This is a genomic window from Chloroflexota bacterium (assembly GCA_026710945.1).
Lineage (GTDB): Bacteria > Chloroflexota > UBA11872 > VXOZ01 > VXOZ01 > VXOZ01.
The window spans coordinates 1-102,438 of sequence record JAPOQA010000041.1; the positions used below are offsets into that span (position 1 = coordinate 1).

Consider the following 102,438-nt stretch of genomic DNA (forward strand, 5'->3'; position numbering starts at 1 on the left):
GTGTGGTTCATGACCCACCACATAGCAGAGCTGAACCTGCGCGGACCTCTGCCCCGTGTAGAAATACCAACTCATGTGTAAAGTATGTCCTCGTACACCTGTAAACTATGTGTCAGGTCTATACACCCTCTCCCCAAGAGGACGTCTCATAGAAGTATCGCTCGGTGTACACTTGCCCTTCGACAGGCTCAGAGCCTGCCCCGTACTTGATACGGGGGCGAGCGTAACAGGCAACAATCCGTTCATGCTGAGTGCTGCGCGAAGCCCTTGTCGAAGCACGATATGGCTTTTCGAGTCGACTTACGAGACTGCCTCCCAAGGAGAGGGAGGTCTTCTCGCCTGCCGGCCCGGCTTGTGCAGAGTCCTCCTGTGGCTCGTGACCACATCCGCGTCATAGTGCAGTACCTTGGTACGGGAAAACACATCCTAACTTACTCATAGTACAGTACCTTGGTACGGGAAAAACGTCCTCACTTACGCATAGTACAGAATCCACTGTCGTCAGAGTCGGATGTGGGACACTGGAGCATGGCGTAAAGCAACGATGCACGAAACGTCGATCCCTTCGCACCACGCTCCAGGCAATTGGGTAAGTGACTACTCCCTACACAGAGCGCCAGAATCCTCGCCGGCTCTCAGGGTCCGGCTACTCCTCCTCAAGGCGCTCGCCGGTGACAATTATCTTTCCGGGGGAAATCTCGACACTGTCGATGCGCAGACCTTGCGCTTCGCCGACATTCGATGCCAGGAATTCGTTCGCTTGGGCGGAGAGTTGGTCCCGCAACACCTTCGGCATTGCCAGTGCGCCGAGTAGCGCCTCGGTGAATTCGATCTCTACGGTGTCCTCAGTAATGACAAAGTGCCCTTTGGCCTGAATGTTTGCGCGAAACGGCGTCGTAACCGTGCCGCTCGCCACGAACGCATCCTGCTCGAACGTGACGACCAAATTGCTTATGGGCGGACTATCGAGCGAAGAGATTACCTCACCCAGCAGGGCCGTGAGATCACTGTCGGTGGCCTCAATTGTGAAGCGACCGGGTTCGTCGGCTTGACTAATAGCGTCTTCAGCCCGTTGGATTGCCGCTGTTTGTTCCGAGACTACCTCGGGTGTCGCCATTGAACCTGGCACGGGCGTGCCGGATTCAACCGCTTCGCTAACGGGAGTCTGGGCAGGCGCAGGATCTCTGGCGATTGCTGTGGTAGGCGTCGGGGTCGCTGCGGCGTCGAGGCCAAAGAGCGAGCTCAGCCCCGGCACTTCAATCGCACCAACGCCTGCGAGCAGAATGACGCCCACGAGGATAAGCACGAGGAATAAGGTAAAGAACAAAACTGCGAGCGTCTTATAGACTTGCCACAGGCATCCCATGTAATGTCATCCTGAGTTGATAGGTCTTCGCATTCTCCATGGTACAATACCGGCTGCGCTGGGTTGGTGTTGCCACTTACAGCGGCCACGATACCGCGCGAAGTGCTGATTGGATAGATGTGAGGCCCCTGCGACGAACTTCAGAGGCGAGCTGAGTTGCGTCTCCGTTCATCCTTCGACAGGCTCAGGACGAACGGAGATGGACCTTTTCGAACGGAGACAGGCCGTTCCGAACGGAGACTGGCCTTTTCGGGCGAGGACAGACCGTTCCGAATGGAAACGGCCTTACGGAAACTCCCTCCTTTAGTGAATCTTGTTCCTTGCTAGGCAATCGATTGCTAACGACTTAGAGCCTGTTTGCGAATTCATTAGAGGGAGCCTGTAGAGCCGATGGAGACCGTTCGTGCTGAGGGCTGCGCGCGGCCGGCTTCGCGTAGCCCTTGTCGAAGCATGAATAGTCTTTTGCCAACTCACGGCGGTTCCATTCACCCTTCGACAAGCTCAGGGCGAACGGATGGTGTTGCCCAATCTTCCATCGCGAACACTCTCTTACAGTTGCGAACGCTCTCTTACAGTCGCGAACGCTCTCTTGCAGTAACGAACGCTCTCTTGCAGTAACGAACGCTCTTGTGCAGTTGCAAGCGCTCTCTTGCAGTTGCGAACGTTCTCTTGCAGTTGCGAACGCTCTTTTTTGGATGCGAGCACTCTCTTACAGCTAGGTCATCCGCATGGGCAGGAAGCAAGCGGCGGAACAGCATCTTGACCAGGTAGCGGCGCTTCGCTGCAAGGGGTTCAAGACGCTCGACGGTCTTGAGCACGCTCGGCTCCGGTCGCCGCGGTGCCCGGCTTTGACTGCTCCTGAATGGGGACTCCTCACCGCATTCGGTCTTGGCACGCTGGAGGAGGTGCAACAGCGCATGAACGAACGCGCCCTGCTTGCCGCGTACGATGGCGCGCCGAGTTCGCTGTGTGAGATGCGCATTGAGCGTGCGCCGGCAGCGATGGGGAACGGGTGTGCGCCGAGCTGCACAGAATCACGCGTCGCGGCACAACGGGAAACGGTGCTGGAAACCAGGATGGATTACGACCCGGATAGGCTCCGCGCGTGTGTGCGTTACATGGTTGCGTCGAAGGAGAGTGAAACGGCAGCGGGCGGACAACCGCTTGAAACAGCAGACAGCCGGTTTCATGCCGTTACGTTTGACGTCCGCACCGGCGGCGTCGTGCAGAGAGAATACGGCACGATCCGGCAGGTTCCCGGCCAAGCCGCGGCACAGCATGACGTTGCAATGGAAACCGTCGCGCAGCGTGTGCCGTGAGCAACGAGACTCTCGCCGAGGCGGACTCAGCCGCGCTCCCGGGCGCGTGCGGGTAAGCCGCCGTGCCGAGACGGTGTCTCCTTGTTGGCAGCGAGAAGTGGCGGGCAAGCTCCCGCGCTACGGTTGGTCAATGAGGCCCAATCTTGTGCTGGCAAGAGCATGCCGATCGAGTCCAGACGGACCGCATAGTTGCAACGGACACGGACGAATCGGCAAAGTAGATGCTGCTAGTTTCACAAGAGTTCCCGGCATGGAAGGTCGCGCGTGTCGCTGCTTAGTTTGACCGAGTTTCAAACACTTCTCTTGCTCGGCGGCATGGTGACGTTCTTTGCTGCCACGGTTGCCGGCATGACGGGATTCGGTTACGGGCTGGTCAGTGTGCCGCTGCTCATGGTTGTGCTGCCGCCACGAGTGGTTGTGCCTGCCGTGACAACGCACATCCTCTTGCTCTCGCTGCTCATACTTCTGGAAGTAATCAAGAAGGTTGACGTACGGCGCATTTGGCCGTTGATGTTGACCGGGTTGTTTGGGTTGCCGCTTGGAATCTACGTGCTTCTCGCCTTGAGCGAGAGCGCCCTAAGGGCCATTACCGGCGTCGTGATTGTGCTCTTCGCGCTCGCCTTGCTCCTGGGCCTCAATCTCGAAATTAAGAACGAAAAACTCGCACTCGCGCCGGTGGGCATTGCGAGCGGACTGCTTGCCTCGGGTATAGCCATGGCCGGACCGCCGGTGATCCTCTTCTTCTCCAATCAAGGCATGCTCAAGCAGGTCTTTCGCGCAAACCTGGCAGCCTACTTTGTATTCCTCAACACCCTAACCATTCCCGCCCATGCGGCGAGCGGGCTCATTACGGGAGAGGTGGTGCGGTTTGCGCTGCTCTTCTTGCCGACGCTGGTCGCGGGCATGGTGCTTGGCAGCTTCCTGTCGCGCAGAGTGCCGGAGGTGCACTTTCGCCGTGTCGTCTTGGTTGTCGTGCTGTGCTCCGGGCTGCTCTCGATTACTTCCGGTCTGGGGATCTTCTAGGCTGTGTTTGAACTAATGTCATTCCGAGCGAAAGCGAGGAATCTAGTGCCATACTCTACGCAGTCTGTAGACCCAACACTCTAGATTCCGCGCTCTTAGCGACACTACGCTGCGCTCCGTTCGGAATGACATGTGCAATGGTCATATACGCAGGTACATCCATCGATCTTTCTCCCAAGTCTGTCAACGAATTAGTCGACACTTACAGGAATGACGGCGAAGTGTAGACGCACCTTAGGCAAAGCCGGTTGCGCGGAGCGTCTTCATGACCGCTTCCCAGCGGGCGGGGTAGCTCTCGTGGCTCATGAACGGCTCAAAGCCTAGCTTCAGATAGATGTGGATTGCCGGGAGACGCACGTCGTCGGTGAGCAACTGCACCGATTCAAAGCCTCGCTCCCGTAAGCGGTGCAAGACCGCGAGGGAAAGCCAGTACCCCAAGCCAGCACCGCGGTGGTCCGGGTGCACGCACACCATGTGCACGGTGCCGCGCTCGGGCGGGTTCTTCTCATCATGAAACGCAGTGGCGGTTCCGACCACAGCTTCGCCCTCAACGGCAAAGAACATGCCTCCAGGATCGAATCCCGGTGCTGAGATGATGTTCTCGCGGCACGCTTCCACCGTCCAACGAGAGTTCATGGCTACCCCCACAAGCTCCGTCCACAGCACCTCGTCATTGGGTTGATAGGAGCGGATGCGGTAGGGTTCCGGCACGTGCAAAGGGGGCAGGTCTTCCAAATGCGGGCGTACCATTATCAGTTGCGGATTTGACGCGCTCACCGCGCTACTCCTTTGGCTGCGTTTGCAGTTGGATCACAAATATCTATGCACCCTTAGGACGCCCCCCTATCGCTTCGGTCTTGCCTGGAAGTATCGTGTACGGATTCGGAATGCGCCAGTCTCTGCCCATGCGCTTCACTCCTGGAATGCGCTTGGCATTGATAAGCTGGCCTACTCTCTGTCTCGATACCCCCTCGCGCTCAGCTACCTCTAAGGTGCTGAACGTCTTGGGCGTTTCAGACATTTGCTCTCCTTTCGCTGTGAAATTGAAGATAGACCCGCCCCAGGTATCCACGGTCGGGCGGCTCCAGGGCGTGGGAATGTTTCGGTACGGGTGTTTGCGCAACTCTTCCTCATCCAGTTCAATGCCCAGTCCCGGCGCGTCAGGTATGCGCAGCGTGCCGTCCGGTTGCAGGACTTCCAGCGAGTCCTTGACGATATCCTGCCGCCAGGGGCAGCCGAACAAGAATGACTCGAGGATGAGCACGTTGGGGATGCTGCCCACCGCCTGGAGGGTTGCCGCCATTGCCACCGGGCCGTACGGATTGTGGGGGGCCACGGGAATGTCGTAGGTCTCGGCCCACGCCGCAATCTTCTTGGCCTCCAAGATGCCGCCCGTGTGGCTGACATCGGGCTGGATGATGTCGAGAATCTGCTGCTCGATGTACTCGCGAAAGCCCCAGCGGGTGAAGAAGCGTTCGCCCGCTGCGATGGGCATACCGATGTGCGCCTGCGCCAGTTTGGCATACGCGGCGGGATTGTCCGGTCGGAGCGGTTCCTCGTAGAAAAACGGCCGGTAGGGCCGCAACGCTTCAGCGGCCGCAATCGCGCTTGTGACATTGAGGCGCCCGTGCACCTCAATGCAGAGGTCAATTTCGTCGCCGACGGCCTCGCGCACGGCAGCGACACTGGCTGTTGCTTCCTGGATTTCCCGCTCCGAGGCTGTAATCCATGAAGTGAAGGGGTCCCACTTCAGGGCAGTGTAACCTTGCGCCACCACCGTTTGGGCTGCCGTGGCAAATTCGTCCGGCGTGCTCGCGCCTTCAAACCAGCCGTTGGCGTAGACGCGCACGCGGTCGCGGCACGGTCCGCCCAGCAGCGCGTGCACCGGCAGCCCGGCGTCCTTGCCCTTGACATCCCAACACGCCTGTTCCAACGCGCTGATGGCGGTGTTGTAGACCGGCCCGGTACCGCCGTACTCGCCGCGGTGCAAGAGCTGGAGATTGGCTTCGATGTGCCGTGGGTCTTCGCCGATGAGCACGGCGCCGAGTTCTTTGATAGCGGTAGCCGCAGTGTGTTCCTTCCACGCCAGCGGCGCTTCCCCCCAGCCGTGGAGACCGGTGTCCGTGGTGACCTTGGCAAAGACCCAGTTCCACCACTGGCCGTCGACAATGTACGTCCGTATTTCCCGGATTTTCATAGTATTAGGACATAGGTGTCTTATGAAACGTGCGGATGAACGCGACGAGATTCTTGGTGATGGCGTCCAACAGGACTTTGCCTTTTGCCGCCGTTGCCAGAGTAGGATCGCCATTCACGCCGGTTGTGCCCGGATCAAAGACCGGCCAGAAGTAGACGGGACCGCCCGAGGGCAAGCGGGACGGCGGGAATCTCATGTCCTTTACCGTGGTATTCATGTCGACTAATTCTTGTCTGAGATGCAGCATCAGTGACGTCTCAACTTCACAGGCGTGGCCGACTTTCTTGCGTTCGCCTTCGAGCACTGCCGCGATGTCAGCGGCTGCTAGGTCCCAGTACGTCGCGGCGGCGATTTCGATGCCTGCGGCGCCAAGTTTCATGGTGGTGGCTTTCATGGTCTGATCGTTGCCACCGTGGCCGTTGAGCAGCAAGATATGCCGGAACCCGTGCTGCCACATGCAGGTTACGACCTCGGCAATCACCTGGGAGAACGTGTCAACGGACAGGGTAAGCGTGCCGGTGAAATGCATGTGGTGCGGTGAAACACCCGTCCACAGCGGCGGGGCTATCAATACCGGCACTTCGGATACGAGTTCTTGCGCCGCCGCCAAAGCAACGGTTTCCGCCAAAAAGATGTCGGTATCCACCGGCAGGTGGCGGCCGTGCTGCTCGATTGACCCGACCGGCAGAATAACCACCGCGTCGTGGTCGCGCATCTCCGCGATTTCGTCCCGGTTCATGTGCTGCCAAACGTAGCGTTCCATGGTTCTCTCCTTATGCATTCGGCACGTGTGTCGCTATGCCGTGAGGCTATTTCAAAATTCCTCGCCACTCCCGTGCAGAGCCGAACCCCAAACTTCCCGCCTGCGCAGGAGTGACCTCCGGCAGCGTAGGTTTGCAATTCCGTATCGAGTACGGGACAGGCCCTGCGCTTGCCCGAGACTCTCGTCTATGCGGGTGCGGCGGCTGAAGCTCATCACTTCCGCGCCTCACCCCGATCCGTCATTCCCGCGTAGGCGGGAATCCATCTTCTCCGTGTCGACCGAGCACCGGGCCGGCCTGGGGACAAGCTCCCGCGCGTTACTCTAGATTCCTCGCTCCGCTCGGAATGACATAAAGCGCCTGTGCTACCTCGTACTCACGTGGCGCCGACATCAGAGTGTGTCTCCACCCGGCGCGGAATACGGCTGGATCAGCTTTGCGGTGCTCAGCGCCTTCAGCACGCTGTCGCCGCGGTATTCGACAGTTCTCGAGTCAATCTTAGTGCAGCCTTCCCCATCAAAGTAAATGCGGTCGACGAGGTCCGTGCTGTTGTAACGAATGCGCACCGTCACCGGCGGGCTGACCGTGTAGGGTGTGAACTCACGCCCGCGCGCCACGGCGCTGCGCGCTTTCTCTTGCAGCAATTCCCGCGCCCGCTGTGGCGAGAGCATGCGCGCCGCATGGCGCCCCAGGGCTTGCTTCACTTGCGCCGTCTCGATGTCCCCGAGGAGATCACGGGCCTCGGCGCAGGCCTTATCGTCGCCGGTGACCAGACCGACCGGCACGCCGTGCGCACCGGCAATCGCGGCATCGATCATAATTTCCCCTGCCGGCAGGCCGTTGATCGTAATGTCCTGATAGGAAGCCGAACTCATGGTGTGGTCCCGCACGGCATTTGCCGTGCCGGACATGGCATGGTAGCCCACCAACATCATGACATCGGAATCTTCCAAGAATGGGAATCGTTCCTGGTGGGCGCCACCCATGAGGTAGTCGGCGTCGGGGTGCAATTCCTCATACATGAAGTTGAACCCGGAGGCATGGGCGTCTATCACGACAACTTCATCAGCGCCCCCGTCGAGTGCGCCGGTGATGACGGCATTCGTATCATTCACCAACATGCGGCGCGCTTCTTGATAGAACAACCTGCCGTGCAAGAGTTGCTCCGAGATGATGACGCCACTGATCCCTTCCATGTCAACGGCAATGTATGCTTTCATATCCGTGCACTTCTCCTGGGCAAAATCTCTCGATACGTCCCTCGTACTTGCAGCCGGGGAGCGGTCGCCACTGCCGCGAGACTTGAGCTAGAGTCTTCGCTGGTGGTGTCCGCCGGCTCAAGCGATGTTGCCGCGCCGCGCGCAGGATCGGTTCAGTTCCATATTGAATGAACATCAGTCTGGCACGGCGGGCCGATCAAATGCTCCCAACTGGCTGCGACAACGGAGGGGCACGCCCAACCCCGCCAATGCTAGACAAAGACACGCTATTATAGTCACGCGCGGCGCTATTCGTAAACGCGCACCTAGCCTTAGCCTATGCTTAGCTGACATGCATCGAAAACTATGGTACTCTCAAGGGGTACGTAACTTGCGTGCGTATCTCTCACGCGAGCCTCAACTTAGGGAAGGGCACTTTCCCTAAACCCCCTTGATGTGCACTAGCGGCACTTTCGTAGTGAAATCAGAAGATTCTGGCAGCCAATTCGACTGTGAAGAGGAGAATTATCCCACTATGCGATGTATGAACCGGGTACGTCACGTAACTGGGGCGCTTGCCCTGGTTGCAATTCTATTCACCCAAGTGTCGATGCCTGTCAGTGCGCAGGAAGCGACGACTTTTACATCGGCGGTGGTAACCAAGAACGTCTTCGTTGTCTCGGACGATGGCACGCTGAGGCACAATATCCCAAATCTTCAAGTCACGCGGAATGGTGCATCGCACAGCGTAAACTTCCTCGACCACTACAACGCGACCGGCGGGCTGACACGGTGGGGATTCCCGACCTCTGAGGTAGTAGAAGAAGAGATCGGAAACCTTTCCCAATACTACCAGCGCGGCGTGGTTGACTGGCATTGGCGTCCAGATCTCGGGCGCTATGAGATGGAGCGGCGCCTGGCATGGGACTTCTTTGGCGGCGGCTCCGGCGGCAGTGTCGACCTTGGGGTGGAGCTGGGACGCACTAACCCCCACCCCGGAGAGGTCGTGGGCCCGTGGGGCCATAAGGTCTCAGACTTTTCGATCAGAGGCATCTATACCGGCTTCAAGAGTTTCTATGAATCGCTTGGAGGAGTAGATGCATTCGGCTTTCCCAAGACTGATGCCAGAATTGATACAAATGCGTCGGGGACGCTGCACATTCAATCAGCCTCACCCGGCTTTATTCGCCAGTATTTCCAGGCAGCAGTGTTGGAGTTTCACAGGGAAGACCCAGAGCCGGTCAAACTGCAGCTTCTCGGTGACAGTCTGCGCAATCTGAATTACCCGAACAATAGCTGGCGGACGTACACGGCATTCAATGCCGTATCTGCGCTCTCTCCGGGGCAGCAATACACTGTACCCCGTGTAGTTAAGGGGCATGACTCAGTGGGACGGCCGGTGGTTGTTGTGCCGACTGCCACGCCGAGGCCCGGGACACCGGTTTCACCCACAGCCACGCCAATTCCTGGGGCCACGCCGGTACCTACGGTTACGCCTGTGCCGGCTCCCGTGGTACCTGCTGGCACGAGCGTCTGGTTCGGGACAGCAGACAAGGGCGTTTCTCACTTTGACGGCACCAACTGGGAAACGACGCGCTCCTTCAAAGATCCTCTCCCGAGCGACGAGATCAACGATATCTTTATTGCCTCTGACGGGTCGAAGTGGTTTGCAACCCAGAACGGCTTGGGTTGGCTGCGTGGCGGTGCTTGGTTGCCTTTCAGAACGAGTTCGTCAGGCTTCGCCGCGAATGAGGTTACATCTGTGCACGTACTTGGTAGCCTGGTCTGGGTCGGCACGGACGGAGGCGGCGCTTCATTCGGTCGCATTACAGGTAGCACCGTAAGATGGGAGAAATTGGACAGGGACAACTCCAATATCCCGTCCGATGTCGTCCGAGACGTGCTGATAATAAACGAGCATCTCAACCGTGTGTGGCTGGCCACGGATAATGGCGCCGCGATATTCAATGACGGCACCTGGCAGATATTCCAGAACATCGATACCACGAGTCTGGCGGCTCATTCGGGCAATGTATGGGTAGGCACGAACGGCCACGGTGTCAAAGTATACGATAGTGTGACTTGGACGGACTATACAACCACCAATTCTGCCATCGCCAGTGATACGATACGCCATATTACCGTAGGCCCGGACGGAAGAGTCTGGCTGGCAACGCTAAACGGGGTCAGCGTGTACAATGGCGCCAACTGGGTGAATCACAACAGCTTTGCCTCGGGCATCACGAGCAACGACGTCTATGACATCGCCATAGACGCGGCGGGGCAAGTCTGGGTAGCCACCGATGCAGGCGCCAGCGTGTTGCTAACGAGCGGGATCTGGCAGCCGTACCAGACCGCAAATTCTGACATTCATGACGATTCAATTCGTGCGGTAGCGGTGGAGTAAAGGCTGCCGGCCCGGATTGGCTGCAAGAAGTCCTAGCTGGAAAACGAACGATGACCGCACCAGCGTGCATGAGCGCTGGTGCGGTCAAACGTTGTAGGGACGTTGACTATGGCTTCTAGCCTTCCAAGGCAATCATTGAGACTGGCTGAAACCGCTTCTTGTCTATGAGTGCCTGCGGTCACTTGCCGACCTCTGTGCTCGCGAGAGTGCAGGGCATCGCGCATGGCGGATTCTGCTAAGCTGAGAATATGCGAGATCCAATTCGACACGCCAAAGCGCTGGCGTTTGCGGTGGTTGTATTCCTGATCACCTCGTTCGCCTTGACGCAGGCCAATCCGCAGGTATTTCCCTTCATGCCGTATGTATGGCCGTACATTGCCGGCCGTTCCTTGACCTATACCGGTACGGAACTCGAGAGCGCCCCCGCTCCGCAGTTTGCCCTGCAGAATCAACACGGCGCAACGGTCTCCCTGGCGGACCAACAAGGTAGGGTGGTGCTGCTTACCTTTCTCGACCCTCTGTGCAGCGACGACTGCCTACTCTTAACGCAGGAGATTGCCGCTGCCCAGCAGCAGTTGGGAGCAGATTCAGATGGACTATTGGTACTGGCAATAAACGTCAATCCTGCGGAGCAGACGCCGGACGCAATGCAGACGTTTCTCCAAAGCCAGGGGCTTGAACAGAATCTCTCCTGGCATTTTCTGAGCGGAGAGTGGGATGCAATTGCAGAATTAGTAGCTGGGTACTACGTGTCAGCGGGTGAGCCGAAACCGAGCAAGCCGGGCGAGGTGGTTCATCAGAACGTGGTGTTTCTCATCGATCCCCGCGGCGAGTTGCGCGTGTTGATCACCTATCCCACGCCGGTGGGTGCAGCGCTACAGGACGTCATCGTGGAACGCGTGCGGCAACTACAATAGCCGCTCTATATGCTCCACCACATACTGTGGCTGCGGCTCGTCTTCCTTGCCGCAGGAGCTTGGGAACGTGAGCATTTGCTCGGCTGCTTCGCGCACGCTGACCCTGTACGATCCTGCGCGCGAGGAATCGGGCAACGTGTAAGACAGCGTCACATTGGCCCTGTTGTCGTCCTCGTCGCTCACGGCCACTTCACTCTTTACACGGTACGCAGTCCACGGCCAATCCTCGGCCATCAAAACTGCATGCTCGGCGGTCTGTTCCAGCGGCGACAGCCGTCCCCAGCCCCGATACTGCCGGTCAAGCGCAGCAAACGATCCTTTGCGCGCCACAAGATTGGGTAGGGAATCGGCGGTAATGTAGGCATAATAGCGGCCCTCCGGTAAGTCGAGCAGCGTCGGCGCCATGCGGTGCCCGCCAAGATGGCTGCACCGCCAGACGCGCAGGCCTTCCGGCTGTGCGCGGGCATAGACTTCGCGGAGCTCGCGGTAGATGTTAAAGCCGAAGGTGGCGCAACAGCGGTCGCGGCTGCCGTGGTTGCACACGAACACCTCACGGATGCCCCCGGTGTCTTGCTCGTACGCGGCAAAGCGCTGCAAATCATCCTGCCCATACAGCAGCGCCTCCACGAGCGCCGGGAGCTGCGCCGGAGGGACAAGGAACTCTTGCTTAGCGTAAACAGGCGATTGTTCATCGGAATGCGTGAAGTAGAACAGGCGGGTGAGTCCGGCTTGCGAGTACTCGGGATCCGGCATCAGGCCGGTTACGCGGGGTTCGATACCGTCCTCGGCGGCGCGAGCGAGTACAGCTCCCACTGCTGCGGGAAAGGTCGCCGAATCCGTTACTTCACGCGCCCACGGCACCTCGCACTCTAATGCCACGTGCGCAAGGTAGGTCGGCGCGGTGCCAACCGGATGGAATCCGGCTGCCCGCGCTACGCGCGAACAGAATCCTGTGACTGTAGATACTCCCACCGTACTCCCTTTCACGGCTCGCTCTGCGCAGGATTGCGAGCCAAAGTCGTAGCGCGGGGGCTTGTCCCCCGCCTCTTGGCAGGTAAGTTGCCCAGAGACATGGCACAGGTTGCAAACCTGTGCTACCGTCCCCCGCCTCTTGGCAGGGAATGTGCCCGGAGAAACGGCACAGGTTGCAAACCTGTGCTACCGTCCTCCGCCTCTTGGCAGGGAATGTGCCCGGAGACATGCCACAGGTTGCAAACCTGTGCTACCGTCCTCCGCCTCATCGCAGGTAAGTTGCCCGGAGATACGGCACAGGTTGCAAACCTGTGCTACCGTCCCCCGCCTCATCGCAGGTAAGTTGCCCGGAGACACTGCACAGGTTACAAACCTGCGCTACCGTCACCCCTGTTCATCAGGACAACCGTGTCGAACTACGCGCGTATCTCCGTCCGCACGCGACCGTCGTCATCACCTCGCCCGGATTGTCGTCTCGCGTACACATCCCGCCGGTTCACCATGCTACACTAGCAAGGAATTGAGCCTGGGGCAACGCGGTACCGAGGATAGCGCCAAGTGTGAGCACGTTAGACTTTCTCCGTGTTGCACTGCGTTGGGTGCATCTGTCCGCGGCGGTGGTCTGGATTGGTGGAACGTTCTTCTACCTATTGGCGATTCGGCCCGCGGTGGACACAGCGGAGAAGGCCGCCGGCTGGGGAAAGATCCGCCAAGGGGTGGAGTGGCAGTTCCATGAGATCGTGCAAGTTTGCATCTGGACGTTCTTCATTTCCGGCGCCATCCTGACGTACGACCGGCTGACGTCGGTGAATCCAGGCCTGGATTACATTGCCGTCCTGGTGCTTAAGGTACTATTGGTAGTGTGGATGGTATACGTTTCCGGTGGGCTGCGGCGGTCGGGAGATCGCAAACCGATTGGCGCGCAGCGGCAAGAGGGAGCGGCCGTACCGGGCATCCGCCAGCGCATGCGCTCGCCGGTTGTGCAGGTTGCGATTGCCGGTAGTGTGGTGCTCTTGTTGGCCGATCTGCTCAAGGTAATTGCGGAAAACGCGATACGCTCGTTGTAAGCTGGAGGAAGCCGAACCAAATGGCAAAAGAGGCGGCGTTGCCACGTGCCGGCGGGAGTAGCCGGCGAGTCTTCGACATCAAGATCCTCGTGGGTGGCATCATCATCCTGTTGGCGGTCGCTTACCTGATTGTGGCCGCATTGCCCTCCGGCACGGCGTACTACATCACGGTGAGCGAGTTGGCAGAGATGGGCGCGGAGGCGCAAACTCAGCAGACACGAGTCTCCGGCAATGTGGTTCCCGGTACCATCGAACGCAGCGCCGAAACTCAGGACGTGCGCTTCCAAGTCGAGGACACGAGCGGAAAACTGACTGTCGTGTACAGCGGGGTTGTCCCCGACATTTTTGGCGATCATGCTCAGGTCGTGGTCGAAGGCAAACAGGGACTGGATGGCGTCTATCATGCCCACACGCTGCTGGCAAAGTGCCCGTCGCGGTTCGAGGAGGCGCCTGCAAGCGGCGGTGATTACACATCATCTTGATTGCGTGCTACCCGGGTATTGGCAGGATACGTATGCTCGCTTGCTGGCCGCTGTGCCGGTCGAACGAAAGTGACGACATGGCCGCTCATCCTCGCAGGTGGGATGGGCGGTATCTTTGTGCTCCGGCAGGCTACTCTGGGCTCGGTCAGGGGGCATGAGTCTTGGCGGCGTCCCCGCCATGCGACGGCATGGGACTTGCAGAAAATACCTTGCCACTGCGTGTCGTAGGCGCTGTATTGGCTCTGAGTGTACTGAGTGGCGAGGGAGAAAGACGTGATGATACTGGCGACAACGGAAGACGTACCATGCAGGCGAATCGTTGCCGTGAAGGTCGCGTGTAGGGTAACATCATGCGGTCGCGGCGCGTTGGACGTGACATAATGGCGGACTTTCGTAACATTGTCGGCGGCGAAATCGCCGAATACACGCGGCTCATGGCGGAGCCGCGCAAGCTGGCCGCAGATCGGATGGTGGCCGAGGCAACGGACATGGGCGCAAATGCAGTGATTGGCGTCCGGTTCGTGACTTCCACGGTAATGTCGGGCGCGTCCGAATTGGTGGGGTACGGTACGGCACGGCAGTCGCCGTCGAGGACGAGGAGTAAGGAAATCCTTCCGGCCAACGGAGTCAACAACATGGGCTTCCAAGCCGCCGGCAAGCAGTTGGCGTACATGCGAGATAGCAGGCTGAAGCACTCAAAACCATCGCAATGACCGCAAGTATCGGAACATCGCTACTCTTCATTTCCTTCTTGGCGGCGCTTTACAGCGCCTTCGCCGCTGTGCTGGGGGCACGGCTGCGCATACCGGAGTTGGTAGCCAGCGCGCGCAACGCTGTGGTTGCCGTCGCCGTCTTGGTGGCGCTTGCCGCGCTCACCCTCATGTACGCGTTTGTTACCCACGACTTCAGCCTGAAGTACGTAGTTGCCCAGTCAACACGGTCACAGCCATGGGCGTATCTTTTCAGCGGGTTCTACGGAGGCCAGGCCGGCTCGTTGCTCTACTGGTCGCTCACGCTGGCGTTGCTCTCGTCAGTTGTCGTACTGCTTCACTTTCGCACCGACCGTCAGCTTATCCCATACGTCATAGCTACGCTCATGATCATCGAGTCGTTCTTTCTCGTCGTGCTCAACTTCATTTCGTCGCCGTTCGAGACCGTGTCGCCCGTGCCGCCCGACGGCCGCGGCCTCAATCCACTCTTGCAGGACCCAGGCATGCTTGTGCACCCGCCCATGCTGCTTGCCGGGTATATGAGCGTATCAATCCCCTTTGCTTTTGCGATTGCCGCGTTGATTACCGGCCGGGTGGACAGTCGCTGGCTCCAGGCGACCCGGCGTTGGGCGTTGCTCGCCTGGCTCTTTTTGTCGCTGGGCAACCTGCTGGGCGCGTGGTGGGCTTATCACGTCCTCGGCTGGGGCGGTTACTGGGGCTGGGACCCCGTGGAGAACGCCGCGATCATGCCCTGGTTTGCCATGTCGGCCTACGTGCACTCGGTGCTGGTGCAAGAACGGCGCGGCATGCTCAAGGTCTGGAACATGGTGCTCATCATCGTGGCCTTCAACCTCGCCATTTTCGGCACATTTGTCGTGCGGAGCGGGATTCTGTCCTCCGTTCACTCGTTTGCGGTGTCCGAAATCGGCCCGTACTTCTTTGGATTCCTGGCAGTGAGTCTCATCGTCTCGCTCACGCTGCTCATGCTGCGCCTCCCGCAACTGCGGGACGAGCACAATTTCGACTCCATGCTGTCGCGCGAAGCGACGTTCCTCTTCAACAATCTGCTCTTCGTTTCAATCATTCTCGTCACGTTTCTCGGCGTCATCTTCCCCCTGCTCTCGGAAGCAATCCAGGGGAGGAAAATCAACGTCGGCGCGCCCTTCTACCAGCAAGTCAACGGGCCGCTATTGCTGGCCGTGGTCGCGCTCATGGGCTTGGGCATGCTTGTGCCGTGGCGGCGCGGCGCGGCGCGGGCTCTCATGCGCGGATTGCGCATAACGCTGGCCGTCTCTGCGCTGATTACGGTTGTTGCCATAGTGCTTGGGGCGCGCTCGCCCTGGACGATACTGAGTGTCGCCGCCTGCACCTTTGCCTTTGTAGTCGCCTTGCGGGAGTTTCATCGCACGGCCCTCGCCCTCATGCGCGCCCAGCAGACGATGTACCCTGCCGCATTGCTCGCGGTCTTTCGCTATAATCGCCGCCGTTACGGCGGGTACCTCGTCCACGTCGGGGTGGCGATAATGGGGATCGCAATTATTGGCTCCTCATTCTTTCAGACGGAGCGCTCCGTGAGTTTGCGCCCGGGCCAGAATGTGCAAGTCGGGCAATACACCGTGGCGTATCAAGGACTCACGACGTGGAGCGAACCGGGCAAGCAGCGTACAATCGCTTCGATGCTCGTGCGCAATGCCAGCCAGTCGTTTGAAGTAGCGCCTCAGAAAGTCGTTTATGAAAACTGGGAAGACCAGCCAATTAGCGAGGTAGTGATCAAGACCGTCTATCCGCAACTTGACGACGTGTACATCGTGATGGCGGCCTACGGTGAAGACGGCGCGGCGAGTTTCCACATTTTCGTAAACCCCCTGGTAGCGTTCCTCTGGCTGGGCGGTGCGCTCCTCGTCATTGGCGGTTTAATTTCCTGGTGGCCGGAGCCTGCGCCCCTGCGCGTTGACGTGCGCAGCGGCCGCTTGGCGCCGGGCACGGTGCCGCCTTAAGGAGCCACCGGGATGAAGAGAATTGACTTGGTAGGAATACCCATGATCAGACGAGATTCATCCGGCGGCGATGAATCTCCTCGTACACAATTGTGGCTTGTGAAGCCGCGCACATTGTCTGTGACATTTCGCACAGCCTTGCTCTGTGCAGCGCTCTTGCTCAATTTTGTTCCTGCCGCAGCGGGAGCGGCGAGTATCGACGAGCAGACCGTGACCATTGCCAAGCAGCTCAAGTGCCCGGTTTGCCAGAATGTGCCGGTAGCGTACTCTCAAGCACAATTGGCAGGAGAGATGCGGCAAGTGATTCGCGAGAAACTGGCGCAAGGCGAGAGTGAGGACGCCATCATCCAGTACTTTGTCGACCGCTATGGCGAGGACGTGCTGCTTGAGCCGCGCCGGGAGGGCTTTAGTCTCTGGCTGTGGATATCCTCTATCGGCGTACTGCTCTTTGGCGCCGCCGTCGCTGGCGCCGTGCTTTGGAATTGGAGCCAAACCCGGCCTGCATCTTCCACCGGTACATTAGCTCCTACCGACCATTCGCAAACACCCTCCAGCAGGTTGGAGCAAGTCTTCGAGGATGAGTTTGCGCGCTACAAGCAGGACAAGCGCACATGAGCGTACTGGTCTTTGGAGGCGTGTTCGGGGTGGCTGCGCTGCTGTGGGTTGTGTGGCCGCTTGTGCGGCGCAAGGGCGCCCACGCGCAAGTTGTGGCCGATGGTGCCCGCGACGACCTCGCTGAGCGCACCTTGCTGCTCTACCAGGAACTTGAAGAAATTGACCTAGAGCACGAGCACGGCGACCTCACCGAGGATGAATACGCGGCTTTGCGGGAGGCGCAGAAGCAACGGGTACTCGCGCTGCTCGAAGCGCGGCAAAGCGAAAGAGGCGCATTGGGCGATGCGACCGAAGTCAGTGATACGAACGCGCTTAGTGACGCCTCCGCTGAGAGCGAGGTCTCCGCTAAGAGCGAGGTCTCCGCTAGGAGCGATGCCATCGAAAAAGAGGTCCTGCGCATTCGCGGGCGGTTTCGAGGGGAGCCGGAGACACCTGCCGACCTTTCGCCTTCTGCGGAGACTTCAGCGCCTGCCATGGCGCGCCGCATGCATTGGCTATGGGTTGGCGTACCGGTCGTTTTGGTGCTGCTCGCATTCGGCGCAATCTATCAACTCTATAGTTCTTCGGCCCGTACGCTTACCGAGCAAACGCCAATTGCACAGATCGACGCCACGGCATTGGTTGGAATTGCCTACGTCGCGCCCGGGGAAGTATTGATGGCAAGTGTCGACGGTATACAGGAGAGCCGCGACGGGGGGCGTTCCTGGACGCAAAGTACGCTCGATGCTGTGCCCGGCGCTATTGCCGTATCACCTGCCGGTGATGGATATGCCTACGTTTTTACGGCGGACAGTGTGCACGTGACCGCCGATGCCGGACGCTCCTGGCAGACCTTGCCGGATTCGTTGCCGGACGCGGCGATACTGGCGGCTGCGGTGAATCCCTTTGTGCCGACGCAAGTCTACGCGAGTTTTGCCGGCACCGGTCTCTATCGCTCCCAGGACGGTGGGAGATCGTGGGGTCCGGTTGCTACGCCGGACGACGAGAGTATCGTGGCGATTCTCGTAAGCGGGAGCGCTCCGCTGCTCTTCATTGCGACAGATTCAGGTAGAGTGCAGGTGAGCAGCGATGAGGGTGCAACGTGGCGGGCAGCGAGCGGTGCGGTGACCATGGCCTTGCGGGGCCCCGTGCGCGCCTTGTCCGGCGCTGCGGACGGCAGTGTGCTCTATGCCGCTTCCCACACCGGACTGTATTTGTCGACAGCGGCAGGCCAGACCTGGGTAGACTTGCCCTTGCGCAAGCCACTTGCCGCAGTCGCGGTAGACCCGGCATCCGCCCGCACGGTGCTCGCTGTGACGGAGACTGGCGAGGTATACCGCAGCACCGACGGCGGTATAGCGTGGAGAGATGAATAGTGACAGGCACCACGAGACAGCAATTGAATTGCCCCGCACGTAGTCCGTCATTCCCGCGAAAGCGGGAATCCATCCGCTCCGGCACGGCGAGAAACTCAACCGGCGAATGTACGTTCGCCTCCCACTTACGCTTCTTGCCAAGGCGCCTCGCGCGAGCACTGTTCTGCAGCATTCTCCTGGTCTTCTTGCTCCCCTCTACTCTCGCAGCGGCAGACGGCGTCATTTCAGGTACCGTTGTCAACGGCACCGCGGGTGGCAGCGTACCGGCTGACGTAGCAGTGACCCTCTACTTCCTCCGTGAAGGTGAGATTGTAGAACAGCGCACGCAGGTTATCGACGCTGAAGCCGCATACCGATTCTCCGACCTTCCTACCGACCCCACACTAGGCTTTGTCCTGGTGGCTGCTCATGCGCGTGTGCCGTACAACACCCCGGAGTTGCAGTTCGCCGAGAGCACCGAGATTCAAGCGCCGCCGATCATTATCTATGATGTAAGCCAGGATGCGAGCGTGGTGCGAGTCTTGACCGACGTGCTCATCATCGCTCCGATGGAAGAAGGCAGCGGCATGCTTGCCGTCATCGAGGTGGTGAAGCTGGCGAACGAAAGCGACCGCACGTTCCTTGCCACCGGCGTCGCAAGTGGTGGGGCGGTGATGGACAGGGTCCTGCGCTTCGCCCTTCCTCCAGATGCGCAAGACCTCACGATGCTGAGCGGGCTCAATGCGCAGAATATCGTGCAGATCGACCGCGGATTCGGTGTCTTCATGCCGCTGCCGCCGGGCGAACGGGAAGTAGCATTTGGCTACCAGGTGCCCTACTCCGGCAGCACGCTAGACCTCACCAAACGCATGGTGTACCCCACCGAACAGTTTGCCGTCTTTGCGCTTGAAGAGCATGGATTGCGCTTCGAAACGGAACAACTGGAGATCCAGGCCACGCCAATTGGCGACCGCCGTTACCTGGTGGGGTCTACCGATTCGCTGGCGGCGCGGGCAGAAGTAGCGGTGCAAGTTCAAGGCTTACCCGCGCCATCACTGCGAGTGCGGCTTCAGCGCTTAGTTGATCGTGTGGGCGGGTCCCAGGCCGGCATCTTTGGCGTGCTAGGGGTGGTTCTGGTACTGCCCCTGCTCTATGCGGCCTATCGTATGCGCGGCGGCTGGCGGCGCAAAGCGGCACGGACGCCGGTTGCCGCGGCCGCAACTCCCGATACCGGCGAAGCGTTGCTGCTTGAAATCGCCAAACTCGATGATGACTTTGCGGCCGGCGCCATAGTTGAAGACGACTATCGGCGGCGGCGTGCGGATATGAAGCAGCGCTTGATGGACCACTATCAGGAGCGGGGCGAAGAGGGTGGCGATGAGTGATTCGGGACCTGCCGCGGCGGAACCGGCCGTTGAGGCGCGAGGGCTTGCGAAGTATTACGGCCCTCAGGTCGCGCTCGATCAGGTGGACCTGTCTCTCGGCGAAGGCGAACGTCTAGCGGTTCTCGGATCTAACGGCGCCGGCAAGACGACGCTGATTGACTTGTTAGGGACGACGCTGCGGCCGTCGGCGGGCATGCTGCGGGTCATGGGTTTTGATAGCGCCGATGCGCCGAACGAGGTGCGACGACGCGTTGGTGTCGTCGCGCACCGTACCTACCTGTACGAGGAGCTCTCGGCACGTGAAAACTTGCTCTTCTACGGCCGGCTTTACGGGGTGCAAAACCTGGAATCTCGCGTTGAAGGGTTGCTGAAACTCATAGGCATATTCCCCCGGCGCCACGATCAGATTGGCAATCTGTCCCGGGGCATGCAGCAGCGCGTGGCTCTGGCCCGGGCCCTTGTGCATGACCCCGCTGTGCTGCTCCTGGACGAACCCGACACCGGCTTGGACCAAGAGCATCTAGATCTCTTGGCCTCGCTTGTGCAAGGCAACGCCATCCCGCCCCGGACGATAGTTCTGACCACCCACAACGCCGATCGCGCGCTCGCGTTGTGCAATCGCGTCGCAGTGCTCGCCCAGGGACGTTTGGTCTATCAAGCCGCGATAGCCGACCTTGATCGCACAGCCCTGCACGACGCATTCCGGCGCCAGGCGGGAGCAGCGCAGTGAGTCTCGCCCTGCGGCAAGTCCTGGCTGTTGTCCGGAAAGACCTTCTGGTTGAAGCGCGGGCGCGTGACCTGTTGCTCGTGATGCTCACATTTGCCGTGCTGTCGCTTGTAATCTTTAATCTTGCCCTGGATCTCTGGGGGCCGGTGGTGGCGCAAGTTGGCCCCGGCTTGCTGTGGCTGACGATCACGTTTGCCGCAATGCTGGGCATGGGGCGAACCTTCGTGCGCGAGTACGAGCGGGGCACCCTTACCGGCCTGCTCCTTGCGCCGATAGACCGGGGCACACTCTTCATCGGAAAACTCCTGGCAAATCTCATTTTCCTTTTCATAATGGAAGCGGTCACGCTGCCCATGTTTGCCCTGCTCTTCAACCTGCCGGTGCTTCAGCCGTCCGTGATTTTCATTACCGCATTGGGCACGCTGGGTTTCGCTATCCTCGGTACAATGTTCTCCGCCATGGCGGCGCACAGCCGGGCGCGCGAAGCGCTGCTGCCGCTTCTGCTTCTGCCCACCACCGTGCCCGTGCTCATCGGCGCGGTGAAAGCGACCAGCGATGCCATGAGCGGCGCCGAGGGCGGTCCACCGTGGATCGGTCTGCTCATTGCTTTCAACGTGATATTCTTGACTCTCTCGTACTTGTTGTTTGAACACGCCATAGAGGGATGACTTCGGCCTCATGGTTCGAGAGAAAATGACAATACAATGGAAAACTGGGTGCCGAAGCCTATTTAGCTTGCTTTACAAAGATTCTCACCCATTAATGTATGCTCGAGAGACAAAGCAAACGGTGTCAGTTAGCCGTTGAATTCGCATTGCGCCGCGTTCGTGACAGAATCAGCGGACCATTCAAGGAACTGCGCTCCTTGACGCGGGTGAAGAGTCGTAGTAGTCCTCAGATCATGCATCGCAACGTTACTGGAGGAAAGGATGCCGATGTTGCTGGGCAGGAATGAAGGTGGCGTGAGGAGATGGATCGACGACATTCTCGGCATTGCTACATTGGTCGGTATGGTGGTGGCGCTTTGGCTCATCCTCATCTACACCCCCGTTGAGCTCGTGCAAGGCGCGTCGCAGAAAGTCTTCTACATTCACCTGGCGTCGATCTGGAATGCCTATCTGAGCTTCTTTTTCGTCTTTGTGGCGAGCATTCTGTATCTCCGGCGGGCAAGCCCGGCCACAGACAGATTTGCTCGTGCGTGGGCGGAGGTTGGCGTAATCTTCATCTCGATCACGCTGATCAGCGGAGCGATTTGGGGTAAGCCGATTTGGGGAACGTACTGGAGTTGGGACCCGCGTCTTACCACCACGCTCTTGCTCTGGATCATCTACGTGGTCTACCTCATGCTGAGGGGGTTCGTGGGCGATCCCGAACGCGGCCGGCGCTATGCGGCAATCGTTGGCATAGTTGGCTTCATAGACGTGCCCATCGTGCACATGTCGGTACGTTGGTGGCGCACGTTGCATCCGGATCCCATCGTGGCCAGAGCAGAGGGGCCGGACTTGCCCATGAGCATGTGGTACACGGTCCTTTACTGCATTGTGGTGTTCACCGTCTTGGCTATTTTCTTAGTGCGCCAGCGTTTGCAGATCGACGAACTACGGGAAACCCTTACTCACCTGCGCATGTCCGCGAGATGAAAGGAAAAGGAATCATCTGAATGGACACGATACAGAACTTCGAATATCTCTTTGCTGCCTACGCCATCCTTTGGGTGGTCGTCTTTGGCTATTTCTTCTATATCACCCGCCAGCTTGGCGATTTGCGGCGCGAGGTCAACGCGCTTCGCGAGCAACACACAAGCCGCGATTCCGGCTTGGATGAGGCTTCAGATACATAGCAGACGTGCCTGCAAAGCGGTGCAGAGACTCCTTTCGCGGCGGGTGTGGAAGTGCCAGAGCAAGACGTTGCTTTGTTGGCACTCTAATTTGTGCATGTTATCCTATAAATAATGAAGTAATGGCAGAAACCAGGAATTCGAGCGAGTAGAAATGACGGAAGACGCGCCGTGTACTTCTGCAGATTCAGGAAGCCGAACAGCAGAAGCAGATAGTCCCGGGAGCCAAGAGCCTAATTCACTAGGAAGCGACCAAGCTCTGGATACACTCACAGAAACCGACGCCCGCGAACGCAGTCTGGCCCTCAATGACAGCGTTCCTGCCAGCGGCTTGTTTGGTGAGGCCGACCGTCCCCTGGTAGAGGGGTCGCGCGCGTCATGGCGTATCTCACCGGAACCGTTCCTCATTTCCCAAGACAGCCTCGAGGGATTGCAGCAATTGGGAAACCAATTGCTCGCCTTCTATAGCGCAGCGAACGGGCTCTACCGCCGCAGCGTGCGCGGTACCATTCCTGCGTTCTTCCATGAATACCTTGACATCGGCAAGAGCGAGACCGTAATCGACTACGGGCGCATGAATCGCTTCCGCCGCGATCTGCCCGGTGTGATTCGGCCGGACCTTCTGCTCACAACCGACGGCGTGAAGGCTGCCGAACTTGACTCCATCCCCGGTGGCATCGGCCTCACCGGCAGCATGCAGCAGCATTACAGCGGCCTGGGCTTCGACATGATCGGCGGCCCAAACGGTATGGTGGAGGGTTTTGCCGCCATGATCCGCAGCCGCGCGGCTAAGGATGACCCGCAGCTTGCTATCGCCGTCTCCGATGAATCCAACGACTACCGTCCCGAAATGCAGTGGGTCTCCGATCAGTTGTGCGCACTTGGCATGGCTAGCGCATGCGCCAAGCCGGAAGAGATTGAATTGCACGGCGACGGACTCATGGTTCACGACCGGCCGGTAGACACGCTTTACCGCTTCTTTGAACTCTTCGACCTCAAGAATATCCCGAACTACGACATTCTCCTTTACGCCGTGCGCAAGCAACTCGTGACCATGACGCCGCCGGCGAAGGCGTATCTTGAGGAAAAGCTGCTCTTCGCGCTGTTCCATCATCCCGTACTGGCTGAATTCTGGAAGCAGGAGCTGGGGGCAAAGACCGTTGCCGCTTTGAAACGAGTAATACCTGAGACCTGGATACTGGATCCGCGGCCCTTGCCGCCGCAAGCGGTCGTGCCGGGACTGGAGATCGCCAAGCGTCCGGTGACGAACTGGGACCAACTTAAGGGCTTGGGCCAAGCAGACCGTCGGCTCGTAATTAAGCCTTCCGGCTTTTCAGCCACCGCCTGGGGCAGCCGCGGCGTCACCATCGGCCACGACCAACCGGAATCGGAGTGGGATAATGCCGTGCAGACAGCCCTCGACGCATTCACAACAACCCCCCACGTATTGCAGAAGTTCCATCACGGTAAGCGTTACGGCACCCGCCACTACGACTTTGCGCAGGACACAGTCCGCAAAATGCACGGACGGGTGCGCTTGAGCCCGTATTACTTTGTTGTGAATAATGAGGCGCAACTAGCGGGTATCCTGGTAACCATCGTACCGGCAGACAAGAAGCTCATTCACGGTATGGTTGACGCCGTGATGGTGCCTGCCGCCGTAAGCGACAACGGGGTAGAACTAGAGCTATGATGCGCCGGGAGCGTCGGTTTGCGCAGGACATGCGCGCAACCGGCCTGGGGATTTGATACGCCGGGTAGCGTAGAGCCGGTGCCGGCGCAGGCCGGTATTTGCAGCCTGCGCGTAATTTATGGGGATTTGGAGAAAAGGGAGCCGCAATGGCATTACCGCAAACTCAAGTGAAACGAGAGAAAGAAGAGTGGCAAGAGCTGCTCGCGGCGGGGATCAACCGGCCCGAGAAACTCATCACCGAATTGGGCGAGCGCCTCGGCTTGGATGATGAGACTGCGGCCAGCCTCCACCAGAATTTCCCGGTGCGCATCAATCCCTACTATCTCGGCCTGATCGAAGAGGTAAACGATCCCATCTGGCGTCAGGCGATCCCCGACGAGATGGAGCTCGACCACAGCGATACGATGACTACCATGGACCCGCTGGCGGAGGACATGGATTCGCCGGTGCCCTATCTGACGCACCGCTATCCCGACCGCGTGCTCATGGTGGTGCAGTTGCAGTGCGCCATGTATTGCCGCTTCTGCACCCGGCGCCGCGAAGTCGGTAGCCGCAATGCCGTCAAGAAGGAAGACTGGGACCGGCAGATCGAGTACATCGCCACGCACCCGGAAGTGCGCGACGTCATCATCTCCGGCGGCGACCCCTTCATGCTGCTCGACCATCAGATCGACTACATTCTCAAGGGCCTGCGGGCGATCCCGCACATGGAGATCATCCGCCTTGATTCGCGGATGCCCGTAACCCTGCCCCAGCGCGTGACGGAGAACCTCTGCCAGATCGTCCAGCGGTACCATCCGGTCTACCTGAATACGCACTTCAACCACCCTCGCGAGATCACGCCTGAGTCCTCCCGCGCGTGTGAGCTCATGAACGATCACGGCGTTCCCGTGGGCAACCAGAGCGTGCTGCTGCGGGGTGTGAATGACGATCCTGAAACCATGAAGACCCTGGTCCAAGAACTGCTGAAAATACGCGTTAAGCCCTACTATCTCTACCAGGCCGACCTGGTCACCGGCACCAGCCACTTCCGCACCGCTGTGGAAAAGGGCCTCGAGATTATCAAGGCAATCCAGGGCCACACCAGCGGCATGGCCGTGCCCCACTATGTGATCGACGCGCCGCAAGGCGGCGGCAAGATTCCGGTGACGCCCGACTTCATCCAGGAAATCACGGAAAACGAGATCGTGCTCAAGAACTACGAGGGCAAGGTCTACCGCTATCCCATAGACTCCGAAGTGCCGAACGCGCGGGAAGCAACTAAACCCCAGGCCCACGGTAACGGCAAGAGCAATGGCAGCTCCACCGCCCCTTCAAACGGAGTGTAGCCGCGGTTGCACCTGGAAGCGCGAGCGCTGCACGGGAAACCCCCTGTCATTCCGAATGGAGCGTAGCGGAGTGAAGAATTTTAAACGCTAGACCTATTGAATGGGACTTATATACTATAGTTACCAAAACACCCTAAAATCGCTTGACCGCTTGCTTGCCAATACGATATAATAGTTACCATAGAGAGTGGGAAGTGGCAGAAAGCAAGGACATGGACAAGCATAACGACTGGAGCCTGTTTCAATTCTTCGCACGGTTCCCCAATGATGAAACGGCACGCGAGCACATGGAGCGAATGCGCTGGCCCACTGGCCCGATTTGCCCGGACTGTGGCAGTGTTCGCTGGACGCACGCTAAGGGTCATAAGACCATGCCGTACCGTTGCAAAGACTGCCGTAATTTCTTCTCGGTCAAGAAAGGCACAGTCTTTCAATCAGCCAATTTAGGCTACCAGAAGTGTCTATTGGCAATTCACCTGCTGACTACTTCCAAGAAGGGTATCCCTTCCACTCTCTTCGCGGAGCGTCTTGATACCACACAGACAACCGCATGGCGACTGGCGCACAAGATACGCGCCACGATGCAGCAAGGCAGCGATCCGCTCTCTGGTGACATTGAAGCTGATGAAACCTACTTGGGGGGCAAAGAGAAGAACAAGCACGCTTCCAAGCGCACGCATCAAGGCCGCGGCCCAGTTGGCAAGCAAGCAGTTTTGGGTGTCCGTGAGCGTGATGGTGCAGTTCGCGCCGCGCCGGTTGAAGTAGTCAATGCCGTTTCCGTACAGCACAACTTGATTGAAAACGTCTCTGCTGGCAGTGTGGTAAACACTGATGAAGCAAGAGTCTACCAGGGAATACCCTACGAGCATCGGACAGTCTCCCATAGCGCGGGGCAATACGTAAATGACATGGCGCATACCAACGGGATTGAATCGTTCTGGGCTTTGGTGAAGCGCGGGTATATCGGCACCCATCACTGGTGGAGCATCAAGCACACCCAACGCTACGTTGATGAATTTGCCACGCGGTTCAATATGCGCAAGCTGGACTCGGAACGCAAGTTGAATCTTTGTCTTGCCGGAGCTGAGGGCATACGGCTTACCTGTAAGGAGCTAACCGCATGAGCAAGCAAGCAGCAGTCATTCAACCCATCGAGGGCACGCCAGACGGGGTGCTGGCCAATGTGTTTTCGCATGAGCGACACATTGAAGCACCTGACATAGACCTACCAGAAACGCATGTGCTCAATGAACGTTTACAGATGGACGCTTTGACATTCTTGGGGGGGGTTCCAGATTCCAGCATTCCTGCTGCATTCCTAGACCCACAATATCGCGGCGTGCTGGACAAAATGAAATACGGCAACGAGGGCAAAACCCGTGGCAAGGCTAGGGTGATGCTTCCCCAAATGAAAGAAGGGGATATCACGGCAATTGTGGGCGAAATTTCCAGAGTGCTTATACCGTCCGGCCACCTCTTTCTGTGGATGGATAAGTTTCACCTGTGCGAAGGATTTCACGACTGGCGACTCGGCACTTCCCTACAGTGCGTTGATCTTGTTGTATGGAACAAAGAACGTTTGGCGATGGGATATCGGACGCGGCGCACGGCGGAGTATCTAGTAATTCTGCAAAAGACGCCACGCCGCGCAAAGGGTGTTTGGACGGTCCATAACATACCTGACGTTTGGTCTGAGAGTATCCCGCGCAACGAGAACACCACGCATCGCAAGCCGGTTGACCTTCAAGGCGAACTCATAACTGCGGTAACTAATGCGTCTGATATCGTGCTTGATCCAGCAGCCGGATCATTCTCCGTTATGGACGCTGCCTTGCGCCGGGGCAGAAACTTCTTGGGCGCGGACATACGCGGCTGATGGTGCGCATTAGAGACAGCGAGGGCCGCAGCGAAGGATCTGGCTACGCCCGCATATTTGGCGACCCACAACTGGGCAAGTTGATTAGCCGTGTCCACGCAACCTCAATCCGTGCTGGCACCGAATTAGAGAAGATGGTGCTGGCGCGGGTTACACTCATTCCTGACTTGGACGAGTTCCTCTCCCACGAAGTTATGGCTGATGGCGTTCACGTGGCTCCAAAGCGCATGGTGAAGGACTGCGAGACACTAAATTACGCGGGGGCGGAGCCTGACCTGCTCGTATTCAAGCGTCGTGAAGGAAAGCAATTGTGCCACGTGATTGAACTCAAAGACGGAGATGCTTTCGACACCAAGAAGTCGTCCGCAGAACGTCAATCACTGCATGGCTTCATCCAGCGCAATGCTTCACAACTGCCATATTTCGTGTACCCGCACTTTTGCTGCTTCAATCAAGATGATCGGCGCATCATATACGATGGCTTCAAGCGCAAAGTACCTATGTCGGAGTGCATGACAGGGCGGGAGTTCTGTGAGTTGCTAGAGATTGACTACGATGAAATCCGGCAAGAACGCGAGGCAGACCAAGCTGCAAACTTAGATGAATTCCTAGAGGATTTAGTCTCCATCCCCGCAGTCAAACAGCGGCTTGGTAACTATAGTATATAAGTCCCTATTGAATAGTCTGCGGCATGGACTCTAGATTTCTCGCTGCGCTCGAAATGACGGTCGGGGCTGCGCTCGAAATGACTGGTGAGACGCAGAATTCGGATGGGCTAGCCGTGTTGAGGACGGATTCGCGACGTACGAGACGTTAAGGACGGGATTACGGCGCACGAGACTGTGAGCACACCCAGGCATTATTCGTTGCTTGGCGACCAGGCAATGAAGTACGCACACCCTCATTTCTGTCATCGCTAGCCAGAACCACGCAAGAGAAACTCCTCTCATGAATGCCCCGCTTCGTATTGCCGCCGTTGGCTTGGAACACGACGAGATCTATCGTGTGCTCGACCGGCTGCGCGGACATGATTCTGCCGAGCTGGTTGCCATTGCCGAGCGCAGCGGTCGCCTGCGTATGGCCGCTGAAGGCAGGTACCGTGTGCCGGTCTTTCCACGACTCACCCCGCTCATGGCGAAAGTCACAGTAGATGCCGTCGTCGTGGCCACGCCCAATGGCGACAAGGCGGCAGTCATCGTAGAAGCATTGCGCGCCGGTACGCATGTCATCGCCCATGCGCCGCTTGCGGTTACGACCGAGCAATACCATGTCGTGGCAGAGGCGCAGCGGACTGCCGACGCCGGTTTGGTCTTGCTGCTGCCGTTGCGCTTTGCGCCGGCCTACGGAGACCTGCGGGCGGCGCTCACGCAGGGGGTGCTCGGCGACATTAGCCAAACGGTGATCATCAACTCACAGCAGGTCACGGCCACACCCCGCACCCAGGCCTTCTTTGCAACGAAGGCGCACGGGGGCATTCTGACGAACCTCGCCGTTCACGACCTGGACGCGCTGCGGTGGTTCGGCGGAGACATAGCCGTGGAGTATGCCGCAACGCAGCGCATCGGCATAACCGAGTACCCCGACTTTGAGGACGCCGGCCTCGTGCGCTGCCGACTGGCGGGCGGCGGCGAAGGCGTGGTGGTGTGCAACTGGCTCGCGCCGGAGGCAGCCGCGCCTTTCCACGAACATACCGTCATCGGCACGGAAGGCACGGCATGGATTAGCGGTGGGAAGCTCCAGATTTGGGGTGGAGCGCCTGCGGAGACCCCACGCGACGGCACGGGCGACACGGCCTATGGTGCACTCGGACGCGCCCTGTCGCCGGACGTTGCCGGACACGCTGATGACGAGGTTGTCTCCGCTATGCTCGACGCCGCGCTCATAGCGCTTGGCGATGCCCACTTGAGAGCGGCGGTCACCGCGGATGCGCTGCGCACGACCCGCGCTGCGTTGGAGGCCCAAGCCATGGCGTGGCAGCATAGCTCTCCGTGAAGCGCCTATCCATTTTCGGATACGACGCAAGCGCGTGTCACCGCGCCAGAGGGGCGCGCAGCGAGTTGTAGCCCTGCCGCCAGTGCGAGAGAGGCGCGTGACGTGAACGAATCCGACCAGACGACGCCGATGTTTCTCACAATCGGCCACGCCTCGCGGGATCTCGTGCCCGGCGGCTGGCGCTGGGGCGGCACGGTGACCTACGCCGCACTGCTAGCGCGCACCTGGGGAATTTCTACGGCTGTGCTCACTGCTCTGGCACCGGCAGACGTTGGCCCGTATCAGACACTTCTCGGCAGTGACGCAATGCTGTACGCGCTCCCATCCCAGAGCACGACCTCTATGGAGAACGTGTATTCCGCCACGGGGCGCAGTCAGCAGCTCGCCGCCAAAGCCGCAAAGATTCACCCCCGCCACATACCCGCAGCTTGGCGCTCCACTCCCACTGTGCTCGTCGCGCCGCTCGTCGGCGAGGTATCCACACAGTTTGGCAGCTACTTTCCTCAAGATTCACTGGTAGCGATGACAATTCAAGGCCGCCTGCGCTCGCACCGCAAAGGCCGCATGTACACGCGCCGTTGGCACCGCGCCGAGCAGGAATTCTCGGCCTACGACATCATATTCTTCTCCGAGGAAGACGTGCGCGGCAATGCCGAACTTGCCGCATACTACGCCTCGCTGGTTCCATTGGCGGTCATGACCCAGGGCAACTCCGGCGCAACCGTCTTTGCGCATAGCCGGGCGCTGCAATACACTGCCTTTCCGGCCCAGCCGGTGGACGTGACCGGCGCGGGCGATGTGTTTACTGCCGCATTTCTCTTCACCTATGCGGCAACCCGCGATCCGGCCGCCGCTTGCCGCTACGCCAACGCCGCTGCCGCGTGCAGCATTGAACATGTCGGCACGAGTGGAATTCCCACGCGCCGCCAGGTAGAAGCGCGGCTGCGGACCGTAATCCGGTAGGCAGTTTGGCTGCGCCGACTATTACGTCCCTGCTTCGCAGGGAGTTACCCTCCTGCCGGACCCCAAAACTTCCTCTCCCTAAGGGAGGACTTTTGCATAACCCCACTTTCAAGTAGGGGCACTCCCTCTCCTGGGGGAGAGGGCCGGGGTGAGGGGAATCTTAGATTTGCTGTGCTAGCGCATACGTGTTGACATGCGGTATTAGTCCCTTGAGTGCTGCTCATTCGCCCGAAGTGTGCGCAGGTTGCAAACCTGCGCTACCGGAAATCACAGTAGAATAGAATGGTATGGGTAGACTCTTCCATGTAGGCCATTGAAGGACTCACCGCTTGAACATCGACGTTGCCACACTCACCGCTCTGCGGCGTGAATTTACCGAGAAGATCGTCGGCGGGCGGATACAGCGCGTGCTGCATCCGGATAATCTTGCCGTAGCCCTTGAGATATACGCGTTCGGTGAGACGTGGTGGCTCATCATCAATGCCGCGCCGCAGGCGCCGAGACTCTATCTCACCCACGAGCGGCCGGCGCGCATGGATGACAACGTCACCCCGCTGCTGCTCCTACTGCGCAAGTACGTGCGTAACGGACGCCTCATCGCCGTGGAGCAACCGCCGTGGGAGCGCGTGTTGCAGTTTACGGTGCACGCGCGGGTGGATGAGGACATCGTAGAGACCACGTTGATTGCCGAGATCATGGGACGTACGAGCAACCTGGTACTGGTAGACGCCGACGGCGTGGTTCTCGACAGCATGAAGCGGGTGGATGCCTCGATCAATCGTTACCGGCAGGTAAAGCCGAAGCTGCTCTACGTCCCGCCGCCGCCGCTCAGCCGCCCCGATCCCTTTACCGCAGAGGCTTCGTTGCTGGAAGCCGCCGCTCAGGCCGAGCCGAAACAGCCTGCCTGGCGTGTGCTCATGGGGCAGACGAGCGGCTGCGGACCGCTCATTGCCCGCGAAGCGGTATATCGCGCTGCCGGCGAGGCCGTGGCGCCGGCGGCAGACGTTGTGTGGCAGGAAGTCTTGGATGCGGCACAGGGCATCTTCACACAGGTAGACAGCGGCGAACTTGCGCCAAGTCTGGCGCGCCAAGAAGACGGCGCGCTCGCCGCCTATGCTCCCTACGCTCTTACCATGTTCCCGCAATGCGAGACGCTCGACTTGATGAGTGGAGCAATTGAGCAGTTCTACCGGGAGCAGGGCAATGCGCCGCAACGACAGACGCGCGACCTGGGTCAGAAGCCCCTGCAAATTGCCCTCAAGGAACGCATGGACCAGCTCCGGCAGCGGCGCCGCGCCCTGGAACGTCAAGAAGCCGAGGCCACTGATGCCGAGGAGTGGCGGCGCAAAGGTGATTTGGTGCTGGCGTACGGCTACAGCGTCGCGCCGGGCAGCAGCGAGATCGAGGTGGACGACGAAACTATTCGCATCGACCCACAGGAATCAGTAGCCGCGAATGCCGACACATACTTTGCTGCCTACAAGCGCAAGAAACGGGCGCAGGAAGAGGTGCCGGGGCTGCTGCGTCGGGTCAAGAATGAATACGCCTACTGCGAGCAGATGGAAGCTCTGCTGGAAGCCGCGGAGACGCCAACCGACGTCCGTGCGGTGCGCGACGAATTGCGCGAGCAGGGCATCATGGGCGGCGGCCAAGAACGAAAGACCAAGAAACTTCAAAGCAAGAAGCGCGGGAAGGGCAAGCGCGGCAGGCAGGTGGACGCGGGTGCGCAGCCGGTCTCGTTCTGGCTCGACGGCGTGCAAGTGCTCGTGGGCCGCAGCGGCGCGCAGAACGACGCCGCCCTGCGTCTGGCCGACGCCAACGACCTGTGGCTGCACGCGCGCAACGTGCCGGGCGCCCATACACTGCTGCGCTCCGGCGGCCGCGACGTGCCGGAAGTCATCATCGAGCAAGCCGCCCAAATCGCCGCCTACTACAGCAAGCTGCGCGAGTCCACCAGCGCGGAGGTGGACGTCACCCGCCGTCGCTATGTGCGCCGCATCCCTCGTTCTCCCCCCGGCCTCGTCACGTATCGCAACGAGTACACCATTCGCGTGAAGCCCGAGCCTATTCCCCAGCCGGAACGGTAGGCAACTCAACCCAGCAAAGTCCAACGCGGCGGACGCATTTAACGTCACTCCCGCCTCTTCCGTTCGCCCTGAGCTTGTCGAAGGGCGAACATGGAGACGGGAAGACTAACTATCGTGCGCGGTCACCGTTCTTCCTTCGACAAGCTCATGTCGAACGGTCTAGGTTGCTGTAATTCAGCTTCAATGACTTGATTTGTTCCCGTGAGCGGCCCGCAATTTCCTTGCTCTGCTCGAATACTCTCTCGTTAAGCCTCTGGATGAATTCGTCAGTTGCGTAGTACAATTCATCTGGCCGACCATGTCGAAAAACAACGGCTACATCGTGAGCGAGGGGCGTCCAAATCTCCACCTCTGGATGATCTAGGTCGAGGTGGGGAAGAGCTTTCACAATTGGATTGCTCCCGATAACGAACCCAGACTGCTCTTTCTCAACAATGACAACACAAAGGCTCATCCTCCTGAGAGTTGGGAGGATTCTGGTTTCCATCAGTTCATTCGTTTCCGGGATAGCACGGGGCCATGCCTCCTGCTTAAGGAACTCTTCCATTTCATAAAAGTCAATTGCTTCGCCATCTGCGATACCTTTTATTTCTCTGTACCATTGCTGATTCTGCTCTGACCTCAGTTGGCTAGACGCGCTGCTGTCACGCAAAGCTGGTAGCCTTTTCCACAATGTAAAGAAGAATTCTACCCAGACACTGTTTTCGTCTGGAGTTAGATAAGACAGTTCAGCTTTGCGCGCATTACAGACAATCTTTTCGACTATTGGGCTAGCCTTGTTTTCAATCGCTCTAAGAAAATCCTCCTCTGTAGAATAGTCCCTCTCTCCATCTAGCTTGTGAAACGAGTATAAGTGCCTGAAAGTAAAGAGTGTCTTAGGATTCCGCCTCGTTACGCATCTATCCCGCGAATCCCTGTCAAAACAGTACAGATTGCCCCTCTCATCCACAAAGTGCTTGAGCAACATCCTTGGGATGTAATGATGGCGCTTTGGGTTATTCACGAGTTCTGCCCTCCACTCAAAGAATGCTAGGGAAAGCCGTCGTGTACAGTACCGCTATCTCTGCCTTCAAGAGACTGCCATTGTCCAAGTAGGCCCCTATCATGTGCGTTCTTTGCTATAATCCAAGCTCCCATCAGGCTTCATCGCAAGCCTGACCACCAGTGATCATTTGCCAGTCATAGAAGTCGAAGGACTTGCTCCAGGAGTACAGTTCCCTATCCGTAAGCTTTGGTTTGACTTTGCAGTAGATGTCTCTGCGGAACTTTGTACCCGCAGCCTCTAGGTTCGCATAGCGCTCGGCGAAATCAGTACCGATTGTGTATCCGAGCTCCTGGTACTTTCTGCACAAGAGACCAACGGATCTCCAAATTGCAGAGAAGGAGTTCACGCGTCGCCTCACTGCATTGGAATTTGGCGATACGTCCCAGCGCTCTGCGTAGTGAGTAGCTAGCAGCCACTCAATGTCGCCTGAACTTGGGCACTTTGGCTGAGTTTCCCGTTGAATTGGAGTGACTTGATCCGGCGGCTTTATGCCAAGCCCCGCATACACCTCATCTGGTAGTAGGAGCAGGCCACTTTGGACAAGAATGAGAGTTACTACACAAAGAAGCATAAATGGAACTACTGCAGGCAGTAGAATCCTACGCATAGAGTTTTTCCGTCCCTAAGACTAATGAGTTCAATTTGCCAAAACTGTAGTAAGCATTGTTCGCTCCCCAGATCACCTATGATCTAGGCTAGTACAGAGCAGCCATACAGCAGATTACAGTCTTGGCTAGGAATGACTACCACACCTGCGCGGTGACCAATTCAGATGCCGGTCCAGAAACGGGAACGTGCCGTTGCCTTCAATCATGTGGCCGCCGTCGAAGTAGTAGATTTCGGCGCGGTCGGGAATTTTCAGGTCGGCGTAGCGGCGTTGCACCCTCGCGTATTCGTAGGCGCACCATTCGTCCGAGGCCACGGCGTCGCGGTGGCCGCGCTCGACCATGAAGGGGCGCGGCGCCATGAGATAAGCCATCTCGGCGTAGTTGAAGGTCTGGCCCAGGTCGAACTCCTGCATTTCCCACTCGTGGTTGAACATGTAGCCTGAGAAGTAGTCGGTGCTTGCGCACTTGCGCGCCCACTCGTTGAAGTCGCCGGCGCAAATCGAAAGCGCGTACTGGGTCAGCACCGTGGGAATGCGCATGGCCGCCTTGCCGCCGTAGGACAAGCCGTAGAAGCCAATGCGGTCGGGATCGACGAACGGCAGTGTGGAGAGCCAGCGGAGTTGCTGTTCGTGCTGCGCGATGGCAAAGGTGAACAGCGTCCAGCCCAGCGGATTCGCCTTGCGCTGGAGCGTGCGGAATTCGTGGTAGCCGATGTAGGGATTCTGGGGAGCGTAGGTTATGTAACCGCGCTCGGCCAGCCGGGCGGCAAAGGCATGGTATGGGCCCTCTTCTTCCTTAATAACGTCTTCGGGACGTCCTTCCAATCCGTGCTGGCAGACAACCACCGGCCGCTGCTCTCCCGGCGCAATGCCCTTGGGCACCAGCAAGATGCCGTGGGTGAAGATGTCGGGGAGCACATCCAGCGTTACTTCATAGCCATCCCAGGCGTCGCTTTCGCCGTAGGGACGGCTGCGCGCGTTGAACGGCAGGCTGGGGTCGGGGCAGCGGCCGATAAGGTCTTTCCAGAAACGTTTTCTATACGTGGCGGCGGACTTTTCCCAGGCTTCCAGTGAGGAGGTATCCGCCTCCGACCAGAAATCTTCCCGCGTGCGCCACGCCACTTCCAAACGCTGCTGCACGTGGTTCACGATCTGGTTGAATTGCCGCTGCATGCGGGCGGATGGGTCGAATTGGGTGCGGGCATCACGGGGTGACGTCGCAGTTGTCGCGCCGCGCGTTTCCAAACCCAAGCCTTGCAGCAGCGCCGTGAGCGCGGCATCCGAGCCCGGTCCCGGGCCTGTAGCAGAGGTTTCCGCGAGCACGAGACGGTCCGCGGCGTCGTGCGCGGCGTAAGCCGATTGCGCGCGGGCTACTTCCGCCCGCACTTCCTCTAGCGGCGCGGGTTCGATCTTGCCGGGCGCGCCGACCCGCCCCCGCACACGTTCTAGATCCGTAATGGGCGGCAAGCCGCTGAGGGTAGGCGCGGGAGTCGCCTCGACGATCAAAGTACGCGGGGCGACCATGCTCGCGAGTTCGGCGTCGCTGAAGCCCCGCAGCAGTCGCCAGACGTTGCGATAAAGGGGCTCTTGCCACAATTGCGTGCGGTTGCGGAAGTGCCCGCTCACGCCGACTGCCGCGATCCGTTCATCCAGCGCCCCGCTATAGAGCGCCAGCAGGCCGCCCTCGCCATAGCCGAACATCGCCACCGGCACATTTTCCGGCGCGTCTTGGGCTGAGAAGTAGCCTACGAGCGCCAGGAGCTTTTGCACCTCATAGCCGATGACGTGCCGACCCATCTCGCAGGCCATGCGATAGATGTATTCGCGGTGGGGCTGGTCGGTCATGCGAATCGCCGGATTGCCCGACCACGTGTGCGCACGGTCGATGAGCAGGGGCACTACGACCTGACACCCCAGTTCCACCAAACGCCGCGCGAACTGCTGCTCCGGCTTCAAGCCGGGCGCCAGCCCGGCCAGCATCTCCGGCGAACAATCGGCATCGGGCACCGCAATTACGTGGGCGATGGGTGGCTGCTTGGGCCGCAGGAGCAGGCCTTCGCCTTCCACACCGTCCAGCACCGGCCAGCGAATGGCGTGAATGTCGTATGTCCGAGTGGCGGCGACACGGAAGGGGTCTGTGGTCGAGCAGACGAATTCCAGCGCCGAAACCGAAGTGCGGTCGTCAATGACGCCGATGATGCGCGCGAATGCCGTCCGCTTTTCTGCTACATTTCTTTCCAGTGTTGCGGCTGAATTCGCTTGCGACTGCAGCGCTGTCTCCGCTTCTCCGTCAGCGGCAGCGAGTTCACGGTCCAAGTAACGATGAATACCGGCAATCATCTGTGCGGCGATGTCCCCCTCGAGGGAGAGGTCAGTTGTCCCCGGCAAGTGGGTTGACTCGTTATCAAGCTGGCCCATGATAGTGGCAATCCTTTACTACCTCTACGCGTTCACCTGCACAGTAGCGCGGCAGTGGGCTTTGGCGCAACCGCAATGAAGTCTGGCAACGCCCTTTTCGGTGAACTCTGCGAGATATTGATGAGCGGACAGGATTTGGTTGAATAGGTGAAGACTTCACCCTCACCCCGGCCCTCTCCCCCGGGAGACCTTTGCGTAAGTCTAGAGAAAGCGAGGCAGTCCCCGCTCCCTCTGGGGACCTTTGCGCAACTCAAGCGGTAGCGAAATAGTTCCCTCTCCCTCGACGGGAGAGGGCTAGGGTGAGGGTGGATCTCCTGAAATCTCTCCAAATACACACCGATTCTGCCCTGATACGTCTTGACACTGCCCGGCGTAAAGGACCGTTGTAGCAAAAAGACCCCTCACCCCAACCCTCTCCCCCCAGCAGAGGGAGTGCCCCTGCCTGAAGGTGGGGTTATGCAAAGGGCTCCCCGGGGAGAGGGTGTCTCGGGCGCCGGATCGATGAGCCGATTCAAATCTCAACAAGGGCTTAGCGCAGCACTAAGCGCGAACGGGACGTACAATTACCGTTCGCCCACCGTATCAAGCTCGGAGCAGGCTTTGCACTACGCCGGTCGGGAGGCAGGAAGGCTCCCTCTCCCCGGGAAGCTGTCTCACAAATGCATCGTTCAGTGTAGACTTGCCCTTCGACAAGCTCAGGGCGAACGTAACAGGCAAAAATCCGTTCGTGCTGAGCTTGGCGAAGCACGATGTGGCTTTTCGTGTCGACTGATGAGACAGCCTCCCGGGGAGAGGGTTGGGGTGAGGGGAGATTGCCATTTTCCGGCCCACTTCCATTTGCGTGGCACAGTATAATCTGTTGCAGCGATTAGCAGAATTCAAAGAGGGAAGTCCGGAACAGGCATGAGCGGAGATTCGCCACTAGACATTGCCATCGTCGGCGGGGGCATCGTGGGTCTTTCTACGGCATTCACGTTGGCCCAGCGTTACCGCGGTCTGGGCATCGCCGTCTTTGAAAAAGAAGCCGACATTGCCCAGCATCAGACCGGTCACAACAGCGGTGTCATCCACTCCGGCATTTACTACCGGCCGGGCTCGCTGCGCGCGCGCATGGCGGTGAAGGCATCCCAGCGCATGATGGACTTTTGCGCAGAGCATGGCATTCCCTATGACCGGTGTGGCAAGGTGATTGTAGCTACTGCCGGGTCACAGGTTCCCGCCTTGGAAGAGTTGCTGCGCCGCGGTGAAGCCAACGGCGTGCCGGGAGTGCGCATGATCGGGCCCGAGGAACTGAAGGCACTTGAGCCCTACGCCACAGGCATCCGCGCGCTTCACGTGCCAAGCGCCGGCATCGTAAACTACAGCCTTGTCGCAGGGATGTACCGGAAACTCCTTGAAAGGGCCGGCGGCCAGGTGCGAACGGGTGCGGAGGTGTCCGCCATTGTCGCAGAGCCAAACGCGCTGCGGCTGGAGACGACCCTGGGTGACGTGCGAAGCAAGCACGTGATCACGTGCGGCGGGCTGTATGCGGACCGCGTCAGCATAGCTGCCGGCTTGAAACCGCAGGTAAAAGTCGCGGCCTTTCGTGGCGAGTACTCCGAACTCGTGCCAGAGAAGCGGTACCTCGTGCGCAATCTTATCTATCCCGTATCCAATCCCGCTTTCCCGTTTCTCGGCGTCCACTTTACGCGGCGCATCAGTGGGGCAATCGAGGTAGGGCCGAACGCCGTGCTCGCCTTCAAGCGGCAGGGATATCGGTGGCGTGACGTGAGCGTCGGCGATACGCTGGATATCTTGGGCTATGCGGGTTTCTGGCGCATGGCGGCGCGATACTGGCGCACCGGACTGGGTGAAGTGTACCGCTCATTGTATAAAAAGGCGATGGTGAAAGAGTTGCAGAAGCTCGTGCCGGACGTCACCGGCGGGGATTTAGTGCGAGCGGGGGCGGGCGTACGGGCCCAAGCGTTGGACCGGCAAGGGAACCTGGTGGATGATTTCCACATCGTGCAGGAATCACGCATGATCCACGTGCTCAATGCGCCTTCGCCTGCGGCGACTGCCTCGCTGAGCATTGGTTCAGCCGTAGCGGACATGGCGGGTCAGTGGCTTGACCCCAAATCATGAGCAGCCCACACGGAGAGAAGCTTAAGCTCGCATTGGCGGCGCATGTGGATGTTATCTAGCGTCCGCGCAGACAGAATTCACGTGGCGAGCGAGCGTCGCTGCGGAGTGAAAGACAAAGAAAACGAACACGCACAACGTATAGGTGCGTTGCCGCGCACGCGCCTGAAACGGTATACTGGTTTAGATAACCAATGAGCCAACACGAGGAATGTGCGTGTCAGGCTTTAGAAGGAAGTAAAGTAGCGGTTAATTTGACCGCCACAAGGTGCAGGAGTGCAGAAGGGGTCGCGAACGAATGGCCGTAGCGAGTCTTAGGGATCTGTTTGACGCCGGCGTGCACTTTGGGCATCCCACCAATCGGTGGAATCCCAAGATGAAGCCGTACATTTACATGGCGCGAAGCAAGATCCACATCATCGATCTTGAAAAGAGCGCAAGCGGACTTCAGGAAGCCTGCGATTTCGCCAGCGAACTGGCGTTGCATAACCGCGAAGTCTTGTTTGTGGGAACAAAAAAGCAGGCACAGGACATAGTGGAACAAGAGGCCTCTCGTGTAGGGATGCCGTTTGTGAATCAGCGATGGCTTGGCGGCATGCTGACGAATTATTCCACGATCAGCCGGCGCTTAGCGAGAATGAAGGAAATGGAAGCCGAGCAGGCGAACAACGCCTGGCAGAGTTTCTCTAAGAAAGAGGTTGGCCGCCTCCAGGACCGCCTGGCAAAGCTCCAGCGTTTCTTCAACGGTATTCGCGACATGCACCGCTTACCTTCTGCTCTCTACGTGGTAGACACTGTGCGCGAGCACATTGCCGTCGCAGAGGCGCAAAAGCTTGGCATCCCCGTCATTGCGTTGCTTGACACCAATTGTGACCCCGATCAGGTGGACTTTTCGATTCCGGGCAATGACGATGCCATCAAGTCGATTCGTCTCATTACGCAACTCATAGCAGACGCAATCAACCGGGGGCAAGAGCTGCGCGCGGCCCAATCGGCTGAGGCAGAAGCCGAGAAGGCCATGGAGGCAGTAGCTGCCGATCCTACGGCAGAAGAGGATATTGAATCCGGAGAAGTGGCTGCCGAAGAGGATGCGGGCTAAGCTGCCGTCTTGTGGAATGACGCTACTACGCAGAGGGAGTTAGATTTCAAGAAATGGCAACAGTGACGATCACGGATATCAAGTCGCTGCGCGAGGAAACCGGCGCGGGCATAATGGACTGCAAGCGAGCTCTGGAGGAAGCGAACGGGGACCATCAAGCGGCGAAAAAGCTTCTGGATGCGCAAGGATTGGCAAAAGCGGAGAAACGCGCCGGCAAAGAGGCTTCGCAGGGCTTAGTGCACTCGTATATCCACGGCAACGGACGGGTTGGCGTCCTCGTGGAGGTAAACTGCGAAACGGACTTTGTGGCGCGCACGGAAGAGTTTCAGAACCTCGTACACGAGATTGCCTTGCACATTGCCGGCATGAGCCCGGAGTTTGTCAGCGAGGAAGAATTGCCCGAGGGATATGATGGCAATTCCGAAGAGACCGTGCTGCTGGCGCAGCCATTCGTACGCGACCCGTCGCTCACTGTTGCAGATCTCGTCAAGCAGACTATTGCAAAGACCGGCGAGAATGTTGTCATTCGGCGCTTCTGCCGCTACGAACGCGGCATCTAGAGAGCACGCGAGCGACGCGTGCTCTTTTAGTATGTTGCGCTGGCGATCCGGCGCTGCACGATCAGAGAGGTCCCATGGCAATGCTACGCTATAGGCGTGTGCTGCTTAAGATTGGCGGCGAGGCGCTTATGGGGAAGGGCAAGGGCGAGTATGGCATAGATCTTGCTATCGCGCGCAACATCGCCAAGCAGATCGCTTCCGCCCGCCGCTTAGGAGTACAGATAGGGGTCGTTATCGGCGGCGGCAACATCTGGCGGGGCGAGTTGGCAGCCGACCAGGGCATGGATCGTGCCACTGCCGATTATATGGGCATGTTGGCCACAGTTATCAATGCCTTGGCCCTGCAGGATGCGCTCTCGCGGGAAGGCCTGGACGCCCGCGTGCAGACGGCAATTGAAATGCGAGAAGTAGCCGAACCGTATATTCGCGCGCGCGCCATCGACCATCTGGAGCAGGACCGGGTTGTCGTCTTCAGCGCCGGTACGGGCAACCCCTTCTTCACGACCGATACGGCCGGTGCCCTGCGCGCCATGGAGATAAACGCAGAAATTCTCATAAAGGCCACGAAGGTTGACGGTGCATATGAGAGCGACCCAATTGAGAATCCGCAGGCCAGGAAGTTTGACTACCTAACGTACCTCGACGCCCTCAACATGGGCCTAAAGGTGATGGATAGTACCGCAATCTCGCTCTGCATGGAAAACAGCCTTCCCATAGCGGTCTTCAAGCTGGAACACTCCGGCGCCTTGGAGCGGTTGCTGCAAGGGGAACCGGTGGGGACCCTGATAGGAGATAGGGACGATGCTGGAGCCGATTCTTGAGGAAACGGAAATCGCTATGGGCCTCGCGACAGAGGCATTGCAGCGTGATGTCGCCCGCATTCGCACGGGAAGAGCCTCCACGGCTCTTGTGGAAGAGATCGCAGTGGAGTACTACGGTACGGAGCTGCCTCTCAATCAAGTAGCCACAATCATCGTGCCGGAGCCGCGGCTCATCGTCATTCAGCCCTGGGACAAGCAGTCGATTCCTGCCATTGAGCGGGCGATTCTAAAGTCGGAACTCGGTATCACTCCTTCGAACGACGGCACGGTCATCCGCATTGCCCTACCCCAGCCCACGGCGGAACGCCGCCAAGAGCTTGCGAAGATGGTCCGGCAGCGGGCAGAAGAGGCCCGTGTTGCCATTCGCAATAGCCGGCGTTCCGCGCAGGACGAGCTGCGCAAGCAGCAGAAGAATAGCAGCGTCTCCGAGGATGACATCCGCCGCGCCCAGGGCGACCTGCAAAAGCTCACCGATACAGAGATCGAGCGCGTCGACAAAGTTCTTGCCGATAAAGAGCAGGAGATTCTGACCATCTAGCGATGGAGCCTACGTCACCAAAAGCCCTTAAGCCTGCACCTGAAGAGGCGGAGTCGTTTCCTCCTCTCACGGTTATACCCGTCCACGTCGGCATCGTGATGGACGGTAATGGGCGCTGGGCAGCACAGCGCGGTCTCGCGCGTTTGGAAGGGCATCGCGCCGGAGCGCGCTGTGTCCGTGAAGTTGCTGAGGCGGCGGTGGATTTCGGGGTCAGAGTCCTCACGCTCTATGCTTTTTCAACAGAAAACTGGTCGCGCCCCGAGGACGAAGTCAGCGGGCTCATGACGCTGCTGGAGGAGACGATCGAGCGCGAACAAGGCGCGATTGTCGAGAACCAGATACAGGTCCGCTCCATCGGGCGGCGGGATGTCGTGCCCTCAACCTTGCAGGTGGCAATCGACCAGCTTGAGAATGCAACGCGCGACAACAACCGCCTTACGATAAATTTTGCCTTCAATTATGGTGGACGCAGCGAAATCGTAGATGCTGTGCGTGAGATCGTTGCAGCAGGCGTGCCTGCATCGCACATCTCGGAAGAGACGATTGGCCAGCACCTGTATACGCGCAATCTGCCCGATCCCGATCTCGTGATTCGCACGGCGGGCGAAATGCGGCTTTCCAACTTCCTGCTTTGGCAAGCTGCCTACGCCGAATACTACGCCGCGCAGGTCTACTGGCCGGACTTTGGGCGCAAAGAGTTCTACGCCGCGCTCGCAAATTACAGCCATCGAGAGCGCAAGTTCGGCGGCCTGGCGAATAGCGACGGCCTTGCTGGACGTGACGACCTCACTGGCAGCGGCCGTCTTGCCAACAGCCGGAATGGCAAAGCGAAACGGTAGGCGCGGCCAGGCGGGCCGCGATACGACACGTACGCGCTGGCAGGAGCTTGCGGCGCGTGCGCTCTCTGCAATCGTCTATGCCCCTCTTCTGCTCGCGTTAGCCTACTTCGGCAATCCCTGGCTGCTCATCGGCATGCTGGCTCTTGGCGGCCTTGCCCTTTGGGAGTACGTCTATCTCGTACGCACGATGGGGCTTGCCATGCAGCGCGTCACGGCCGGTGCGCTGGCCCTCGGTTTCTTCCTGTGGCCTTACAGCCTAATCTGGGCGGGATACGCCGAGCTCGTTATTCTACCGCCGCTCTTCTTCACGTTAATTGTGCTCTGCTCGCTATGGGCATTGCTGCTTCCCCGGGCTCAGGGTCATACACAGGTCTTTACGGGCTGGGCCATGGCGGTCGCCGGAGCGATGTACATTGGCTGGCTGCTCGGCCACACCGTGGCGCTCCGCGACTACATCTACGTACGAGGCGAGCTGTGGCTCATCTTTGCCCTGGTCGTTACGTGGGCTTATGACACGGGGGCGTATCTTGTAGGCCGAGGCATTGGCAAACGCAGAATCTTCCAGCACTTGAGCGCCGGTAAGACGCTGGAGGGTACGCTTGGCGGAGCGTTCGTCGCCGTGATGGTCGCAGCGCTCTATGCCCAATTCACCCCATTCCCACTTAGCCCCATTTTGGCGGGCCTCATTGGTCTCGGCGCCGCGGTGGTGGCGCAACTCGGTGACCTGGTGGAATCTCTGCTCAAGCGCGGGGCGGAAGTGAAAGAATCCGGCACACTCATCCCCGGCCACGGCGGCGTCCTGGACCGCATCGACAGCCTGCTCTTTACCGGCCCCTACATGTTCTACGCGGCCCTGATATGGGCCAGCCTGCAACTCGGGGCGCAGTAGACGCATCGGCCTGCGGGCCGTACGTCCACTGGACTACTTGATTCCTCCGACAGGCTCAGCGCAAACGTAAGAGACACGCCCCAGCCTACTCCCCAACCGCCATTTCCACTACAGGTCGTCCGTCTTCTTCCACCCACACGCCGCATGGGCCGCCCCGCTCGCTATTGCCGAGGTCTACAACGCTGCCGTCCATGCGCAACACCGGATGGTAGTATTTTGATACCTTTTCGGCGCTGCCCATGATGTAGTGGCCGATAAGGGAACGGCGAAAGCGGTCGGCAGTCGCATTCGGATAGCTGCCGTGGATGAGCTGGCCGTTGAAGAATAGCACGTCGCCGGCATCCATCAAGACAGGAACGGTCTGCACCTGATCCGGCAACGGCACCGTGACGTCCGTAAAGCTCTGGGCGGTGTCCGCCTCTTCCGTGCACAGTTCCGGCAGCGTGTGACTGCCGGGCACCACCTGCAAGCAGCCGTTTGCCTCATCGCAATCATCGAGGGCGAGCCAAGCGGCCATGCACGTGCCGGGTTCCACCTGCAAGTAGAACTGGTCCTGATGCAGCGCCTGTCCCCGCGCGCCCGGCGGCTTGAAGTAGATCATGGTCTGCACCGCAAATGGATCCCCACCCAGGAGCGTCGCCAGACCCTCCCTGAAACGCGGGTCCAACATCCACTGCAGGCTCAGGTCGTCCCAGCGGTGCATGTGGATCATGCGGGGAAACTGCTTCAAGGGGTCTGCCGCAGCGTCTCCATTCGGCGCTTCCACGCCGGCAGAGTCGCCTTTATAGGTGCCGTTCTGCCGCAAGTACATGTAGTGATCGGTGAGCGCCGCTACCTCGTCCGGTGGAAATAGCCCTCGCGCTATTGTATAGCCGTTCTGCTCAAAGTCATCTTTGAATGCTTTCTCGAACATCATGACGTCCTTCTAATCGTTGCTCAGGCTTCTTTCCTCTGAAGATTCCCTGCTGCCGGCAGCCTCAACCGTGGAGGAACCGGCAAGCAGACCGCGCCTTGCCAGGAGTCTTCCTGTCAAGAGCATGCAAACACCTTGACCACAGTGTACAGCGATTGCGCTGAGATATTCAAAGCCGTCGTGGACGATCGGCGAGAGAACTTCCGCACTGCATGCAACCCGGAGACGACGTACAATGGTACGCAAGGACTCAGTGTGGCGTGATGAAACCGCATGGGAGCACGTAGCCGATGGTAAGACAACCGACAGAATTTCGCCTGGTTTGGGGAGACCTGCACATTCATTCCTATTTCTCGTCGTGCTATTGGGGTGAAGAGACGCTTCCCGACGGCTTTGACGGCTCGCCCGCCGATTGTTACCGCTACGCCCGAGACGTGGCTGGCATGGACTTTGGCGCGGTGACCGATCATACGTGGTCGGGTAACGGCAGGATGCTGGTGGAGGACGAGTGGTCGGAAATTCTGGCTGCCAACCATCATTACCACGAGCCGGGCCGCTTCGTGACTGTTCCCGGGTATGAGTGGAACGCGCCCGGGGATCGGCAATGGGGCCACCGCAATACGTTCTTCGATCATGACGAGCCCCCCATCCTGCGCAGCGGCGCGGAAGTAACGCAGCTCGCTCAGCTCTGGCAGCAGCTTGACGACTTGCCGTACGACTCCATCAGCATCCCACACCATCTCGCGCGTGACGCTACTCCTTATGATTGGTCGCAACACCATGCGCACTGGGAACCGGTGGTGGAGATCACCTCGCTCTGGGGCAACTACGAGTATCAAGGCAATCCCCATGAGTGCGATCCTAACTGGTCGCCGAGCGCTACCGGCAGCTTTCTCCAGGATGGACTGGCCAGAGCAAGCCGCGTAGGCGTCATCGGCGGCGGCGATAACCACACCGGCCATGCTGGAGGACACTACTTCAATTCGCAGCAACCAAACGCGGCGAACTCCAAGCGCCTGGCGCGCCTCAGCCAACTGCGCATGAACGCCCTGGGCACCGGTATCGGCGGACTCTACGTAAAGGAATTCTCGCGAGAAGGCATCTTCGAGGCACTGCGCGCCCGGCGCTGCATCGCGGCCTCCGGCCGCAAAATCGGTCTATGGACAGAGACGAACGGCTTGCCGATGGGCGCGGAAGGGCCCGCCCTCGACGAAAGCCCCCGCACTGTCGCTTTCAGCGTCTCCGGCAGCGAGCGCATCCGGTCTGTCACCTTAGTCCGCAACGGCGTGGACGTGAAACGCTTCCACGCCGACGACTACTACCACGAAGGCACTTTGGAAGATTCCGATCCGCTCGAAAAAGTGCAGAAGGTATCCCCCAGTGTCCGCAACGGCGACGGCGAGGATTGGACCTACTACTACGTGCGCGCGGTGCAAGAGGACGGCCGCACAGCCTGGTCGAGCCCGGTCTGGTTTCCGGTTAGTGGCTGAATGATGCATTGAGCATGTGTCCTGAGCCGTGCCTCGACCCTTCGGCTAGCTCCGGACAGGCACGCTCAGCAAGCACGGAACAGGAACGGGGTCTGCATGCAGCCTTTAGAGGATTGCGTTCCTCTGAACCTGGACGGAATAGCAAACAAGCGGTCCTCTTGCCTGGGCCGGTCAGGTTGTTGCAGAGAGTCTCGCAGCGTAAAATGCAGGTAGCCCGTGAAGGCCGCAGTTAGCCATGAAGTGTAACGGCTGCCTTGCCCGACTACTGTTCGTCCCAGCCTCTTGTTAAGTAGGGGAACGCTCTATGGCCGATCCCAAAACTGAATCCCAATCCGACGAACCGGAGTCCACAGTTCCATCAGTGTTCTCGCCGGTGCGCAGCTTGGTCATGCCGGCGTTGGAGCTTCCCGACCACTTCGCATACAACACCAGACTGCAGATGGATGGCTTGGAGTTTCTGGCCCATTTGCCGGAAGGCAAGTTTCCCGTCGCCTTTCTCGATCCCCAGTACCGCGGGCTGTTGGACAAGATGTCGTACGGCAATGAGGGTCGCAGCAGAAACCGGGGTCGTTCCGCGCTCACGCAAATGGATGCAGATAAAATCGCCGCCTTCGTTCGTGGCATCGACCGCGCCCTCATGCCCAGCGGGCACTTGTTCCTGTGGATGGATAAGTTTCACCTCTGCACGGGCTTTTCCCCCTGGCTCGCGGAGACGAAACTTGCGGTGGTGGATCTCGTTACGTGGGATAAAGGCCGTATCGGCATGGGCTACCGCACGCGTCGCAAGAGCGAACACGTGGTTGTCCTGCAAAAGACGCCGCGCCGGGCCAAGGGCGTCTGGAAGATTCACAACATCCCGGACGTGTGGGATGAGACGGTACCGCGTGACGCAGAGACCCACCGCAAGCCGGTTGAGTTGCAGGGGGCGCTCCTGGCAGCGGTGACCAATCCGGGAGACGTGGTGATCGATCCGGCAGCGGGCAGCTTTTCAGTGCTTGAAGCCTGCCGTGAGCGCAATCGCGTTTTCCTCGGTTGCGATATTGAAGGCTGAAGGATATCAAGCGCGAAGCACGGGCTCGAGCGTTGTGGTCCGGTCTTTGACACGTGCAAAACATAGAGGCAAGAAACAATGAATTCAGAACCGATCCGTGTCGGCATCATTGGCGCGGGCGCGAACACGCGGGGTAAACATATCCCCGGCCTGCAGGCAATCGAGGGCGTGGAGATCGTCAGCGTGTGCAACCGCAGCCCTGATTCGAGCGTGCGGGCCGCCGAACAGTTTGGCATTCCCACGACGTACGGCAACTGGAGCGAATTGGTTGACGCCCCGGACACCAATGCTATCGTCATTGGTACGTGGCCGTATCTCCACTGCCAAGCCACGCTGGCGGCGCTAGCCGCGGGCAAGCACGTGCTCTGCGAAGCGCGCATGGCCATGAATGCCGACGAGGCCTGGGAGATGTACGCCGCGGCGCAGTCCAACCCGCACCTCGTCGTGCAGATCGTGCCGTCGCCCATGACGCTGCGGGTAGACGCGACGCTGAAACGCCTGCTGGCTGAAGGCTACCTGGGCGATCTGCTCGCCATCGAGGTGCGCGTTGGCGGCGAGTTTCTGGATGCCGACGCACCATTGCATTGGCGGCAGGACTTTGACCTGAGCGGCCTTAACATCATGAGCATGGGCATCTGGTACGAGGCAGTCTTGCGCTGGGTTGGCGAGGCCACCCGCGTGCAGGCCATGGGCAAGACCTTTGCGACGATGCGCGCGGACGAAACGGGCAATCTGCGTGCGGTGCGAGTACCGGAGCACGTGGACGTGGTAGCCGATATGGCCTGCGGCGCGCAACTGCACATGCAGGTCTCCAGCGTGACCGGCTTGGCCGGCACACCGGAAGCATTCCTCTTTGGGAGCGAGGGCACGCTGCGGTTCGCAGACAATAAGCTTTTCGGCGGCAAGCGCGGCGATTCTGGCTTGGATGAAATCCCCATTCCGGAGGACGAGGCTGGCGGTTGGCGCGTGGAGGAAGAGTTTGCCAGTGCCATTCGGGGCGAGGAAGCAATTACTCACACCACACCTCAGGCCGGTGTGAAGTACATGGAGTTTACCGAAGCGGTCACCCGCAGCATGCAGACCGGACAGGCGATAGGCCTGCCGCTGTAGAGTTTTGGTATGCTCGTTTCTGTAGCGCACTGACGTCTGACGTCCGCTCGTCAATGATCACTCCGTTCGCCCTGAGCTTGTCGAAGGGTGAACGGAAAGGACACTTTCGTCTCTTCCCGGCGACGTAGCTTTACCTCCGCCGTTCATATTTTGACAGGGGCTTCGCGCAGCCATCAGCACGAACGGCTGATTTCGGTTCGCAACCTGTAGCGCGGGGGCTTGTCCCCCGCATCTTGAGTAGCTGAGGACTTAGGGCAAAGGGAGGATGGATTCCCGTGAAAGCGGGAATCACCATGGCCTTGCTCAGGTCGCACAAGGAAATGAAGATGAACTCCGATCTCTCCGTTCGTGCTGAGCACTTCGGCAATCTCAGTACAGGCTTGTCGAAGCATGATCGGAGAGATGAGTGTCGAAAGCTGCTAACCGCTTCCGCCGTTCACCCTTCGACGATGCTCAGAGCCTGCCCCGTACCGGATACGGGGGCGAACGGCAAGATTGCCTATTTTCATGGTAATGACGGACCCTGAAACGCCCTCAACACCAGACGACGGGGGCTGGTTCGCCCGCCTTTTGCATTTGCACCGGCCATGTTTGCCAGGCTGGCATGCCTCACGCCAACCGGTCGAGAAAACTCAAGAATCTACAGAATCCCGTGGCGCTCGAAGACCGTGCGCATCTTCTCCCCCGCGGCGAGTTCTGCGCGTACGGTGTTTTCTCCCTTAACCTTCTCCTCAGCCGGTTGTAGCACGGCTTCAATGTGCTGGTGGGGAATCACCACCACGCCATCGTAATCGGCCAAAATGTAGTCGCCAGGGTTCACCAGCACGCCGCCGCATGTAATCGGCACGTTGTGGGCGATGGCCTCAGCGCGGCCAGCGGCGTCGGCGGCATTAGACGCCGCGGCAAACACGGGATACGGCATGCCGATGATCTTGTCGGTATCCCGTACCGGCCCGTCGATCACCGCGCCGGTGGCCCCACGGGCCTGGGCGCAGGTAGAAAAGAGCTCGCCCCACAGCGCGCACGACGGCGCGTCACCAAGCGTACCCAAATACACTTCGCCCGGCAGCAAACTGTCCATGGCTTCGATCTCCATATAGTGATACTCCTCCTGCGAGGGAATGCGCTCAGCCGGACGAAAGTGGATGGGATGAGCACGGCCTACGATCCGTGCCTCGGCATAGAGCGGCCGCACGCGCGGCGCCATCACCTGGTGCCGCAGGCCGAGGGCATCCAGCGCATCCGAGACCACGGCGACGTAGACGCGCTGCAGGCGATCGAGGTAAGGGTCCTGGGGAGAAGCGGCGGACATAGCGCAATGCTCCTTTTGAATCAGAGTAGGTGCGAATTCTTACGCCTATCATAGCTTGCCCGGAATCCGGTCGTGCTGATTCCGCTTGTCTTGGGAAGTCAGGCAAGCTCAGCTAGAGCCTTGACTAATGGTCGAGGCTTGAATAGAGCAGTGGAACGAGACACCCCTAGAGTGAGAGAGTCTCACTTCGCCGGGCGGCTTCTCTTGCCATGAGCACCGCGCGGGTGGAGTCGATGGCGTCCTGGGCAGTTGCTATGATGGGCGCTTGACCGCGAATGCGCCGCACGAGGTCTTGACCGCTGGAATCGGGACGATTGCGGCCGAACTGCACGTGCACGCGGGGTTTGTCGTGCCGCCAATAGAGCAGGTCGCTGAAGTGGAGGCTGCGCACTTCGGCGGCGCCCTCGTTGCCCGTGAGGAAGAAGCGGCAGTCCCAGGGCGTGTTGCGTGGCGTGAGCCAGTCGGCCTCGATAGTAGCGACGATACCGGAATCCAGGGCAAACATGGCGTGCGCCACGTCGTTGAATCCCGGATACTCTTTCCAGCGGCGCTGCATGTGGTGGGCCGTCACAGACTCCACTGCCGCACCCGTATACCAGCGCGCGAGGTCGATGTCGTGAATCATAAGGTCGACGATCGGCCCGCCTTCCTTGCTCTCCTCCAGCATCCACGGCTCGCGCTCTGCCAGAGCAAACTCATGGGGCCGCGTGGCGACGCAGCCGGCGATCTCGCCGAGGTAACCGGCATCCACCAACTCCTTGAGCCGTACAAACGGTGGGGCAAAACGCTCGGTCACCATCATCTGCAGCTCGGACGTGCTTTTCTGCAGCGCCTGCTCCACGCGGGCGAGGTCATCCAGTTCAATGACCATGGGCTTGTCGACGAGCACGTGGACGTTGCGCTCGAGGCAGGCCAGGATCGCTGGCGCTTTCTCGAAGTGAGCATTGCATATCGTGGCGAGGTCAGGCCGCAGCGTGTCCAGCATCTCCTCATGGTCGGCGTAGATAGGCACATCGTATTGCTGGGAGACTTCAGCGCGGCGCTCCGGGTCGCTTTCGGCGATACCGACAAGCTCCGTATCTCCAGCGGCAAGGATTTCCTGAATTGACCCGGGTCCGTGTATGTGAATGCCAATGGCGGCAAAACGCAAACGCATTTCTATTCTCCAAATTCATTGAATTCTGAGCTCAACCAATCTGGTAGTCCAACAGTATTGTAATGATGGGTGGGTTTCACCAGCGGCGTAATAATACGGCGCAGGTTACAAACCTACGCTACCCATCAATCCAAACCTTGGAACCACTTGGAGCGGGTGACAAGCCCCCGCGCTACACGGAAATGCTCCGCTCTATTCGTCATTCCCGCGAAAGCGGGAATCCATCTTCCCTTTAGCAGCACTGAAAGCACCTTTCGCGCTGGTGCAATTCTGGCACATTAGCAACGGGGGTCGAAGCGGTTGTAACTACATTGCCGGCGGCGTGCGTGGTCGCACCGCCCGTCTCTCCGCAATTGACTCATACGCCGCCTCCACGAGGCAGAGCGTACGCAGATTGTCAGCACCGCTGTTCATGGGCTCGCGGTCTTCCTGGATAGCCGCAAAGAGCTCAGCCATCGGTCCCACCAGGGCATCCGGTATCCACTTGCCCTGGAGCTCCGGTGAAATCCAATCCTCCCCGTACGATTGGCTCCGATACGTGAGCGTATCCTCGCGGCCGTAGGGAAAATTATAGAAGACGCCCAGATCACCCTTGGCCACACCCTCTGTGCCCTCAAAACGGTAAGTAGCGTGTGTGTCGTCGTCCCAGATACCGGCGTGGTTGAGCAGCAGACCGTGCGCCCCGCCGGGCCAGGCGAGTGTGATGATGGCCGAGGTCTCGCCCTTGATGCGCTCATCACCGGCGTGAAAGCCGTCGGCAAAGAGCCACTCCGGCTCGCCCAAGATGAAGCGCACGATGTCGAGGAAGTGAATGGCGTCCTCGACGATGAGTACGCGCGGACGGCCCCACAGCCACGGCCACAATTCCCAGCGCAACGGGCCGACCCGATCAATCTGCACGTAGGTCAGATCGCCCAGGTCACCGCGCTGCTGCAGAGCGTAGACCGACCGGAACGCCTGGTCCCAGCGGCCATTCTGGTTCACCGCCAAGCGTACGCCAGCGTTGGCAGCATCCCGGACCATCGATTCCGCTTTGGCAATGTCATAGGTCAGCGGCTTCTGGCAGAGCACGTGCTTACCGGCGGCGATGGCTGCATCCACGAGCGGCGGATGCGTGATCGTGGGCGTCGCGATGTCCACCACCGCTACCTCAGGCGATTCCAAGAGCGCTTCCAGCGAGGCAAACGCCGCGATCTCAAAGTCCGCGGCCAGCGATGCCGCCTTGGCCGAGTCTTCATCATAGACGCCCACGACGTGGAAGCCCGCGCTGCGGTAGGCCGGCAGGTGTCCCGCCCGCGCGATGCTGCCCGCGCCCACCACGCCGATGCCGTAGTCGCGCTTGGCAGGGAGGTGCGGCAGGTAGTCAAAGGGCTCCGGCGAAGGTGGCATCGTCATGTCCTTTAGTAAGCATCATGGCATGGGCGTTACGCTGTGGACGTAACCACCGTCCACGCAGAGTATCTGTCCGGTTATGTAGTCTGCCTCGGGTGAAGCAAGATAAACGACGGCATGGGCGATATCCTCAGCCGTGCCCATCCGGGCACGGGGGGCGCGGCGAATCCACGCGTCCCTACCTTGCTGCGACGCCGGCCAGCCAGGCGTTGAGACCGCGCCTGCGGCAATGCAATTGACCGTAATCCCCTGCGGGCCGAATTCGACCGCCAGGGCTTGCGTCAGCGTGTTGAGCGCGCCTTTCGCCACGGTATAGGCGGTCGTGCGGCGCTGAAACACGAGGCTATGGGATGAGCTTATATTGATGATGCGGCCTCCTGCTGCCTGCATCCGGTCTTCCGACTGCTGGATCTCGCTTCGCGGCTGCTGCATTTTGCTTTGCGGCTGCTGCGCAAGCATCATCCGCAACGCTGCCTGTGTGCAGTGTACGACGCCATCCAGATTCACCGCAAAGACTCGTTGCCACGAATCGAGGGGATAGTCGGCGAAGGACCCCTCGTGATTGATGCCGATGGCGGCGTTGTTGACCAGAATGTCGAGTTTACCGAACTGCGCCTCTAACTCATGGAACATGTGCGCAACTGCGGTCCGGTCGCTCACGTCGGCGTGGAGCGGGATCGCTTTCCGCCCAACTGCCGCGACTGCCGCACAGGTGGCATCTGCACCTGCCCGGTCTGTGTGGTAGTTGACCCCAACGTCTGCTCCGGCGGACGCGAGCGCAATTGCGATTGCCTGACCGATGCCCTTGGAAGCGCCGGTTACTAAGGCAACGGTACCGTCCAGCGCCATGAGTCCCCGCTCATTCTCTACGCGTAGCCAAATGTGTGACGAGTCCTCAGCCAATCGCCGTTCATGGTTCGATCCTTCGGCGAGGATCAGGACAGGCAGGCTCACCAGGATCGGAAGCAAGAAAAATCACTCAAAGGAGTCAGTATCCGTTCATCCTTCGACAGGCTCAGGACGAACGGACACTGACTCTTTCCAAATTTCCTCTTAGCCTCTTTACATGTGCACCCTTAGACAATTCGGCATCTGTCACAGGCAAACGCAAGTTACAAACCTGCGCTACCGGAAAGAGCCTCTCCGCACCTGAGCGTGCAACATGAGTGTTCCGGCGCCACGCTACCCCTAGATGCTTCTCCGCACTGCCTTGCTTGCCAATGACACTCTGCGTTCTCTATAGCCAATGGGTTACCGGCCAGAGCGTGGCAGACCGCGTGAACGTAGCGTCGAGCAAGGAATCCGTTTCTGTTATGGGATCGTGGCCGTAGCGCCGCAGGAACTCCGCTTCTACTTGCATTTCAACCGATGTTGGGGCGGTTAAGGGCAGATCGACCCACGTGTTGCCGCGGTCCGCACTCTCCCGCACCGCCAGGCAGAGTTCGTAGTCGCGCACTCCGCCTTGGACGCCGTACTGAGGCTGTGTGCCTTCTGTGATGGCGCGGTGGAAGCTGGTGAGGATGTCTGCTTTTGACGCGTCATCTTGCGTGCCGATGCCGTAGCGCGCGTAGGGATTGCGCCAAACCACCGGTGGATCGGTGGCTACGGAGAGGGACTCGAGCACTTTCGCGCCGGATTGTTCCGTAAGATGCTCCTGAATGGGAAGAGATAGCGACGGACCCTCCGTGTATTGCACGAATTCTTCGCGGCTCAGGTAGCCCTTGGTACCCTCGATTTCCCAGCCGATGGGGAACGTGCGGTGTGACGACGGAAAGACGCGCGGCGGTTTTTCAAAGAGACACGCGACGCCGTTGGCGAACTCGATAACGCCCGAATCCCATTTGAGGGAGCGCTCCGGCTCGCCGCCGTAGGCCGTGTACGGTTCGGTCGGCACTTCGCCGCAATAGCCGAGCACGCGGGCGGCCGGCGCGTCGATCAAAGCGCGAATGCCGCTGAAGCCGTGGTACTGCCCCGTCTGGTACCAGAGCCGGGCGTGGGTGACCTCACCCAGCAGTCCGGCGTCGATGATCCGGCGCTTCAGTTGCTCTCTGGGCCAGAGCCACACCTGTTCCGCCACTTCCCAGAGCACGCCGTTTTCCCGGCAGGTTGCGGCGATAGCGGCGGCGTGGCGGCGCGTCAGCGCCACCGGAATCTCGGTGATGATGTGGCAGCCGTGGCGGGCAGCGGTGAGCGCCATGACGATGTGGGAGTCTTTCGGCGTCAGGCTGAGCACCACGTCCGGCTGCTCGTGCGCAAAGAGCCCGCGCACGTCGGCATACTGTCCCGGCACGCCGTAACGGTCGCCCACCTCCGCCAGAACTTCAGGGCTACGGTCGCAGATGGCGGCCAATTCGTAATGGTCCGTGAGCCGCGCAATCGTCGCTAAGAAATGCCGCGCCCGCGAGCCGGGGTCCGCGCCGACGCCCAATACGGCAATGCGGAGTTTGGTGGCGCTCTCCCGTGTTTCACGCATGCTTATGCGCCGTCCGTTTCTGCCAGGAAGGCCGTGTAGTGCGCCAGCGGCTGCGAGAGGTCGGCGTCAAGTTCCGTGACCACCAGCCGCGCCCGCGCCGTGCGCGCGACGCCCGGCTCCAGTGTGCCGCCAAAGAGCGAAAGGTAGAGCGGGTTGTGCTTGTGGAAGCGGTCCCGGGCGTCGGGGCTGTCGTAGCCGCTGGAGACCGCAAAGCAATCTTCAGGGCGCGACATGAGCACGGCCGCCACCTGCTGCTCGCGGTCGGCCTGGAAGCACACCGGCAGCTTGTAGCGCCGCACCGGCGAGAAGCGGGCAATGTCCCGCCAGCGGCCGTCCACGCTGATGCCGACGGCGTCTTCATCGCGGGGATAGACCAGCACCCCGCCGCGAAAGATCGGATTGACGACCACGGAGGCAAGTTCCGGCTCATCGCCAAAACGGCCAGGCTCGTCTTCCAATTCGAACCTGTCGCGGGCCAAGTAGACATGGGGCACGTGAACGGGATCAAAGTAGCACGCCAGCAAGGCTTCGAAATCGTTTGCCGCCGCGTTGGGCGTGACGGTGACGGTCATGTCAATCGTCGCCGGTTCTGCGATCTCATAGCGGATAGCCATTTCCGGATGCGTTGGGTCTTGCAGTGCCCACCGCAAGGTCACACTGCTTTCGTCCGCCTCGATATGGCGCTCGCCTTGGCGCGGATTGCCGAGGTCGCTATCCATGCCGGTGGCGGCTGACGGGTCGCGGTGCATGAAGCGGTACAGGTTGAGGATGGCGTAGAGCGGATGCACGAACTCGATGCCGGTGGACTTGTGCACAAGGTGGGTGAGACCGTGATGCGGAAACTCATTGCCGGGACGCAATGTGCCTTGTATCTCGGCGGTCTCGAAAGCGTAGACCTTCTCTTCCGGGCGATAGTCCAGAGTTGCCATTTATGTGATTGTCCTTTCCCGGTCTAGTCTGCCAGTGAGGTTGCTCGCCTCGCAGCACGATGCGCTTCTACAGTAGCACACGATGGCGCCATGCCTTTGCACAGCCCGGTAACGCGACTGAGCGAGGGCAGAGAATACTGCGGTGCACAGCATCAGTGGGAGCTCGTATTGCTTCACGTTGAGAACTTTACCAGCCGCAGCTTGCACGCCGCTTGTTGCGCCGAGGCTACGAGACAAATGCCCCGTAGCCCCGGTAACTCGCCCCCCAGCACGGTGTTCCGCAATGAAACGAAAGCTTGCGGGTCGTGCTCGCGAGCTAGGACGTGGCCGCGTCGAACAGTGCGTTCGTCTCGTCCGCCATGTTCTTGAGGCCTTCCTCCACGCCGACGGTGCCGGCGAAGATCTCTGGCGCCCACACGCCCATGGGGCCAAGCATCTCGCCCCAGGAGACGACGTCGTGGGTCGGCAGATTCGTGGTCCACTCGAACATCTCGAACGCGGCGATGCGGTTCGCGGGCCCGTCGGTGACCTCCGGATCGTAGTAGAGTTGCGCGGAGTCATCCCGAGCCGGGCGCAGCACGTCCGCCCGCGCCAGAATGTCCTGGGAGTCCTTCGTCATCATATTGGCGAAGACGCCCCACGCCTGGTCGGGCGACTTGGAGTTGGTGTTCATACACCAGCCGACGATGTTCGTCGTGCCACCCGGATTGCCCGTATTGGGCGAAGCGGCCACGTAGCCGTAGTCCCAGGTGAAGCCGGAGCCGGGCCAGGCCTCGTTCAGGAACTTGACGTTGTTGGAAGCCGCCGTCCAAAGGACGACTTGGCCGCTGCCAAAGAGGGCAAAACGACCGCCGCGGCCCGCCATGCCTTGGCTCAGGTCAGCAATCTGGTCGCGGGACGGCGAAACGCGATGCTTGAGCGCCAAGTCTACGCAGAAGTGCCACGCCTCCGCCGATTCCGGGCTGTCGATGACGCAGCGCAAATCGTCGCTCAAGAAGTCGCCGCCGTTGGCGCGCACGTAGTTCAGCCAGCCTTGTTCGAGGGCATCGGCCGCGAACATGCCGTAGCGCGTGACGTTGTCTCCCTCGCTCTCCGTGAGCTTAATGGCGTACTCCTGGAGCAAGTCCCAATTCCAGTCCGTGCCGAGCTCAGACGGCACCGCGAAGCCGCCCTCATTTATGGCGTCTTCATTGAAGAGCGTGATGATGCTCGTCATCATGCCCGGCACGCCGAACATCTTCTCGCCTTTGTAGGTGTAGAAGTCGATGCCGGTCTTCCAGGCGTTGGCGGCAAAATCCTGGGCGATGGGGTCGGCCTTGAATTGCGCGGTAATGTCGGCAGGAATCTCCTTGTTGGACCACGCGAAGTAGTTCACGCTGTTCATCAGGTAGATGTCCGGGCCCGTGCCGCCAACGAAGGCCGCCTGCAAATTATCCCAGTAACCGGAAACCGCTTCCGCAGTCACGCTGACGTTGGGATTGGCTTCCGAGTAATTCGCGCCCATCTGTTCCACGGACGCTACAGGGTCCGGCCACCAGACCCAGACTTTGATCTCGGCGGCTTCAGCCTGAGGCTGTGCGGCAGGCTTTTCGGCTTCCTGCTCGGCCGGCGCATCCTCGGACGGCATGGCCGTGCCGGCCTGTCCGCACGCGGCGAGCAAGGCGGCAGTTAGTGCCGCACCGCCGCCCGCGAGGATCTGTCGGCGTGACGGTTGTAGTCGCACGGAACGATCTCTTGTTTCCACGATACAGCTTTCTCCTCTTCTTGAAAGAGTCATCTCTGTACGGGGTATTTGCGCGATCGAGACACCACGGTAACGCGCCGGATGCCTGCTCGGTGTACGCGATCTCCTTTCCCAAAGCTGTTGCCAAATAAAGATGCTGTGGTAATGGTATATTCAAAAAGGGAGTCTGTCAACCACTTTTAGCCGAAAGAGAGTATCATCGCTAATGGCCGCTGAGAGCCTCTCTCGCACTACGGTGCAGGTGGGGCGGCTCTGTTCACTACTCGCGGAGTTTTCCTTGATCCTTCGCGGGACTTGGGGTAAGCCAGGCGGCGACGAGAGCTAGTAGTCCAACACGATTGTATTGATGGGTAGCGTAGTCCCTACGACAAGCTCAGGACACGTTTGCAACCTGCGCAATCTTGCCGTAGCGTGGAATGAGTTCACCAGACCGAGGAGCTGGGCACAGGTTACAATCCTGTGCTATTGGCGCTCCTACCCATCAATGCAAAAATGTCGAACCACTAGTCAAGCTTCCGCTACCTCCAATTGGAGGCGGAGGGAGGGTGGGATCTATCCCGAGCGCGTCTCTAACCGCGCGGCCAGCGGGCGGAGAGCGGCGGCATGGCGGGAAACGGCGCGTGGGGCGCTGTTTGGTACCAGTAGGCCACCGACGCAATGTCATCGGTGAGCGGCTCGAACTTGCGGTTCAGCCACCAGCCGAGGGCTTGCACGGTTACTTTTAAGTCCTGCTTGAAGCGAATGGGGTCCATGATGTGCCAGCGGTACATGCCGTGAAGCGGTACCTCAACCGGATCCTGGCGGTAGAGCGGATAGCCGAGGAAGGGCGTTGAGAATGTCCGGTCGCCGAAATTCCACGCCCCGCCAAAGTAGTCCTCCGTACCCGTGCCGCAGATGGTCGGATGGTTGGAGTCGCCGTCCATATAGAATTTCACCTCGCCCTCGCCCCACCAGCCGTTGGAAAACTGCGACCACGCGATGAACGTGCCGACGTACTGCCCCTGTCCCGACACACCGTCGAGGAGCACATGCTCGGGGTATTCGCGGGTGGTCATGGACCGCCGCCACTGGGCATGGAAGTAGGCGGCGTTTTCCGGCACCGGGGCCAGTGCGTACGTGATCTGATAGAAGAATCCCGGGATTGCTTCCCAGTAGTCGTTCTCTATCGTGATGCGCGCGCTGCGGCGGAAGGGCATGGGCCAATAAGAGTTGAACCCGCCCGTGGGGTTCACGGCAATGGGCAGGGAGTTCACATCGTAACGCAGGGCGTGGCCGTTGCAGAAGAAGTCGCCCAGCGGCACCTCGACCGAGGGAGTCTCTTCGCCGTCCCAATAGCAGCGCAGAACCGTGCTGCGATACGCCTGGGGGCGAACGGTGAGCCAGATGTGCTGGATGGTGCCCGGCCCTTCGATTTCGGCGAGGGTCGTGGTGGATTGCGGCGGCAGCTCGATCTTGGGACGCACTTTCCAACCGGGCCCCAGCAAAGAAGCCGCGCTGTTTTCATCGGGTACCGCCTTGGCGCCGCCGCCCCGCTCGCCGTTAGGGTTTTCCGCCGAAATCGAGCGCGTCTCGGCATCCGAGAGCAGCGCGATGTTATGCAGACCCATTTGCAGTCCGTCGAACATGATTGGTAGTCTCCTTCTTTACGCGGGCTAGCAATTGAGACCGTGTGCCAACCAAGGCATTAGCAATAGAGTTGAACGTTATTCCGTCATTCCCGCGCACGCGGGAATCCATCTTGTCTAGACCGAATGGACTCCCGCGAAAGCGGGAGTGACGGTCCATAGGCCTCACTTCTAGTCAAACAATAAGTTTGCTTCCATGGGAGCACTTCTTTTCAATCTCTCTCGCCGGTCTGTTGTGCGCCACCAGCTCGCTCATCCGTCTGCCAACCCATTGAGCAATTCCAGTGCCCTAGCCTCCATGGCTTGGCCGGTGCCCGGCCCGCCGATGGCCGAGCGGGAGGGCCACGTCTCGTAGGCGCCCAGCGCAAGCTGCTCGTCGGTGGCTACGTACCCCAGATAATCGTTTGCCAGACCTAAGACGAACTGCGGCGCGAATGGAGTGCTTTCTTTGATCGCGAGACCGACTTCGACGAATATCTCGCCCGGCAAGGCGGCAAAGCCGGCGGGGCCGACACGAAATGCCTGTAACGTCGAGGTCAAGACTTGCGGCATCGTGTGCAACACTTTGACTTCGCGGGCGTAGGCTGCCGCCCAGCGCGGGTAGATCGGCTGGCCGGGGACCGCTGAGAACGGCCCCTCTGCATACGCAAAGTTGCCGCTCAGCACCTTTTCAGCAATTGCTACGTCCTGGTCAGTGGTCTGTTTGCGGGGAAAGTCGAACGCGCTAACCGCTGCGCCCAGCGCCACGTGGTCGTGCATCTGCATCAACTGAATCTCAGTCAACACGTGGCCTGCCAGCACCTTTGCCATCCGCGCGGCCTGCGCGTGCCCTCGGTGCGGCCAGGGCGTGAAGACGTTCGTATTATTGATGTTGCCGGAGGCGCCGTTGAAGAGCAGACCCACCGTCTGCGGCCCAAGCAAGTGTTGGATCGCGCGGAAGAAGTGTCCATAGTAGTCGGCGGAAATCTCTGTGCCGCTATCCGTGCCTACGTAGTGCAGTGCGTAGTTTCCCAACACGGCCAGCGGTTCACCTTCGCTGCTCTCGACGTAGCAGAGCGTGAATGCGGGATCCGTAGTGCCGGCGGGTCGCAAGACGTCCGGATTGCCGACGCCGGGGTTGAATTGCACCTGTCCGTTGCGCATGTGAAAGCGGCGGTTGAAGACAAGGCGGGGCTCTTGCACGTTGGCAAAGCCGATGCGGGCCGGTTGCAGGCGCTGCACGGCAAGCTCTACGGAGTCGGCGATCTTCCGTGTCGCCCAGGCTGTGTACTCAGTCTGCTCGTCCATGAATCCGATACTCACGGTGGCAGGGGCGGAATGGGTATGGGTCGAGGCGATGAGCACATTGTCCGGCGCGATGCCAGTGCGCGCGGCGATGCGCTCTTTGACGGCCTCCATCATGTCACGCGAAATCATGGTGAGGTCGCAGAGCACGAAGGCGAGTTGCCGCGCGCCGTCATCCAGCACCAGCGCTTTCGCCAGGAGTTCGTCGTGCACGGTATCGGCGTGGGTCACGTCGCGGAACGCGCCGCGCATGGCGATGCCCAGCCAGGGCGTAATGTTTGCCGTCGCCGCGCCCGCGCGCAGTTTATCAGCCATGTCGCTGTTCCTCCATCTTTGTTCTCAGTTTATTCGATGGCCCCGCATCGATGCGACACACTCGGGAAGTGGCGCGGTGGCTTGTTCCTCGCTAAATCTCGTTTGCGGGAAGCTCGACCCGGCCACACCGCCTTACAGAACAAAACAGCCAGATAGTCTGCCCTCTCGAGCCGGTGGACGCAGGTTTCAAACCTGCGCTACCGGAACGACGGGGCACCTGAGCGCCGCTCTCTGCAATGCAATGGGCTATGCACGAGCGCTTGAAAATCTCCCCATTCGCACGCCAACTGGCTAGGGGTAGGATACCATGATCGCCTTCAGGGCCGGCTGAACATGAGCCGGACCTTCCTACCGATGCTCTAAGGATAGCGGGAGCTCCAAGGGTTTGGTAATCTGGAAGAAGAGGGACACCGCACAGCGGAGACCCTTATATGACACGAGAACCAAGTCATTGAGAATGTCAATAGACGTCTTCGTCCTTGGGTGCAGCCTGATCGACGCGATTGCCTCCAAGGCTGACTGAACGCCGGAAAGGAATGGCTAGGCAGATGGCAACTTCCTACCACGATGTCGTCGTAATCGGCGCGGGACCCGCGGGGCTGTGCGCCGGGCTGTACACGGCGCGGGCACGGCTGGATACGGTAATCCTGGAGAAAATGGCGCCCGGCGGGCAGCTCATCAACACTTCATTGATAGAGGACTACCCAGGATTTGAGTCTATAGACGCGGCCGATCTTATCGAGAAGATGGTGTCGCACACCCAGGCGTTCGGCGCGCAGATCCTCACTGCTGAGGTCGCGGAGGTCTACTCGGACGACTGGCAGAAGGTCGTGCGTACGACGGACGGTGACGAGTACCGCGCCGGCGCCGTGATCATCTCATCCGGCGGTTCGCCGACCCCGTTGAATATCCCAGGCGAATTCGAATATGCGGGCCGCGGCGTCTCGTACTGCGCGGTCTGCGACGGGGCGTTCTTTCGCGATCGCGTGATTACGGTGGTTGGCGGGGGCGACTCGGCGGTGGAGGAGGGCCTCTTCCTCACCCGATTCGCTAGCAAACTCTATCTCGTGCACCGGCGGGACAAACTGCGCGCCCAGCAGATCATTCAAGAGCGCTTCATGGCTGCGCCAAATACCGGGATTATCTGGGATACGGTGGCGGATGAGATCGTCGGCGATGACGGCGCGGTCACCGGCATGCGCTTGCGCAACGTGAAGACAGGCGAAGAATGGGTGCACGAGACCGGCGGGGTCTTCATTTTCATCGGGTTCGATCCCAACACCGACTTCATCAAGGATGCGGTGGAGCGGGACGAGAATGGCTATCTCATTGCCGGCTTGCATATGGAGACCGACGTGCCGGGGCTCTTCATCGCCGGTGACGTGCGCACGCAATTGACGAAGCAAATTACCACCGCAGTGGGCGATGCGACCACGGCTGCCGTGGCGGCAACGCACTATCTTGAGGACTTGTACGCCACCGTGCCGCGCCCTGAGACGGCGGCAACGGAAGTTTCTGCCTGAGCTCAAGGCCGGTCTCACAGGGCGGGCTAACTGCGTGTGCAATCAAGTGAGCCGCCTGCAAATTGCGCACTGCCCGTCGCAGCAAAGTGACCGAGGTGCGGAGGCCGTCTATAATAGAGCAAATCGCCGCACCGGTACGGAGCGCCAACGAAGGGTAGTGGGAGAACGCAGGATTGGATCGGCCGGTTTGTGTGGCGCGACTGGTGGGGAGAGTATCTAGGACAACAGTCTTAGATTTCTCGCTGCGCTCGAAATGACAGTTCGCTTGGGATTGGGGTTAGTGTAAGGATTGGCCGCAAGAGAGTGGGTAGGATGTAGCTCGATGCGTCTGTGAGCAGCGACTAAACTGCGTTAAAATTAATAGCGCCGGTGACAATTCTTGGTGCTGTTTCTCCGACAATAACGCGAAACTAGCAGTTACGATACGATAGAACAAATTGACAAAAGGAGTAATGTATGCTCATTCCGTACGTCATTGAGACGACGAACCGCGGCGAACGCGGCATGGACATTTTTTCCCGGCTGCTGCGGGATAGGATCATATTCTTAGGAACTCCGGTTGACGACAACGTGGCGAACATCATCATCGCCCAAATGCTCTTGCTTTCAAGTGAAGATGGTGACGCCGACATTGGCCTTTACATAAATTCTCCCGGCGGCAGCGTGCATTCAGGACTGGCGATCTACGACGCCATGCAGTACATCAAGAATGACGTAGCGACGTATTGCATGGGCCTGTCGGCCAGCATCGCCGCCCTGTTGCTCGCCGGTGGCGCGACGGGCAAGCGGTTTTCGCTCCCCAATTCCCGCATGCTCATCCACCAGCCGTGGACGCAAGCGTCTCGTCCTTTGCAGGCCACCGATCTGGAAATCGAAGCGCGTGAAATTTTGCGCACCCGTAACCAGGTGAATTCGATTATTGCGCAACACACGGGGCAGGAACTCGCGAAGATCGAGCGTGATAGCGAGCGAGACTTCTGGATGGACCCCGTAGAGGCCAAGGACTATGGACTGATCGATGACGTCTTGCCGTCCGCTATCAAGACTCCTCAGACTGACGGAGTAGCCAGCAATTAGAATGACCAATCCAGCGCCGCAACACGAAGGAGATTAGCGTTGCCAAGTAGTCGTGACTCTCGGGGCCAATATCGCTGCTCGTTTTGCAATAAAGCGCAAGAGGAAGTACGCCGGCTGATTTCAGGCCAAAACGGCGTTTACATTTGCGATGAGTGTGTCGATCTCTGTCGTGAACTGATTCATGAGGAGCAGGCCTCTTCAAGCCAGCGAAAAGGCAGCGCCAGTCCTGCACGATTACTCAGTCCCAAAGAGATTCATGAGTTCCTCAATCAATATGTAGTGGGCCAAGAGCACGCAAAGAAGGTGCTGGCGGTAGCAGTCTACAATCACTACAAGCGCGTGGCGAGCGGCGAATCGAACAATGACGTTGAGTTGGGCAAGAGCAATGTGCTCCTCATTGGGCCGACCGGCTGCGGCAAGACGTTGCTGGCGCGCACTCTGGCGCGCATCCTCGGGGTGCCATTTTGCATTGCCGACGCTACGTCGCTGACCGAAGCCGGGTACGTTGGCGAGGATGTGGAGAACATCCTGCTACGCTTGATCCAGGCAGCGGATTACGATACTGCCGCGGCGGAGCGTGGCATTGTCTTCATCGACGAGATTGATAAGATTGCCCGCAAGGCCGACAATCCTTCCATTACGCGGGATGTTTCCGGCGAGGGTGTGCAGCAAGCACTGCTCAAGATCATCGAGGGTACGGTGGCGAATGTGCCCCCGCAGGGCGGCCGCAAGCACCCGCACCAAGAGTTTATCCAGATAGATACCACCGACATCCTCTTTGTCTGCGGCGGCGCTTTCGAAGGTCTGGACGAGGTCATCGCGAAACGTGTCGGCAGTAACCAGCGTATCGGCTTCGGCGCCATGAACGCTGCTGAGCGCGCAGAAGAGCAGAGGAATCTCCTCCGACAAATCTCGCCGGACGATCTCCTGAAGTATGGCCTAATCCCCGAATTCGTAGGCCGTCTCCCAGTGACGGTGGCCTTGGATGCGCTCACGCATGATGAGTTGATCCAAGTCCTCACCGAGCCGCGCGATGCTCCCGTTCGTCAGTATCAGCATTTGTTCGCAATTGACGACATCGAGCTTACATTCCAGGACGATGCCCTGGAGGAAGCGGCGCAGATGGCGCAAAATCTCAAGACCGGCGCGCGTGCGCTGCAGACCATCATGGAAGAGGCGCTGCTGGAGGTGATGTACGATCTGCCGTCCCGCAATGACGTGAGCGAGGTCATCGTGACTGCTGATGTCATTGCCAAGCGCGCGCAACCGATGTTGGTGGCATCTGAGAGTAAGCGCGCGGCGCCGTCCGGTGAGCATGAAGCCACGCTCTTGGACGAAGATACGTCAGCGACAGCCTAGGCGTTGCGTCACACTCCACTGTCGCTGCGCTTGCCCGGCTAACCTGAATCCTCGCTGAAGAAGAGCGAGCGGCCGTTCAGCGGCTGCGTTGGTCTGGCATTATTGGCGTAGAGCGCGGCAAACTGCGCAAGCTGCTCTGCCGAGGCTTCCACCGGCTTTCTCAAGACGAACCAGCTCACGTCTTCAGTGCATGGGGGCGTCGTCAGCGAACCATCGTAGCTATAGTAGGCGAGGTCCGCTGGCAGCAAGTCCGTGGCATCTACCGTGTTCCCTTCCATCAACCGCTTCTCGCCCTTCTGAGTCGGCATGTTGTCCCAGACCTTCTGCAGAGCCTCGTTGCGCTGCCCTTCCGTAAGAAATATGCCAACTACTGCGAGACTCCCATCGGCGCCTTGATGCACTAGGTGCAGTTCCATGTCGGCGGGCATTCCGTCAACCGTGTGCTCGCTCGCGCGGTGAAAGTGAAACTGCAACAAGGCATACTGCTTGCCATCAGCAGCCAGCGTGCTGCCTGGCACGTAGCTCACCTGAATCGTATGTCCGTTGTTGACAACGTCTAGCGGCGTTGCCAGGTAACGGAACGCAAGATCGTGCGGCTTCGTCTCCGTGTCACCACTCAGGTCTATGGGTGACTGCGACACTCCGTCTTTGCATGCTGCGAATTCAGGAGAGAGATCCCCCCAGCGCGCTGGGCCTGTCTCGCCGGTATAGCCCCAGGACGCGGGATGGGTTGACTCCTTCTCGTTGGAATACGGCGGTTCCTCAGCGGATGCCGCGATGCCGGCGGCGTCGCTTTCCTTTCCCAGCATGCGCCACAAGAGGGATATAGCGGCGATTCCCGCCAACACCAAAGAGACTATTCCAACAGCTATCGGTCTTCTAAACAACAATCTATCGACCTGTCTCACGCTCGCAGCACCTCGCTGTACGTTTGGATGAATTCACCACACCTGATGGACAATAACGTGCGCCGACCATAGCATGCAAGTTTCAGTGTCTCCAGGGAAGCAATGCACGTCAATCTCTTCACTCAGAGTGCAGCCGGTCTGCGCGTTGTCGGAGCGGCCTGCGTTTCGCTGCTGTCACTTTGGCGCATGCCGGGAACGGCCAACGAGATTGCCAGGATGAAGATCAGAATGACCGCGCCCGCAACGCTTACGACTTGCGGCGCGCTCCAGCGGTCTACCAGCATGCCCATCGGCAGAGCAGCCATGGGCATCAGTGAGAACGTCATCATGTAAATGCTCATCACGCGTCCGTAGTAGGCCTGGTCGGTGTGCAGCATCACCAACGTATTGTTGAGAGACATGTAGGCATTTGCCGTAAGCCCGACGATTCCCACCATCAAGAGGCTCAAAGGCAGCCAGTTGCTGTAGGCAAAGAGCACCAGCGAAATGCCAAACAGCCCGCCGAACACCACTTGCAACAATTTCGCGTGCTGGCCTGCCGCAAGATACGCCACGAGCAATGAGCCCAGCACGCCGCCCACGCCGGTCGCTGAATTCAAGAAGCCGAGCCAGCGCGCGTCCACGCCGAGCACGTCCTCTTGAAATACGGGGAGGAGCATCTGGTAGGGTCGCCCCAGCAGTAACGGGATGAAGGCGAGGCTCATGAGCAACAGCAGCGTGCGGTCGGTGAAGACGTACCTAAAGCCGTCAAACATCTGCGCTGAAAACCTGCCGGCAGGGGCCTTTTTGTCGCTCTCCAGCGTCTTGGGCAACCGCATAATAAAGAGGGTAGACACCCCATAGCATACCGCCGTAATATCGAACGCCCCGGCCGTGCCCAACCCGGGCGTGACAATGACGATTCCCGCTACTGCAGGCCCGAGTATCGTCATCATGTTGCGACCGGAATTATTGAGCGCGATGGCGTTGCCAAGCCGCTCGCGTCCCACTAGCGCGGGGATCAGCGAGGAACGCGTGGGCATGCCGAGTGAAAACGCGATACCTTGCAGAAAACCAAACACGATCAGATGCCAGATGGCAATCCAACCCGTGTGGATAAGGAGCGCCAGCAGACCGGAAACCGCAAACATGAAAACTTGCGAGCCAATCAAGAGTCGGCGCTTGTCAACGCGGTCGGCCAGCACACCGGCAATGGGTGAAAAGAACAGCATCGGCAGCCCCATGGCAAAACTGACCAGACCGAGGATACCGGCAGAGCCGCTGAGGTCGTATGCCAGGTACCCGCGAGAAATGATGGCAACTTGCAGGCCGGCGAACGAGACGAGCATGCCCAGCCACATGTCACGGTAGGCAGGAATCGATAACGCCTCGAACGTGCGTGATATGAATGGCAGTCCCGGCGACGTTTTGCCGCCGGCCTCGTGCCCATCGGCAGATGTGAAACCGCGCGCCGAGCCGGTTCTCATCCCAGATGTGGGTTCAATTTCTTGCCGGGTCGAATCTCGAGATTCCAGTTACGTAGACCTTCCGTCAAACTCGAAGGCAGGCGATGACTGCCAGCTACGCGTCGCACACTCTCAGTTTAGGCTATGCTTTTCCTCTCTTGCGTGCAAGTAATCCTGAATCGTACGCTGCATATCCGCGCTTTTCATTGTATGGCATTTGCACCTTTGACGTAGGTGGGCTCTTGCTTGAGATAAACCGGACAATCTAATAACATTCACTCTAGCGAAAGAGCATTAGTTGAAGATAATACATAAGGGCGTTGGCTTTCTCACATTTACATGGTTTCAAGTTAGGAGGCAGAATTGATGACTGATATACTTTGGATTATCGTTTGGATTCTTCTTGGGATTTTTGCCATAGCGATAGTCAACAAAATACGGTTTGTAGTATCAACCAACATAGAACGGAAGGCTAGAACTTCAGCATTGCGAGATCCGAATGCGAGCATGGGAGAGATTGTAGAAGCCATTAAGAGTGAACCGGAAGGATTCACCACAGAAATACATGCCAGGTTTTGGTCGCTTGCAGATGACATTTCGACTGATGCGGATCATACCGTTGCTGCCATAGCCCGAACAGAGCTGCCTATGCAGCAATTTCTCTGTTTAGTTCATGAGGATGCACTAGAAAGTTTTCGTTCGCGAACTCCAAAGAAATCCAATGAGCGCCGACAGCTTGAGTCCAGAATAATTGCAAAGAATAGCAGCGGTGAAGCAATTGCCGCTAACGTAAATCAGTTCATGGAAGACATTGCGGCCCGCAAACCAGCTGAACTATTCGGCAAAGAAGGCGAGCAAAGACGATATCATGATGAAGAACTCCTGAAGATGCTATCGGATCACATGCGCGCAGGGGAATTAGCCCTGACGAAGCTCTTTGAGAGACCAGGGTCCGCGTAGTATTCCAAGAGGCTACTATGGTTGAATCCCATTCATGTATGCACAGAAAAGGGCAAAGCGCATTTAGGCTTGTTTCTGCTTTTGGAAGCTACTGAGTCTTCGAGAATGGAATGGCTGGCCCGGCTCCCATAGACTTAGTACACAGTGACTGCACTTAGCCTATTGATATGTAGTCGCGCGGATTGGCGTTGAACGCGCCGTTTAGTCTAGTTGCCTCTTGCTCGGACGGGCTGAGCGGAATGCTGCGATGCCTCAACCGGCGTCTTGATCAGTCTCTGCACCTACCCGCCCGGCCAATCCTAGGTCTCGCGTCGCCCGAGTGTGGCCTCGACGCCAAGCTCGCGGGAGAGTTCCAGGAAGCGAACGAGATCTTCGTGATTGAGCACGCCCAGCAGCTCGTCACCGCGCATGACAAGCATTTGGCGTGCGGAGTGCTCGTCGAACAGATCGAAGGCATGAAGGATGGACTCGTCCGGGCCCACGGAAATCAGCGAAGATGAGGCTATGGCTTGGCCCACGGTAGTCTCCGGCCAGGCGCTCTGCGGCACGTTGCGCGCATCGCCAATGGTGATGACTCCGATCACGTGACCGTCCTGCACAACCGGCACTGAGCGGACACCATCGCGTAGGAGCATGGTGAGCACGACGCGGTCCATGGTCTCATCGGGGCGTACGATAGGTGGATTGGCGCGCATCAGGCTGGATACGGGTATGTTGCGGAGCGCCTCGTCCCGTGAAAATTGGCGGCGATTTGCCGCTGCTGCGCCATTCAGGAACCAGCCGATGAAAATCAACCAGACTCCGGTTAAGTAGACGCCCCGAATGAAGAAGATTAGGCCGAAGGCAATCAGGCCGATTGCGAAGACCTGCCCGACGATGGTGGCAATGGTAGTCCCTCTGCGCATGCTACCGGTAACCCCCCAGACGATAGCGCGGAAAACTCTGCCGCCGTCCAACGGAAAGCCGGGGAGCAGATTGAAAAGGGCAAGTCCGCCGTTTATGAAGGCCAGTTGTGTCAAGAGGACTCGTGCGGGCACGTCCAGCGGCAAGGTAATGCTTAGAACCAGGAAGATGAGGGCAAGAAGTAGGCTGCTCGCGGGTCCCACCACGGCGATGAAGAATTCGTCACTGGGCCGTCGCGGCTCGGACTTGAGCACGGCGGCGCCGCCAAATATGAAGAGCGTAATGCTCTCTACCTTCATGCCGCGCGCCAGCGCCATGAAGGAATGGGCAAACTCGTGGAAGAGCACCGAACCAAAGATGAGCAGCGCGGCCAAGCTCCCCACAATCCAATACGTCAATTCCGTCCAGCCAAAATAACCGAACGGAAACATAGTACGCGGCACCGACCAGGCGATGAGCAAAAACGCCAAGAACCACGTGTAGTGGACTCGTACCGTGATGCTTGCAATGGTAAAGAGCTTCATCGCCCCTGGGTTCATTGAATTCCTGCCATGCCTGCGGCACACTCCTTGATTTCACTGTACCGCAAGTAGGGGCAAGGCGTGGCTCACTCACAAGAATGCCGCTACACATCGGCTGCGAGAATGGCTTGCAAATCGAGCATGCCTGCAGTGGAAGCTCTCGGGCGGATGCAGCCCACTGGAGTATGCGACGAGAATCGAAAGTGGCGGCGCGCCTACAGTTGCTGCAGCAGGTTCGCCATTTCCAGGGCGGCCATGGCGGCGTCGAAGCCTTTGTTGCCGAGCTTGGCGCCGGATCGTTCCATGGCTTGTTCGAGGGTTTCGGCCGCAATCAGGCCGTTGATGACGGGGATATCGGCGGCCAGCGCGACGTGGGCAATGCCGCTCGCCGTGCCGTCGGCCACGTGCTCGAAGTGCACGGTAGCGCCGCGAATCACAACTCCCAAGCAGATGATAGCGCCGTAGCTCTGATTGGCAGCGAGGCGCTGGGCGGTAACTGGGATTTCCAAAGAACCGGGCACGCGTACGACGTCGATCGCGCCATCCTTTACGCCATGACGCTTGAGACCGTCCACAGCGCCCTGGACCAGGCGGTCTACGAAGAGTTCGTTGAAACGCGCCGCTACGATGGCAAAGCGGTGGTCGCCGGCTTCGAGCGTGCCTTCAATCGTACGTGCCACCGTTCTCTTACTCCGTGTCCTGGGTGATTAACGACAGATCGTGACCCAGTCTATCACGTTTCGTCTGCAGATAGCGCAGGTTTTCGCTGTTCGGTTGCACGCTGAGGGGTACGCGCTCGACCATTTCCAGGCCGTAGATGCTAAGCGCCGCCTCCTTGATGGGGCTGTTGGTGAGCAAGCGCACCTTGTGCGCTCCCAGGTCCTTGAGCACCTGGCAGCCGAAGCCGTAGTTGCGCTGGTCCGCGCCCAGCCCAAGGCGATGATTGGCTTCTACGGTATCCAATCCCTCGTCCTGCAATTCATACGCGCGCATCTTGTTCATGAGACCGATGCCGCGGCCTTCTTGATTTAGATAGAGGATGATGCCCGTGCCTTCCTCCTGCACCATCTGCATAGCCAAGCGCAGTTGCATGCCGCAATCACAGCGTAACGACCCGAGCGCATCGCCGGTGGCACATTGCGAGTGCACACGCACCAGCACCGGTTCATCCGGCGTAATCGTGCCGGTGACAAGCGCGATGCCTTCTTGCCAGTCGGCAGTGCTCTCGTACGCCAGTGCCGTAAATTCGCCATAGTCCGTCGGGATGCGGGTGCGCGCGACGCGGCGCGCAATAGTCTCCGTGCGGTAGCGGTATTCGATGAGGTCGGCAATGCTGATGATGGTGATGCCATGCCTGGCGGCGAATTCCTTGAGTTGCGGCAAGCGCATCATCGTGCCGTCTTCGTCCATGATTTCGCAGACCACTGCCCCCGGGTAGAGGCCGGCAAGCTTGGTGAGGTCTATGCTGGCTTCGGTATGGCCGGCGCGCACCAGCACCCCGCCATCACAGGCGCGCAGGGGAAACGTGTGACCCGGCATGATAAGGTCGCTCGGTTTGGTGTTGGGATTGACCAACGCTTTGATGGTGGTAGCTCGATCTGAAGCGGAAATTCCACTGGCCACACCGTGCCGCGACTCCACGGAAACGGTGAACGCCGTGCCGTACATAGTGTCGTTGTTCGATACCATCAGCGGGATGCGCAGTTCGTCCAAGCGTTGGGCGGTGAGCGGCGCGCAAATGAGGCCACGCCCGTACTTCGCCATGAAATTGACCTTCTCGGCCGTGATCTTCTCGGCCGCAATGCAAAGATCGCCTTCATTCTCGCGGTCCTTGTCATCGATGACAATGACGAAGTTGCCTTGGCGGAATTCCTCAATGGCCTCTTCAATCGTAGCTAGTGGCATGCGAATGCTCTCTCCGTTCCCTTTACGACTGCCTGCAACAATGCAGCGCAATCGAGTCGCACTTTGCGCTGGAAGACCTGTGAGTTCTGTGCCGTATGTGGGAAACCGACTGTAGATGAGTCACTTTGATTCGTCTTTCGCTTCGTTTCCGATAGGGCGCGCCAATGAGAATTTGAGTTGTAGGCGATGGCGCCTAGGGTAGTAACTTCAAGGCCGCCACGATCAGCCCACCCACCGCTACCTGTAGCAATGCAAGCTGAAGTATTAGGTTGTTCATGCGTCGTTCAAGTGTTGCTGTTAGCCGCAACTCCAGTGCTTGCAGGTCGGCTTTGGTTGACCGTTCCAAGGCTTGCAAGTCCGCTTTGGTTGCCCGCTCCAATGCTTGCAGGTCGGCCTTGGTTGCCATGTCCACGATATCGGCTTTAGTTGCCAAGGCGCCGTAGCCCTCGCCGCCCACGTCTATCAAGGCTTGTGCTTGGCGCTCCGTGAAGCCCGCATCCGTCAGGGCTGCAAACGCCTTGTGCGTGTCGAATACTGCCATCGGTCATGCTTCCTAGATTCTTGCGTCGATTGCTACCGGCCTTAGTCGTGTACTAGCAAACGTTCCACGTATTTCGCAAACAGGTCTACTTCCAAGTTTACCCTGGCGCCGAGCGGCTGGCGCGTCAGGTTCGTATGTTCCTGCGTATATTGTACCAGGGAGACTGCAAAGTCCTGCGCGTTTAGCTCGGAAACGGTAAGACTGACACCATCTACGGCAACCGAGCCTTTCACGATCAGATATCGGAGCACTTCCGGCGGCGCGGTAAACCGCATTACCACAGAGTCGCCCACTGGAGTTCGCGCAAGGATTGTGCCGGTAGCGTCTACGTGCCCTTGGACTATGTGTCCGCCTAGGCTATCGCCGACGCGCAGTGCCGGTTCCAAGTTTACGCGGTCACCTGGAGAGAGGTCGCCTAATCCTGTTCGAGAGAGGGTTTCCGGCGTGAGTTTGCACGCAAACGCTGGTGGCTCAAGTGTTGCCACGGTGAGGCACGTGCCGTTCACGGCAACGCTCTCGCCGGGGCTGAGGGTACTGGCGATCTCCGGGGCCGCAATCTCCAAATCCGCCTCATCAGCCGAAGCAGCGAAGTGGGTTACGGTGCCAAGCGCTGTGACAATGCCGGTAAACATGGTAAACCTCTCCGCCTCTTGTTGATTATAGCGGTAAGGGTGCGAAGGGTTTGCTGCGCAATTCTAGCAGTCCACATCGCTAAGATCGGCGGTCAGAAGCACGTCTGGGCCGATTTGCACTACAGACGAAAAGTTAAAGCGTCGTATGGCAGCGGCCTCATTTCCATCCCGACCGGCAAGCAGCGACGGCGCATTGTCATTGCCAACCAGGATCGGCGCGACAAAGAGCAGAAACTGTTGCACACAGCCGGCATCCAGAAAGGCCGCAGCCAGAGTGGGACCGCCTTCCAAGAGTACGGAACGGACACCGTCCGCCCCCAGCCGCCGCAAAAAGCTTGGCACATCAACCCTCTCGTCCGCAGACGGCAGCGACCACACGTCGGCGTTGCGCGTGCGATACTGCTCCAGCCGGTCGGCTGCTGCTGCGATCGTTGTTACGATTGTCGTCGCACCGGGGAGATCCGGGCCGAGAATTCTGGCGCATCTCGGCGTTCTGCCGCTGCTATCAAGGATGTAACGGCGGGGGTGATGCACGTCCGCTCGCGCCAGGCGCGTGGTCAAGCGCGGGTCGTCGGCAATGACCGTGTTCACGCCGACGACAATAGCATCGCTGCGGTCGCGCAGTTCATGCACCATGGTGCGCGCGGCTTCACTTGTCAAATAGGTCGTTTCATTGTCGCCCGTCGCCACTTTGCCGTCAGCGCTCATGGCCATTTTCAAGGTGACAAACGGCAGGCCGGTTTTCATGCTGTAGAGGTATGCTGCGTGGCACTGCCGAGCCTGCTCCGCGTTGACCCCAACACGTACTTGAATCCCGGCGGTTCGCAGACGTGCCACGCCCTGGCCGTTGATCCGCGGATGAGGATCGAGGACGCCAATGCTGACGCGTCGAATGCCGGCGGCAATGATTGCCTCCGTGCACGGCGGCGTGCGCCCACGAAATGCGCAGGGCTCAAGTGTCACGTAGAGGTCGGCTCCCCTGGCGGCGTCACCTGCTACGTTGAGCGCCGTGACTTCTGCGTGTGCTTGGCCAGGCGGCTGCGTGGCGCCTTCACCGACCACAACACCGTCTCGCACGATAACGGCGCCGACCGCAGGATTAGGCGACGTGCGCCCTTGCGCCTGTTCTGCCAATTTGAGGGCGCGATTCATGTGGTCATTGGGCATACTAATGGCCTGCGGCGTGTTGGGAGGAGGCACACGAGTCTTAGCCGTAGCGAACATGGGGCGGTTCGGCCGGTCTCATACCACGGCCATGGCGCGCAACTGGCTTACGATACCGGGCAGTAGCTCCAGCACGTGTTCGATCTCGTCCGGCGTGTTCCTGTGACCCACGCTCAAACGCAGCGCGCCTCGCGCACGGTGCAGCGGGATGCCCATCGCTTGCAGCACGTGAGAAGGTTCCAACGAGGTGGCAGAGCAGGCCGATCCGGCGGAGGCGCAGACATTGTGCATGTCGAGGTTGAGGAGAATGCTTTCGCCTTCAATGTTTGCGAACGTGAGACTGGCAATGTGCGGCAGCCGCTGGGTAGGATGGCCGGTGCGCTCCGCGATCTCAATCCCCTCGCAAACGCTGCCAAGCAGGCGGTCCCGCAACGCCCGGCAATGCGCATTGCGTTCGTCGCGGTGCGCCTGGGACAATGCAAGCGCTTTCGCCATGCCTACGGCGTAGGGCACGTTTTCCGTGCCGGAGCGCCGGTTACGCTCTTGTCCGCCGCCCTGGACCAATGGGATGAGCGGCGTGCCGCGCCGCGTGAAGAGTGCGCCGATACCTTTCGGCCCATAGAATTTATGGGCAGCAATTGACATAAGATCGATGTCAAGTTCTTCTACATCCAGATCCATGCAACCGGCGGCCTGCACGGCGTCAGTGTGCACGACAATGTCCTCGTTCAGTTCCCGTGCCGCCACTATCGCCTCTTGCAGGGGTTGGACGGTGCCGACCTCATTGTTGGCGATCATCATGCTGAGTAGGACGGTATCCGGACGTACGGCGGCACGCAGCGCGTCCAGGTTTACGATGCCGTGCCGGTCAACCGGGAGATAAGTTACCTCGAAACCTTCCCTCTCCAACCTATGGCATGTGTGCAGCACCGCGTGGTGTTCGATCTGGGTAGTGATAACGTGCCTGCCCTCGTCACGCCGGGCGTACGCCACACCCTTCAGGGCAAGATTTGCGCCCTCGCTGCCGCTGCCGGTTAAGACGATTTCATTGGGACTGCACAAGAAGACATCCGCAATGTCCTCCCGCGCTTCCTCCACCGCCCGCTTGGCCTGGCGCGCAATACTGTAGATGCCGGAAGGGTTGCCCCACTGCTCCGTGAGATAGGGCAGCATGGCGTCGAGAACAGCCGGATCAACCGGCGTCGTTGCGGCATGGTCGAGGTAAATTAGGTCGCTCATGAATTTCGCTCCTCCTACGCGAGGAGTATACACTCTCTGTCCCAAGCAAACGACGGAGCAAGTACCTGCACAGGCACCAGTGTGACTGGGTTCAAGGCGTGAACGTGTGGGTTTTCAACTCTACGTGACTCAAGTATAGTAGCCGCGCTTTTCGGTTGCCAAGAGGTAGATAGAATTCATGGGTGTGCGATGCGCTCAACACAATCCGCCACTCCGCGCTGTTTCCACCAATGAAGTCTACGTGACGAAGCACATTTTATTCAGGCGCTAGATGCCGGCAATATCCCGCCGCCGGAAGATGAACACTGCCAACGCAAGGAAGACGAGGCTGGCGCCCAGCAGCACCGCGGGGTCTTGGAAAGAAATGTCCTCCCGCAAGACTGCCAGCGGTTCGAAGTAGTTGAAAGGCCCTAAGATGCGGTAATCGTAGAGGTTTTCGACAATGTCCGTCATGGCATCGAAGAAGTAAGCGCCCACCGTGAAGACGGCGCCAAGCACGCCTGCAAGGCGGCGCGAGGGGAGCGAGGCGGACAGGAAGAGCGAAAAGCAATTGAAGAGCGCGCCCATGCCGAACGCGTTGAGCATGACAAGAGCAAGCCGGTCGAGCTCCAAGGTGGCTTCGTCCACGAAGCCGATGCTTACCCAGAGCACCACGCCTATAATCACGAGCACTAGGACGAGGCTCAAGAGAGTTGCGGCTGTCTTGTGCAGAACAACCTGGCTGCGCGAAATAGGCAGGGAGAGCAGGGTATCCATGGTGCCGCGTTCCTCTTCGCCGCGCAGCGCACCGGTGCCCTCGATTATGGCGAAAATGGCAAGGATCAACGGCAGGATGATCAAGTACTGCGATACGAGATAGCCGTCAAATTCTGTTAGCGAAAGCACGCCGCCCGTAAAGGCCTTGTAGGCGTCGGGCAGGTTCTTCATGGCTTCCTCAAGCTCAGCGCCGCTCGCTGCGAAACTGGGATAGATGGCGATTACCAGCAGTGCGAGCGCGCCCAGACCTAGTCCGTAGGCCAGTACGGGGATGCGCTGGTCACGCAGAGTCTTGAGCAGAAGATTCCGCAGCATGGGCTTCCTCTCGGGTTTCGTAATACTGGAGAAAGATGTCTTCGAGGCGTCGTTCCTGGTACTCGATGTCTACCACCGTGTAGCGCGCCGCTTCTATGAGCGCGCCGGCCAAGTTGCCCTGGATCAGCGCAATCACGGTGGTGTTTTCCTGGGACTCTTTTTGCACGCCTTCTAGTCCGCTAAGGAAGTCCGCCTGGGGCGGTTCGGCGAATTCCAGGCGTAAACGCCGCACTTGCTTCTCTTGGATGGCTTCCAGGGTGTCGCTCAGAATGAGCGTGCCGTCGCGGATCACGCCCACACGGTCGCAGATGCGCTCTACCTCGTCCAGATTGTGACTGGAGAAGAAGACCGTGCCGCCCTGCTGGCGGTACTCGTTCAGAATGCCGTATAGCTCTTGTTGCATGAGCGGATCGAGTCCGCTGGTGGCTTCATCGAAGAGAATCAAGTCCGGCCGGTGCATGAGCGCCTGCAACACGCCGAGTTTCTGCTTGTTGCCCCGCGACAATGTGCCGATGCGCCGATTAAGTTCGGCATCCAACCGCTCGGCCAATTCGTGCACGTACGACATGTCCGTTACGCCGCGCACAGTACCGAAGAACCGCAGGAGTTGCCTACCGGTAAGATTCTCATACATGCGCAGGTCGCCGGGCAGGAACCCGACGCGGGCACGGATGGCTTTCGACTGGCCTTGCACATCCATGCCGAGGATCGTGGCTGTGCCGCGGGTGGGACGGATAAGATCGAGCAGCAGGCGGACGGTGGTCGTCTTGCCTGCCCCGTTGGGGCCCACGAAGCCGTAGATTTCTCCGCGTCGCACGTCAAGATCAAGGTCTATGACGCCACGACTCTTGCCGTAGAATTTCGTTAGCTGGCGCGTTTCAATTGCCAGTTCTTGTGCCACCGGAAGTGTCCTCTCTGCGCGAGCCCGTGATGAAGGTAACGAATGTCAGCATTGGATGCAGCGAACGCCGTATGCGGAGGCGCGTGCTCTCAACCGCTTTTGGATCATCATGCGCTGTCAATCCGTTCTCGATGTGCGGTCAGATTCCCAAGCGTGGAGGAATTCCATCATAAGACGCCGCACGAACAGCATGCGGAGTTTCCATTTTATCGCTTTGCCGATAGCTGAGTCCGTGCCCACATTCGCGGCGTCACTAATCTGTCTCTAAGCCAATTATAGCCCATACGTACTATGGATCGCAGATGGGGAGGTGGGAAAGCGCAGGCAGCTTGTGGCGCATGTGCTCGGCCCGACGGGCCCGTTTGACGTGGCATATAACCTGGAAGAAACAGCTTGTGGGCACGGTTTTGAGCCTAGCGGAGCACAAGCAACGCTACCTGCTCTGTCGTGTCTCTTAGGTACTTCTCAGACTATGCAGGTAGAATGAGATGCGGTTCCAAAGAGAGAGAGACCGCAAAGAGCCCACGGCCAGCGCTCTATTAGAAACACTTCATGACTTGCCACAGCGGAGGGTTGCGATATGGACACGATGGATAGACGAGCATGGGTCGGAATTTCCGCCTTGGGGGTAGGCGTGCTCGTCCTGCTCCTCGTGATTTTCTCTTCGGTCCGAGACACAGGCCAACAACTCCTGAATCTCTTTCGGGTGCAAGAGGTGCAAACGGTCCAGATCACGCAGGAATTCTTGGATTCGTTGCCGGAGCCGGACGCAGAGCTTATTCAATGGGTTGAAGAGCCTTCAGGCGATGGAGAGGCGCGTGAAGTCACGCTAGCCGAAGCAGAGGATGCCTTGGGCTTTCGTTTGGCTCAGCTCGCCGCTTTGCCGGACAATCTGCAAACCGATCCCAAAGTCACGATTACTGACGCGGAAGAAGCCTCGTTTACTATCGATTTGCCTACCGCGCGCAACTACATCTGGGCGCTGGGCGGTGACGGCGCAATTCTGCCCGATACTATGGAGGGTGCGGTCTTTGGCGTCACTATGCCCCAGGTGGGCATGCTGTTCTATGCTGCGAAAGAGAATCCCGAGCAGGGCGTGCGCCTGATCCAGACCACCAGCCCGACACTCGCGGTCCCCGGCGAGATCGACATGGACGCCATACGCGCTGGGCTCTTGGAGCTGGAAATTCTGCCTCAGGATCTGGCCGCGCAATTGCGGGCGGTAAGCGACTGGGAGAGCACGCTGCTGCTGCCGTTGGTCGAGGGTATGTCAGAGGAAGTGAATGTCGGCTCTGCGACTGCGGTGCGTTTCTTTGGTGTGGATGATGACGATCGAATGCTGGTGTGGGTGGCCCAGGATCGGATACACGTCCTCAGCACGAACATCCCCGAGCTTGATTTGACCGCTCTGGCTGAGAACGTCAGATAGCGAAACTCAGCTACAGACGACCGTGTGGGAAGATGCTGTCCTCATTTTGGCGGCCTGGCTGCGTGTTGCGGCTAGGTTGGCCTAGATGAGGTATCACCAGCAGTCCAGCTTGCCCTCGTTTGGATTCCATTGAACGTCTCGGCCTCCCGTGAGTGCGTGCGTGCACCTTGGCACTGAATTCGCTGACCTCAGGCAAGGTGGGCGTCGCATCGCGCACCGCAACTGAAGCCCGTGTGATGTTGGGGCCATCTCCAGGTGCGCGGCAGGGAGGCGTTGGGGTACGCTAGACTCAAAGTGCAGTATTGGGTGATTCCCGCAAGGAGGCCTTTTGTGGAATACGAGATCCTACACCGTCCGTCGTATGCGCTGCTCAGCATGCAATTGAATGCGGGCGAGAACGTGAGCGCCGAGGCCGGCGCCATGGTCAGCATGTCGAGCGGCATCGAGATCGAGACCAGTATGCGCGGCGGACTGTTAGGCGGTCTGCGACGCAAATTCCTGGGTGGCGAGTCTTTCTTCATAAACACGTTCAACGCGGCGCAGAGCGGAGAAGTGAATTTTGCCCCCAGTCTTCCCGGCGACATCTATGCGGTTGAACTCAACAACGAAGTGATATTTGCCCAGTCCGGCTCATTCATCGCCTCGACGGCCGGAGTGGAAGTGGACTCGTCGTGGGGCGGCGCCAAGACGTTCTTTTCCGGTGAAGGCCTCTTTCTTCTCAAGATTAGCGGCAGCGGCGTCGTGTTCCTCTCCAGCTACGGCGCTATTCAAGAAATTGCGCTGGAAGCAGGGCAGTCCTACACCGTGGACACAGGGCACATGGTCTCATTCGCCGAGGGTGTCGGCTACAGCGTACGCCGCGTGGGCGGCATGAAGTCCACGCTCTTCAGCGGCGAGGGCTTGGTGGTGGAGCTGACCGGCCCCGGCAAGGTGACGATCCAGTCCCGCAGCACCGACGCCTTCCTGGCCTGGCTCATACCGCACTTGCCGAGTGGAGACTCCGGTTAGATTCAATGGGTCAACGGCACAGTTGCAACCCAGTTAGGAAGACTCGCCGTTGTCGGAGTTCCACGCCCGGCTGCCTTTGACGTGCAGGTAGCTGGCGCCGGCTTCGATCCAGGCTTCGCGGTAGGCGTAGAGAGTTTTCTCATTCGCGCCCGCGACTGAGCGCACTTCTTCTGCGGTCTTATGGAGCCACGGCACGTTGTCGGCGACTTCCTCCGGACGCTCCAATAGAAATTGGCGCATCTCGGCCAGCTTGGCGAGGCCGCCGGGCACGTCCGGCCCGGTGATCTCCTGCATCTGCTGCGCTACGGCTATGAGGGCGTCCGCGGCTTCCTTGTACACGTCCCAACGGCGGTGCATGCGCTCCATCATATGCTGGATGTCGTCAAGAAGCTCGGTAACGTGCGCGACGTCAGACTGCACGCGCGCGGGCTCTTCTTCCTCGATGCGCTTCAATTCATCGATGCTGCCGCACACGTCGGTGTAGTGGGTCTGGCGCGCGGCGTCACCCTCCGACATGTCCGGCACGAATTGGTTCCCGCCGGCCCAGCGCACGCGGGGCAACTCCATCATGCCGCCGTCTTCGAAATAGACGAGCGGCGGTTGGTTGTGGCCGGCCTCTTCGATGTGCGCGCGGCCCAGGGCGACCTTTTCGAGTATCTTTTCACGGTGCGGCGATGGCGGCAGCCAGCGCTCGTCAATGTCAGTAGTGGCGGCTCTCTCTTGTACCTGACTCATCTCTTGAACTCCTTAACTTGGTCCACGAATCGCATGTGGCACGAATGACAATCCCTACTCAGTCGGCTTGCTCAAGCACCTCAACTCCCTCCCTGCTAGTATACTACCGCTATGGAAATCGTCATCCCGGAACTGCAATCCACGCCTGAACGCCGCGTCTCAGTGATGCAGCCCCATGCCGTTACCCTGCGTGGAGCGGCAGTAACGTTGCGACCCATGGGTGAATGCGATTGGGACATTCTGCTTAAGTGGAATAACGATCCCGTCGTGATGGAATTCGCGGACCACAATCCCTTTGAGGAGACCACACTAGATGACTTACAGACCATCTACCGCTGGATTTCAACCCATGCCTACTGTTTCATCATGGAGGTGGATGGGAATCCCATCGGCGAGTGTTGGTTGCAACAGATGAATCTACAGCGGATCGTTGCGCAGTTTCCAAACAAGGACCTGCGCCGCATCGACCTGATGATTGGCGAGAAGGAATTGTGGGGTCACGGCTATGGGACGGAGGCAATAGGGCTGCTTGTAGAGTTCGGCTTTCAAATAGAGAGAGCCGATGCCATATTCGCTCCCGTGATGGCGGACAACCACCGCAGCCAGCGGGCGTTCCAAAAGAATGGGTTCACGTGCCACGACCGCTTTCAAGAGCCGGACGGTAGCATCAACACCGATCTGGTAATTTGGCGCACGGAGTATGCAACCGCCGGAGCGCACGACTGATGGCGGCTAAGCATCTTGCCCAAGATAGTCCCCACTCTTTTGCGCCAAGAAGCGGGGGACAAGCCCCCGCGCTACGTCCCAATAGTGAGGATCGAGCGTATACTGGCAAGAGAATATGACCAAGTCTAGGTGTTTGGTTGACTTGGGTGACGTGTGAACCTTGCGACCAAAAGCCGTGTTGAAGCCGCTCTAGATCAAACGCTAACTCGCCGTAACCGTAATGCCGGTTCCCTCGCGTACCTTGCCAATTATCCAGAGCGGCTCGTTGGCGGCGCGGAATTCTTCTACCAGTTGGGGTTGCTCTTGCGGTGGCACGGCTGCCAGGAGGCCGCCGCTGGTCTGGGGATCGAAGAGGAGTGCGGCGAGGGCGGGTGGGACTTCATTGGCAACGGTGAGCAGTCCTTCCATTTCCAAGTGCTGACGATTGCGGTCAAGCCCGCCCGGCATCACGTCGTCTTGGGCGTAGCCTAATGCGCCGGACAGCAGCGGGACGGCTTGTGCGTTGATTTCAAAAAGGACGTTGCCGTGGCGCGCCATCTCCATAGCGTGGCCGAGCAGGCCGTAGCCGGTAACGTCGGTGCAGGCGTGGACAGTGAATTGTTGGAGTAGGCGCGAGGCCCCGCCATTGAGACGGCACATGCTCGCCGTCGCTTCCGTGAGGTGCGAAGGCCGGACACAATCGCGCTTGTGAGCCGTAGTTATCACGCCGGTGCCAATGGGTTTTGTCAGCACCAGCAGGTCGCCCGGTTGGGCGCCGGCCTTGGTGAAGATGCGTTCGGGATGTACCTGCCCCGTGACCGCCAGGCCGTATTTTGGTTCTTCGTCAGTCACCGTATGACCGCCCGCTATTACGGCGCCGGCCTCAATCACCTTGTCCGCGCCGCCCTGGAAGATGCGGCTCAGGATGTCCAGATCGAGGTCATCAGGAAAGCCCGCGAGGTTGAGGGCGAAAAGCGGCTCTCCCCCCATGGCATACACGTCGCTCAGGGCGTTGGCGGCCGCAATCTGTCCGAAAGCGTAGGGATCATCGACAACCGGCGGGAAGAAGTCCGCCGTACTGATGATGGCCTGTTCGTCGCTCATGCGATATACGGCGGCATCGTCGGGCGCGGTGAGACCTACCAGCAGATTGCTATCGGCTTGTGTGGGAAAGGCGCGCAGTACCTGCGCGAGCTCGGCGGGGCCGAGTTTGCCTGCTCACCCGGCGCAGGAAGCCAGGCTGGTTAGTCTGACCGGTGATGTCATAGGGTTGCTCCTCAGCGGTATTGAACGCGGACTGAACGCGTGTGGGCAACGGTGCCGTCGACGACTTTCTTGCCTTTACCAAGACCACCTGCACCGTTCGGCCTGAGCCTGTCGAAGGCCGGGTTGGAGCAGAGAGACTTGGCGCATGACTTACGTATCTCATTTCGCCGTTCATGCTTCGACAAGCTCAGCACGAACGGCTGGCAAGCTCGCACGAACGGCTGGCGGGCTCAGCACGAACGGCTAGTGTGCTCAGCACGAATGGCTGGCGGGCTCAGCACGATGGCTGGCAAGCTCGCTCGAACGGCTGGCGTGCTCAGCAGGAACGGCAAGCGCGCCCACCGCATGCCGATCCGGCAAACACCCCAAGACTCCTCTTGCTTGAAAGTATAGCAACTCCCAATGAAGGGAAGATTTCTGGCTGACTTTGGGGACACATGTCAACCAGCAATTGCAATTTGCAGGCAGCGTAATTGCTGCCGCTGGTGATGTGTAGATTGCTGACGATCCCCGTTTCTTGCGGCCATTTCAAAGGCTGTTGTTAGGCAAAATCGCGCCACGAATACTGCGCTTGGAAACCGAGGTCGTGTTTCGCTTTGGCGTTGGTGATACCTGATTCCGTCCCGGTAAGATGGGCCGCTATCTGCTCGGTGCCTGGGAAGACGAGTGGCGAAGCTTCAGCGAGGGGAATTGGACAGAACGCGTCATCGGCCACGATGTAATAGGCGCCGTGCACGGCGCTTTCCGTCTCCAACGCCAGGCGAAACCCCACCGCCAGGTCGCGTACGTCCGCGTAGCCCCAAAAGCCACCATAGAAGGCGTTGAGATTCGCCTCCATCGCTGCCAGTCGTTCCGGCCACGTCTCCGGCATGACCACGTGGGACGGACGGATGGAAACGGCAGGAATGCCGGTACGCCGATGCGCCATGTCCACGATATCCTCTCCTACCACTTTGGAGAGACCGTACGGGTCTTGCGGCAGATTCGGGTGGTTTTCATCCACCGGCAGGTAGTGCGGGACAAAGTCGCGGTAGCGGAAGCTCATGCCGAGCACGTTGATGCTGCTCGTGGCGACGATCTTCTTGAGGCCCAGCGTGGCGGCAGCCTCGCACACATTATAGGTTCCCATCACATTTGTACGGAACACGTACGAGTTGGCGAGGGTCCCAGGCGAAGGGATGGCCGAAAGGTGCACTACGGCCTCGGCGGGGGCCAGAAGCTCGAATATCGTACCCTCGTCTTCGTGGTCGCCGACGCGATAGTGGACGCCGGCTTCAGGCTGCGTTGGCGCAACACGATCGAACGAGACGATCTCGTGCCCGTGCTGCACAAGCTCTCTTACAACGTACTGTCCGATGTTACCGCTGCCGCCTGTCACAACTACTTTCATGGGTTGTCCTCCTGGTGGGAATTTTCTGCGTAACTTCGGCCGCAGGCGCTAGAATTACTCCCTCTTTCCAGGGAAAAGGCCGGGGTGGGGGGATTTCTGCTCAACTCGTCCTCTTTACCAGTATGACCGATACGCAAGAGCGCAAAAAGCTCCCAGATTGCGGGAAATTCCCCCTCACCCCCGTATCGTGTCGATACGCTGTATCGAGTACAGGGCAGGCTCTAACCCTCTCTTGCCGGAGACCCTTGCGTAAGTCTAAAGCAAGCGAGGCTGTCCCCTCTCCCCGAGGGAGAGGGCTAGGGTGAGGGTGAAGTTGCACTTGATGCTAGCCGACGCATGGCAGATTTGAATTTGGAACATATTGACTCTACATGGCCCATAAATAGAACGGCAAAGAATCCCCTCACCCCGGCCCTCTCCCCAAGGAGAGGAGGAAGTCTCCTTCCCCCGAGACCAAGTAACGCAAAGGTCTCCGCCGGGAGAGGGGATCGTTCCGCCCCGGCAAGGTTATTCTCGAGGGGACATTCCCGCCCCGGCAAGGGTCATTAAATTTCTCCTGGTGGGCAGGAAGAGTGCTCGCATTGGATTGAACCTTGGTCGTACACCACGATGTGCAGATTGCTGTGCTTCGTCGCCTACCTCCGAACCTCGCTTACTATTGTAAGCGTTTGAACGCTAGGCCGAACACCTGCCAGCAAACACTCAAATCAACATTGATCCTCTCGTGGCTATCCAAACACTGAGTAGAGTGCTAGCGACGAATTCCTGTGACCATGGGCAGGAATATACTCAGTCTGGAGGAATCCGCATGGAGCCACATGCTACTCTATGGTAGGTGAGGTTAGCAATCACACAATCCTATTGCCGCAGGCTGTTGACTGTCACGTGCACGTTAGTATAGCTTGAGATACGATAGTGAGTGCCTTGGGGGCGTGGCACTTGGTATAGCAGCGAAGGCAACATCAAGTGGGACAACCTCCCGGCCCAAGTGACAATATCGCCTCAATCAAGAAAGAAAGAGGAGAGGGTATGAGTGCGATTGCCATCGTAACTGATAGCACGAGCGACCTCGATCCCACGATTGCCGCCGAGCAGCACATAACCTTAGTGCCGGCGCACGTGCGTTTCGGAGATATCGATTACAAGGACGGTGTGGACATCACGGGCGAGCAATTCTATACAATGCTCACCGAGGCTCAGGACCTGCCCCAGACATCGCAACCCTCAGTAGGTGAATTTGCCGAAGTCTACGAGCGATTGGCGCAGGACCACGACCATATCGTGTCGCTTCACGTATCCGGCAAGCTGAGCGGCACCATGCAGTCGGCGCTGACAGCCGCGCAGCAGTTTGAGGACAAATCCTCTTGCAGCATCCACGTGGTTGATACGCAATCGGCTTCGATTGGGTTAGCGTATATAGCGTGTGAAGCGGCCCGGCTCGTTGGCGAAGACGCGGAAGTCGATCACGTCGTAAGTCGCGTCAAGAGTGTCGCCGACCTTATGCACCTCGCCTTTACCCCCGATACCTTGGAATACCTGCGGCGCGGCGGTCGCCTCGGGGCGGCCTCTCACTTGGTTGGTTCGCTACTCCGCATCAAGCCGGTACTCATTCTCGAGGATGGCGCAATTGAAGCGCTTGATAAGGTGCGCACGCGGTCCCGCGTCGTCGAACGCATGGTGCGCTATGTGGAATCCGTCGCCGGACCTGAGGGAACGCTCACGCATCTTGGCGTGATGCACGCCAATGACCCGGATTTCGCGGCCGAGTTGCAAGAGGCGATCTTGGGCCGCGTTTCTGCCGAGAGAGTCATGAACGGGTCAATTGGACCGGCCATCGGCACGCACGCGGGACCGGGCGCAGTCGGCATATCATTTCATAAGGAGTAAGTCGCATCTATGCGCGAACGCATCGAAGACGCGCTAAAGCAACATACAGCGGACTACGTGGAAGTCCGCATCGAGGAAACGCAGTCTACGAATATCACCTACCGGGGCAAGGACTTGGAGGAGGTGGGCACAACTACGCAGCTTGGCGGCTCTGTGCGCGCGGCGGTGAACGGCGGCTGGGGTTTTGTTTCCTTCAATCGGATCGATGGTCTGCAAGAAAAGGTGTCTCAAGCTGTCAGTCAAGCGCGTCTTGTAGGCAACGAAAAAACGGAATTGGCCGACGTGCCGCCGGTACAGGACGTGGTGCGGGTCTCCATGCAGCGTGATCCACGAGAGGTCGCGCTGGCGGAGAAGAAGCACCTTATGGACTCGTATGTGGAAGAAATCTGGCGGACGCCCAAGATTCAGACCTCCACGGTGCGCTATGGCGACGGCTACCGCAAGCAGTATTTCGGTAACTCAAGTGGAACATACATTGAACAAGAGCGGGGACGCGTAACTGCTCATTTCGGCGTCGTCGCGCGTGATAACGGCAATGTGCAGCAAGCGCGGTCAGGCTTTGCCAGCAGCGAGGACTATGGCGTCGTGGAAGGCCATCACGACGAGGTGCGCGAGACGGCCGAAAAAGCCGTGGGGATGCTCGCTGCCACACCGCCAAAGGGCGGGGAGTTCATGGTGATTCTCGACTCCACGCTGGCGGGTGTCTTTGCGCACGAGGCGTTTGGGCACTTATCGGAAGCCGATCACGTGTATGAGAACGACAAGCTCAAAGAGATCATGGTCCTGGGCCGCACATTCGGCGGCAAGTACCTCAACATCATAGACAGCGGCCGGGTGCAGGGCCTCACCGGCTCGTTCGCGTACGATGACGAAGGGGTGCCTACGGGCAAGCAATACCTGATCCGGGAAGGCGATTTGGTGGGGCGGCTGCACTCGCGGGAGACCGCGGGCAAGATGAACGAAGCCCCCACGGGCAATGCCCGCGCCCAGAGCTACCGTGTGCCGCCGCTGGTCCGCATGCGCAATACGGCTATCGAGCCGGGTGAGACTCCTCTGGAGGATATGCTGGCGGAGGTGAAGGACGGCGTCTACTGCAAGAACTGGTACGGCGGCCAGACAAGCATGGAGATGTTCACATTCTCCTGCATGGAGGCCTATGCCATCCGGGACGGTAAGTTGGCCGAGCCGCTGCGTGGCGTTAATCTTTCCGGCAATGTCTTCACGACGTTGGAGAACATCGTCGCCGTCGGCAACGATTTTGCGTGGGACCCCGCGGGTGGGACGTGCGGCAAGGGCGGCCAGTCGGCGCCGGTGGGCGACGGCAGCCCCCACGTACTCATTAGCAAGTGCTTGGTGGGAGGTCAGTAGTCGTATGCTCGATGCATTGCTCGATAAAGCCAAGAAAACGGCTGAAGTAGCCGAGGTGCTCTTCTACGAATCTACGGAACTCCCTATCTCCTTTGAAGCCAACCGCATGAAGTCCATAAATGCTCGGGAGTCAAGCGGCATGGCGTTGCGCATCATCAAGGATGGGCGCATTGGCTTGGGCTACTCGACAAAGTTAGGCGGGCCCGGCGATCTGGACGCCCTCGTGGCGAGCGCGGTCGAGTCCGCGCAGTTTGGGGCCGAAGCGCAGTTCACCTTGCCAAGCACCCATACGACGAACGGCGTCACCATCTTCGATCCCGGGGTGGAGGCGCTTTCGCTGGATAGTCTGGTATCGCTCGGCTCAGAGGCGCTTGACTTGCTGCGCAACCACGACGATGAGTTTCTGTGCGACGTAGGCGCGTCGAAACGCATCACACACGTCCGGTTGCTCAACTCTCTCGGCGGCGGCACGGATTACCGCAAGTCCGTAGTGTCCCTGGGGGCCAGCATCAATTTGACGCGGGGTGAGGACATCCTGGACGTCTGGCACTACTCCTTATCGTGTCAGGCTGACGTGGACCCGCAGGCGGTGGCGCAGCGCATCATACAGCGGGTTGAAGCCGCACGGGAGCATGGGGCGGTATCGACAAAGCACATGCCGGTGCTGTTTACACCGCAAGGGCTCGGTTCCACGCTCATGCTGCCGCTGCGGCAGGCGCTCAGCGGCAAGACCGTGCTGCAGGGCGCTTCTCCCTTGAGCGACAAGCTAGGCGAGCAAGTATTCGACGAGAAGTTGAACGTCTACGACGACGGCACGATTGATAATGCCGTCGGTTCCTCCCCCACCGACGATGAAGGCATAGCCTTGCAGCGCACCCCGCTCATCGAGAACGGACACGTCTGCACCTTCATCTATGACCTGCAGACTGCGGGGCTGGCCGGCGCCGAGCCGACAGGCAACGGCGAGCGTTCCCCGGACTCGTTACCGTCACCGGGATATCACAATGTCGTCGTGACACCCGGCGACGGCGGGAGCCTGCAGGACCTTATTGGCGGCATAGACGAAGGCATACTGGTCGAATTCACCATGGGCGCGTCGATGGGAAATCTCTTTTCGGGTGATTTCTCCGGCAACGTGCACTTGGGTTACAAGATTGAAAACGGCAAGCTCGCAGGCCGCGTGAAAGATACGATGGTGGCAGGCAATAGCTATGAGGCGCTGAAGAACATCGCGGCCATTGGCAGCGAGCCGGAATGGGTTGGCGGCAGCTTCTACGCGCCGCCGATCTTGGTTGCGGACCTGAGCGTGAGCACCCGTGCGGATTAGCCGGATCTAAGCAGCGAAGCCGTGACTAAGCCGATTCCCCAGTGTAATTTGGCTTTAGGGTGCGACTGAGTTGGGTTGTTTCCAAATGTCTTTCGCTTGGGCGCTGCACTCCAATAAGATCACCTTCGGATGAGAGCAGAGATTCTTCCTAGAGTTGGCAGAAAATGCCCCGTATACTAGTAAAGTATATCATAATGTGATATGCTTTACGGATGAGAAGGAAGCATCGCAGGACTTTGGCGGCGCTATTCCGCCGGCCGACTCAGTCAGGCATCCGATGGGACGATATTGAGTCGCTGCTTCTGGCCTGTGGGGCATACATCCAGGAACGAGAGGGTTCAAGAGTCTATATTGAGTTGGATAACGTTGTCGCACATTTTCACCGGCCACATCCTGAAAAAGAGGTCAGAAAGGGCGCGGTGAACTCCATGAGGAGATTCTTGAGAGAGGCTGGGATCGAGCCATGATGAAGTACAAAGGCTATAGCGCGGCTGTTAGCTTCGATTACGAGGCGGGAGTCTTTCAAGGTGAGGTGGTGGACACGCGTGACGTGATCGTCTTTGAAGGCGACTCCGTGGCGCAACTTGAGAGAGAGTTTCGGTTCTCCATAGACGACTACTTGGCTGCATGTGCTGAGCGAGGCCGGATACCGGATCGACCGTTCTCAGGGCGGGTTCCGCTGCGTTTAGCGCCAGAGATTCATCGTGCAGCTACGACCGCAGCGCGAGCGGAAGGCAAGAGTCTTAATGCTTGGCTGGCCGAAACTATTGAAAGGGCGGCATCGGGCTAATCAACTATAATCTGCCTGCATGAAGCGATGTAGGTAGCACTACGAATCTATCTAGGAGACGTATCCGATGGCGGCAGATAGCACAGGGGACGAACGGCGCGGCGAGTTTCTCGACGAGCTCTTCGGCCTCAGCGGAGAAGTGGCGGTCGTAGGCGGCGGCACGGGTGTTTTGGGCGGTGTGATCGCGGGGTGCCTCGGCGCGGCCGGTGCGAAGGTCGCGGTGCTGGGTCGCAACCAGGAAGAGGGCCAACGCCGAGTTAAGGTCATCGCGGAAGCCGGTGGAGAAGCAATCTTCGTGCCCTACGTTGCAACAGACGCGGAGTCGGTCGCGGAGGCGCACGCGCAGGTGCGAGACGCGTTCGGAACTGTTACCGTGGCGGTAAATGCGGTTGGTGGTAACCACCCGTCCGCTGTCGTCAGCGCGGAACAGGCATTCGAGGATCTCACGCTGGATGCGGTGCGTAACAATCTCGATCTCAATCTCACGTCGGCCTGGCTGGCCTGCCAGGAGTTCGGTCCGGCCATGCTGGCGAACGGACGCGGCAGCGTCATCAACATCGGGTCCATGGCGGGCGGCGAGCGGCCGCTTTCACGGGTGCCGGTGTACGCCATCGCCAAGTCGGGAGTGGCAACGCTGACATACTTCCTGGCCCGGGAATGGCAGGGCATTGTGCGTGTCAATATGATCGTCCCCGGCTTTTTCGAGACGACGCAGAACCGTTCCTTGCTGCGCAACCCAGACGGCAGCCTCAGCGAGCGCGGTGAACAAATCGCCGCCCACACCCCCATGGGACGCTTTGGCGAGCCCGCCGAGCTTGGCGGAGCGGCGGTCTATCTTGCATCCAACGCCAGCGCTTTTACGACCGGGCTGGCCTTTGTCGTGGACGGCGGGTTCTCAGTGCAGTCGATTTGAGGCAGGGTAGAGACGAGGCGAGACCAACGCGAGGGAACTGTTGGGGGCGCCCACCAATTGCTTAGGGAATGTGGGCTGACTTGCGCGTTGACGGCAGATTTGCCGCTTACATATAATCAGAGTGGAGTAACACCGCATGCCGAAGTGGCGGAATTGGAAGACGCGCTAGCTTGAGGGGCTAGTGGGCTTTACGCTCGTAAGGGTTCGAGTCCCTTCTTCGGCACCTTTTCGTTCCTGGTAAGGAAGTTGCCCTACTGGCTTCTATATCTTGGGAATGGTCAATCGACTAGGTAGCCTTATCATTTTCCCGCGCTTGGCGTCTGAGGCGTAGGCTGAGGCTTTTCTTCAGGGAGAGCTTTGCAAGCCCTTGCCGCAGCGAGGAAATCACGTCTCCCTTCACTGAAGAGGGCGACGGCCTGCCCCGAACTCGATACAGCGTATCGACACGATACGGGAGGTGAGAGTGAAGTTGCCCCGAGTGCAAGCCGGCGTTTAGACGTTTTGGCTCTAGGGTGGATTGACTGTACATGAGATGCGAATAGAACAGTAAGACATCCCATCAACCCGGTCTATACACTCCCCAGGGAGAGGGGGTAATACAAATCCCTCAGGATCTAGTTACGCAAGGGTCTCCGCAGGGATGGCGCGAACGTCTGCTCCGACTATTTCCACAATAGCGTCTATTCAACTTGGTACGGCTATTCCCTCCGGTTTGGTATGGTTATTCCCTCCGGTAGCGCAGGTTTGTAACCTGCGTATTTCCGCTAGGAGTTTCTTGACTGGGGCCAGTGCCAGGGCTCGCTCTCAGTTTAGGAACTTTGGTGTGTTGGCTGGGCTGTGTTGCACTCTCGTGAATCGGTCCATTATTGCTAGGAAAATAGGGGTCGCACTGGTTCGTCATTCCTGCGCAAAGCCTGCCTCGGACGCGATACGAGCAGGCTTGCAGTCGCCTAATACGATGAGCGCGCCGTCCTTCGCGTAGATAAAGTTCCGGCGCTGCACTTCAGAGTCCGCGACTTTGACGAAGTCAGTGAACAGGGTTCGAGCTGCGCTCGGAATTGTAAATGTCAGATAATTCGTTGACAGATTCAAGTACAAAAGCATCCGTCCGCAGTGTTAGACATGACTAGCACACATGTCATTCCGAACGAAGCGCAGCGAAGAGAGGAATCTAATGTGCTGAAGCCGCTAAAGTGCGTTGAGCAGGAATCCTAGATTCCTCGCTCCGCTCGGAATGACATGCTCCGTCAACACCTCAGAATGGAAAGCGGACTCTGTCAACGAATTACTCAACATTTACAGGAATGACATGGGATGCCAACTCCGCCTGGGCTAGCGCACAGTGAAGAGCATGCGGCCGCAGCTATCGCAGTAGACAACCTCTTGGTTCTGCTGGGTGCGGCGTAGTTGCGTGTCAGGGAGCGCAATGTGGCAGAATGTGCACCGGCCCTGGGATACAGGCACCAGGACGTTGCCGCCAAGGCGTGACCGCAGCGATTCGTAGACTGCAACGAGAGCGGGGTCGTTCTGGCCCAGCAATGCGGCGCGTTCTCTATCGCGCGCCGGGATTTCCACCGCTAACTCTTGCAGACGCGCGCCAAATTCTTTCTGTTTGGTGGCGAACGTTGCTTCGAGCGCATCAAGGTGGGACTGTTGCTCATCCCGCGCGGCTGCGGTTTCTTCAGCAACGACCATGGCTTGGAGCGCCTGTTCTTCGCGCACGGCGCGCTGCTGCATGAGTTGCGAGATGTCCGCTTGCAAGGCCTCCAGTTCCCGTGCGCTCACCACGCTGCCACTGTAGAGGCGCTTCGATTTCTCCTCGACCCCTGCGGTAATGGTCGCCAGTGCCAGTTCGGAGTCCTGCAGCGCAGCGCTCGCCTGCGCCTGCGTTTTCGTCAGCGTCGTAAGTTTGCGGCGAGCCGCTTCGACTTCCCCATGATCGGCGAGAGCGGCTTCGATCTGCTTGACCTCAGTGCGGAACGCGTCCAACTGAAGATCAATCTCTTGGAGAGTCTGTAAGCTCTCGAAAGCAAGTACAGGCATTGCGCTGATCCTGTGAAAATAAACGGCTCTCCCGCCATTATACAATTCTCATCCCCCGTAGAGTGTGCTATGCTCTTGTGCAGTAGTCTGGGCAAGGCCGCTAAGGCATTTTTCGTTCGCGGCAAGTGGGTAGAGCGGCCGCCAAGGAACGACAAGCCAAATGAGACTGGGACGGCACGAAGGACAAGATTCCGTTTGTGTGCCGGCAGTCTTGCTATGATGCCGCGTGGGTAGCTTGGCGACTTGTGATAATGGTATTATTTGGCATACCATTGGAATACTAAGCCAGATAAATGCAGATATTGAAGTGCGTGATGTAGCTCACCTTGCCGACAGCGCTGCACTCGAGAATACAGGAGGGACCATGAGACGGCTGAAGTTGCCATTCATCTATCGGATAGCAATCCTAAGTTTTGTTCTGCTTATTGCCGGGGCAGCCTGCGGTGTGGAAGAAAGACTTGATGCGCAAGAGACGCCAATCAGTGCCAACCCGAGCCTTGTGGCCACGGCACAGGCGCGCGCGATAGCCGAGGCGGAAGAGAGCCGGCGCGACTTGCCACTGCGTATGGAAGTCGATGAGGCTGCTGCGGGCAACGCCGAAATCGGTGTGGCGCTCAACTCCTACAAAGGCTCCGTCTTCGTGAACGGTCGCCGCATGCCGCAACCCTCGACTCTTGGTGGCAATACGTTCGTGGTCTGGGTTGGCACTGAGCGCAATGGCACTATCGTATTTGAGAACGGCGGAGCGCTGATTTCCGACATTTCCCGTGTTGCTACTCTCTGGACGTATACGACGTTTGACGCGGTAAAGGCGATCTATATTACCGCTGAAGAGCATGCGTTAGTGGCGCAACCTTCGACTGCGATAGAAGATGCAGCTCTCCGGCTCATCTTGGCACGACCAATGATCATGCGTCCCGGCAGGCTATTTCAACTGCAGCCAACCGAGCTTGGCGGTGACGTTAATACAATAGTGCGTATTGGTGTCAATGGTGGAATCTCAATAACCTTTGCCGGGCTCAAGCAGCCGCGTGAGTACGGCGATAAGTTCCTCGTTTTCTGGGTTCTCGATACGCTGAGCGAGGATCCGCTAACCTACAACGGCTCGTGGCTCACCGTGACGCCAAATGGGGATTCTCAGATTGTCATGACGGCCCCGCCCGAGACCAAGGGCATGCGGCAGTATAATCGGTTGCTCATAACCGCTGAAAATCTTACTGACGTGAGGGGACCGAGTGGTGAACTGGTCATCTTCACGTTGGATAACGAGACGCCTTTCTGGGAGACGATCTAGGCTGGTTCGTGGCAGCGGTTTTGTGCGGGAAGACTGCAAGCTCGTCCGGTGCTGCTGTGGCGCTAGAGAGAGCAAGATTGAGGCTGCCTCAAACAGAGAGCCATTGATCAACGCCTAGGAGTCTCGAGCGGTAGAGAGACTGCAGGCGGGTGCATCGAGGAGAACTCATGGCTAACTTGCCCAGTATGGTTCACGTGCGACAGCGCTTCTCTACGGACCAGATCGAAGACCTCACGGGTACCATACGCGCCGAGTTGTCGCGGGTGGGCCTGGACAGAGTCGTTGTCCCCGGCATGGAAGTCGCTATCACGGCCGGCAGCCGTGGCATTACCCGCATTCCGGAGATCATCCGCACGGTAGCTGAGGCGGTGCGAGCGGCCGGCGCTACCCCTTTCATCGTGCCGGCCATGGGTAGCCACGGCGGCGCTATTGCGGAGGGGCAGGCTGCTGTGCTGCGGGACTACGGCATCACCGAAGAGTCCACGGGAGCAGAAGTCCGCGCCACGATGGACGTGGCAAACCTGGGCACAACGGCAAACGGCGCCACGGTCTACTTTGATCGCAACGCCTATAGCGCCGACGCAGTGATTGTCGTTGCTCGCGTGAAGCCCCACACCAGTTTCCGCGGCCCGGTGGAGAGCGGCCTCTGCAAGATGATAACGGTGGGCCTGGGCAAGCAGAAGGGCGCGGAGCAGATGCACGCCCACGGCTTGGCGGAGACCATTCCGCAGGCCGCCGCCCATGCAATTGAGAAGTCGAATATCGTCCTCGGCCTCGGCGTCGTCGAAAACGGCTACGACCAACCACACACGATCAGGGCTGCCCTGGCGGAAGACATCTACGAGACCGATAGAGAACTGCAGACCCTTTCAAAGACCCTCTTGCCGCGCGTGCCGTTCGATGAGCTTGATCTCCTCATAGTGGACGTGATGGGCAAGAACATCTCGGGAGCGGGCATGGATCCAAACGTCATTGGGCTTAACCGCGGCATGACTATGGACCGTCACCCCAACTACAAGCGTGTGCTGGTGCGCGACCTGACGCCGGAATCGCACGGCAATGCGGTGGGCATCGGCCACGCCGACTTCGTGACGAAACGTCTGGCCGACAAGATCAACTACTACGATCTTTACATGAACGCCCTCACCGCCAACAACCCGGCCGTGGCCAAGATTCCCATTACTCTGGAGACAGACAAGGTCGCTATAGAGACGGCCTTCAAGTCGGCCTGCACCGACGTGGCGGAGCCCCGCGTCGCCCGCATCTACAGCACGCTCCATTTAGAGTATCTCCTCTTCTCCGAGGCGCTCATTCCCATGGCGCAGGAGAACCCCGACCTGGAAATTCTCGACAAGCCCTATGAGTGGCAGTTCGACGCTGCCGGCAATCTGGTAGAGGCCGGACTGCTCCACCAGCCGCAGAGCGCTTAGACGAGAGACCCAGGCAGCACGTCCACGCGGGCGATGCTTGATGCCCCACGTGGCCCCCTTGATTGAACTGCTTTTATCGCTACTTTTATGTAGTCGAGCGATTGCCGCCATGGGTCGTGGCAGAAAGAGCCCAGCGACGTACGAAGGTGGGTTCCGTATTTCTGCGTCTTGGCAGAACCCTTGCATTAAGTGGTACTGCAATACCAACCATTCGCGTCTAGGAATAGTTCTCGAATGGTATAATTGCAAGGTGGAAGTTAGGATGTGGGATCGCGTTCGAGCCGGTGGGAAAGTCAGGAAGTGGAGATCAACGGGGAATTCGCCGCAACAATAGGAACGATTATCGCCGCGGCCATAGGTCTGGTCTGGCGATTTGAGACTCGCACCTCTGGAATTGAGAGCCGGCTTGGGGGCCGCATGACTGATCTGTCCGACTGGGTCTCTCGCATTGAGGGACTGCTTGAAGGCTACTTTAAGCAAGCAAGCGGACGTGAGGAAACTTGAGGGACGTGATAGATTCTCCATTTAGAAACGGCGGCTAGGCGTAGCAGCCTTGCTGCTTGGGATTCGAGCGATCACGATCCGGTGTCCGTGAAAACTGCAATTTCACTTTGAAGAATCGCTGCCGTATGGTTGCCTGGGTCGTCCGGCATGATATGATTAAGTATGTATGGGGATGAGTGGATTCGACAGGGCTGGGAGGCCTGGAACTGCGAGCCGAGGTGCTATCACCCTCGTTAATCAGATAGCAACTTTTTTAAGTGCCAACAAGCACAATTTTGCTCTCGCGGCCTAAATAGAGCTGTGACGTCCATCTGCTCTTCCTCCGGTGAGCGCAGCGTGGGCGACCTTTCAGCCGGAGTGCCGCAGTCCATGCGGATATTATCCGCCGCCTTCGGGGACTGTGAAAGACAAACGGAGGCTAATTCTCAGAGGTTTTTGTCCGCTCGTGCTCTGGGAATGAAACCCAAAAGCTGACTACGCTCGTAGAGGTTGCAGGAAGAACAGCTTTGGACGGGGAGTTCGACCCTCCCCCATCTCCACCAAAGAGACAGTCAATTGCATTTTGCCCTATAGACTACCGGCGGCTTGCACCAATTGTCCGGGCATGACGAGGCTGTCTACGTTGTGGCATGGCTGCCGCTAGACGGTGATTCTAAGTTCTTGAGACTAGTGTTTCACTGTGTGGCAGAAGACGTTAATCTGAGGCTCGTTATGCTATAATGCCGTTGCGAGGAGCTGACTCAAGAGCATTTCGCGTTAGGTTGGAAGAAAGAGAGCGACAACGTGATTACGGTTACGGACTTGGCGGCGGCTGAATTACAGCGGCTTATGACGGATAACGACATGGATGATGCCAAGCTGCGCATCTTTGTGCAGAGCGAGTGCGGCTGCGGCAAGGTGAACTTCGGCATGGGCTTCGACCAGCAGGTTGAAGATAACGATCAGGTGGTAGACTCTTCCGGGGTCGGGGTGGTGATGGATCCGCAGGCGTTCGCGGCGCTGGATGGCGCATCAGTAGAATTTGTGAGTGAAGGCGCGCGCCGCGGTTTTACCATAAGCGGGGTGGATACCGCCGGCTGAGGCGGCGGTAAATAGAAAGCCCGTGTAGGCTTTCACCAAGGCAAGATCGGACACTGAGGAGCATTCGGCTTTTCCTGGCTGAACAGGAAGCGGAATGCTCCTTTCGCTTTGTCGTCAGCAACGCGTCAGAAGTGTGCGGAATCTTGCGCTGCGGCCTGCCGTTGGCCATGATCTTGGAAAGGCGCGGTCCCAGGGGCAACAACTGCGGCGCTGCCGAAGATGTCGTGTATCCACACTGCAGCCCCTCACAGTCTGCCCATGCTGCTTGGCATCAGCGCGCTCCAGAGCGTGCCCTGCCATCCCCGGACCCTGGGCTCGCTGGAACACTTTCACCGCTCGCTCAGGTGCGAGGAGCTCACCGGCCGCAACTCTTCAATCCTCGCGCACTGCCGGCATGCATTCGACACCTGGCGCGACTTCGCAGACTGAGGGCAGCCTGATCAACCTGAAGCGCCTTCACTCTGCCCTCGATATTGAAACTCCGGTATTGCCAACAGGATCTACACGTCCGCGCGCCGGTCTTCCCAGGCATGCCAGTAGAGGGTCTCGATTTCCTCATGCGATGCTTGGCGGGGGTTGCTGGCAGCGTTGGGGTCTTGCGAGCCGTTGGCAACCATGTGGGGAAGCGCTTGGGACAATTGCTCTTTCGTTACCCCAACTTCCTGTAGTGATGCCGGTATGCCGGCCTGGGTACGCAGCTTTTTCAGGGCCTCGACGAGGCAGGCAATAGGTCTATCTCCGCCCAGGCCAAGCCGCGCGGCCAGGTCGGTGTAGAGAGTTGCGGCTGCCTGCGCGTTGAAGGCGACGACGTGCGGCAAGAGCAGCGCATTGGCGCGGCCATGGGAGATGCCGAAAGCCGGCGTGACTTGGTGCGAAAGCGCGTGGCACAGTCCCAGTCCGGCGCGCATGGTAGCGCCGGCCATGGTCGCGGCCACGTGCATCTCGGCGCGGGCCGGCGAGTTTTTTGACTGTTGCACGGAAGCGGGCAGGTGCGTCATGACTGCCGCAATCGCCGCGCTTGCCAGCCCTTGCGTCACGCGGTGGGATTCCACACAGGCGTACGATTCTACCGCATGCGCCAGCGCGTCGTAGCCGCTGTCTGCCGCCACGTGGGGCGGCATGGTGGCCGGCACGGCCGGATCGAGGATGGCCGCGTCGGGCGGGCCGGTAAAGAGAATACGTTTAACCGGGGGTTGAGCGGCGGTCTCTGTAATCACCGCTCCCCGGCTGACTTCCGAGCCGGTGCCGCTGGTGGAGGGAATGGCGATGCAAGCGATCCGGCCGGCCTCGCGCGGCGGCGGATTGAAGCCCGCGGCCACGAGCTCCGGCACGGATGTGTTTGGGGTTTCGCAAGCGGCGCGGATAGTCTTGGTGACATCCAGCGTAGAGCCGCCGCCCAGGCCGACGATCGTATCTGGCGCAAACTCCTCGGCAAGTGCCACGCCCGCGGCGCAGGTCTCCTGCGATGGGTCGGGCTCGACGGCGTCGAATATGGTCGTGGCTGCGCCCGCCTGGCGCGCCAAGCCACAAACGCGCTCGGTGAAGCCCAACTGCGTCATCGCGGGATCCGCCACCACCATCACCCGCTTGCCGCAGAGCGACGGCAGCACGTCTAACGCGCCGTCTCCAAGATGAATCTCAGTGGCGATTGAAAACGACCGGATGTCCATAAGCACTGCTCCTTCTGCTTGGAAGTAATAGCAATTTGCAAGCTGACAAGAGATTGGCAATTGCAGGAGGTTCTTTCTACCAAGCACAATGTAGCGCCGCTGGTGGAATGTCCCACCTACGCCGTAGTATAAGGCAATGCTTAGCTAGAGAATGAAGTCATCAATTCGTGGGAATTCTGGCGATAGCATGATATGTCTTTCGTGAGTGGCCCACCAGGCCCTGGTCATCCACTACTCAGCGAGTTCCCGCAGGCCGCGCCTCCTCTGGTACCATTGGATTAGTAAGAATGTTAGGGATTGGTGTAGCTTTTGCCCGCCAAACTGCACGAACTAGAGATAGCGATCACCCAAACAACAAGCCACTGAATACTAGATTGCCTTTCCGCGCAAGCGGGATGCCATCCTTTCACAATAGAGAACTGTCGTGATTACGTCGCTCCGCCTGGTCAACTTTAAGAACTTTGCCGACGAGACGCTTCACCTCGGCCCTTTTACCCTCATCGTCGGCGCCAACGCCAGCGGCAAGAGCAACATTCGTGATGCATTTCGATTCATTCTTGGCCTTAGCCTCAACTACACCTTGGCAGAGATTCTTGGTGGGAAATACGGCGCGGAATGGCAGCCGATACGTGGCGCCCCCAATGAAATCATCCGCTTTGGACAGGATGATTTCTTCTTGGAAGTCGAGATGACACCTGCAAGGCTTCTCATGCCGAGCGTAAAGAGCCTACGCTATTCTGTTCGGATCCAACGAGAAGATACTTGCGGCGGTCGCTTTCGAGTCGCAGCCGAATCATTAGCTGCTGATCCGGCTACAGCCGACTCAATAGTTTCGGGGACACTATACACTAGCAGCCTGCCGCCGGATACCAGTGCTGGGCCGCAAGAGAGAGATCTAAATCTACGCCTCTTCTTCCCAACAAAGAACAGACCAGACGAGTCGATAGATGTGGCATCGGATCGATCTGGTCTTAGCCAGTTACCCACACAGCTTTATGATCATCTCCTGGAGAGTAAGGAAAGAATCGACAGCGCAGATTGGACTAAGGAGATCCCGGGTAAGACGAAGGCGGGTTGGGGATGGCTAGAAGTCTCTCTAAAACTCTTTGGGATTCGTCTTTTCGAGATGTCACCGGAACGCATGCGGCAGCCTTCCGTCTCGGGCGCTACCAGATTGGGAGACACTGGCGACAATCTGGCCACATTGCTCGAGGCAATCTGCAGCAATCCCCAGCGCAAGAATGTCCTTCTTTCATGGTTGCATGAACTTACCCCAATGGACGTGAGTGACTTGACGTTTCCACGCGATCCCAGCGGTCGGATCCATCTCCAGATCCAGGAGGCGAACGGGAGAAGTGTGTCAGCCTATAGTGCGTCTGATGGCACGCTGCGGTTTCTTGGCATGTTGGCCGCACTGTTGAATGAGGAATTCGAGGGTCTATACTTCTTCGAGGAAATTGACAATGGCATTCATCCGGCGCGCTTACATCTATTGTTAGACCTCATCGAACGCCAAACCGCGAAAGGGAAGATTCAGGTGATTGCCACCACACATTCGCCTGACGTACTCAATCTCATTAGTGACACAACCTTTGAGAATACTTCTGTTGTATATCGCGACGAGGATTCCGCAGATGCCGTCATACGGCGGGTAGCGGAGCTACCCAATGCCAGAGAGTTGCGGAAGTCCCAGGGCTTGGGACGCCTTCACGCTGGTGGATGGATGGAGAACATCCTGTCATTCGCGGAGGCGGATAGGGAAGATCAGAAGGACAGAGAATGAAGGTCCTCCTGATCCCTGAAGACTTCCGAAACGACCAGCACATTTTGAAGCCAATCTTTGAAAGGTTGTTTCGTGAAATTGGGAGATCATCTTTGCGCGTAGAGGTTTGTCTTGACCCTTTGCTTGGCGGAGTAACTGAGGCATTGAAATCGGAGCGCTTGCAGGAAATCGTCGATCAGTACCCAAAGATAGACATCTTCATTCTTTGCGTAGACCGCGACGGAATCGTGGGTAGGCGCCAAAGGCTTGACCAGATCGAAGACGAGTTTGGAGACGCCTTCTTTGCGGAGAACGCTTGGGAAGAAATCGAGACGTGGGTACTGGCTGGATTGGAACTGCCTACAGGCTGGAGTTGGCGGGAAGTCCGCGCAGAAGTCAGTGTGAAAGAAAGATACTTTGAACCATTTGCCGCTGAGCGTAAGTTATCGGATGCGCCCGGCGGCGGTCGGAGAGAGTTAGGTGAAGAGGCTGCACGCCATATAGACGCGATCCGCTTAAAGTGCCCTGAAGACTTCGATTGCCTTGCCCGGCGTCTTGAGGCCGCAATCTGAGTGAAATAGCTGAGTGGCATGCAGAAATTGGCACTTGGAATTGAACGTATTCTGTCTAAGGTTACCCTGAAAGGACTGCCGATGGCTACAACGACACCGCGAAGTACCTCGGTTGAGCTCGAAGCTGTTGGTGAGAACGGGCTGCTCCGTGTGTCTGCGCTGGCGGACTTGCAGGAGCAGGGCGTTGTGACGGCGACGGGGCAGGGGCATACCATTGCCGTGTTCTGGCATAACGAGCAGGCGTACGCCGTGGACAATCGCTGTCCCCATATGGGCTTTCCGCTGGCGCGGGGTATCTGCGAGGACGGTGTGCTGACCTGTTACTGGCACTACGCGCGTTTCGACCTTGATTCCGGCGGCGCATTCGATATCTGGGCCGGTGACGTGCGCACCTATCCCGTTTCCGTGCGCGACGGCGCGGTGTGGGTAGACCTGCGCGAGACAGAGAACGTAGACGAGCGGTACGCGCAGGAGGCGACTCGCCTGGCAAAGGCATTGGAACAGGGCATTTCGCTCAACCAAGCAAAAGCCGTGTTGGCTTTGCTTGATCTGAAACCCGCGGACGCCACGAAGCGAATTGTCGCAACTACCGCCGCATACGGACTAAAAAGAGGATCGAGCCGCAATCCGGGGGGTTGGGGAGACGGTCTCACTATCCTCACGGCTATGGCAAACCTGCAGCCGCATCTCCTGGCAGACGACCGGCCGCTCTCCCTCTACCACGGCACGCGCCGCGTGAGCGACGACGCTATGAACCGGCAGGAGCGGATCATGCTCGATCCGCTGCCTACCGAGGCGATACCGAGCGGGCGCTTGAAGCGTTGGTTTCGGGAATACGTCGAGGTGCGCGACGCGGACGCGGCTGAGCGCACGCTGCGCACGGCCATAGCAGCGGGCTGGACGCCGGAGCAATTGCTCGACATGCTGGCCGCCGCTGCCACGGACCACTACTACCGCGACTTCTCCCACGTCATAGATACGCTGGCAAAGGCTGCGGAACTCTTGGACATCATCGGTTGGGAGCATGCTGCGGACGTGTTGCCTGCCCTCACCAGCCAGTGGGCGCAAGCGACGCGGGAAGAAGAGCGAAACACCTGGCACCGCCCGGAGAACCTTGTGGCAATTGTAGAATCGGCGGAGGCAGAGCTCGAAACAGCGATTGACCTTACGGCGCAGCCTAAGGGCGGATGGGACGACGATCTGGTCGAGGCGTTACTTGGCGACGATCCGCAGGCCGGCTCCGCTGCGCTGCTGGCGGCTTTTCGAGAGGGCTTGGCCCTGGCGGATGCAGCACAGGCGCTGGCGTATGCCGCGGCGTTGCGTCTCACGCGCTTTGCCGTCAGCAATGAGTTCGGCGATTGGGATACGGCCCTGCACCACTTCACCTACTGCGCGTCCCTGGCCCAAGTCGCCAAACGCGCGCCGTCCGTGGAACTGGCGCGCGGCGTGCTGCACGGCGCGATGGTGGTGTATCAAGCCCGCTTCCTCAATATGCCTGCGGCGCGTCTGCCTAATGCAAAGACCTTAGCAGCGTTGCCAGCCGACCCCGCTGTCTTGCAGGAACAACTGCTGGCGTACTGCGAACGGCAAGGCGGCGTGGATGAGGCCGGTGCGGTGACCTATCGCTATCTGACGCTCGGCCATGAGCCGGCGGCCTTGATTGCAACTCTTGGCCATGCGGTCCTGCGCGAAGACCCCGGCTTCCACGACTTTCAAATGCTGGAAGAAGGGGTGCACTTGGCGCAGGACCTCGCCGAATCCGGTCACGCTGATGCCTCATACCAGACGCTGGTAGCAATTGCCCGCTGGCAGGCGGCCCACGCCCCTACCCGCCGCGCCACCACGCAGACGTACACCATCGCTCGCCGCCTTCATAGAGGCGAGGCCGTGTATGCCGATGCCGATGACAACGGCAGCGGATCGTGAGAGCTTTAGCTGAGTTGAAATAGCGGCACCTGCCCGCGCTCGCTACCGGATGCGGTCTCCAGCGAGAATGAGTATGCGTGCTAAGTCCGGCATTTCTTCCACGCGGCCCGCTTCAGCGTTCCACGCCAGACGATGCCGTTGGAAATACTGCACGGTGCGGCCCAGCGTGGGGTCGTAGAGTTCCTCGGTTACGGGAAAGCCGAACCGCTCCAGGCCGCCATTGGCATTGAAGTACGCAAGAAACCCGTGCCCCACGTAGTGACCGGTCTCCGGGAAGTACTGCACCGTTGGCGGCAGTTCCTCGCTTGGTTCCGCCTCTCGCGGCTCATGCGCGTTCCACAGCGTCAACAGTTCGTCGCCCAACAGACCCAATATGACCGCATGGGGAGTGCCGGCGAGTTGCGGACGGTACTCGAATCGGGCCCTCTCGAAGTACTGCACGGTCAGCCCGGCGCGCTGAAACTCATCGGTCACCGGGTAACCGAACCGCGCCATGCCGCCATGAGCGTCGAAGTAATCTCTGAATGCGAAGCCCACGTGCTTCCCTGTGGGGTAGTAGTAGCGCAGGCCGTTCTTCAAGTCTCGGCTCGGCGGTGTTGCTGCGATCACGGCAAAGAGACCGGGCTGCTGGGTAACGCTGATCAACAGGCGGCCACTGGTGCGGGTTGGCAGCGGTTGCCACTGCTGCCGTATCGCATTCCACCGCGCCCAGTACATGTCGGCCGGCGTCACGCCCGGCGGCAGCCGCGGCCCAGGCAGGTAAGTGCTCAGTTCCAGCGGCCAGTCCAGGCGCGTGATGGCAGCGCCGGCACCATCGCGCAGAGAGAGTCTCGTGACCGTGTGGCCTACAAGGCTCTGCACCACGCCGTTGCGATACTCCCGGCGCTTAATGAACTGCCCGCCTATCCGCACCATGGGCGCCATATCCAGCATTGCCGTGGTGCTACCCACCGGCACGCGTTCGAGCGGCGCCGGCGGGGTGACAAACAGATGCGCGGTCACGAAGGCGTCCGCTACCAAGCCCCCAGGCGCCCGTATCTGCGGTAGGGGATAGACTACCCCTCCTAGGGCGTGTCGTCAAAGTAGTTTTATCCAGAGCGCCAGGGCTCTGATCTGGCAGGCAGCCAGGTAAGAGGCCGACGTTTTGGCATAGCGGGTGGCTACTGCCCGCCATTCTTTGAGATGGCGGAAGGCGTTTTCCACCA

At 59.1% G+C, this 102,438-nt stretch carries 88 protein-coding genes, 1 tRNA gene, 1 other RNA gene and 1 pseudogene; 55 read left to right on the forward strand and 36 right to left on the reverse strand.

Annotated features, from left to right (window positions below; genetic code table 11):
- Positions 1 to 646 precede the first annotated feature (646 nt).
- Positions 647 to 1,366 carry a hypothetical protein gene (locus OXE05_08325; GenBank protein ID MCY4437320.1) on the reverse strand — a complete coding sequence of 240 codons (720 nt, stop codon included), beginning with the start codon at positions 1,364 to 1,366 and terminating at the stop codon, positions 647 to 649.
- A 728-nt stretch (positions 1,367 to 2,094) separates the two neighbouring features.
- Here OXE05_08325 and OXE05_08330 point away from each other — a divergent pair.
- Entirely contained in the window at positions 2,095 to 2,685 is a 591-nt protein-coding gene (locus OXE05_08330) for a hypothetical protein (GenBank protein MCY4437321.1), read from the forward strand.
- Between the two features lie 264 nt (positions 2,686 to 2,949).
- Positions 2,950 to 3,708 (forward strand): sulfite exporter TauE/SafE family protein, encoded by a 759-nt coding sequence (locus OXE05_08335; protein ID MCY4437322.1) that lies wholly within the window; start codon positions 2,950 to 2,952, stop codon positions 3,706 to 3,708.
- A gap of 234 nt (positions 3,709 to 3,942) precedes the next feature.
- Here OXE05_08335 and OXE05_08340 read toward each other — a convergent pair whose 3' ends face one another.
- The 4 genes from OXE05_08340 to OXE05_08355 form a co-directional block, all read right to left on the reverse strand.
- Positions 3,943 to 4,485 carry a GNAT family N-acetyltransferase gene (locus OXE05_08340; protein MCY4437323.1) on the reverse strand — a complete coding sequence of 181 codons (543 nt, stop codon included), beginning with the start codon at positions 4,483 to 4,485 and terminating at the stop codon, positions 3,943 to 3,945.
- Positions 4,486 to 4,528: 43 nt separating this feature from the next.
- A complete protein-coding gene (gene dgoD, locus OXE05_08345; GenBank protein MCY4437324.1) occupies positions 4,529 to 5,905 on the reverse strand; it encodes a galactonate dehydratase in 1,377 nt (458 codons plus the stop codon).
- Positions 5,906 to 5,909: 4 nt separating this feature from the next.
- A complete protein-coding gene (locus tag OXE05_08350) occupies positions 5,910 to 6,668 on the reverse strand; it encodes a creatininase family protein (protein ID MCY4437325.1) in 759 nt (252 codons plus the stop codon).
- Between the two features lie 390 nt (positions 6,669 to 7,058).
- Positions 7,059 to 7,886 (reverse strand): M55 family metallopeptidase, encoded by an 828-nt coding sequence (locus tag OXE05_08355; GenBank protein ID MCY4437326.1) that lies wholly within the window; start codon positions 7,884 to 7,886, stop codon positions 7,059 to 7,061.
- Between the two features lie 514 nt (positions 7,887 to 8,400).
- Here OXE05_08355 and OXE05_08360 point away from each other — a divergent pair.
- Positions 8,401 to 10,272 carry a hypothetical protein gene (locus tag OXE05_08360; GenBank protein ID MCY4437327.1) on the forward strand — a complete coding sequence of 624 codons (1,872 nt, stop codon included), beginning with the start codon at positions 8,401 to 8,403 and terminating at the stop codon, positions 10,270 to 10,272.
- A gap of 248 nt (positions 10,273 to 10,520) precedes the next feature.
- Complete coding sequence (locus OXE05_08365) at positions 10,521 to 11,189, forward strand: SCO family protein (GenBank protein ID MCY4437328.1); 669 nt, start codon at positions 10,521 to 10,523, stop codon at positions 11,187 to 11,189.
- Here OXE05_08365 and OXE05_08370 read toward each other — a convergent pair.
- Positions 11,181 to 12,161 carry a hypothetical protein gene (locus tag OXE05_08370; protein ID MCY4437329.1) on the reverse strand — a complete coding sequence of 327 codons (981 nt, stop codon included), beginning with the start codon at positions 12,159 to 12,161 and terminating at the stop codon, positions 11,181 to 11,183. The genes OXE05_08365 and OXE05_08370 overlap by 9 nt on opposite strands.
- Positions 12,162 to 12,721: 560 nt before the next feature.
- On the opposite strand from OXE05_08370, the gene OXE05_08375 reads away from it, so the two are divergent.
- The 19 genes and pseudogenes from OXE05_08375 to OXE05_08465 all read left to right on the forward strand — a co-directional run bounded on the left by OXE05_08375 (position 12,722) and on the right by OXE05_08465 (position 32,254).
- On the forward strand, positions 12,722 to 13,228 hold the full coding sequence (locus OXE05_08375) for a hypothetical protein (GenBank protein ID MCY4437330.1): 507 nt from the start codon (positions 12,722 to 12,724) through the stop codon (positions 13,226 to 13,228).
- A gap of 20 nt (positions 13,229 to 13,248) precedes the next feature.
- The gene (locus OXE05_08380) at positions 13,249 to 13,710 is read left to right on the forward strand and encodes a cytochrome c maturation protein CcmE (GenBank protein MCY4437331.1); all 462 of its coding nucleotides are present in this window, start codon (positions 13,249 to 13,251) and stop codon (positions 13,708 to 13,710) included.
- Between the two features lie 276 nt (positions 13,711 to 13,986).
- Positions 13,987 to 14,285 (forward strand): annotated as a pseudogene (locus tag OXE05_08385) (YbjQ family protein).
- Positions 14,286 to 14,419: 134 nt separating this feature from the next.
- Positions 14,420 to 16,417 carry a heme lyase CcmF/NrfE family subunit gene (locus tag OXE05_08390; protein ID MCY4437332.1) on the forward strand — a complete coding sequence of 666 codons (1,998 nt, stop codon included), beginning with the start codon at positions 14,420 to 14,422 and terminating at the stop codon, positions 16,415 to 16,417.
- A 12-nt stretch (positions 16,418 to 16,429) separates the two neighbouring features.
- Positions 16,430 to 17,032: a cytochrome c-type biogenesis protein CcmH gene (locus OXE05_08395; protein MCY4437333.1), complete on the forward strand. Its 603-nt coding sequence runs from the start codon at positions 16,430 to 16,432 to the stop codon at positions 17,030 to 17,032.
- Positions 17,029 to 18,387 (forward strand): hypothetical protein, encoded by a 1,359-nt coding sequence (locus OXE05_08400; GenBank protein MCY4437334.1) that lies wholly within the window; start codon positions 17,029 to 17,031, stop codon positions 18,385 to 18,387. The genes OXE05_08395 and OXE05_08400 overlap by 4 nt, the downstream gene beginning before the upstream one ends.
- A gap of 185 nt (positions 18,388 to 18,572) precedes the next feature.
- Positions 18,573 to 19,751, forward strand: a complete 1,179-nt coding sequence (locus OXE05_08405) for a hypothetical protein (protein ID MCY4437335.1) — start codon at positions 18,573 to 18,575, stop codon at positions 19,749 to 19,751.
- A complete protein-coding gene (locus tag OXE05_08410; GenBank protein ID MCY4437336.1) occupies positions 19,744 to 20,481 on the forward strand; it encodes an ABC transporter ATP-binding protein in 738 nt (245 codons plus the stop codon). Before OXE05_08405 ends, OXE05_08410 begins: the two co-directional genes overlap by 8 nt.
- Positions 20,478 to 21,146 carry a heme exporter protein CcmB gene (locus tag OXE05_08415; protein ID MCY4437337.1) on the forward strand — a complete coding sequence of 223 codons (669 nt, stop codon included), beginning with the start codon at positions 20,478 to 20,480 and terminating at the stop codon, positions 21,144 to 21,146. Before OXE05_08410 ends, OXE05_08415 begins: the two co-directional genes overlap by 4 nt.
- A 261-nt stretch (positions 21,147 to 21,407) precedes the next feature.
- Positions 21,408 to 22,118, forward strand: a complete 711-nt coding sequence (gene ccsA / locus OXE05_08420; protein MCY4437338.1) for a cytochrome c biogenesis protein CcsA — start codon at positions 21,408 to 21,410, stop codon at positions 22,116 to 22,118.
- A gap of 20 nt (positions 22,119 to 22,138) precedes the next feature.
- On the forward strand, positions 22,139 to 22,318 hold the full coding sequence (locus OXE05_08425; GenBank protein ID MCY4437339.1) for a CcmD family protein: 180 nt from the start codon (positions 22,139 to 22,141) through the stop codon (positions 22,316 to 22,318).
- A 151-nt stretch (positions 22,319 to 22,469) separates the two neighbouring features.
- On the forward strand, positions 22,470 to 24,008 hold the full coding sequence (locus OXE05_08430) for a hypothetical protein (protein ID MCY4437340.1): 1,539 nt from the start codon (positions 22,470 to 22,472) through the stop codon (positions 24,006 to 24,008).
- Between the two features lie 146 nt (positions 24,009 to 24,154).
- Positions 24,155 to 25,336, forward strand: coding sequence for a KamA family radical SAM protein (locus tag OXE05_08435; GenBank protein MCY4437341.1), 1,182 nt, complete (start codon positions 24,155 to 24,157; stop codon positions 25,334 to 25,336).
- A 194-nt stretch (positions 25,337 to 25,530) separates the two neighbouring features.
- A complete protein-coding gene (locus tag OXE05_08440; protein ID MCY4437342.1) occupies positions 25,531 to 26,460 on the forward strand; it encodes an IS1595 family transposase in 930 nt (309 codons plus the stop codon).
- A gap of 137 nt (positions 26,461 to 26,597) precedes the next feature.
- Positions 26,598 to 27,212: a DNA methyltransferase gene (locus OXE05_08445; GenBank protein MCY4437343.1), complete on the forward strand. Its 615-nt coding sequence runs from the start codon at positions 26,598 to 26,600 to the stop codon at positions 27,210 to 27,212.
- Positions 27,212 to 27,880 (forward strand): hypothetical protein, encoded by a 669-nt coding sequence (locus tag OXE05_08450; GenBank protein MCY4437344.1) that lies wholly within the window; start codon positions 27,212 to 27,214, stop codon positions 27,878 to 27,880. The genes OXE05_08445 and OXE05_08450 overlap by 1 nt, the downstream gene beginning before the upstream one ends.
- Positions 27,881 to 28,160: 280 nt before the next feature.
- A complete protein-coding gene (locus OXE05_08455; GenBank protein ID MCY4437345.1) occupies positions 28,161 to 29,204 on the forward strand; it encodes a Gfo/Idh/MocA family oxidoreductase in 1,044 nt (347 codons plus the stop codon).
- 102 nt (positions 29,205 to 29,306) lie between these two features.
- Positions 29,307 to 30,167: a PfkB family carbohydrate kinase gene (locus OXE05_08460; protein MCY4437346.1), complete on the forward strand. Its 861-nt coding sequence runs from the start codon at positions 29,307 to 29,309 to the stop codon at positions 30,165 to 30,167.
- Between the two features lie 329 nt (positions 30,168 to 30,496).
- The gene (locus OXE05_08465; protein ID MCY4437347.1) at positions 30,497 to 32,254 is read left to right on the forward strand and encodes an NFACT family protein; all 1,758 of its coding nucleotides are present in this window, start codon (positions 30,497 to 30,499) and stop codon (positions 32,252 to 32,254) included.
- 145 nt (positions 32,255 to 32,399) lie between these two features.
- On the opposite strand, the gene OXE05_08470 is transcribed toward OXE05_08465, so the two are convergent.
- Positions 32,400 to 33,257: a DUF4238 domain-containing protein gene (locus tag OXE05_08470; protein MCY4437348.1), complete on the reverse strand. Its 858-nt coding sequence runs from the start codon at positions 33,255 to 33,257 to the stop codon at positions 32,400 to 32,402.
- Positions 33,258 to 34,032: 775 nt separating this feature from the next.
- Entirely contained in the window at positions 34,033 to 36,324 is a 2,292-nt protein-coding gene (locus tag OXE05_08475; protein MCY4437349.1) for a hypothetical protein, read from the reverse strand.
- 903 nt (positions 36,325 to 37,227) lie between these two features.
- Here OXE05_08475 and lhgO point away from each other — a divergent pair.
- The 7 genes from lhgO (at position 37,228) to OXE05_08510 (ending at position 43,191) form a co-directional block, all read left to right on the forward strand.
- A complete protein-coding gene (gene lhgO, locus OXE05_08480; GenBank protein MCY4437350.1) occupies positions 37,228 to 38,448 on the forward strand; it encodes an L-2-hydroxyglutarate oxidase in 1,221 nt (406 codons plus the stop codon).
- Between the two features lie 295 nt (positions 38,449 to 38,743).
- Positions 38,744 to 39,544 (forward strand): 30S ribosomal protein S2, encoded by an 801-nt coding sequence (gene rpsB / locus OXE05_08485; protein MCY4437351.1) that lies wholly within the window; start codon positions 38,744 to 38,746, stop codon positions 39,542 to 39,544.
- Positions 39,545 to 39,597: 53 nt separating this feature from the next.
- Positions 39,598 to 40,104 (forward strand): translation elongation factor Ts, encoded by a 507-nt coding sequence (gene tsf / locus OXE05_08490; GenBank protein MCY4437352.1) that lies wholly within the window; start codon positions 39,598 to 39,600, stop codon positions 40,102 to 40,104.
- A 74-nt stretch (positions 40,105 to 40,178) separates the two neighbouring features.
- Positions 40,179 to 40,925: a UMP kinase gene (gene pyrH / locus OXE05_08495; GenBank protein ID MCY4437353.1), complete on the forward strand. Its 747-nt coding sequence runs from the start codon at positions 40,179 to 40,181 to the stop codon at positions 40,923 to 40,925.
- Complete coding sequence (frr, locus tag OXE05_08500) at positions 40,906 to 41,463, forward strand: ribosome recycling factor (protein ID MCY4437354.1); 558 nt, start codon at positions 40,906 to 40,908, stop codon at positions 41,461 to 41,463. Before pyrH ends, frr begins: the two co-directional genes overlap by 20 nt.
- Positions 41,464 to 41,465: 2 nt before the next feature.
- A complete protein-coding gene (gene uppS / locus OXE05_08505; protein MCY4437355.1) occupies positions 41,466 to 42,302 on the forward strand; it encodes a polyprenyl diphosphate synthase in 837 nt (278 codons plus the stop codon).
- On the forward strand, positions 42,283 to 43,191 hold the full coding sequence (locus OXE05_08510) for a phosphatidate cytidylyltransferase (GenBank protein MCY4437356.1): 909 nt from the start codon (positions 42,283 to 42,285) through the stop codon (positions 43,189 to 43,191). Before uppS ends, OXE05_08510 begins: the two co-directional genes overlap by 20 nt.
- An 85-nt stretch (positions 43,192 to 43,276) precedes the next feature.
- On the opposite strand, the gene OXE05_08515 is transcribed toward OXE05_08510, so the two are convergent.
- Positions 43,277 to 44,107, reverse strand: a complete 831-nt coding sequence (locus OXE05_08515) for a phytanoyl-CoA dioxygenase family protein (protein ID MCY4437357.1) — start codon at positions 44,105 to 44,107, stop codon at positions 43,277 to 43,279.
- A gap of 287 nt (positions 44,108 to 44,394) precedes the next feature.
- On the opposite strand from OXE05_08515, the gene OXE05_08520 reads away from it, so the two are divergent.
- The 3 genes from OXE05_08520 (at position 44,395) to OXE05_08530 (ending at position 47,755) form a co-directional block, all read left to right on the forward strand.
- A complete protein-coding gene (locus OXE05_08520; protein ID MCY4437358.1) occupies positions 44,395 to 45,594 on the forward strand; it encodes a DUF3604 domain-containing protein in 1,200 nt (399 codons plus the stop codon).
- A 388-nt stretch (positions 45,595 to 45,982) separates the two neighbouring features.
- Positions 45,983 to 46,645, forward strand: a complete 663-nt coding sequence (locus tag OXE05_08525; protein MCY4437359.1) for a DNA methyltransferase — start codon at positions 45,983 to 45,985, stop codon at positions 46,643 to 46,645.
- A gap of 78 nt (positions 46,646 to 46,723) precedes the next feature.
- A complete protein-coding gene (locus OXE05_08530; protein MCY4437360.1) occupies positions 46,724 to 47,755 on the forward strand; it encodes a Gfo/Idh/MocA family oxidoreductase in 1,032 nt (343 codons plus the stop codon).
- A gap of 640 nt (positions 47,756 to 48,395) precedes the next feature.
- Here the strand turns inward: OXE05_08530 and OXE05_08535 are convergent.
- The 9 genes from OXE05_08535 to OXE05_08575 form a co-directional block, all read right to left on the reverse strand.
- The gene (locus OXE05_08535; protein ID MCY4437361.1) at positions 48,396 to 49,067 is read right to left on the reverse strand and encodes an RraA family protein; all 672 of its coding nucleotides are present in this window, start codon (positions 49,065 to 49,067) and stop codon (positions 48,396 to 48,398) included.
- Positions 49,068 to 49,233: 166 nt separating this feature from the next.
- On the reverse strand, positions 49,234 to 50,223 hold the full coding sequence (locus OXE05_08540) for a Gfo/Idh/MocA family oxidoreductase (GenBank protein MCY4437362.1): 990 nt from the start codon (positions 50,221 to 50,223) through the stop codon (positions 49,234 to 49,236).
- A 306-nt stretch (positions 50,224 to 50,529) separates the two neighbouring features.
- Positions 50,530 to 51,612, reverse strand: coding sequence for a Gfo/Idh/MocA family oxidoreductase (locus tag OXE05_08545; GenBank protein ID MCY4437363.1), 1,083 nt, complete (start codon positions 51,610 to 51,612; stop codon positions 50,530 to 50,532).
- A 21-nt stretch (positions 51,613 to 51,633) separates the two neighbouring features.
- Positions 51,634 to 52,584, reverse strand: a complete 951-nt coding sequence (locus tag OXE05_08550) for an SDR family oxidoreductase (GenBank protein ID MCY4437364.1) — start codon at positions 52,582 to 52,584, stop codon at positions 51,634 to 51,636.
- A 268-nt stretch (positions 52,585 to 52,852) separates the two neighbouring features.
- Positions 52,853 to 54,088 (reverse strand): Gfo/Idh/MocA family oxidoreductase, encoded by a 1,236-nt coding sequence (locus tag OXE05_08555; protein ID MCY4437365.1) that lies wholly within the window; start codon positions 54,086 to 54,088, stop codon positions 52,853 to 52,855.
- A 2-nt stretch (positions 54,089 to 54,090) separates the two neighbouring features.
- Positions 54,091 to 55,017 carry a hypothetical protein gene (locus OXE05_08560; GenBank protein MCY4437366.1) on the reverse strand — a complete coding sequence of 309 codons (927 nt, stop codon included), beginning with the start codon at positions 55,015 to 55,017 and terminating at the stop codon, positions 54,091 to 54,093.
- A gap of 316 nt (positions 55,018 to 55,333) precedes the next feature.
- A complete protein-coding gene (locus OXE05_08565) occupies positions 55,334 to 56,761 on the reverse strand; it encodes an extracellular solute-binding protein (protein ID MCY4437367.1) in 1,428 nt (475 codons plus the stop codon).
- A gap of 569 nt (positions 56,762 to 57,330) precedes the next feature.
- Complete coding sequence (locus OXE05_08570; protein ID MCY4437368.1) at positions 57,331 to 58,386, reverse strand: DUF2961 domain-containing protein; 1,056 nt, start codon at positions 58,384 to 58,386, stop codon at positions 57,331 to 57,333.
- 252 nt (positions 58,387 to 58,638) lie between these two features.
- Positions 58,639 to 59,985, reverse strand: coding sequence for a neutral/alkaline non-lysosomal ceramidase N-terminal domain-containing protein (locus tag OXE05_08575; GenBank protein MCY4437369.1), 1,347 nt, complete (start codon positions 59,983 to 59,985; stop codon positions 58,639 to 58,641).
- A 548-nt stretch (positions 59,986 to 60,533) separates the two neighbouring features.
- On the opposite strand from OXE05_08575, the gene trxB reads away from it, so the two are divergent.
- The 3 genes from trxB (at position 60,534) to clpX (ending at position 63,944) form a co-directional block, all read left to right on the forward strand.
- Positions 60,534 to 61,508 carry a thioredoxin-disulfide reductase gene (trxB, locus tag OXE05_08580; GenBank protein ID MCY4437370.1) on the forward strand — a complete coding sequence of 325 codons (975 nt, stop codon included), beginning with the start codon at positions 60,534 to 60,536 and terminating at the stop codon, positions 61,506 to 61,508.
- A 456-nt stretch (positions 61,509 to 61,964) separates the two neighbouring features.
- Entirely contained in the window at positions 61,965 to 62,585 is a 621-nt protein-coding gene (locus OXE05_08585; GenBank protein MCY4437371.1) for an ATP-dependent Clp protease proteolytic subunit, read from the forward strand.
- A 39-nt stretch (positions 62,586 to 62,624) separates the two neighbouring features.
- Positions 62,625 to 63,944: an ATP-dependent Clp protease ATP-binding subunit ClpX gene (clpX, locus tag OXE05_08590; GenBank protein MCY4437372.1), complete on the forward strand. Its 1,320-nt coding sequence runs from the start codon at positions 62,625 to 62,627 to the stop codon at positions 63,942 to 63,944.
- Positions 63,945 to 63,982: 38 nt separating this feature from the next.
- Here clpX and OXE05_08595 read toward each other — a convergent pair whose 3' ends face one another.
- Positions 63,983 to 64,852, reverse strand: coding sequence for a carbonic anhydrase family protein (locus OXE05_08595; protein MCY4437373.1), 870 nt, complete (start codon positions 64,850 to 64,852; stop codon positions 63,983 to 63,985).
- 122 nt (positions 64,853 to 64,974) lie between these two features.
- The gene (locus OXE05_08600) at positions 64,975 to 66,318 is read right to left on the reverse strand and encodes an MFS transporter (protein ID MCY4437374.1); all 1,344 of its coding nucleotides are present in this window, start codon (positions 66,316 to 66,318) and stop codon (positions 64,975 to 64,977) included.
- Positions 66,319 to 66,663: 345 nt separating this feature from the next.
- Between OXE05_08600 and OXE05_08605 the strand changes: the two genes are divergently transcribed.
- On the forward strand, positions 66,664 to 67,257 hold the full coding sequence (locus tag OXE05_08605) for a hypothetical protein (protein ID MCY4437375.1): 594 nt from the start codon (positions 66,664 to 66,666) through the stop codon (positions 67,255 to 67,257).
- 299 nt (positions 67,258 to 67,556) lie between these two features.
- Here OXE05_08605 and OXE05_08610 read toward each other — a convergent pair whose 3' ends face one another.
- The 9 genes from OXE05_08610 to OXE05_08650 all read right to left on the reverse strand — a co-directional run bounded on the left by OXE05_08610 (position 67,557) and on the right by OXE05_08650 (position 76,134).
- Positions 67,557 to 68,684 carry a site-2 protease family protein gene (locus OXE05_08610; protein ID MCY4437376.1) on the reverse strand — a complete coding sequence of 376 codons (1,128 nt, stop codon included), beginning with the start codon at positions 68,682 to 68,684 and terminating at the stop codon, positions 67,557 to 67,559.
- Between the two features lie 212 nt (positions 68,685 to 68,896).
- Positions 68,897 to 69,361 (reverse strand): 6,7-dimethyl-8-ribityllumazine synthase, encoded by a 465-nt coding sequence (gene ribH, locus OXE05_08615; protein MCY4437377.1) that lies wholly within the window; start codon positions 69,359 to 69,361, stop codon positions 68,897 to 68,899.
- Between the two features lie 7 nt (positions 69,362 to 69,368).
- Complete coding sequence (locus tag OXE05_08620; GenBank protein MCY4437378.1) at positions 69,369 to 70,586, reverse strand: bifunctional 3,4-dihydroxy-2-butanone-4-phosphate synthase/GTP cyclohydrolase II; 1,218 nt, start codon at positions 70,584 to 70,586, stop codon at positions 69,369 to 69,371.
- A gap of 193 nt (positions 70,587 to 70,779) precedes the next feature.
- Positions 70,780 to 71,127, reverse strand: coding sequence for a hypothetical protein (locus tag OXE05_08625; protein MCY4437379.1), 348 nt, complete (start codon positions 71,125 to 71,127; stop codon positions 70,780 to 70,782).
- Between the two features lie 41 nt (positions 71,128 to 71,168).
- Positions 71,169 to 71,759 (reverse strand): riboflavin synthase, encoded by a 591-nt coding sequence (locus OXE05_08630; protein MCY4437380.1) that lies wholly within the window; start codon positions 71,757 to 71,759, stop codon positions 71,169 to 71,171.
- Positions 71,760 to 71,822: 63 nt separating this feature from the next.
- A complete protein-coding gene (gene ribD / locus OXE05_08635; protein ID MCY4437381.1) occupies positions 71,823 to 72,983 on the reverse strand; it encodes a bifunctional diaminohydroxyphosphoribosylaminopyrimidine deaminase/5-amino-6-(5-phosphoribosylamino)uracil reductase RibD in 1,161 nt (386 codons plus the stop codon).
- Positions 72,984 to 73,001: 18 nt separating this feature from the next.
- Positions 73,002 to 74,162: a cysteine desulfurase family protein gene (locus tag OXE05_08640; protein ID MCY4437382.1), complete on the reverse strand. Its 1,161-nt coding sequence runs from the start codon at positions 74,160 to 74,162 to the stop codon at positions 73,002 to 73,004.
- Positions 74,163 to 74,429: 267 nt separating this feature from the next.
- The gene (locus OXE05_08645) at positions 74,430 to 75,233 is read right to left on the reverse strand and encodes an ABC transporter permease subunit (GenBank protein ID MCY4437383.1); all 804 of its coding nucleotides are present in this window, start codon (positions 75,231 to 75,233) and stop codon (positions 74,430 to 74,432) included.
- Positions 75,199 to 76,134 carry an ABC transporter ATP-binding protein gene (locus OXE05_08650; protein MCY4437384.1) on the reverse strand — a complete coding sequence of 312 codons (936 nt, stop codon included), beginning with the start codon at positions 76,132 to 76,134 and terminating at the stop codon, positions 75,199 to 75,201. Before OXE05_08650 ends, OXE05_08645 begins: the two co-directional genes overlap by 35 nt.
- Positions 76,135 to 76,714: 580 nt before the next feature.
- On the opposite strand from OXE05_08650, the gene OXE05_08655 reads away from it, so the two are divergent.
- A complete protein-coding gene (locus tag OXE05_08655) occupies positions 76,715 to 77,563 on the forward strand; it encodes a hypothetical protein (GenBank protein MCY4437385.1) in 849 nt (282 codons plus the stop codon).
- 330 nt (positions 77,564 to 77,893) lie between these two features.
- Entirely contained in the window at positions 77,894 to 78,571 is a 678-nt protein-coding gene (locus tag OXE05_08660; GenBank protein MCY4437386.1) for a TIGR00266 family protein, read from the forward strand.
- A 33-nt stretch (positions 78,572 to 78,604) separates the two neighbouring features.
- On the opposite strand, the gene OXE05_08665 is transcribed toward OXE05_08660, so the two are convergent.
- The gene (locus OXE05_08665; protein MCY4437387.1) at positions 78,605 to 79,306 is read right to left on the reverse strand and encodes a hypothetical protein; all 702 of its coding nucleotides are present in this window, start codon (positions 79,304 to 79,306) and stop codon (positions 78,605 to 78,607) included.
- Between the two features lie 111 nt (positions 79,307 to 79,417).
- On the opposite strand from OXE05_08665, the gene OXE05_08670 reads away from it, so the two are divergent.
- Positions 79,418 to 80,032 carry a GNAT family N-acetyltransferase gene (locus OXE05_08670; protein ID MCY4437388.1) on the forward strand — a complete coding sequence of 205 codons (615 nt, stop codon included), beginning with the start codon at positions 79,418 to 79,420 and terminating at the stop codon, positions 80,030 to 80,032.
- A gap of 201 nt (positions 80,033 to 80,233) precedes the next feature.
- Here the strand turns inward: OXE05_08670 and selD are convergent, their stop codons facing one another.
- A complete protein-coding gene (gene selD, locus OXE05_08675; GenBank protein ID MCY4437389.1) occupies positions 80,234 to 81,277 on the reverse strand; it encodes a selenide, water dikinase SelD in 1,044 nt (347 codons plus the stop codon).
- 541 nt (positions 81,278 to 81,818) lie between these two features.
- A complete protein-coding gene (locus OXE05_08680) occupies positions 81,819 to 82,667 on the reverse strand; it encodes an NAD(P)-dependent oxidoreductase (protein MCY4437390.1) in 849 nt (282 codons plus the stop codon).
- A gap of 1,029 nt (positions 82,668 to 83,696) precedes the next feature.
- On the opposite strand from OXE05_08680, the gene OXE05_08685 reads away from it, so the two are divergent.
- The 7 genes from OXE05_08685 (at position 83,697) to OXE05_08715 (ending at position 89,175) form a co-directional block, all read left to right on the forward strand.
- A complete protein-coding gene (locus tag OXE05_08685; GenBank protein ID MCY4437391.1) occupies positions 83,697 to 84,554 on the forward strand; it encodes a DegV family protein in 858 nt (285 codons plus the stop codon).
- Between the two features lie 9 nt (positions 84,555 to 84,563).
- A complete protein-coding gene (locus tag OXE05_08690) occupies positions 84,564 to 85,922 on the forward strand; it encodes a TldD/PmbA family protein (GenBank protein MCY4437392.1) in 1,359 nt (452 codons plus the stop codon).
- 4 nt (positions 85,923 to 85,926) lie between these two features.
- Positions 85,927 to 87,249, forward strand: a complete 1,323-nt coding sequence (locus OXE05_08695; protein MCY4437393.1) for a TldD/PmbA family protein — start codon at positions 85,927 to 85,929, stop codon at positions 87,247 to 87,249.
- Positions 87,250 to 87,461: 212 nt separating this feature from the next.
- Positions 87,462 to 87,716 (forward strand): type II toxin-antitoxin system HicA family toxin, encoded by a 255-nt coding sequence (locus OXE05_08700; GenBank protein MCY4437394.1) that lies wholly within the window; start codon positions 87,462 to 87,464, stop codon positions 87,714 to 87,716.
- A complete protein-coding gene (locus OXE05_08705; protein ID MCY4437395.1) occupies positions 87,713 to 88,039 on the forward strand; it encodes a type II toxin-antitoxin system HicB family antitoxin in 327 nt (108 codons plus the stop codon). Before OXE05_08700 ends, OXE05_08705 begins: the two co-directional genes overlap by 4 nt.
- Before the next feature lie 67 nt (positions 88,040 to 88,106).
- Positions 88,107 to 88,952 (forward strand): SDR family oxidoreductase, encoded by an 846-nt coding sequence (locus OXE05_08710; GenBank protein MCY4437396.1) that lies wholly within the window; start codon positions 88,107 to 88,109, stop codon positions 88,950 to 88,952.
- 138 nt (positions 88,953 to 89,090) lie between these two features.
- Positions 89,091 to 89,175, forward strand: a tRNA-Leu gene (locus OXE05_08715).
- A 1,109-nt stretch (positions 89,176 to 90,284) separates the two neighbouring features.
- Here the strand turns inward: OXE05_08715 and OXE05_08720 are convergent.
- A complete protein-coding gene (locus OXE05_08720; protein MCY4437397.1) occupies positions 90,285 to 90,995 on the reverse strand; it encodes a C4-type zinc ribbon domain-containing protein in 711 nt (236 codons plus the stop codon).
- A 364-nt stretch (positions 90,996 to 91,359) separates the two neighbouring features.
- On the opposite strand from OXE05_08720, the gene OXE05_08725 reads away from it, so the two are divergent.
- From OXE05_08725 to OXE05_08745, 5 genes are all read left to right on the forward strand, one after another.
- Entirely contained in the window at positions 91,360 to 92,289 is a 930-nt protein-coding gene (locus OXE05_08725; protein ID MCY4437398.1) for a hypothetical protein, read from the forward strand.
- A gap of 167 nt (positions 92,290 to 92,456) precedes the next feature.
- Positions 92,457 to 93,719, forward strand: coding sequence for a DUF362 domain-containing protein (locus OXE05_08730; GenBank protein MCY4437399.1), 1,263 nt, complete (start codon positions 92,457 to 92,459; stop codon positions 93,717 to 93,719).
- A 264-nt stretch (positions 93,720 to 93,983) separates the two neighbouring features.
- Entirely contained in the window at positions 93,984 to 94,223 is a 240-nt protein-coding gene (locus OXE05_08735) for a hypothetical protein (protein ID MCY4437400.1), read from the forward strand.
- A 168-nt stretch (positions 94,224 to 94,391) separates the two neighbouring features.
- Positions 94,392 to 94,765: a transfer-messenger RNA gene (gene ssrA, locus OXE05_08740) on the forward strand.
- A 241-nt stretch (positions 94,766 to 95,006) separates the two neighbouring features.
- On the forward strand, positions 95,007 to 95,303 hold the full coding sequence (locus OXE05_08745; GenBank protein MCY4437401.1) for an iron-sulfur cluster assembly accessory protein: 297 nt from the start codon (positions 95,007 to 95,009) through the stop codon (positions 95,301 to 95,303).
- Between the two features lie 500 nt (positions 95,304 to 95,803).
- Here OXE05_08745 and OXE05_08750 read toward each other — a convergent pair whose 3' ends face one another.
- Positions 95,804 to 96,973, reverse strand: coding sequence for an iron-containing alcohol dehydrogenase (locus OXE05_08750; GenBank protein MCY4437402.1), 1,170 nt, complete (start codon positions 96,971 to 96,973; stop codon positions 95,804 to 95,806).
- A gap of 424 nt (positions 96,974 to 97,397) precedes the next feature.
- Here OXE05_08750 and OXE05_08755 point away from each other — a divergent pair, with 424 nt between their 5' ends.
- From OXE05_08755 to OXE05_08765, 3 genes are all read left to right on the forward strand, one after another.
- On the forward strand, positions 97,398 to 98,756 hold the full coding sequence (locus OXE05_08755) for an ATP-binding protein (protein MCY4437403.1): 1,359 nt from the start codon (positions 97,398 to 97,400) through the stop codon (positions 98,754 to 98,756).
- Positions 98,753 to 99,307: a hypothetical protein gene (locus OXE05_08760; protein MCY4437404.1), complete on the forward strand. Its 555-nt coding sequence runs from the start codon at positions 98,753 to 98,755 to the stop codon at positions 99,305 to 99,307. The genes OXE05_08755 and OXE05_08760 overlap by 4 nt, the downstream gene beginning before the upstream one ends.
- A gap of 81 nt (positions 99,308 to 99,388) precedes the next feature.
- Complete coding sequence (locus tag OXE05_08765; GenBank protein ID MCY4437405.1) at positions 99,389 to 101,233, forward strand: Rieske (2Fe-2S) protein; 1,845 nt, start codon at positions 99,389 to 99,391, stop codon at positions 101,231 to 101,233.
- 42 nt (positions 101,234 to 101,275) lie between these two features.
- Here the strand turns inward: OXE05_08765 and OXE05_08770 are convergent, their stop codons facing one another.
- Together OXE05_08770 and OXE05_08775 are read right to left on the reverse strand one after the other, a co-directional pair.
- The gene (locus tag OXE05_08770; GenBank protein MCY4437406.1) at positions 101,276 to 102,253 is read right to left on the reverse strand and encodes a hypothetical protein; all 978 of its coding nucleotides are present in this window, start codon (positions 102,251 to 102,253) and stop codon (positions 101,276 to 101,278) included.
- 57 nt (positions 102,254 to 102,310) lie between these two features.
- On the reverse strand, positions 102,311 to 102,438 hold a 128-nt coding region (locus tag OXE05_08775), incomplete at its 5' end, for an IS5/IS1182 family transposase (protein MCY4437407.1).

Bases quoted from the DNA above. Each gene is read 5' to 3' on its own strand.
- OXE05_08325 (MCY4437320.1), bottom strand. From the start codon at position 1,366: ATGGGATGCCTGTGGCAAGTCTATAAGACGCTCGCAGTTTTGTTCTTT.
- OXE05_08330 (MCY4437321.1), top strand. From the start codon at position 2,095: ATGGGCAGGAAGCAAGCGGCGGAACAGCATCTTGACCAGGTAGCGGCG.
- dgoD (MCY4437324.1), bottom strand. From the start codon at position 5,905: ATGAAAATCCGGGAAATACGGACGTACATTGTCGACGGCCAGTGGTGG.
- OXE05_08350 (MCY4437325.1), bottom strand. From the start codon at position 6,668: ATGGAACGCTACGTTTGGCAGCACATGAACCGGGACGAAATCGCGGAG.
- OXE05_08355 (MCY4437326.1), bottom strand. From the start codon at position 7,886: ATGAAAGCATACATTGCCGTTGACATGGAAGGGATCAGTGGCGTCATC.
- OXE05_08360 (MCY4437327.1), top strand. From the start codon at position 8,401: ATGCGATGTATGAACCGGGTACGTCACGTAACTGGGGCGCTTGCCCTG.
- OXE05_08365 (MCY4437328.1), top strand. From the start codon at position 10,521: ATGCGAGATCCAATTCGACACGCCAAAGCGCTGGCGTTTGCGGTGGTT.
- OXE05_08380 (MCY4437331.1), top strand. From the start codon at position 13,249: ATGGCAAAAGAGGCGGCGTTGCCACGTGCCGGCGGGAGTAGCCGGCGA.
- OXE05_08390 (MCY4437332.1), top strand. From the start codon at position 14,420: ATGACCGCAAGTATCGGAACATCGCTACTCTTCATTTCCTTCTTGGCG.
- OXE05_08395 (MCY4437333.1), top strand. From the start codon at position 16,430: ATGAAGAGAATTGACTTGGTAGGAATACCCATGATCAGACGAGATTCA.
- OXE05_08400 (MCY4437334.1), top strand. From the start codon at position 17,029: ATGAGCGTACTGGTCTTTGGAGGCGTGTTCGGGGTGGCTGCGCTGCTG.
- OXE05_08410 (MCY4437336.1), top strand. From the start codon at position 19,744: ATGAGTGATTCGGGACCTGCCGCGGCGGAACCGGCCGTTGAGGCGCGA.
- ccsA (MCY4437338.1), top strand. From the start codon at position 21,408: ATGCCGATGTTGCTGGGCAGGAATGAAGGTGGCGTGAGGAGATGGATC.
- OXE05_08425 (MCY4437339.1), top strand. From the start codon at position 22,139: ATGGACACGATACAGAACTTCGAATATCTCTTTGCTGCCTACGCCATC.
- OXE05_08430 (MCY4437340.1), top strand. From the start codon at position 22,470: ATGACGGAAGACGCGCCGTGTACTTCTGCAGATTCAGGAAGCCGAACA.
- OXE05_08435 (MCY4437341.1), top strand. From the start codon at position 24,155: ATGGCATTACCGCAAACTCAAGTGAAACGAGAGAAAGAAGAGTGGCAA.
- OXE05_08445 (MCY4437343.1), top strand. From the start codon at position 26,598: ATGGACGCTTTGACATTCTTGGGGGGGGTTCCAGATTCCAGCATTCCT.
- OXE05_08450 (MCY4437344.1), top strand. From the start codon at position 27,212: ATGGTGCGCATTAGAGACAGCGAGGGCCGCAGCGAAGGATCTGGCTAC.
- OXE05_08455 (MCY4437345.1), top strand. From the start codon at position 28,161: ATGAATGCCCCGCTTCGTATTGCCGCCGTTGGCTTGGAACACGACGAG.
- OXE05_08475 (MCY4437349.1), bottom strand. From the start codon at position 36,324: ATGGGCCAGCTTGATAACGAGTCAACCCACTTGCCGGGGACAACTGAC.
- lhgO (MCY4437350.1), top strand. From the start codon at position 37,228: ATGAGCGGAGATTCGCCACTAGACATTGCCATCGTCGGCGGGGGCATC.
- rpsB (MCY4437351.1), top strand. From the start codon at position 38,744: ATGGCCGTAGCGAGTCTTAGGGATCTGTTTGACGCCGGCGTGCACTTT.
- tsf (MCY4437352.1), top strand. From the start codon at position 39,598: ATGGCAACAGTGACGATCACGGATATCAAGTCGCTGCGCGAGGAAACC.
- pyrH (MCY4437353.1), top strand. From the start codon at position 40,179: ATGGCAATGCTACGCTATAGGCGTGTGCTGCTTAAGATTGGCGGCGAG.
- frr (MCY4437354.1), top strand. From the start codon at position 40,906: ATGCTGGAGCCGATTCTTGAGGAAACGGAAATCGCTATGGGCCTCGCG.
- uppS (MCY4437355.1), top strand. From the start codon at position 41,466: ATGGAGCCTACGTCACCAAAAGCCCTTAAGCCTGCACCTGAAGAGGCG.
- OXE05_08510 (MCY4437356.1), top strand. From the start codon at position 42,283: ATGGCAAAGCGAAACGGTAGGCGCGGCCAGGCGGGCCGCGATACGACA.
- OXE05_08515 (MCY4437357.1), bottom strand. From the start codon at position 44,107: ATGATGTTCGAGAAAGCATTCAAAGATGACTTTGAGCAGAACGGCTAT.
- OXE05_08520 (MCY4437358.1), top strand. From the start codon at position 44,395: ATGGTAAGACAACCGACAGAATTTCGCCTGGTTTGGGGAGACCTGCAC.
- OXE05_08525 (MCY4437359.1), top strand. From the start codon at position 45,983: ATGCCGGCGTTGGAGCTTCCCGACCACTTCGCATACAACACCAGACTG.
- OXE05_08530 (MCY4437360.1), top strand. From the start codon at position 46,724: ATGAATTCAGAACCGATCCGTGTCGGCATCATTGGCGCGGGCGCGAAC.
- OXE05_08535 (MCY4437361.1), bottom strand. From the start codon at position 49,067: ATGTCCGCCGCTTCTCCCCAGGACCCTTACCTCGATCGCCTGCAGCGC.
- OXE05_08540 (MCY4437362.1), bottom strand. From the start codon at position 50,223: ATGCGTTTGCGTTTTGCCGCCATTGGCATTCACATACACGGACCCGGG.
- OXE05_08545 (MCY4437363.1), bottom strand. From the start codon at position 51,612: ATGCCACCTTCGCCGGAGCCCTTTGACTACCTGCCGCACCTCCCTGCC.
- OXE05_08555 (MCY4437365.1), bottom strand. From the start codon at position 54,088: ATGCGTGAAACACGGGAGAGCGCCACCAAACTCCGCATTGCCGTATTG.
- OXE05_08560 (MCY4437366.1), bottom strand. From the start codon at position 55,017: ATGGCAACTCTGGACTATCGCCCGGAAGAGAAGGTCTACGCTTTCGAG.
- OXE05_08570 (MCY4437368.1), bottom strand. From the start codon at position 58,386: ATGTTCGACGGACTGCAAATGGGTCTGCATAACATCGCGCTGCTCTCG.
- OXE05_08575 (MCY4437369.1), bottom strand. From the start codon at position 59,985: ATGGCTGATAAACTGCGCGCGGGCGCGGCGACGGCAAACATTACGCCC.
- trxB (MCY4437370.1), top strand. From the start codon at position 60,534: ATGGCAACTTCCTACCACGATGTCGTCGTAATCGGCGCGGGACCCGCG.
- OXE05_08585 (MCY4437371.1), top strand. From the start codon at position 61,965: ATGCTCATTCCGTACGTCATTGAGACGACGAACCGCGGCGAACGCGGC.
- OXE05_08600 (MCY4437374.1), bottom strand. From the start codon at position 66,318: ATGAGAACCGGCTCGGCGCGCGGTTTCACATCTGCCGATGGGCACGAG.
- OXE05_08605 (MCY4437375.1), top strand. From the start codon at position 66,664: ATGACTGATATACTTTGGATTATCGTTTGGATTCTTCTTGGGATTTTT.
- OXE05_08610 (MCY4437376.1), bottom strand. From the start codon at position 68,684: ATGAAGCTCTTTACCATTGCAAGCATCACGGTACGAGTCCACTACACG.
- OXE05_08620 (MCY4437378.1), bottom strand. From the start codon at position 70,586: ATGCCACTAGCTACGATTGAAGAGGCCATTGAGGAATTCCGCCAAGGC.
- OXE05_08625 (MCY4437379.1), bottom strand. From the start codon at position 71,127: ATGGCAGTATTCGACACGCACAAGGCGTTTGCAGCCCTGACGGATGCG.
- OXE05_08630 (MCY4437380.1), bottom strand. From the start codon at position 71,759: ATGTTTACCGGCATTGTCACAGCGCTTGGCACCGTAACCCACTTCGCT.
- ribD (MCY4437381.1), bottom strand. From the start codon at position 72,983: ATGTTCGCTACGGCTAAGACTCGTGTGCCTCCTCCCAACACGCCGCAG.
- OXE05_08640 (MCY4437382.1), bottom strand. From the start codon at position 74,162: ATGAGCGACCTAATTTACCTCGACCATGCCGCAACGACGCCGGTTGAT.
- OXE05_08645 (MCY4437383.1), bottom strand. From the start codon at position 75,233: ATGCTGCGGAATCTTCTGCTCAAGACTCTGCGTGACCAGCGCATCCCC.
- OXE05_08655 (MCY4437385.1), top strand. From the start codon at position 76,715: ATGGACACGATGGATAGACGAGCATGGGTCGGAATTTCCGCCTTGGGG.
- OXE05_08665 (MCY4437387.1), bottom strand. From the start codon at position 79,306: ATGAGTCAGGTACAAGAGAGAGCCGCCACTACTGACATTGACGAGCGC.
- OXE05_08670 (MCY4437388.1), top strand. From the start codon at position 79,418: ATGGAAATCGTCATCCCGGAACTGCAATCCACGCCTGAACGCCGCGTC.
- OXE05_08680 (MCY4437390.1), bottom strand. From the start codon at position 82,667: ATGAAAGTAGTTGTGACAGGCGGCAGCGGTAACATCGGACAGTACGTT.
- OXE05_08685 (MCY4437391.1), top strand. From the start codon at position 83,697: ATGAGTGCGATTGCCATCGTAACTGATAGCACGAGCGACCTCGATCCC.
- OXE05_08690 (MCY4437392.1), top strand. From the start codon at position 84,564: ATGCGCGAACGCATCGAAGACGCGCTAAAGCAACATACAGCGGACTAC.
- OXE05_08695 (MCY4437393.1), top strand. From the start codon at position 85,927: ATGCTCGATGCATTGCTCGATAAAGCCAAGAAAACGGCTGAAGTAGCC.
- OXE05_08700 (MCY4437394.1), top strand. From the start codon at position 87,462: ATGAGAAGGAAGCATCGCAGGACTTTGGCGGCGCTATTCCGCCGGCCG.
- OXE05_08705 (MCY4437395.1), top strand. From the start codon at position 87,713: ATGATGAAGTACAAAGGCTATAGCGCGGCTGTTAGCTTCGATTACGAG.
- OXE05_08710 (MCY4437396.1), top strand. From the start codon at position 88,107: ATGGCGGCAGATAGCACAGGGGACGAACGGCGCGGCGAGTTTCTCGAC.
- OXE05_08720 (MCY4437397.1), bottom strand. From the start codon at position 90,995: ATGCCTGTACTTGCTTTCGAGAGCTTACAGACTCTCCAAGAGATTGAT.
- OXE05_08725 (MCY4437398.1), top strand. From the start codon at position 91,360: ATGAGACGGCTGAAGTTGCCATTCATCTATCGGATAGCAATCCTAAGT.
- OXE05_08730 (MCY4437399.1), top strand. From the start codon at position 92,457: ATGGCTAACTTGCCCAGTATGGTTCACGTGCGACAGCGCTTCTCTACG.
- OXE05_08750 (MCY4437402.1), bottom strand. From the start codon at position 96,973: ATGGACATCCGGTCGTTTTCAATCGCCACTGAGATTCATCTTGGAGAC.
- OXE05_08760 (MCY4437404.1), top strand. From the start codon at position 98,753: ATGAAGGTCCTCCTGATCCCTGAAGACTTCCGAAACGACCAGCACATT.
- OXE05_08765 (MCY4437405.1), top strand. From the start codon at position 99,389: ATGGCTACAACGACACCGCGAAGTACCTCGGTTGAGCTCGAAGCTGTT.